The organism is Shinella sp. BE166, assembly GCF_051201095.1.
GTDB lineage: Bacteria > Pseudomonadota > Alphaproteobacteria > Rhizobiales > Rhizobiaceae > Shinella > Shinella lacus.
The window spans coordinates 113,673-228,011 of record NZ_JBPEHL010000010.1 but is presented as its reverse complement, the minus strand read 5'-3'; the positions used below and the strand labels follow the sequence as shown (position 1 = coordinate 228,011).

General features: G+C 64.6%; 102 protein-coding genes and 1 other RNA gene (2 of these 103 running past the window's edge). 40 read left to right on the top strand and 63 right to left on the bottom strand.

Going from position 1 to position 114,339, the window contains the following annotated elements:
* Positions 1-1,343, bottom strand: the 5' portion of a protein-coding gene (locus J2Y63_RS23255; RefSeq protein WP_435268014.1) for an efflux RND transporter permease subunit. It extends 1,813 nt beyond the left edge of the window; 1,343 of the gene's 3,156 nt are visible here — the first part of the coding sequence; the start codon lies at positions 1,341-1,343; its stop codon lies beyond the left edge, outside the window.
* Positions 1,343-2,512 (bottom strand): efflux RND transporter periplasmic adaptor subunit, encoded by a 1,170-nt coding sequence (locus J2Y63_RS23250; protein ID WP_435268013.1) that lies wholly within the window; start codon positions 2,510-2,512, stop codon positions 1,343-1,345. Before J2Y63_RS23250 ends, J2Y63_RS23255 begins: the two co-directional genes overlap by 1 nt.
* 299 nt (positions 2,513-2,811) lie before the next feature.
* Between J2Y63_RS23250 and J2Y63_RS23245 the strand changes: the two genes are divergently transcribed.
* The 3 genes from J2Y63_RS23245 (at position 2,812) to J2Y63_RS23235 (ending at position 6,657) form a co-directional block, all read left to right on the top strand.
* Positions 2,812-3,633, top strand: a complete 822-nt coding sequence (locus J2Y63_RS23245) for a cyclase family protein (protein ID WP_435268012.1) — start codon at positions 2,812-2,814, stop codon at positions 3,631-3,633.
* Between the two features lie 48 nt (positions 3,634-3,681).
* The gene (locus J2Y63_RS23240; RefSeq protein WP_435268011.1) at positions 3,682-4,095 is read left to right on the top strand and encodes a carboxymuconolactone decarboxylase family protein; all 414 of its coding nucleotides are present in this window, start codon (positions 3,682-3,684) and stop codon (positions 4,093-4,095) included.
* A 102-nt stretch (positions 4,096-4,197) separates the two neighbouring features.
* Positions 4,198-6,657, top strand: a complete 2,460-nt coding sequence (locus tag J2Y63_RS23235; protein WP_435268030.1) for an ATP-dependent helicase — start codon at positions 4,198-4,200, stop codon at positions 6,655-6,657.
* Between the two features lie 33 nt (positions 6,658-6,690).
* Here J2Y63_RS23235 and J2Y63_RS23230 read toward each other — a convergent pair whose 3' ends face one another.
* From J2Y63_RS23230 to J2Y63_RS23210, 5 genes are all read right to left on the bottom strand, one after another.
* Positions 6,691-8,367, bottom strand: coding sequence for a methyl-accepting chemotaxis protein (locus tag J2Y63_RS23230; RefSeq protein ID WP_435268029.1), 1,677 nt, complete (start codon positions 8,365-8,367; stop codon positions 6,691-6,693).
* A gap of 245 nt (positions 8,368-8,612) precedes the next feature.
* Positions 8,613-9,821, bottom strand: a complete 1,209-nt coding sequence (locus tag J2Y63_RS23225) for a DUF2778 domain-containing protein (RefSeq protein WP_435268010.1) — start codon at positions 9,819-9,821, stop codon at positions 8,613-8,615.
* A gap of 253 nt (positions 9,822-10,074) precedes the next feature.
* A complete protein-coding gene (locus J2Y63_RS23220; RefSeq protein ID WP_435268009.1) occupies positions 10,075-11,493 on the bottom strand; it encodes an amidase in 1,419 nt (472 codons plus the stop codon).
* 64 nt (positions 11,494-11,557) lie between these two features.
* Complete coding sequence (locus J2Y63_RS23215) at positions 11,558-12,049, bottom strand: DUF1772 domain-containing protein (protein WP_435268008.1); 492 nt, start codon at positions 12,047-12,049, stop codon at positions 11,558-11,560.
* 2 nt (positions 12,050-12,051) lie between these two features.
* Entirely contained in the window at positions 12,052-12,876 is an 825-nt protein-coding gene (locus tag J2Y63_RS23210) for an NAD(P)H-binding protein (protein WP_435268007.1), read from the bottom strand.
* Positions 12,877-12,974: 98 nt separating this feature from the next.
* On the opposite strand from J2Y63_RS23210, the gene J2Y63_RS23205 reads away from it, so the two are divergent.
* On the top strand, positions 12,975-13,595 hold the full coding sequence (locus tag J2Y63_RS23205) for a TetR/AcrR family transcriptional regulator (protein WP_435268006.1): 621 nt from the start codon (positions 12,975-12,977) through the stop codon (positions 13,593-13,595).
* A gap of 4 nt (positions 13,596-13,599) precedes the next feature.
* On the opposite strand, the gene J2Y63_RS23200 is transcribed toward J2Y63_RS23205, so the two are convergent.
* On the bottom strand, positions 13,600-14,697 hold the full coding sequence (locus J2Y63_RS23200; RefSeq protein WP_435268005.1) for a hypothetical protein: 1,098 nt from the start codon (positions 14,695-14,697) through the stop codon (positions 13,600-13,602).
* A gap of 187 nt (positions 14,698-14,884) precedes the next feature.
* Between J2Y63_RS23200 and J2Y63_RS23195 the strand changes: the two genes are divergently transcribed.
* Together J2Y63_RS23195 and J2Y63_RS23190 are read left to right on the top strand one after the other, a co-directional pair.
* Positions 14,885-15,676, top strand: a complete 792-nt coding sequence (locus tag J2Y63_RS23195) for a DUF1194 domain-containing protein (RefSeq protein ID WP_435268004.1) — start codon at positions 14,885-14,887, stop codon at positions 15,674-15,676.
* A gap of 185 nt (positions 15,677-15,861) precedes the next feature.
* Positions 15,862-17,061, top strand: coding sequence for an aromatic ring-hydroxylating oxygenase subunit alpha (locus J2Y63_RS23190; RefSeq protein ID WP_435268003.1), 1,200 nt, complete (start codon positions 15,862-15,864; stop codon positions 17,059-17,061).
* Positions 17,062-17,152: 91 nt separating this feature from the next.
* On the opposite strand, the gene J2Y63_RS23185 is transcribed toward J2Y63_RS23190, so the two are convergent.
* Positions 17,153-18,577 (bottom strand): aminotransferase, encoded by a 1,425-nt coding sequence (locus J2Y63_RS23185; protein ID WP_435268002.1) that lies wholly within the window; start codon positions 18,575-18,577, stop codon positions 17,153-17,155.
* A 236-nt stretch (positions 18,578-18,813) separates the two neighbouring features.
* Here J2Y63_RS23185 and J2Y63_RS23180 point away from each other — a divergent pair, with 236 nt between their 5' ends.
* The 3 genes from J2Y63_RS23180 (at position 18,814) to J2Y63_RS23170 (ending at position 21,772) form a co-directional block, all read left to right on the top strand.
* Positions 18,814-19,731 (top strand): ABC transporter permease, encoded by a 918-nt coding sequence (locus tag J2Y63_RS23180; RefSeq protein WP_435268001.1) that lies wholly within the window; start codon positions 18,814-18,816, stop codon positions 19,729-19,731.
* A complete protein-coding gene (locus J2Y63_RS23175; protein ID WP_435268000.1) occupies positions 19,728-20,552 on the top strand; it encodes an ABC transporter permease in 825 nt (274 codons plus the stop codon). The genes J2Y63_RS23180 and J2Y63_RS23175 overlap by 4 nt, the downstream gene beginning before the upstream one ends.
* A gap of 125 nt (positions 20,553-20,677) precedes the next feature.
* The gene (locus J2Y63_RS23170; protein ID WP_435268028.1) at positions 20,678-21,772 is read left to right on the top strand and encodes an ABC transporter ATP-binding protein; all 1,095 of its coding nucleotides are present in this window, start codon (positions 20,678-20,680) and stop codon (positions 21,770-21,772) included.
* A gap of 14 nt (positions 21,773-21,786) precedes the next feature.
* On the opposite strand, the gene J2Y63_RS23165 is transcribed toward J2Y63_RS23170, so the two are convergent.
* The 4 genes from J2Y63_RS23165 to J2Y63_RS23150 form a co-directional block, all read right to left on the bottom strand.
* On the bottom strand, positions 21,787-22,038 hold the full coding sequence (locus J2Y63_RS23165) for a DUF982 domain-containing protein (protein ID WP_435267999.1): 252 nt from the start codon (positions 22,036-22,038) through the stop codon (positions 21,787-21,789).
* A gap of 112 nt (positions 22,039-22,150) precedes the next feature.
* A complete protein-coding gene (locus J2Y63_RS23160; RefSeq protein ID WP_435267998.1) occupies positions 22,151-23,233 on the bottom strand; it encodes an extracellular solute-binding protein in 1,083 nt (360 codons plus the stop codon).
* A 29-nt stretch (positions 23,234-23,262) separates the two neighbouring features.
* Positions 23,263-23,928, bottom strand: a complete 666-nt coding sequence (locus J2Y63_RS23155; RefSeq protein ID WP_435268027.1) for a TetR family transcriptional regulator C-terminal domain-containing protein — start codon at positions 23,926-23,928, stop codon at positions 23,263-23,265.
* Positions 23,929-23,969: 41 nt separating this feature from the next.
* Positions 23,970-24,788 (bottom strand): class I SAM-dependent methyltransferase, encoded by an 819-nt coding sequence (locus tag J2Y63_RS23150; RefSeq protein ID WP_435267997.1) that lies wholly within the window; start codon positions 24,786-24,788, stop codon positions 23,970-23,972.
* A gap of 163 nt (positions 24,789-24,951) precedes the next feature.
* Here J2Y63_RS23150 and J2Y63_RS23145 point away from each other — a divergent pair, with 163 nt between their 5' ends.
* From J2Y63_RS23145 to J2Y63_RS23130, 4 genes are read left to right on the top strand one after another with little or no spacing between them, the layout of a single operon-like run.
* On the top strand, positions 24,952-26,571 hold the full coding sequence (locus J2Y63_RS23145; protein WP_435267996.1) for a phytoene desaturase family protein: 1,620 nt from the start codon (positions 24,952-24,954) through the stop codon (positions 26,569-26,571).
* Positions 26,558-28,114 carry a phytoene desaturase family protein gene (locus J2Y63_RS23140; RefSeq protein WP_435267995.1) on the top strand — a complete coding sequence of 519 codons (1,557 nt, stop codon included), beginning with the start codon at positions 26,558-26,560 and terminating at the stop codon, positions 28,112-28,114. Before J2Y63_RS23145 ends, J2Y63_RS23140 begins: the two co-directional genes overlap by 14 nt.
* Positions 28,115-28,119: 5 nt before the next feature.
* The gene (locus J2Y63_RS23135; protein ID WP_435268026.1) at positions 28,120-29,343 is read left to right on the top strand and encodes an aminomethyltransferase family protein; all 1,224 of its coding nucleotides are present in this window, start codon (positions 28,120-28,122) and stop codon (positions 29,341-29,343) included.
* A gap of 1 nt (position 29,344) precedes the next feature.
* Positions 29,345-29,602, top strand: coding sequence for a hypothetical protein (locus J2Y63_RS23130; RefSeq protein ID WP_435267994.1), 258 nt, complete (start codon positions 29,345-29,347; stop codon positions 29,600-29,602).
* On the opposite strand, the gene J2Y63_RS23125 is transcribed toward J2Y63_RS23130, so the two are convergent.
* The 9 genes from J2Y63_RS23125 to J2Y63_RS23085 all read right to left on the bottom strand — a co-directional run bounded on the left by J2Y63_RS23125 (position 29,572) and on the right by J2Y63_RS23085 (position 41,185).
* Positions 29,572-30,198, bottom strand: a complete 627-nt coding sequence (locus J2Y63_RS23125) for a TetR family transcriptional regulator (protein ID WP_435267993.1) — start codon at positions 30,196-30,198, stop codon at positions 29,572-29,574. The two genes, J2Y63_RS23130 and J2Y63_RS23125, sit on opposite strands and share 31 nt — an antisense overlap.
* Positions 30,199-30,204: 6 nt before the next feature.
* A complete protein-coding gene (locus J2Y63_RS23120) occupies positions 30,205-33,342 on the bottom strand; it encodes a multidrug efflux RND transporter permease subunit (RefSeq protein ID WP_435267992.1) in 3,138 nt (1,045 codons plus the stop codon).
* Positions 33,343-33,353: 11 nt separating this feature from the next.
* A complete protein-coding gene (locus J2Y63_RS23115; protein ID WP_256117090.1) occupies positions 33,354-34,652 on the bottom strand; it encodes an efflux RND transporter periplasmic adaptor subunit in 1,299 nt (432 codons plus the stop codon).
* 179 nt (positions 34,653-34,831) lie between these two features.
* A complete protein-coding gene (locus tag J2Y63_RS23110) occupies positions 34,832-35,833 on the bottom strand; it encodes an ABC transporter ATP-binding protein (protein WP_435267991.1) in 1,002 nt (333 codons plus the stop codon).
* A gap of 10 nt (positions 35,834-35,843) precedes the next feature.
* The gene (locus J2Y63_RS23105) at positions 35,844-36,899 is read right to left on the bottom strand and encodes a Gfo/Idh/MocA family protein (protein ID WP_435267990.1); all 1,056 of its coding nucleotides are present in this window, start codon (positions 36,897-36,899) and stop codon (positions 35,844-35,846) included.
* A complete protein-coding gene (locus J2Y63_RS23100) occupies positions 36,896-37,735 on the bottom strand; it encodes a carbohydrate ABC transporter permease (protein ID WP_435267989.1) in 840 nt (279 codons plus the stop codon). The genes J2Y63_RS23105 and J2Y63_RS23100 overlap by 4 nt, the downstream gene beginning before the upstream one ends.
* 15 nt (positions 37,736-37,750) lie before the next feature.
* Positions 37,751-38,701: a carbohydrate ABC transporter permease gene (locus tag J2Y63_RS23095; protein ID WP_435267988.1), complete on the bottom strand. Its 951-nt coding sequence runs from the start codon at positions 38,699-38,701 to the stop codon at positions 37,751-37,753.
* 286 nt (positions 38,702-38,987) lie between these two features.
* A complete protein-coding gene (locus J2Y63_RS23090) occupies positions 38,988-40,247 on the bottom strand; it encodes an ABC transporter substrate-binding protein (protein WP_256117097.1) in 1,260 nt (419 codons plus the stop codon).
* A gap of 44 nt (positions 40,248-40,291) precedes the next feature.
* Entirely contained in the window at positions 40,292-41,185 is an 894-nt protein-coding gene (locus tag J2Y63_RS23085) for an N-acetylmuramic acid 6-phosphate etherase (protein ID WP_435267987.1), read from the bottom strand.
* A gap of 197 nt (positions 41,186-41,382) precedes the next feature.
* Between J2Y63_RS23085 and J2Y63_RS23080 the strand changes: the two genes are divergently transcribed.
* From J2Y63_RS23080 to J2Y63_RS23050, 7 genes are all read left to right on the top strand, one after another.
* Complete coding sequence (locus J2Y63_RS23080; RefSeq protein WP_435267986.1) at positions 41,383-42,267, top strand: BadF/BadG/BcrA/BcrD ATPase family protein; 885 nt, start codon at positions 41,383-41,385, stop codon at positions 42,265-42,267.
* Positions 42,264-43,028 (top strand): GntR family transcriptional regulator, encoded by a 765-nt coding sequence (locus J2Y63_RS23075; RefSeq protein ID WP_435267985.1) that lies wholly within the window; start codon positions 42,264-42,266, stop codon positions 43,026-43,028. The genes J2Y63_RS23080 and J2Y63_RS23075 overlap by 4 nt, the downstream gene beginning before the upstream one ends.
* Before the next feature lie 26 nt (positions 43,029-43,054).
* Positions 43,055-44,077 carry an SIS domain-containing protein gene (locus tag J2Y63_RS23070; protein WP_435267984.1) on the top strand — a complete coding sequence of 341 codons (1,023 nt, stop codon included), beginning with the start codon at positions 43,055-43,057 and terminating at the stop codon, positions 44,075-44,077.
* Entirely contained in the window at positions 44,074-45,234 is a 1,161-nt protein-coding gene (gene nagA, locus J2Y63_RS23065) for an N-acetylglucosamine-6-phosphate deacetylase (protein WP_435267983.1), read from the top strand. The genes J2Y63_RS23070 and nagA overlap by 4 nt, the downstream gene beginning before the upstream one ends.
* Before the next feature lie 82 nt (positions 45,235-45,316).
* Entirely contained in the window at positions 45,317-46,372 is a 1,056-nt protein-coding gene (locus tag J2Y63_RS23060) for a dipeptidase (RefSeq protein ID WP_435267982.1), read from the top strand.
* A 22-nt stretch (positions 46,373-46,394) separates the two neighbouring features.
* Positions 46,395-47,141 (top strand): copper homeostasis protein CutC, encoded by a 747-nt coding sequence (locus J2Y63_RS23055; RefSeq protein WP_435267981.1) that lies wholly within the window; start codon positions 46,395-46,397, stop codon positions 47,139-47,141.
* A 60-nt stretch (positions 47,142-47,201) separates the two neighbouring features.
* The gene (locus J2Y63_RS23050; protein ID WP_435267980.1) at positions 47,202-47,708 is read left to right on the top strand and encodes a CreA family protein; all 507 of its coding nucleotides are present in this window, start codon (positions 47,202-47,204) and stop codon (positions 47,706-47,708) included.
* A 52-nt stretch (positions 47,709-47,760) separates the two neighbouring features.
* Here J2Y63_RS23050 and J2Y63_RS23045 read toward each other — a convergent pair whose 3' ends face one another.
* The 3 genes from J2Y63_RS23045 to J2Y63_RS23035 form a co-directional block, all read right to left on the bottom strand.
* On the bottom strand, positions 47,761-48,123 hold the full coding sequence (locus tag J2Y63_RS23045; RefSeq protein WP_435267979.1) for a hypothetical protein: 363 nt from the start codon (positions 48,121-48,123) through the stop codon (positions 47,761-47,763).
* Between the two features lie 200 nt (positions 48,124-48,323).
* Entirely contained in the window at positions 48,324-48,788 is a 465-nt protein-coding gene (locus J2Y63_RS23040; protein WP_256117111.1) for a chemotaxis protein CheW, read from the bottom strand.
* A gap of 2 nt (positions 48,789-48,790) precedes the next feature.
* Positions 48,791-50,764 carry a methyl-accepting chemotaxis protein gene (locus J2Y63_RS23035; RefSeq protein ID WP_435267978.1) on the bottom strand — a complete coding sequence of 658 codons (1,974 nt, stop codon included), beginning with the start codon at positions 50,762-50,764 and terminating at the stop codon, positions 48,791-48,793.
* 292 nt (positions 50,765-51,056) lie between these two features.
* On the opposite strand from J2Y63_RS23035, the gene J2Y63_RS23030 reads away from it, so the two are divergent.
* The 5 genes from J2Y63_RS23030 to J2Y63_RS23010 all read left to right on the top strand — a co-directional run bounded on the left by J2Y63_RS23030 (position 51,057) and on the right by J2Y63_RS23010 (position 55,665).
* Positions 51,057-51,215: a hypothetical protein gene (locus J2Y63_RS23030; RefSeq protein WP_435267977.1), complete on the top strand. Its 159-nt coding sequence runs from the start codon at positions 51,057-51,059 to the stop codon at positions 51,213-51,215.
* Between the two features lie 113 nt (positions 51,216-51,328).
* Positions 51,329-51,928, top strand: a complete 600-nt coding sequence (locus J2Y63_RS23025; protein ID WP_435267976.1) for an SCO family protein — start codon at positions 51,329-51,331, stop codon at positions 51,926-51,928.
* Positions 51,929-52,006: 78 nt separating this feature from the next.
* On the top strand, positions 52,007-52,885 hold the full coding sequence (locus J2Y63_RS23020; protein WP_435267975.1) for a 50S ribosomal protein L11 methyltransferase: 879 nt from the start codon (positions 52,007-52,009) through the stop codon (positions 52,883-52,885).
* Between the two features lie 360 nt (positions 52,886-53,245).
* Positions 53,246-53,770, top strand: a complete 525-nt coding sequence (locus J2Y63_RS23015; protein ID WP_435267974.1) for a hypothetical protein — start codon at positions 53,246-53,248, stop codon at positions 53,768-53,770.
* Positions 53,771-53,829: 59 nt separating this feature from the next.
* A complete protein-coding gene (locus J2Y63_RS23010; protein WP_435267973.1) occupies positions 53,830-55,665 on the top strand; it encodes an aminopeptidase P family protein in 1,836 nt (611 codons plus the stop codon).
* Here the strand turns inward: J2Y63_RS23010 and J2Y63_RS23005 are convergent.
* The 4 genes from J2Y63_RS23005 to panC all read right to left on the bottom strand — a co-directional run bounded on the left by J2Y63_RS23005 (position 55,655) and on the right by panC (position 58,661).
* A complete protein-coding gene (locus J2Y63_RS23005; protein WP_256117121.1) occupies positions 55,655-55,966 on the bottom strand; it encodes an AzlD family protein in 312 nt (103 codons plus the stop codon). The genes J2Y63_RS23010 and J2Y63_RS23005 overlap by 11 nt on opposite strands.
* Before the next feature lie 2 nt (positions 55,967-55,968).
* On the bottom strand, positions 55,969-56,700 hold the full coding sequence (locus J2Y63_RS23000; RefSeq protein ID WP_435267972.1) for an AzlC family ABC transporter permease: 732 nt from the start codon (positions 56,698-56,700) through the stop codon (positions 55,969-55,971).
* A 259-nt stretch (positions 56,701-56,959) separates the two neighbouring features.
* Positions 56,960-57,784, bottom strand: a complete 825-nt coding sequence (panB, locus tag J2Y63_RS22995; RefSeq protein ID WP_435267971.1) for a 3-methyl-2-oxobutanoate hydroxymethyltransferase — start codon at positions 57,782-57,784, stop codon at positions 56,960-56,962.
* Between the two features lies 1 nt (position 57,785).
* Positions 57,786-58,661 (bottom strand): pantoate--beta-alanine ligase, encoded by an 876-nt coding sequence (gene panC / locus J2Y63_RS22990; RefSeq protein ID WP_435267970.1) that lies wholly within the window; start codon positions 58,659-58,661, stop codon positions 57,786-57,788.
* Between the two features lie 279 nt (positions 58,662-58,940).
* Here panC and J2Y63_RS22985 point away from each other — a divergent pair, with 279 nt between their 5' ends.
* From J2Y63_RS22985 to J2Y63_RS22970, 4 genes are all read left to right on the top strand, one after another.
* Positions 58,941-60,881: a DEAD/DEAH box helicase gene (locus J2Y63_RS22985; RefSeq protein WP_435267969.1), complete on the top strand. Its 1,941-nt coding sequence runs from the start codon at positions 58,941-58,943 to the stop codon at positions 60,879-60,881.
* A 73-nt stretch (positions 60,882-60,954) separates the two neighbouring features.
* On the top strand, positions 60,955-61,803 hold the full coding sequence (locus J2Y63_RS22980) for a TIGR02587 family membrane protein (RefSeq protein ID WP_435267968.1): 849 nt from the start codon (positions 60,955-60,957) through the stop codon (positions 61,801-61,803).
* A gap of 7 nt (positions 61,804-61,810) precedes the next feature.
* Complete coding sequence (locus J2Y63_RS22975) at positions 61,811-62,221, top strand: TIGR02588 family protein (protein ID WP_435267967.1); 411 nt, start codon at positions 61,811-61,813, stop codon at positions 62,219-62,221.
* Between the two features lie 128 nt (positions 62,222-62,349).
* Positions 62,350-63,270, top strand: a complete 921-nt coding sequence (locus J2Y63_RS22970) for a M23 family metallopeptidase (RefSeq protein ID WP_435267966.1) — start codon at positions 62,350-62,352, stop codon at positions 63,268-63,270.
* Here J2Y63_RS22970 and ligA read toward each other — a convergent pair.
* The 8 genes from ligA to J2Y63_RS22930 all read right to left on the bottom strand — a co-directional run bounded on the left by ligA (position 63,267) and on the right by J2Y63_RS22930 (position 74,484).
* On the bottom strand, positions 63,267-65,423 hold the full coding sequence (gene ligA, locus J2Y63_RS22965; RefSeq protein WP_435267965.1) for an NAD-dependent DNA ligase LigA: 2,157 nt from the start codon (positions 65,421-65,423) through the stop codon (positions 63,267-63,269). The two genes, J2Y63_RS22970 and ligA, sit on opposite strands and share 4 nt — an antisense overlap.
* A 64-nt stretch (positions 65,424-65,487) precedes the next feature.
* On the bottom strand, positions 65,488-67,158 hold the full coding sequence (gene recN, locus J2Y63_RS22960; RefSeq protein WP_435267964.1) for a DNA repair protein RecN: 1,671 nt from the start codon (positions 67,156-67,158) through the stop codon (positions 65,488-65,490).
* 23 nt (positions 67,159-67,181) lie between these two features.
* Positions 67,182-68,048 carry an outer membrane protein assembly factor BamD gene (locus J2Y63_RS22955; RefSeq protein WP_256117140.1) on the bottom strand — a complete coding sequence of 289 codons (867 nt, stop codon included), beginning with the start codon at positions 68,046-68,048 and terminating at the stop codon, positions 67,182-67,184.
* A 162-nt stretch (positions 68,049-68,210) separates the two neighbouring features.
* Positions 68,211-69,167, bottom strand: coding sequence for a UDP-3-O-acyl-N-acetylglucosamine deacetylase (gene lpxC / locus J2Y63_RS22950; RefSeq protein WP_256117141.1), 957 nt, complete (start codon positions 69,165-69,167; stop codon positions 68,211-68,213).
* A gap of 332 nt (positions 69,168-69,499) precedes the next feature.
* Positions 69,500-71,224 carry a cell division protein FtsZ gene (gene ftsZ / locus J2Y63_RS22945; protein WP_435267963.1) on the bottom strand — a complete coding sequence of 575 codons (1,725 nt, stop codon included), beginning with the start codon at positions 71,222-71,224 and terminating at the stop codon, positions 69,500-69,502.
* A gap of 97 nt (positions 71,225-71,321) precedes the next feature.
* Positions 71,322-72,653 carry a cell division protein FtsA gene (gene ftsA / locus J2Y63_RS22940; protein ID WP_256117143.1) on the bottom strand — a complete coding sequence of 444 codons (1,332 nt, stop codon included), beginning with the start codon at positions 72,651-72,653 and terminating at the stop codon, positions 71,322-71,324.
* Entirely contained in the window at positions 72,650-73,570 is a 921-nt protein-coding gene (locus J2Y63_RS22935) for a cell division protein FtsQ/DivIB (RefSeq protein WP_435267962.1), read from the bottom strand. The genes ftsA and J2Y63_RS22935 overlap by 4 nt, the downstream gene beginning before the upstream one ends.
* Entirely contained in the window at positions 73,558-74,484 is a 927-nt protein-coding gene (locus tag J2Y63_RS22930) for a D-alanine--D-alanine ligase (protein ID WP_435267961.1), read from the bottom strand. The genes J2Y63_RS22935 and J2Y63_RS22930 overlap by 13 nt, the downstream gene beginning before the upstream one ends.
* 430 nt (positions 74,485-74,914) lie before the next feature.
* Between J2Y63_RS22930 and J2Y63_RS22925 the strand changes: the two genes are divergently transcribed.
* Positions 74,915-76,219: an MFS transporter gene (locus J2Y63_RS22925; protein WP_435267960.1), complete on the top strand. Its 1,305-nt coding sequence runs from the start codon at positions 74,915-74,917 to the stop codon at positions 76,217-76,219.
* A gap of 59 nt (positions 76,220-76,278) precedes the next feature.
* Here the strand turns inward: J2Y63_RS22925 and aqpZ (J2Y63_RS22920) are convergent, their stop codons facing one another.
* The 19 genes from aqpZ (J2Y63_RS22920) to J2Y63_RS22830 form a co-directional block, all read right to left on the bottom strand.
* On the bottom strand, positions 76,279-76,965 hold the full coding sequence (gene aqpZ, locus J2Y63_RS22920; protein ID WP_435267959.1) for an aquaporin Z: 687 nt from the start codon (positions 76,963-76,965) through the stop codon (positions 76,279-76,281).
* Positions 76,966-77,134: 169 nt separating this feature from the next.
* Positions 77,135-77,821 (bottom strand): aquaporin Z, encoded by a 687-nt coding sequence (gene aqpZ, locus J2Y63_RS22915; protein ID WP_435267958.1) that lies wholly within the window; start codon positions 77,819-77,821, stop codon positions 77,135-77,137.
* Between the two features lie 151 nt (positions 77,822-77,972).
* Complete coding sequence (gene murB, locus J2Y63_RS22910) at positions 77,973-78,947, bottom strand: UDP-N-acetylmuramate dehydrogenase (RefSeq protein ID WP_435267957.1); 975 nt, start codon at positions 78,945-78,947, stop codon at positions 77,973-77,975.
* Complete coding sequence (murC, locus tag J2Y63_RS22905; RefSeq protein WP_435267956.1) at positions 78,944-80,359, bottom strand: UDP-N-acetylmuramate--L-alanine ligase; 1,416 nt, start codon at positions 80,357-80,359, stop codon at positions 78,944-78,946. Before murC ends, murB begins: the two co-directional genes overlap by 4 nt.
* A complete protein-coding gene (murG, locus tag J2Y63_RS22900) occupies positions 80,356-81,477 on the bottom strand; it encodes an undecaprenyldiphospho-muramoylpentapeptide beta-N-acetylglucosaminyltransferase (protein WP_435267955.1) in 1,122 nt (373 codons plus the stop codon). Before murG ends, murC begins: the two co-directional genes overlap by 4 nt.
* A gap of 9 nt (positions 81,478-81,486) precedes the next feature.
* Complete coding sequence (gene ftsW / locus J2Y63_RS22895) at positions 81,487-82,641, bottom strand: putative lipid II flippase FtsW (RefSeq protein ID WP_256117154.1); 1,155 nt, start codon at positions 82,639-82,641, stop codon at positions 81,487-81,489.
* Positions 82,642-82,710: 69 nt separating this feature from the next.
* A complete protein-coding gene (murD, locus tag J2Y63_RS22890; protein ID WP_435267954.1) occupies positions 82,711-84,108 on the bottom strand; it encodes a UDP-N-acetylmuramoyl-L-alanine--D-glutamate ligase in 1,398 nt (465 codons plus the stop codon).
* A 7-nt stretch (positions 84,109-84,115) separates the two neighbouring features.
* Positions 84,116-85,216, bottom strand: a complete 1,101-nt coding sequence (gene mraY, locus J2Y63_RS22885) for a phospho-N-acetylmuramoyl-pentapeptide-transferase (protein WP_256117159.1) — start codon at positions 85,214-85,216, stop codon at positions 84,116-84,118.
* A 167-nt stretch (positions 85,217-85,383) separates the two neighbouring features.
* Positions 85,384-86,817 (bottom strand): UDP-N-acetylmuramoylalanyl-D-glutamyl-2,6-diaminopimelate--D-alanyl-D-alanine ligase, encoded by a 1,434-nt coding sequence (locus J2Y63_RS22880; protein WP_435267953.1) that lies wholly within the window; start codon positions 86,815-86,817, stop codon positions 85,384-85,386.
* A complete protein-coding gene (locus tag J2Y63_RS22875; protein WP_435267952.1) occupies positions 86,814-88,265 on the bottom strand; it encodes a UDP-N-acetylmuramoyl-L-alanyl-D-glutamate--2,6-diaminopimelate ligase in 1,452 nt (483 codons plus the stop codon). Before J2Y63_RS22875 ends, J2Y63_RS22880 begins: the two co-directional genes overlap by 4 nt.
* A gap of 65 nt (positions 88,266-88,330) precedes the next feature.
* Complete coding sequence (locus tag J2Y63_RS22870; RefSeq protein WP_256117164.1) at positions 88,331-90,082, bottom strand: peptidoglycan D,D-transpeptidase FtsI family protein; 1,752 nt, start codon at positions 90,080-90,082, stop codon at positions 88,331-88,333.
* Positions 90,082-90,477: a cell division protein FtsL gene (gene ftsL, locus J2Y63_RS22865; RefSeq protein ID WP_256117165.1), complete on the bottom strand. Its 396-nt coding sequence runs from the start codon at positions 90,475-90,477 to the stop codon at positions 90,082-90,084. Before ftsL ends, J2Y63_RS22870 begins: the two co-directional genes overlap by 1 nt.
* Before the next feature lie 3 nt (positions 90,478-90,480).
* Positions 90,481-91,506 (bottom strand): 16S rRNA (cytosine(1402)-N(4))-methyltransferase RsmH, encoded by a 1,026-nt coding sequence (gene rsmH / locus J2Y63_RS22860; RefSeq protein ID WP_435267951.1) that lies wholly within the window; start codon positions 91,504-91,506, stop codon positions 90,481-90,483.
* 14 nt (positions 91,507-91,520) lie between these two features.
* A complete protein-coding gene (gene mraZ / locus J2Y63_RS22855; protein WP_256117167.1) occupies positions 91,521-91,961 on the bottom strand; it encodes a division/cell wall cluster transcriptional repressor MraZ in 441 nt (146 codons plus the stop codon).
* 420 nt (positions 91,962-92,381) lie between these two features.
* Positions 92,382-92,777: RNase P RNA component class A (gene rnpB, locus J2Y63_RS22850), an RNA gene on the bottom strand.
* Positions 92,778-92,827: 50 nt separating this feature from the next.
* A complete protein-coding gene (locus J2Y63_RS22845; protein ID WP_435267950.1) occupies positions 92,828-94,009 on the bottom strand; it encodes an NAD(P)/FAD-dependent oxidoreductase in 1,182 nt (393 codons plus the stop codon).
* A gap of 78 nt (positions 94,010-94,087) precedes the next feature.
* Entirely contained in the window at positions 94,088-94,585 is a 498-nt protein-coding gene (locus J2Y63_RS22840) for a lytic transglycosylase domain-containing protein (protein ID WP_435268025.1), read from the bottom strand.
* Between the two features lie 441 nt (positions 94,586-95,026).
* Positions 95,027-95,791, bottom strand: coding sequence for an N-acetylmuramoyl-L-alanine amidase (locus tag J2Y63_RS22835; protein ID WP_435267949.1), 765 nt, complete (start codon positions 95,789-95,791; stop codon positions 95,027-95,029).
* Positions 95,788-96,528, bottom strand: a complete 741-nt coding sequence (locus tag J2Y63_RS22830) for a TerB family tellurite resistance protein (RefSeq protein WP_435267948.1) — start codon at positions 96,526-96,528, stop codon at positions 95,788-95,790. The genes J2Y63_RS22835 and J2Y63_RS22830 overlap by 4 nt, the downstream gene beginning before the upstream one ends.
* Before the next feature lie 252 nt (positions 96,529-96,780).
* On the opposite strand from J2Y63_RS22830, the gene J2Y63_RS22825 reads away from it, so the two are divergent.
* The 3 genes from J2Y63_RS22825 (at position 96,781) to J2Y63_RS22815 (ending at position 99,743) form a co-directional block, all read left to right on the top strand.
* Positions 96,781-97,995: a pyrophosphate--fructose-6-phosphate 1-phosphotransferase gene (locus J2Y63_RS22825; protein ID WP_256117172.1), complete on the top strand. Its 1,215-nt coding sequence runs from the start codon at positions 96,781-96,783 to the stop codon at positions 97,993-97,995.
* Between the two features lie 71 nt (positions 97,996-98,066).
* The gene (locus J2Y63_RS22820) at positions 98,067-98,696 is read left to right on the top strand and encodes a LysE family translocator (protein WP_435267947.1); all 630 of its coding nucleotides are present in this window, start codon (positions 98,067-98,069) and stop codon (positions 98,694-98,696) included.
* A gap of 132 nt (positions 98,697-98,828) precedes the next feature.
* Positions 98,829-99,743 carry a transglycosylase SLT domain-containing protein gene (locus tag J2Y63_RS22815; RefSeq protein ID WP_435267946.1) on the top strand — a complete coding sequence of 305 codons (915 nt, stop codon included), beginning with the start codon at positions 98,829-98,831 and terminating at the stop codon, positions 99,741-99,743.
* A gap of 4 nt (positions 99,744-99,747) precedes the next feature.
* On the opposite strand, the gene J2Y63_RS22810 is transcribed toward J2Y63_RS22815, so the two are convergent.
* Positions 99,748-100,335, bottom strand: a complete 588-nt coding sequence (locus J2Y63_RS22810) for a GNAT family N-acetyltransferase (RefSeq protein WP_435267945.1) — start codon at positions 100,333-100,335, stop codon at positions 99,748-99,750.
* Positions 100,336-100,416: 81 nt separating this feature from the next.
* On the opposite strand from J2Y63_RS22810, the gene J2Y63_RS22805 reads away from it, so the two are divergent.
* Entirely contained in the window at positions 100,417-100,818 is a 402-nt protein-coding gene (locus J2Y63_RS22805; protein ID WP_435267944.1) for a ketosteroid isomerase-related protein, read from the top strand.
* Here the strand turns inward: J2Y63_RS22805 and J2Y63_RS22800 are convergent.
* Together J2Y63_RS22800 and J2Y63_RS22795 are read right to left on the bottom strand one after the other, a co-directional pair.
* A complete protein-coding gene (locus tag J2Y63_RS22800) occupies positions 100,803-102,200 on the bottom strand; it encodes a serine hydrolase domain-containing protein (protein WP_435267943.1) in 1,398 nt (465 codons plus the stop codon). The genes J2Y63_RS22805 and J2Y63_RS22800 overlap by 16 nt on opposite strands.
* A gap of 75 nt (positions 102,201-102,275) precedes the next feature.
* Positions 102,276-103,835 carry a putative bifunctional diguanylate cyclase/phosphodiesterase gene (locus J2Y63_RS22795; RefSeq protein ID WP_435267942.1) on the bottom strand — a complete coding sequence of 520 codons (1,560 nt, stop codon included), beginning with the start codon at positions 103,833-103,835 and terminating at the stop codon, positions 102,276-102,278.
* Between the two features lie 236 nt (positions 103,836-104,071).
* Between J2Y63_RS22795 and J2Y63_RS22790 the strand changes: the two genes are divergently transcribed.
* The 4 genes from J2Y63_RS22790 (at position 104,072) to J2Y63_RS22775 (ending at position 108,081) form a co-directional block, all read left to right on the top strand.
* Positions 104,072-104,737 carry an outer membrane protein gene (locus J2Y63_RS22790; protein WP_256117182.1) on the top strand — a complete coding sequence of 222 codons (666 nt, stop codon included), beginning with the start codon at positions 104,072-104,074 and terminating at the stop codon, positions 104,735-104,737.
* Between the two features lie 163 nt (positions 104,738-104,900).
* Positions 104,901-105,680: a glycoside hydrolase family 25 protein gene (locus J2Y63_RS22785; protein WP_256117183.1), complete on the top strand. Its 780-nt coding sequence runs from the start codon at positions 104,901-104,903 to the stop codon at positions 105,678-105,680.
* Positions 105,681-105,812: 132 nt separating this feature from the next.
* Positions 105,813-107,033, top strand: a complete 1,221-nt coding sequence (locus tag J2Y63_RS22780; protein ID WP_256117184.1) for a lytic murein transglycosylase — start codon at positions 105,813-105,815, stop codon at positions 107,031-107,033.
* A gap of 112 nt (positions 107,034-107,145) precedes the next feature.
* Entirely contained in the window at positions 107,146-108,081 is a 936-nt protein-coding gene (locus J2Y63_RS22775) for a DMT family transporter (RefSeq protein WP_435267941.1), read from the top strand.
* A 488-nt stretch (positions 108,082-108,569) separates the two neighbouring features.
* Here J2Y63_RS22775 and metF read toward each other — a convergent pair whose 3' ends face one another.
* The 4 genes from metF to J2Y63_RS22755 all read right to left on the bottom strand — a co-directional run bounded on the left by metF (position 108,570) and on the right by J2Y63_RS22755 (position 113,158).
* A complete protein-coding gene (gene metF / locus J2Y63_RS22770; protein ID WP_435267940.1) occupies positions 108,570-109,475 on the bottom strand; it encodes a methylenetetrahydrofolate reductase [NAD(P)H] in 906 nt (301 codons plus the stop codon).
* A gap of 1 nt (position 109,476) precedes the next feature.
* Positions 109,477-110,484, bottom strand: coding sequence for an ArsR/SmtB family transcription factor (locus J2Y63_RS22765; RefSeq protein ID WP_435267939.1), 1,008 nt, complete (start codon positions 110,482-110,484; stop codon positions 109,477-109,479).
* 149 nt (positions 110,485-110,633) lie between these two features.
* A complete protein-coding gene (gene ettA / locus J2Y63_RS22760) occupies positions 110,634-112,283 on the bottom strand; it encodes an energy-dependent translational throttle protein EttA (protein WP_256117193.1) in 1,650 nt (549 codons plus the stop codon).
* Between the two features lie 122 nt (positions 112,284-112,405).
* Positions 112,406-113,158: a ribonuclease gene (locus J2Y63_RS22755; RefSeq protein WP_435267938.1), complete on the bottom strand. Its 753-nt coding sequence runs from the start codon at positions 113,156-113,158 to the stop codon at positions 112,406-112,408.
* Positions 113,159-113,330: 172 nt separating this feature from the next.
* On the opposite strand from J2Y63_RS22755, the gene J2Y63_RS22750 reads away from it, so the two are divergent.
* Both J2Y63_RS22750 and J2Y63_RS22745 read left to right on the top strand, forming a co-directional pair.
* The gene (locus J2Y63_RS22750; RefSeq protein WP_435267937.1) at positions 113,331-114,290 is read left to right on the top strand and encodes an alpha/beta fold hydrolase; all 960 of its coding nucleotides are present in this window, start codon (positions 113,331-113,333) and stop codon (positions 114,288-114,290) included.
* A protein-coding gene (locus J2Y63_RS22745; RefSeq protein WP_435267936.1) for a DMT family transporter crosses the window boundary here: on the top strand, positions 114,287-114,339 show its 5' end (the start). The gene runs 892 nt beyond the window's last position; only the first 53 of its 945 coding nucleotides appear in the window; the start codon lies at positions 114,287-114,289; its stop codon lies off the right edge, out of view. The genes J2Y63_RS22750 and J2Y63_RS22745 overlap by 4 nt, the downstream gene beginning before the upstream one ends.

Below are 114,339 nucleotides of genomic sequence, written 5' to 3'. Positions count from 1 at the left end.
GCGGTCGTCGCGATGACGGCGAAGAACACTTCCAGCGTGCCGAGGATGGCGGCCGCGCGCGGCTTCAGGCCTTCTGCGCGCCGCCGCACGATGTTTTCCAGCACCACGATCGCGTCGTCCACCACGAGACCGGTCGCCAGAACGATGGCGAGCAGCGTCAGGATGTTGACGGAGAAGCCAGCCATGTAGATGGCGGCGATCGTGCCGATCAGCGCGATCGGCATGCTGATCGTGGGGATGAGCGTCGCCCGCCAGTCAAGCAGGAAGAGATAGATGACGAGCGTGACGATGACGACGGCAACGACGAGCGCGATCTCCACTTCGTGGATCGCGCCATCGATGAAGACCGCGTCGTCGCTGGTGATCTTGATTTCGGTGCCCTCGGGCAGAATGGTCTCGAACTGCGCCACCATCTGCTTCACGCCGGCGGAAATATCGAGCGTGTTCGACTGCGCCTGACGGATGATGCCAAGCCCGATGCCCTGGCGCCCGTTGGAGCGCAACGCCGTCGAGCCCTCGTCCGGCCCCATCGTCACCATGGAGACGTCGCCGAGGCGCACGCGGTTCTTAATGATGAGGTTCTCGAAATCGGCCGGGGTCGCGAGGTCGGCAGTCGCGCGAACCGTGATGTCCTGGCTCTGGCTCTTCAGCGAGCCGGCCGGCACGTCGAAGGCGGCGGTCGCCAGCGCATTGCGCAGGTCCGCGACCGTCAGGCCGCGCGCCGCAAGCTTCGACTGATCGACATCGACGCGAAAAATCTTCTCCTGGTCGCCGTAGACGGCAACGTCAGCAACGCCCTCGACCGAGGCGAGCCGGTCGGTAATCTCGTTTTCGGCCAGCAGCGTCAGGTCTTCGAGCGATTGCGTATCGGAGGTCAGCGCGAGCCGCATGATCGGCTGGCTATCGGCATCGGCCTTCACGACGCGCGGTTCGTCCGCGCCATCGGGAAGCTGGTTTGCCACGCGGCCGAGCGCATCGCGCACGTCGTTTGCCGCCTGGTTGACGTCCGTCGTGTCGGAGAATTGCAGGGTGACGCGGCTGCGCTCGAAGGACGACTGCGAGGAAATGTCCTTGATGCCCTGGACGCGCGAGACCGCCCCTTCGATCACGTCCGTCAGTTCGCGGTCGACCGTTTCCGGCGAAGCGCCGTCGAATTCCGTCGAGACGCTGATGACCGGCTGGTCAACGGAGGGAAGTTCGCGGATTTCGACGCCGTTGAAGGCGGCAAGGCCGGCAACGACGATCAGCGTGTTGAGCACGAGGGCGAAGATCGGCCGGCGAATGAAAAGCGCGGTAAAACCCGCCTTGCCGGATTCGTTGACGCCGTTCCCCTCGCCCGACATTACGTACCCTCCGTCACGGAGGACGTCACCTGGCCGTCCTGCTCGGCGGTGCGCACCGCGCCGCCCGGCCGCAGCGTCTGCACGCCCTCGGTGACGATCTGGTCGCCCTCGCCGATCTCGGCCTTGATGAGCACCTTGTCCGGGTTGCGCTGGATGATGTGGATCGGCACGCGCTCGACCTTCTCGCCCTTGACGCGCCAGACATAGGAGCCTTCGGCGCTCCACTGCACGGAGAGCGGATCGACGCTCGGATAGAGATCACCGGCAAACTGCATGGTCACCTGGAAGGACATGCCGGCGCGCAGCAGGTCCTCGGGATTTTCGATGCGCGCACGCACGCGCAACGTCCGGCTCTCCTGGTCGATGCGGTTGTCGATCGCCTGTACCTTGCCGTTGAAGGTTTCGCCCGGCCGCGCGACCGCGGTCGCCGAGACGTCGCCGCCGACGCGTATGCTCGTCGCGAACCGCTCCGGCACCCAGTAGTCGACGAGGATTTCCGAGCGGTCGTCGATGCGGGCGATCGCCGTGGTGGTGGTGACGTAATCGCCGGCATTGACGGAGATGATGCCGACCACGCCGCCATAGGGCGCAGTGATATCGCGGCGGCGCAGCGTCAGTTCGGCATTCTGCAACACCAGTTCGGCCGCCTTCAGCGCGGTCTCGGCATCCTGCAATTCGGCGACGCTCATGGAGGACTTGATGCTCTGGACGCGCTTCAGCTTCTGCTGCGCGCTTTCGCGCGCCACACGCGCCTGGTCGGCGGCAATGCGCTGCTCGTCGCTGTCGAGGCGGGCGATCACCTGGCCGTGCTCCACCCGGTCGCCGGATTCGACGAGCACTTCGGTGAGGTTGCCGGTGGCGTAAGGTGTCACCGTGACGGTGCGGATCGCTTCGCCGTCGCCGATGGCGTTCAGCCGGTCGTTGACGACGGACATGGCGACGGGCTTGGTGGCGACGAGCACCGGGCCACCGCCGAAACCGCCGCGGCGGCCGCCTTCGCGGCCCCCCTCGGTCTGGCCTTCACCGGCCGGCGCGATGGCTGCGACGAGCGTGCCGGGGAGGCCCGCGGCCTCCAGCATGTCGTTCGCCCCGGGCACGAAGCGACCCCAGAGCAAGACCCCGGCCGAAATGACGCCGAGGCTTATGAGGAGCTGTTTCCAAACCCGCATGCAATCTGTCTCCGATGGAAGCGAACCGTCACCTGTTGCAGTGCGACATAGACCAAGTATCCCGCTTTGCAAATGAACGGGCAATGAAAGAATACGATCATTACCGAAATGTAAGATTGGCGGTCTGTTCTGTTACCGAAATGTAAGAAAAGGTGGAGAAATCTTCCCTCGCCACCCCCTATCCGAGCATGCGCGTGACTGGACCGATCCGGTGCGTGTGATAGCTTTCTTGCGCCAGTATGGCCGAGCCTTATTTCAGTATTGTTTCATCAACGCATTCACCGACAGGGGGAAGAACCATGTGCGACGCCTGCGTCATCGATACCGTCAAGAACCGCATGCTTTCGAGAAGAAACTTTTTCCGTGCCGCCGCTGCGGGCGCCGCAACGGTTGCGGCAGCCAGCTCCGGGGCGCTGAGCCCGGCGCTGGCGCAAGCGCCGAGCAAGGCGACGGACCTCACCCATGAACTCTACGAGGAGTTTCCGACTTTCTTCGGGCAGCAGCAGTTCTGGCGCGAGCAGAAGTTCAACTACAAGGAACACAAGTTCAATCTCTTCGAACTGCGGGTGAACGAGCACACCGGCACCCATGTCGATGCGCCGCTGCACTTTTCGGAGGACGGCAAGTCGGTCGCCGAAATTCCGGTTTCCGACCTCGTCGTGCCGCTCGCCGTCATCGATATCCGCGAGAAGGCGGCGGCGAACGCGGATGCGCAGCTGACGCCGGACGACATCAAGGCCTGGATCGCCGCCAATGGCGACCTGCCGGAAAAGGCCTGCGTGGCGCTGCTCTCCGGCTGGGACAAGCACCTCGGCACCGATAAGTTCCGCAATGCGGACGCCGAGGGCAAGATGCACTTCCCCGGCTTCCACGTCGAAGCCGTGCAGTATCTGGCGGAAAACTCCAGCGCCGTGGGCATCGCGGTCGATACGCTCTCGCTCGACTACGGCATCTCGCCGGATTTCGCGACACACTATTCCTGGCTCGCCTCGGGCCATTGGGGGCTTGAAGCGGCCGCCAATCTGGACCAGCTTCCGGCCAAGGGCGCGACCCTCATCGTCGGCGCGCCAAAAGTGCGCGGCGGCACGGGCGGCCCTGCCCGCGTGTTCGCACTGGGCTGACCCCATTGGCCGGCGGCTTTCCCGCCGGCCTTTTTTTCCGGAGGAACCATGAGCACCGTCAAGCCAGCCGAAGACATCGAAGCCGATCCGCGCGTCAAGGCGGTGTTCGACGACATCCGCGCCACCCGCAAATCGGACTTCGTCAACAATATGTGGCGCTACCTCGCCTTCGACCCGTCGCTTCTGGAGCGCACCTGGGCGGAGGTGAAGGCGGTGATGGCGACACCCTCGACGCTCGATCCGCTGGTGAAGGAATTGCTCTATATCGCCGTCTCGGTGACGAACGGGTGCAGCTACTGCGTCCATTCCCACACGGCCGCCGCCAAGGCCAAGGGCATGACGGATGCGCAATATGCCGAACTGCTCGCCATCGTCTCGCTTGCCGGCAAGACGAACCAGCTCGCCACCGCTTTCCAGCTGCCCGTGGACGCCGTCTTCGATGCGGACCGCGCCACGCCCTGAAGGGCGCGGCTTTCCACAATCTTCTGGCCAATGTTTTTCCCCGCGGAATAAAAGCAGAACGGAAAACTGGTCTTTCGAGACCGAATCACTACATTGAGCCGCATGATCAGCGGTTACGACGACATTCCCTTCTTCGACGAGGACCCGCAGCTTTCCGGAAAGCCCCCGGCGCCAAAGGAAAAGCCGGCGGGTGGTATCGCCGCGCGCGCCATGGCGGCCCGCGATGCCCACCGCGCGCCGGACTACCTCTCCGGCCTCAACCCGGAGCAGCGCGAGGCGGTGGAGACGCTCGACGGCCCGCTGCTGGTGCTCGCGGGCGCCGGCACCGGTAAGACGCGCGTGCTGACCACCCGCATCGCCCATATCCTGGCGACCGGCCGCGCCTATCCAAGCCAGATGCTGGCCGTGACCTTCACAAACAAGGCCGCGCGCGAGATGAAGGAGCGCATCGGCCTCCTCGTCGGCGGCGCTGTCGAAGGCATGCCGTGGCTCGGCACCTTCCACTCGATCGGCGTGAAGCTGCTGCGCCGCCATGCCGAACTCGTCGGCCTGCGCTCCGATTTCTCCATCCTCGACACCGACGACGTCGTGCGCCTGATCAAGCAGATCATCCAGGCCGAGGGCATCGACGACAAGCGCTGGCCGGCCAAGCAGTTCGCCGGCATGATCGACGGCTGGAAGAACAAGGGCCTCGATCCCGCGCAAATCCCCGAAGGGGACGCCCGCGCCTTCGCCAACGGCAAGGGCCGCGAACTCTACATCGCCTACCAGAACCGCCTGAAGACGCTGAATGCCTGCGATTTCGGCGACCTGCTGCTGCACCCGATCCGCCTGTTCCGCGCCAATCCGGATGTCTTGGCCGAATACCACCAGAAATTCCGCTATATCCTCGTCGACGAGTACCAGGACACCAACACCGCCCAATACATGTGGCTGCGCCTGCTGGCGCAGCGCCCCAAGGGCACGCCGCAGAACGTCTGCTGTGTGGGCGACGACGACCAGTCGATCTACGGCTGGCGCGGCGCGGAGGTGGACAACATCCTGCGCTTCGAGAAGGATTTCCCGGGCGCCCGCGTCGTCAAGCTGGAGCGCAACTACCGCTCGACGGCCCATATCCTGGGCGCTGCCGGCCACCTGATCGCGCATAACGAGGACCGGCTGGGCAAGACGCTCTTCACCGACCGCAAAGATCCTGACGACGACAAGGTCGTCGTGCATGCGGCCTGGGATTCCGAGGAAGAGGCGCGTGCCGTCGGCGAGGAAATCGAGCAGCTCCATCGCAAGCAGCACAAGCTCAACGAAATGGCGATCCTGGTGCGCGCCTCCTTCCAGATGCGCGAGTTCGAAGACCGTTTCGTCACGCTCGGCATCAACTACCGCGTCATCGGCGGCCCGCGCTTCTACGAGCGGCTCGAAATCCGTGATGCCATGGCCTATTTCCGCCTGGTCAGCCAGCCGGCCGACGACCTCGCCTTCGAGCGCATCGTCAACACGCCGAAGCGCGGCCTCGGCGACACGACGATCCGCAACCTGCACGACTATGCCCGCGCCCGCGACATACCGATGCTCGCCGCCGCATCCGACATCATCGAGACCGACGAGCTGAAGCCGAAGGCGCGCAAGGCGCTGTTCGACGTCGTCACGGATTTCCGCCGCTGGCAGTCGCTCCTGGAAACCATGCCGCACACCGACCTTGCCGAGCAGATCCTCGACGAGAGCGGCTATACGGCCATGTGGCAGGCCGACAAGTCGGCGGAAGGACCGGGGCGCCTCGACAACCTCAAGGAACTGATCCGCTCGATGGAAGCGTTCGAATCCATGCGCGGCTTCCTCGATCACGTCTCGCTGGTCATGGATGCCGAGCAGAATGCCGAGCTCGACGCCGTCTCGATCATGACGCTGCACTCGGCCAAGGGCCTCGAATTCGAGACCGTCTTCCTGCCCGGCTGGGAAGAAGGCCTGTTCCCGCACCAGCGCGCGCTCGACGAGGGCGGCCGCTCGGGCCTGGAGGAGGAGCGCCGCCTCGCCTATGTCGGTATCACGCGTGCAAAACGCCGCTGCCATATCTGGTTCGTCTCCAACCGCCGCATCCACGGCCTCTGGCAATCGACGCTCCCCTCCCGCTTCCTCGACGAACTGCCGGAAGCGCATGTGGAAGTGGCCGAGGTGGAACAGTCCTATGGCGGTTACGGCCGCGGCGGTTATGGCCAGTCGCGCTTCGACAAGCAGGAGCCGTTCCAGAACGACTACTCGTCCCCCGGTTGGCGCCGCGCCCAGGCGAACCGCACGGAAGCCACGCGCGACAACTGGGGCTCACGCTCCGGCCACGCCGTCGAGCGCGTCGGTTATGGCGAGAGCGGCCCGCGCTCGCGCATGATCGAAGGAGAACTGGTGGCGAAATCGACCACGAGCGAACCGTCGAAATTCGCCGTCGGCGACCGGGTCTTCCACCTGAAATTCGGCAACGGCAATGTCGCGGCGATCGAGGGCAACAAGCTGACGATTGATTTCGACCGCGCCGGACAGAAACGCGTGCTGGACGGTTTCGTCGAAAGGAAATGACGGGGCCATAAGAGCGGCCCCGCCTTCATTCGATCAGGAGGCCTTGCGCACCGCGCCGAGCCGGGCGGCGCGCTCTTCCGGCGTCCAGATTTCGCTTCCGTCACGGCGAAGCGTGCGACGGTTGAGTTGGAACCGATTGACAAGGTCGCTGAGCGTTATCGCACCGTCGGCCAGGGATTGGCTCGTCGAGGTCGTCCGCTCCACCATGGCGGCGTTTTCCTGAGTAATGCGGTCGACATCCGAAACAGCGGCACTGATCTCTTCGAGGCCGCTCGCCTGCTCGGCGGCAGAGGTCGCTATCGCGTCGACATTATGGTCGATCTCTTCGACGAAGTTTTCGATCTCGCGAAGGGCCCGGCCGGTCTCGCCGACGAGACGCACACCATCCTTAACTTCAGCGCTGGAATTGGTGATCAGCGTCTTGATCTCGCGGGCCGCCTTTGCGGAGCGCTGCGCCAGTTCGCGAACCTCCTGCGCAACGACCGCAAAGCCCCTGCCCGCTTCGCCCGCCCGCGCGGCCTCCACGCCTGCATTCAGCGCAAGCAGGTTGGTCTGGAACGCGATCTCGTCGATGACGCCGATGATCTGGCTGATCTCGCTTGAAGCGGCCTCGATGCGCTGCATGGCGCTCACGGTATTGTTCACGACGTCGGCGGAGCTGTTTGCCGAGGCGCGGGCGTCCTGTACGAGCTTGCGCGTCTCCCGCGTCCGGTCGGTCGAAGAACGCACGGCGACGGTTGCCTGCGTCAGTGCGGCCGCGGTTTCTTCGAGTGCTACGGCCTGTTGGCGCGTGCGTTCCGAGAGATCCTCGGCCGCCTTGCGCATCTCCTGGCCACTACGGTTCTGGATATAGGTCTGGTCGAGCACCTGCGAGAGGGTTTCCTGGAAGGCGCCGATCGAATTGTTGAAATCCCGTCGCAGCGGCTCGAATTCGCGGATGAATTCGCGGTCGATCGTCATGCGGATGTTGCATTCGGCAAGGCGCCCGAGCCCCGCGCCGATCTCCTCGATCGCCCGCACGCGCTCCGTCACGTCGGTCGCGAACTTTACCACCTTGAAGACCTTGCCATCGGCATCAAGGATCGGGTTGTAGGAGGCCTGGATATGGATACGGCTGCCACCCTTGGTGACGCGGGTGAACTGATCGGACACGAAGTGCCCTTCGGCAAGGCGCGCCCAGAAATCCTTGTAGGCTGCACTCGCCACATAGTCCGGGGCGCAGAACAGGGAATGATGCCGGCCGACGATTTCCGAAAGCTGGTAGCCGAGGGTGGCGAGGAAATTCTCGTTGGCGCCGAGGATGTCGCCCTTCGGCGTGAATTCGATGATCGCCTGTGCCCGGCTCAGCGCCGCGAGCTTGCCCTCATCCTCCATCGCCTTGCGCTTCATGGCCGTGATGTCGGTGGCGAACTTCACCACCTTCACCGGCTTCTTGCCGCGGAAGACGGGATTGTAGGAGGCCTCGATCCAGATCTCCCGGCCGCCCTTGGCGACGCGCTTGTACTGGCGCCGGTCGAAATGCCCCTCGGCAAGCCGCGCCCAGAAGGCTGCATATTCCGCCGAGCCGGCCTCCGCCGGATCGACGAACATGCGGTGGTGCTGGCCGACGACCTCCGAAAGCTCATAGCCGACGGCCTGCAAAAAATTCTCGTTGGCGTGCAGGATCCTGCCGGAAAGGTCGAATTCGATGATCGCCTGGGAGCGGTTCATCGCGGCAAGCACGGAGCGGGAATTCAATCCGAAATCGAAGGCAGTCACGTTTGGGTCCCCACGTCGATGTGGCCTAGGCAAGCCTAGCCATCAAAAGAAGTTGGTTAAATTTGACCCGAAATTCTTAGCATTTGCTAAACCAAATGGTTATTGCTCACAACATTTGGAGAAAATCTCCGCGCTCGACCGGAGAATGCAAAAAACCGGCACCAAGGGCGCCGGTTTCAGCCGTCTCGCGAAAAATGTCAGGCGCCGGCCTTGCGGTAGAGTGCAGCAAGCTGGGTGCGCGAAGACGGCAGTTCCGGCACCACGATCATCATGGTGATGTGCCCACGCTTGAAGGCGTTGAGGAACGGCTCGTAGTTCTGGAAGGCGACGCAGCCATGCGAGCCCTTCTGGTTGCGCAGGAGGTTGGTGTGCGTCAGGAGGCCCGTGCGGTTCTTCGGGTCACGCCCGTCGATGGAGGTCATGCGGATCGCCTCGACGCCGTGGAAGCGCCGCTCGCGCATCTTCAGGCGGTAGATGCCGGCCGGCGTCGGCCCGTTCATCTTGACATGCTCGTAGCGCGGATTGTCACGCATCTTGCCGATGCCGGAATGGGCGCGCAGCTTCGTGCCGTCGGGCATGTAGACCGTCGCGTTGGAGACGTCGTAGATCGCGACCCGCGTGCCCTTGCCGAGCCAGCCCGTGCCATTGCTGCTGCCGCTGCCCCCCTTGAACAGGTTGCCGAACAGCGACCGGTCGGGCTTGGCGTAGGCGACCTCTTCCTTGTCCTTGTCCTTCGCCTTTTCGCGCTTGTTGCGCGCGACCGGCTTTTCTTCTTCCACCACCACCGGCTTTTCGATGACGACGGTCTCGAGCGCGGGCTTGGCTTCCGGCAGCGGGATCTGGCTGAGGAGGTTTTCCTCTTCCGTCTGCGGCTTCTGCATGACGAGGCCGAAGGGCTGGATGTCCTTGCGGGCGGAGGTGTCCTCGACGAGCGCGGTCACCATGGCGGGCTGGCCGGTGATTGCCTTTTCCTGTTCGACGGAGCGCTCGGCGCGGGCATAGGCCGCCTCGATCAACGCCGCCTTCGCCTTCTCGCGCTTCACGGCGGAGGCGAGCTGGACCGAGATCTTGCGCTGGTGCGCGACCTGGATTGCCTCGGCGGTCAGCTGCTTCTGGCGAAGCTCGCTTTCCGAGGGCCGGGAGAGCCGCGAGAATTTCGCGATCTTCACCACCCTATCGGCGGCCTTTTCCCTGGCGGGGGTCTTGATATGGAGCGTGCCGGCAATGGCCTTCTTGCCGTCCGAAAGCGACGTTGCCGCCTCTTGCATGGCGCCGAGCGTCGAGACGACCGCCCAGGCGGACCCGGCGATGACGCCGCAGGCAAGCAATGTGCTGAGAAGGATGCCCGCGGAACGGCCCCGACGGGATTTCGACGCGGAACGCGCGGAACTGTACACAGACGCCATGATACTCGTTACCCGATACTCGTTACTCGACGCGGCCGCGGAACAGACAGTCCGAGGGCCTTTACGCTGGCGGCAGGCATCGGGGCCACGCGCCCCGGACTTCTGCCGAACGAGCAAAGAATGACGAAATATGGTAAGCAATTCCTAAACGGCGCCTCGTGTTTTTGAAGGAATCCGCCGGGGTGTCCTCACCGCCCGGCAAGGCTGCCTGTCACGAGAATGCGGCGATGACGTGGCCTTACGCCCCGCATCCCTAAAACTGGGGAGGCCGGGCGAGCCAGTCGGTGGCCTTTTCATAGGCCGCGGCGGCCGCCAGAACGTCGCGATCGGCCCGCGCACGGCCGATGATCTGGATGCCCGCGGGCAGCCCGTTTGCCCCGAAACCGGCCGGCATTGCGGCGACGGGAAGGCCAGCGAGCGTCGGCCCGATGACCACTTCCATCCAGCGGTGATAGGTGTCCATCGCCCGCCCGTCGATCGCCTTCGGCCAGTCCAGCTCGGCATCGAAGGGGAAGACCTGGGCCGAGGGCAGGATGAGGAAATCGTAGCGCTCGAAGAGGCCTGCGACGTAGCGGTGCCAGTCGCTGCGGCCAAGCGATGCCGTATAGACCTCCGCCGCCGAAAGCGCACGGCCGTTATCGACCTCCCAGAGCATCTCCGGCTTCATGTTTGCGCGCCGCGCCGGATCGTCATAGTCGGCGGCCTGCCCGCCGGCCACGAGGAAATGACGAAGCGTGCGCCAGGTCTGCCACAGCCGCGCCATGTCGAAGCCCGGCGCGACCTCCTCCACCGTGCAGCCGAGCCGCCGGAAGACGTCGAGCGTCTCGCGGCAAAGCTCCAGCACGCCCGGCTCGAACGGCAGGTAACCGCCGAAATCGCCGAGCCAGCCGATGCGGGCGCCGGATAGATCGCGGCTCCCGTCCAGCGAGAGATCCTCGTCGATCAACGACAGCGGGTCGCGCGGATCATGCCCCGCCTGCGTCGCGAGAAGGGCCGCGACATCGGCGACGCTGCGCCCCATCGGGCCGTTGACGGCGAGCTGGCCGAGGAAAAGCTCGTTGCCAAGCGAGGGCACGCGGCCGAAGGACGGGCGGAAGCCGACGACATTGTTGAAGCCGGCGGGGTTGCGCAGCGACCCCATCATGTCGCTGCCATCGGCGACCGGCAGCAGCCGCGCCGCAAGCGCCGCCGCTGCACCGCCGGAGGAGCCACCGGCGCTCTTGCCCGTGTCGTAGGGGTTACGCGTGACGCCGAAGACCGGATTGTAGCTGTGCGAACCGAGGCCCATTTCCGGCGCGTTGGTCTTGCCGATGACGATGGCGCCGGCCGCCCGGATGCGTTCGACATGGATGTCGTCATAGTCCGGCACGAAATCCGCATAGTTGGCCGAGCCGAAGGAGCAGAGGATGCCCTTCGCCTCGGAGAGATCCTTCACCGCGAAGGGCAGGCCGTGCAGCCAGCCGCGATAGTCTCCCGCCGCGAGCGCACGGTCGGCCTCTTCCGCCTCAGCCAACAGGTCTTCCGCCGGGCGGAGGCTGACGATGGCGTTGATGCGCGGATTGATCGCCTCGATGCGGGCAAGGTAGGCCACCATGACGCTTCGGCAAGCGAGCCTGCGCTCGGCGATGGCGGCGGAAAGGGCAAGGGCGGAAAGGTCGGTTATGTCCTGCAAGGTCGGCTCCGGCGGTCTCTGATGCAAGAGCTAGCAGGCCGAAGGGGCGAGCGCCAGCCCGGCCTCAGCCGAGCGGCACCCCCTGGCGGAAGGCGAGCGCGAAAAGCCCGACGGCGGCAAGCGAGCCGAGCGTGCGCACATGGTTCCATGGCGTCCAGACATCGAGATAGCGCTGCCAGAGCGCCGCCTGCTCCGCGCTGCCGGCGGGGACTGCGGCGAGCGCATCATTGAGCGGCACGTTGAAGACCATCGTCACGCCGATGACCGCGACGAGGAAGACCACGCCGCCGGCCAAGGCCATCAGCCCGCCGGCCCCGCCCTGCAGGAAGCCGATGACGACGAGCAGCAGCGACAGAGCCGCGGCACCGAAGAAGGCAGTGGCAAACCATGGATTCAGGATGACGACATTGATGGCGTTCATCGCCGCCGCCCCTTCTGCCGGCGTCAGGCGCGCGAAGGCGGCCATGATCCAGACGGAAAAGATGAAAAACAGGCCGGCATTAAGCGCTGCCGCAAGGGTGGCGAAAAAGGTCAGGATGGGGAAAACGCTTGCCATGATCAGGTCCTCCAGAAACCGGTTGCGGCGACATCGCGGGCGAAATCTGCAAAATCGCGCGGCGGCCGGCCGAGCACCTGCTCGATGTCGGTCCTGAGCGACTCGTTGCGCCCGTCGAGCACCGAGCCGAACAGGTAGGTGACGAGCCAGATGACATCCTCCGGAATGCCGGCCTCGCGCAGGATGCCAGCATAGGCCTCGACGGTCACCGGCGTATAAGCAATCGCGCGCCCGCCCGCCGCGGAAAACTCCGCCAGCGCCTCGCGAAAGGTCATCAGCCGCGGGCCGGTCAGTTCATAGGTCCTTCCGGCATGCCCCTCCTCCGTCAGTGCCGCCACCGCCACGTCGGCAATGTCGCGCGTGTCGACGAAGGGCTCGCGCACCGTGCTGGAGGGCAGCACCAGCTCGCCCGCCAAAATCTGTTCGGCAAACAGGCCCTCGCTGAAATTCTGGAAGAACCAGCTGCCGCGCAGCACGGTCCAGGGGATGCCCGCCTCCTTCATCGCCTCCTCGCTCGCCTCCGCCGCATCCTCGCCGCGGCCGGAAAGCAGCACGATGCGCTGGACGCCCGCCTCGGCGGCGAGGCGGGAGAGCCGGCGGATATCGTCGTCCGAGCCCGGCACCGCGAGATCCGGTTGATAGGCGATGTAGAGCGCATCCACGCCCGCAAGCACCGCCGGCCAACCGGATGCATCGCGCCAGTCGAACGGGATTTCCGCCGAGCGCGAGCCCAGCCGGACCGTATATCCCTTTTCCCGCAGTCTTTCGGCAATCGGCCGCCCCGTCTTGCCTTCACCGCCCAGAAGCAGAATGCGCTTGTTCGTCATATCTCCACTCTCCAAAATGTGAGTATCACTCATGTTTGCAAAATGTGAGAAATCCTCGTATTTGTCAAGCGCGATTATTCGAGCCTTTGGAGCAGATGGTGGAACGAGAGCCGAGCGAAACGCAGATGCGCCGCGCGCCGACCCAGAAACGCAGCCGCGAGCGGGTGGACGCCATCCTTGCGAATGCGACGGAAATGATTGCCGAAACGGGCAGCGATGCGTTGCGCATGAGCGAGCTCGCCCAGCGCACGGGCATCTCGATCGGCTCGCTCTACCAATATTTTCCCGACAAGAGCGCCGTGGTGCATGCACTCGCCGAACGCTGCAACGAGGACAGCCGCGCCTGCATCGCCGAAGGCCTCGCCGCCGTCGAAAGCATGGACGATCTCGCCACCGCCTTCGCCAGCCTGATCGATACCTATTACGCGATCTTCCTCGCCGAACCCGTCATCCGCGACATCTGGTCGGCCGTGCAGGCGGATGGCGCGCTGCGGGCCATGGAGGCAGAGGAAAGCCGGCGCAACGGCGCTCTGCTCGCCGCGCAGCTCACGGCGCTGCGACCACGCGCCGATCCGCAAAAGATCGAGGCGACCGCCCTTCTCGTCATGCATCTCGGCGAGGCGACCATGCGCCTTGCCGTCTCGGTCGCACGGGCGGAAGGCGACCGGCTTGTCGAGGCCTACAAGCGCATGGCGATCCGCGAGCTGACGGCGCTTTAAGCCATCAGGCGCGTTTGCGGGCGCGGCGCTGTTCCAGCACGTCGGCGGCTTCCAGCAGCGTATCGAAGACGTAGGAGATCTTCTCGCCGCGCGTGTCGCCATACCAGATCTGCGGCACCATCACGCGGAAGCGGGTCTCCAGCAGATCGGCGAGCGCCTCGGTGTCCCCCATCCATTCGAGCATGTCGGCATAGAGGTTCATCACGCTTGGCGCCGGGAAGCGGGCAAGCAGGTCCTCGAAGCCCTGCTTGACGAGGGCCGGATCGCAGAGCGTGTCGGCAAGCTCATGATCGCCGACATCGGTGTTCGCCTGCTGGATCAGCGCATATAAGCCGAGACCGAAACGCTCCCGGGTCAGTTCGACCGCCCGCCGCGCAAAGTTTTCGAGGTCCTGCGCGTCGCGGCCGAGCCAGCGCGGCATGATCATGCGGGCATGCGCCCGGCAGAGATCGACATTGTAGCGGTCCAGCAGCCAGGCCCGCTCGAAACGCGCCTTGAAGATCTCGAAGCTGCCCTCGTTCGCCGCGCGGCGGTAATCGCTCATCCGCCAGCTGAAATTCTCCGGGTCCGGATGGCTGTCGAGCACGTCGTCCGCTTCCTTCAAAAGCTCCTCGTAGCTCTTCCACTGCTCCGGCCGCACGAAACGTCCATAGGCGGTGCCGCGCCGCGCGAAGGCGGTTACGCGCAGCGCATCGGCATAGGTGGCGGCGGAAAACGGCGACGGGCTACGCTGGAAGAACGCCCGGAACGGCTTGAGCATGTCCTCATGTGCCGGCGCCTCCTCGTCCGGCAGCTCCAGGAAGGGTTCGAAGAACCAGTCCTTCACCAGGGAATAATGCGGCCGGCCGCTTTCCGCGATCACGCCGCCGGCCCGCGCGGCCTCGAAGGCGCGCTGGTAGGCCTCGAAATCGCCGTTGCCCCAGGCGATCCGCATGGCGTCGCGCTGCGGAACGAGGGCCGGAATCTCGTCATAGAGGTCGACGAGGTAGAGATCGTAGTCGCGGACAAGCTGTTCCTGCGGCGAAAGCGGCTCCGCGGGAGCGCTCTCCGCCCGGCCGAACATCCTGTTGCGAAGCGTGCTGAAAATATCCTTGAAGCCCATCTCGATCTGCTTTCTCTGCCCGAAGGCAAGTCCCGTTCCCGGCGTCCGAAAATCGCTGGAACAGCAATCTGACGGTCGCGGGCGGGCGGCTATTCGCCGGCATCACCGATTTTTGAACTGTGCCCGTCCTTTCCTTCCGCGGTTCGTGATACATTTGCCGTCTGGGATATGCACATAGGTGACGGCCATGCTGACAACGCTTGCCTTGCTGATGAGCCTGACGGCCGGCGCCGAGATCGCCGCCGCCTCCGACCAGGAGGTCGATGTGGAGCTGGTGCTCGCGGTCGACGTCTCCGGTTCGATGGACCTGGAGGAGGCGCAGGTGCAGCGCGCCGGCTACGTGGATGCGCTTCGACACCCCGATTTCGTCAATGCCGTGCGCGACGGCCTGACCGGCCGCATCGCCATCAGCTATTTCGAATGGGCCGGCACGATCCGCGACAGTTCGCACCTGCCCTGGCAGATCATCTCCGGGCCGGAGGACGCCAAGGCCTTCGCCGCCCAGCTGGAAGCCCGCCCGATCGCCACGCGCCGCGGCACGTCGATCTCCGGCGCCATCGTCTACGGCGCGAAACTCTTCGATGGGAACGGCTATTCCGGCATGCGCCGCGTCATCGATGTCTCCGGCGACGGCCCGAACAACTTTGGGCCGCCCGTGACGCCGGCCCGCGATGCCGCCACCGCGCTCGGCATCATCATCAACGGCCTCGCCATAATGATCCGCCCCTCGGCCGCCTATGGTTCGCTCGACGACTATTATTCGAACTGCGTGATCGGCGGCCCCGGCGCTTTCGTCCTGCCGGTGCAGGAGCCGGAGGATTTCGCCATCGCCATCCGCCGCAAGCTGATCCTCGAAGTCAGCGGCGCCGAACCGCCCGCCCGCGTGATCCGCACCGCCGGCGAAAGCGCCGATTGCATGATCGGCGAGAAGCTGAGGCCCAGCTACATGGAACGCTACTACCCGGAACTCGACCGGTAACGCGCGTCAAAGCCCGCCGTTAAGCTGCGGCACCGACGCGGTTTTCGCCGAAAATCAGCCCCTCCCCGGCCGCGCCGCGACCGGGTTTTTCCTGATTCAAAAACAACAGCTCTTCGCAAGCTATTCCTTTTGAACGGAAATTGTGCTTATATTGAATGAACGTTCAGCAAAATAAGGGGAGCGACATGAACGAGATGATCCGCGATATCAATGTTCCGAACGACTGGGACAGGAGCGGACTTCCGGGCTGGTGCTACCATAGCCCCGCCCTGCTGGAGCTCGAAAAGCAGCATGTCTTCCGCGAGCACTGGCAGATCGCCTGCCACGTCTCCGACATTCCCGAGCCCGGCAACTACCTCGCTATGGATGTCGTCGGCGAGCGCGCGCTCATCCTGCGTGGGCAGGACGGCACCGTGCGCGCCTTCCACAATATCTGCCGCCACCGCGGCTCGCGCCTCGTCGCAGACGAAAAGGGCAGCTGCCGCAACGCGCTCGTCTGTCCCTTCCACGGCTGGGTTTACAATCTCGACGGTACCTTGCGCGGCGCCGCCCGCCCGCGCAGCTTCCCGCCGCTCGACAAGAACGAATTCGCGCTGAAAGCGCTCGAATGCGAGATCTGGCAGGGTTTCGTCTTCATCCGCTTCGCGCCCGGCCCCCAGCCCTCCGTCGCCGAACTGATGAAGCCCTTCGAGGACGAACTTTCGCACTACCGGTCCGAGGAGATGGTGCCGACCGGCGGCATCTGGACGCAGGAAAGCCCGGTCAACTGGAAGTCCGTGCGCGACGTCGACAACGAGGGCTACCATGTCGCGATGGCCCACCCGGCCCTTCAGGACCTCTACGGCTCGACCTATTACGACGAGCCCTTCGTCGACGGCCTCTGCCGGTCCTTCGCCACCTACAATCCCCATGCCGGCCGGCGCTGGAGCGTGCGCAACTACGTCAAGATCTCGCAGGAGAACCCGCGGCTTCCCGAACGGCTGCGCAAGGCCTGGATCTATTTCGGCCTGTTCCCCAACTGCGTCATTGCAGTGACGCCGGAGACCATGCAATTCTACCAGGAGTTCCCCATCGGCGTCGGCAAGACGCTGCTGCGCGGCGGCATCTACCGCTACCGTGACGAGGACCGCGCCCAGCGCCTCGCCCGCTACCTCGCCTATCGCATCGACCGCGACACGCAGTCCGAGGACGTGCAGCTCACCGTCTGGTCGAACGAGGCGATGACCTCCAACGCTTTCGCCGGCTTCTACCTCTCCGATCTCGAATATGGCGTGCGCACCCATCACGACCACATTCGCAAGGTGCTGCCGGTGGTGACGCTGAAGGAGGCACCGGAGGAGAAGGCGATGGCGGAAGTCAATGCCGGCCTGGTCGAAAGCCGCTAAACGACCGACATGAAAAAGAGGCCCGCTTTCGCGGGCCTCAAACGTTTGGACCAGGGAATGTCGGTCCAAACAGGGTCTTGTGCGGAAGGGCTCAGCCCTTCCAGAGCCCTTCGCGGGTCAGGTCGTCCATGGTGAGCTCGATGCCGCGGCGCAGGATGGCCGCCATGTCGTCGATCTGCGCGGTGGAGATGGTGAGCGGCGGCGACATCACGCACATGCTGATGAGCGGGCGCACCAGGAGGCCGAGTTCCTGGCAGTGCCGGTCGATGCGTTTTCCCACTTCGAGATCGAGCGTCAGCGGATTGTTGCTGACCCGGTCGGCGACGCATTCGACGCAGGCCATCAGCCCGAGGCCGCGCACCTCGCCGACGAGCGGCAGGTCTTCCAGCGCTTTGAGGCTCGTCTGGAAATGGTCGGACACCGCCCGTGCATGTGCCAAAAGACCGCCCTCCAGAATGTCGAGGTTCTTCAGCGCCACGGCGCAGCCGACCGGATGGCTGGAATAGGTCAGCCCATGCGCGAACATCGCTTCGGAATGGTTGGAGCGGCGCAGTTCCTCGAACAGCCGGCCCGCAATCATCACGCCGCCGAGCGGGAAATAACCGGACGTGACGCCCTTGGCGAAGGTGATCATGTCCGGCTCGATATCGAAGACATCCTTCGACGCGAAGATATGGCCGAGGCGCCCGAAGGCCGTCACCACCTCGTCGGCGATGAAGAGAATGTCGTTGGCCCGGCAAAGCGCATGCATGCGCTTGAGGTAGCCGGGCGGCGGCACGATGACGCCGCCGGAGGCCATGACGGGCTCGGCGATGAAGGCGCCGATATTCTCGGCCCCCTTCTCCTCGATGACGCGGCGGAATTCTTCCACGAGGAAATCGCAGAAGGCCTCGACGCTCATGCCCTCCGGCCGGCGGAAGGGGTCCGGGCAGGAAAGCTTGACGACGAGGTCGGACGCGCTGTCCATCCAGTCATGGTCACGCGGCCGGCCGTTCAGCGAGGCGGAAAGATAGGTCGAGCCGTGATAGCCGCCCTGCCGCGAGACGATCAGCTTCTTCTCCGGCCGGCCCTTCACATTGTTGGCGAACTGCATGAAGCGCAGCGCCGTCTCGACCGCCGACGAGCCGCCCGTCGTGTAGAAGACGTGGTCGACGCCGTCAGGCGCATGCTCGGCAAGCCGTGCGGACAGCACGGCGGAGGGCGTGTTCGTCGTGTACCAGGGCGAATTGTAGGAAAGCTCCATGGCCTGCGAGGCCATGACGTCGGCCAGTTCCTTGTTGCGATGGCCGGCATTGACGCACCACATGCCGGCAGGCCCGTCGATCAGCTTTCGGCCGCTGGCATCCGTCACATAGATGCCCTCGCCCGCTTCGATGCGCCCGCGCGCCTCGGCACCGATCGAGCCCGACACTGGCCAGGGCTGCACGAGATGGCGCTCGGCCAGCCGGGTGATCTCGTCGCCGGCCGCCTCGTCGGCACGCAGGTTCTCGTTCGCCGTCTTCGGAATTGCCGCCATGTCCCGCTCCATCGATTATTTACCAGGAAGATTCCGACCACAACAATATGAAAGATTTTACATTTCCCAATCATATTGAATGTTCGTTCAATCAATATTGCAGAAGTGGGGCTTGATTTCAACGGGGATTCGGGCGCATGTTGTCATTAGGGAACACACAAAGCCGAAAAGGCGCACCACATGGGAACGGGAAGTCTCACGCTCTATGAATGTTGCCGCGACCGGAGCCCCGCTCCATGACGGCGGCGGCGTTCGACAGGATCGCTGACACGCCCGCCCCGGCAAAACGCCGGGCCTGGACACGCAGCGAAGAGGCCCGCGGCCTCGCCATGATCTCGCCGACCTTCCTCTATGCGCTGGCGCTGCTTTTTCTCCCGGTCCTCATCGTCATCGCCTACAGTTTCTGGACCCAGAACTATCTCGACATCGACCGCACCTTCACGCTGGAAAACTACCGCCAGGCGCTGACCGAACCGATCTACCGCGACCTCTTCATCCGCTCGCTGTGGATCTCGCTGACGGTGAGCGTGGTCACAGTCGTCTTCTCCTACCCCATCGCCTGGTTCATCTCCTTCCACGGCGGGGTGCACAAGAACCTCTGGCTCTTCCTCGTCACCGTGCCGTGCTGGACGAGCTATCTGCTGCGCGTCATGTCGTGGAAGGTCATCCTCGGTTATGGCGGCGTCATGAACACCGGCCTCATCTCGATGGGCCTCATCGACAAGCCGGTGACCTCGCTCCTCTACAATTCCAACGCCGTCGTCATCACGCTGGTGCACAGCTGGGCCGCCTTCGCCATCCTGCCGATCTACGTCTCGCTGCAGAAGATCGACCGCACCTATATCGAGGCCGCGCGCGACCTCGGCGACAGTCGGCTGCGCGCCTTCTTCCGCGTCACCCTGCCGCTGTCGCTCCCAGGCGTCGTCTCCGCCTTCCTCATCGTGATGATCCCGACCGTCGGCGACTACGTGACGCCACGCCTCGTCGGCGGCAAGGACGGCGTGATGATCGCGACCGCCATCCAGGCGCAGTTCGGCAAGGGCGCGAACTGGCCGCTCGGCGCCGCCCTCTCCGTCACGACCATGATCCTCGTCTCGCTCGCCGCCGCCGCCGTCGTGCTCGCGCTGAAGTTCACCGTCAGGAGGATCAAATGAGCCTCCTCACGCAGCGCCTGCGCTTCATTCCGTGGCTGCCCGTCTATGTCGCGGTCTATTTCCTCTTCCTCTACCTGCCGATCCTGCTGCTGCCGGTCTTCTCCTTCAACAATGCGGCGACGACCACCTTCCCGCTCGCCGGCTTCACCACCAAGTGGTACGCCTCGCTCGCCGGCAATTCGGTGATGATGGAAGCGGCCTGGAACAGCCTGGTCGTCGGCATCTCGGTGGCGCTGCTCTCCACCGTGCTCGGCATCTGCGCGGCCCGCGCCATCACGCGCTACAGGTTCCGCGGCCAGAGGACGGCGGCCGGCCTCATCATGGCGCCGCTCTTCCTGCCGGAAATCATCGTCGCGGTCTCGCTGCTGATGATCGTGCTGGCCATGGGCATCGAGCTCTCGCTCGTCACCGTCATCCTCGGCCAGACCGTGTTCTGCGTGCCCTATGCGATGTCGGTGTTGGTCTCGGGCTTCGAAGGCTTCGACCGCAGCCTGGAAGAGGCCTCCTACGATCTCGGCGAAACAGCGATCGGCACGTTCCGGCGCGTCACGCTGCCGGTCGTGGCGCCTGCCATCGTCTCCAGCCTGCTCGTCACCTTCACCATCTCGCTCGACGAGTTCATCCTCGCCTTCTTCCTGTCCGGCACCGCGCCGACACTGCCGGTCTATATCTGGGGCCAGTTGCGTTTTGCCGCCAAGCTGCCCGGCGTGCTGGCGCTCGGCACGATTATGCTCGTCGCCTCGATCCTGATGCTGACCCTCGCCGAAATCCTGCGCCGCCGTGCCGAAAAACGCACGCAGCTGGCGCTCATGCTGCCTTAGAGCAGGTCTGGTTCAGACTGAACCAGACCTGCTCTAGATTCTTTTGTTTTCGTTTGTCTTCTCGGGAAAACCGGTTTCCACTTTTCCCTGACAAACTCTAGGAGCGATCCATGCCCGACCGTCCCATGATCGAGATCCAGAACGTGTCGAAGTTCTACGGCATCTACAAGGCGCTCGACGACGTCTCGCTGACCATCGGCGAAGGCGAGTTCTTCTCGCTGCTCGGCCCCTCCGGCTGCGGCAAGACCACGCTGCTGCGCTCGATTGCCGGCTTCGAGACGCCGACGGCCGGCGAGATCTTTATCGACGGCGCGCCCTCGCTGGCGCTGCCGCCGAACAAGCGGCCGACCAACATGGTGTTCCAAAACTACGCCATCTTCCCCCATCTCGACGTCGCCGAAAACGTCGCTTACGGCCTGAAGCGGCTGAAACTCTCGCCGGAAGACGAGAAGAAGCGCGTCGGCGACGCACTCGACCAGGTTCGCTTGTCCAGCCTCGGGAAACGTAAGGCGCACGAGCTTTCCGGCGGCCAGCGCCAGCGCGTGGCGCTTGCCCGCGCCCTCGTCATGCGCCCGAAGGTGCTGCTGCTCGACGAGCCGCTGTCGGCCCTCGACAAGAAGCTGCGCGAGGAAATGCAAGTCGAGCTGCGCACGCTGCAAAAGGCCGTCGGCATCACTTTCATCCTCGTCACGCACGACCAGTACGAGGCGCTGGCGCTTTCCGACCGTATCGCCGTGATGTTCGGCGGCCGCATCGCGCAAATCGCGACGCCGAAGGAAATCTACCAGCGCCCGCGCACGCGAAAAGTCGCCGACTTCCTCGGCGGCATGAATTTCCTCAAGGCGAAAGTGCTGGGAGAACAGGGCAACGCCGTCTCGGTCGACGCCGCCCGCTTCGGCGCCGTCAATCTCGACAAGCCGCACGGTTTTGCCGCCGAGAACGGCCACGTCACCGTCGGCATCCGCCCGGAACGCCTGCGCCTGCTCTGGGACAACGACCGCGCCCCGCACGAACTCGCCGGCCGCATCGAGAACCGCGCCTATTTCGGCGAAGTCACCCACCTGACGGTCGGCGTCGACGGGCTGGAACAGCCGCTCTCCATGGTCGAGACCAACGATCACGGCGCGGACGACTTGCCGATCGGCGCAGAAATCCGCCTTGCCTACGATCCGGATGCGTTTGTGCTTCTGGCGGAAGATGAAGCCGTGCGGCGGGTCTAAAGCAGACCGCGAATTTACTTCTCGCGGACGAAAACATGCGCCTCGACGGCGGCAGCGATGAAGGCGTTTCTCGCCTCCGATGGCGGCTTCCTACCAGCAAGCACTGCCAAGCACATCTTGCGCGCTTCCTTCAGCTGCCGACCCTTTTCCACGGGCCAGTCGTTCTCCAGCGCCCTTGCCGCTTCCTGTGTGCTGGCGATCGTCCTGTACTGGCCAAGACGGGGCGTTTCGAATGTGATCGGTTTACTCCAGCGTTTCGGGTCCATGACGCAATACCTCACGCAAAACTGAGGCAAGCAAAACGCGGGTAGCTGCGAGACGTTCCAAGAAGATCGGGCTCCCGTCTTCGTCGTTCGAAGCCGGGAGCCCCTCTGCCCCTCAATACCCCGATTTGATCTTCTCGAACTCGGCGATCATCTTCTGCCGCAGTTCCGTCGGGATCGGCGCCTGGAAGAGCGTGTTGGCGACGAAGGATTCGACATCCGCATAGCCCTTGTCGGCAAGGATTTTCGGGTCGACAGCGGCCATGCCCTTGGCGTTGGAATGGCCATAACCCCAGCTTTCCACCATATAGGCGGCAACGGCCGGATCGGTGACGGCGTTCAGGTAGTCATAGGCGAGATCGGGGCTGCCTTCGCCGCCCTTCAGCCGCGAATAGCCGCAGACCCAGGTCGAAAGCCCCTCCGTCGTATCCTTCTTGATCACCACCGGCTGGCCTTCGGCCTGCAGCGTCGTCGCCGTCTCGTTCCACGCCCAGGCGAGATCGACCTCGCCGCTCGCCATCGCCTGGCTGAGATCCGTGTTGTCCGTCCAGTAGAGACGCACGTTCTGGTGCACCGCGCGCAGGAAGGCCGACGCCTCCTGGAACTGTGCATCCGTCATCGCCGTCAGATCCTTGAGGCCGATGGCGAGGCCTGCCAGCGCATAGGCATCATCGACATTGTCGCCGATCGACACGCGGTCCTTGAATTTCGGATCGGCAAAGGCCTTCAGCGAGGCGACTTCTTCCGGCTTCACCGTGTCGGTGCGATAGGTCAGCACCGTGTTGCCCCATTCGAAGGGGATGAACCAGGCCGTGCCGTCCTCGGCCGTCATCAGGTTCTTCATCGACTTGAAGGCCGGCAGCATGTCGTTCCAGGCCGTGAGCTTGGCGGTGTCGAGCGGCTCCAGCAGGCCGGCCTCGCGCCATTTCACGATGCTCTGCGCGCAAGGATGCGCGATATCGGCCTTGAAGCCGGAACGCAGCTTCTGGAAGGCCTCCTCCTCATCGCCGAAGAACGAGAAATCCGGCGAGCCGCCATGTTTTTCCGTATAGGCGGGGTGGAAGGCGGGGTCCTCGTAGCCGGACCAGTCGAAGACGGTGAGCGTATCGGCGGCGAAGGCGGGAAGCGCGGTTGTGAGGGCGAGGAGAGCGGCCAATGCCGCCGTTGTGGTGCGCCTGGCCTTGTTAGCAGTCTTCATGCCGTACTCCTTCCCCGTTTTCGGGTTCCCTATTGTGGTTGTGGTCCTTGGATCGTGAGATGTTTCGGGAAGGCGATCGCGACGAAGGCGATCGCCGCCTCCAGCGCCTTCTCCCGGGTCGTGCCGTCGCCCATCATCAGGCGCAGCCACAGGCCTTCCAGCATGGCGCAGAGCGACAACGCCATCGGCTCCGGCTCGTAGGCATAGTCGCCCTCGGCCTTAAGCTCGGTGCAAAGCGAAATCACGGTTTCCTGGTATTTGACGTCGCGCGCGCCGCAGAGCGCCTGGTAGGTCGGTCGCGACTTCGCCTCGCCCCAGAAGGCGCACCAGGCGGCCAGCTTGCGCTTGGTGCAGATCTTGCGGTCGAAATCCGCGTGCACGATGGCCCACACGCGGCTGGCGACGCTTGGACCGGCCTTTTCCAGCGCGGCATTCCAATGGTCGCCGTACTCTTCCGACATATATTGCAGCGTCGCGATGAGCAGGTTTTCCTTGCTCTCGAAATGGAAGTTGACGATGCCGCGGGAAAGGCCGGCGCCGTCAGCCACGTCGGCGAGCGTGGTGTCAGAATAACCGCGCTTGGCGAGCGAATCGATCGTCGCCTCGATGAGCTGCTGCCGCCTCGTTTCCTTGGAGGCCTTGCGGCCCCGCTTCTCGCCGTCGCCCGAGCCCTGTTCAGCCCCGCCTGCCCGCATCTTCACCGTCACCTTGCCCTTGGGATTTCTGAGCAGCACGGTCACGGGCTCACTCCCGCGGCCGGTTTGCTGCCGCGCAGATGAGTGGGACAATGCTCCCCGCTGTCAAGAACCTTCTGCATGGCCGTCCAGGTTCGGATATTCTTCTCGACATGGGCTTCGCCCACGGCCGCCACCGCGGCGGCATAGAGCGGTCCCTTCAGCCGCGCGAGCTCGTCGCGCGCCACCTCGCGATACCAGGCATTGCGGCTTTCCACCGCGCCATCCACGAACCCCGCCGCCGCCATCGCGCGCAGATAGCGGCGCGACGAGGCCATGCCGAAGCTCAGGCCCTCGGCGGCAATATAGTCCTTCATCTCGGGGCTCGGCTCGCCGTCATGCGCGATCAGCCAGTCGGATGCGGCAAAGACCCCGCCGGGCTTCAGCACGCGAAAAAGCTCGGCAAACAGCGCCTCCTTGTCGGGCACATGGATCATCGCATCCTTGGAGAAGACGACGTCGAATTGCCCGTCGTCGAACGGCAGGCGCCCCGGCGGGCTGGAGACGAAGTGCGCGACGGATGAAAGCCCCGCCGCCGTCGCGGCCGCCCGCGCCCGGTCGATCACCGGCTGCTCGACGTCGTAGCCGACGATGTCGGCGGGCGCATAGGTCCTGGCGATATGCAGCGTGATGCCGCCCGCACCGCAGCCGAAATCGAGAACATGCCGACCTTGCAGCGCGACGCCCGAAAGCACGCGATCAACCTCCGCCGGCCCGCCGGGCGAAAGATAGCCCTCGCCCCACAGCACGCCGAGAAAGCGGATCGCCGCCTCGTCATATTCGGGCTCCAGGGCCGCACCGTCCTCAACCGTCGTCGTCATGGCCTCCGTCACCCTAGCGGCCGCCTGGCCGTGCGCTTATCGATGGGTCGAAATTCTAGCGCATAATCAGGAGATTGCAAGATACTTGCTGAATGATCATTCAGAATCTCTGGACAACATTTTGCTTTTGATGCAGCTTTTAGAAACAAGGGAGACATCGAAAATGCAAAAGTACGACGCCCTGATCGTCGGCGGCGGCCATAATGGGCTGGTCACGGCGTGTTATCTCCAGCGCTCCGGCCTCAAGGTCGCGGTGCTGGAAAAGAATGGGTGGGTCGGCGGTGCCGCGACCAGCCGCGAGCTCACGCCCGGCTTCCTCTATTCCAACTGTTCCTACGTCTGCTCGCTGTTCCGGCCGGAGATCATGCGCGACCTCGAACTGCCGAAACATGGCCTCCAGGTCATCGCCTACGAGGGTGGCGCGGTCTTCACCCGCGACGGCGACTACCTCGCCTCCTACCGCGACCACGACAGCCACCGCCGCGAATTCGCGCGCTATTCGAAGCGCGACGCGGAAGCCTACGAGCGCTACGCTCGCGACGTCACCCGCCAGTGCCGCTTCATCCAGCCGCTCTTGATGCGCACCGCACCCGACCCGTTCAGCTTCCGCCCGCGCGACATTTCCGAGCTGCTCTATCTCGCCAAGAAGTTCGGCGAGTTCAGCCCGCACGAAATGGCCGAGACGCTGCGCTTCTGGACCATGTCGATCTCCGACTATCTCGATGAATATTTCGAGACGGACGTCATCAAGGCCTACCTCGCCCTTTCCGGCATCATCGGCACCGCGCTCGGCCCGATGTCGCCCGGCACGGCCTATGTCCTGCTGCACCACTATATGGGCGAAGTGGACGGCTCGGTCGGCGCCTGGGGTTATGCCCGCGGTGGCATGGGCGCGGTGACGCAGGCCCTCGCCCGCTCCTTCGAGGCTGCCGGCGGCGTGATCCGCACCGATGCCGAAGTCTCGAAGATCCTTGCCCGCGGCGGCCGCACGACGGGCGTCGTGCTCGCCAATGGCGACGAGGTGCGCGCCGATCTCGTCGTCTCGAATGCCGATGTGAAGCGCACCTTCCTGAAGCTCGTCGACGAGGACGCGCTGCCTGGCGACTTCGTCCATCGGGTCAAGCACTTCAAGATGCGCGGCTCCTCCGGCAAGGTGAACATCGCGCTCGATAGCCTGCCGGAATTCCCAGCGCTCCCCGAGGGCTCCTCCTGCATGCGCGGCGACATGCATTTCACCGATTCGATCGAGCGCATGGAGCGCGCCTATGACGACTGGAAGGACGGCCGCTGGTCCGCCGATCCCTTCCTCGACATGGTGATCCCGACGACGCTCGATCCGACCATGGCCTCACCCGGCAAACATTTCATGAGCTGCTTCGTGCAATATTGCCCGCCGAAGGTGGAGGGCCGCGACTGGACAGATGCCGACCGCGACGCCTTCGCCGAAACCGTCATCAGCCAGATCGCCAGCTATTCGCCGGGCTTTCGCGAGCGCATCGTGCATATGGAGGTGCGCACGCCGCGCGAAATCGAGAACGAGGTGGGCCTCACCGAAGGCAACATCTTCCAGGGTGAACTCACCTTCGACCAGCTTCTCTTCAACCGCCCGGTGCCGGGTTATGCCCAGTATCGCAGCCCCATCCACGGGCTCTACATGTGCGGCTCCTCCACCCATCCGGGCGGGGGCGTCATGGGCGCGCCCGGCCGCAACGCCGCCGCCGAAATCCTGCGCGACCTGAAGCGTACCCCCGAACAGATGAGCAAAGCCCATGACGTCATTTGATGCGATCGTTATCGGCGCCGGCCACAACGGGCTCGCCGCCGCCACCCGCCTCGCCAAGGGCGGCCGCAAGGTGCTGGTGCTGGAAGCAGCGAACGAACCGGGCGGCGCGACCCGGGGCCGCGAATTCGCCCCCGGCTTCCGCTCCGCCGGCCTCGCCCATCTCGTCAACCGGCTGGATGCCGAAGTCGCCCGCGACCTCGGCCTCGATCTTGCAGGCGGCGAGACGCTGCTGCCGACGGCCGTTCTCGACGGCTCAGGCAAGGCCGTCGTGCTCAAGGGTGCCTATGGCGAGAGCATCGACGGCGTCTCCGCCGAAGAGGCCGCTGCGTTCGCCGCCATGCGCACGAAGCTCGCCTTCCAGGCCGGCGTGCTGAAGCGTTTCCTGCGCCGCCCGCCGCCGCAGATCGGCGCCATCGCGCTCGGCGATTTCGCGACCTTTGCCGCCGCCGGCCTCGGACTGATCCGCAAGGGCCGCAGCGAAGGCCGCGATTTCCTGCGCATGCTGCTGATGAACGTCGCCGACGTCGCCGACGAATATCTGACCGACGACCGCCTGAAGGGCCTCGTCGCCTTCGACGCGACGCTCGGCGTGCATCTCGGCCCGCGCTCTCCCACCTCGCTGCTCGGCCTCTATTACCGCCTGACCGGCGAGGTCGCCGGCAGGACGGGCGGCCAATATGTGCCCGCCGGCGGCATGGCGAGCGTCGCGCCCGCCTTCGTGCGCGCGGCGGAAAAGGCCGGCGTGACCATTCGCTGTGGCACGCCCGTCGGCCGAATCCTCGCCGACCGCGGCCGCGCGAGCGGCGTCGTCACCCGCGACGGCACGGAAATCACCGCCCCCATCGTCGTCTCGGCGATCCATCCGCAAACCACCTTCCTCAAACTCGTCGACCCCGCCGAAAGCGGCACCGGCTTCGTGCGCTCGGTGAAGAATGTGCGCAGCTACGGCAATGTCGCCAAGCTCGATCTTGCGCTCGACAGTGTCCCGAATTTCGAAGGCCTTCCGGCCGCGGCCCGCAACGGACGCATCGTGCTGGTGCGCTCGATGCAGCAGGTGGAAAGCGCCTTCAACCCGGCGAAATACGGCGAGTTCTCCACCGATCCGGTGATGGAGATAACCTTGCCAAGCCTTGTCGATCCATCGCTTGCGCCCGCCGGCGGCTGCACGCTCTCGGCGCTCGTGCAATATGCGCCCTATCGCCTCAAGGCGGGCTGGGAGGCTGGCAAGCCGGCCTTCCTGAAGGTCGTGCTGGACACGCTGGAGCGTCACGCGCCAGGCATCGGAAAATCCGTCGTCGCCGCCAGCCTGATGACGCCGGTCGATATCGAAGCGGAGTACAATCTGCCCGGCGGCCACTGGCATCACGGCGAATTGCAGGCCGACCAGTTGCTCATCAATCGGCCGACCAGTGCGGCCTCCGGTTACAAAACGCCAATCGAGGGGCTCTATCTCGCGAGCGCCGGCGCGCATCCGGGCGGCGGCATTTCCGGCCTGCCGGGCTGGAACGCCGCGCGCCACATCCTTTCGGGAGCGAAAGCATGAACGCCATGACGAAATCCGCCGCCGAACTGCGCCGCGCCGCCCGCGACCACATCCTTGCTCCCCGCCTGGAAACGCCGTTCCACGACCGGCTAATGGCGCTGAGCGAGGTCAACGACTGGTACAGTTGGGCGGGCTATAAGGCGCCGCATTCGCTGTTCGACAGCGAACTCGAATATTTCGCCATCCGCTCCACCGCCGCCCTCTTCGACATCTCGCCGATGGTGAAATACCGCATCACTGGCGCGGATGCCGAGCGCTACCTCAACCGCCTGACGCTGCGCGACGTACGGAAGCTCGGCGTCAACCGCGTGCATTACACCGCCTGGTGCGACGACCACGGCCATGTGCTGGACGATGGCACGCTCTTTCGCCTCGGCGACCAGGAATTCCGCCTCTGCTGCCAGGAACGCCACCTGCCCTGGCTGCTCGATAGCGCCTTCGGCTTTTCCGTCGATATCCGCGAGGAGACGGAGGAAATCGCCGGCCTCGCCCTGCAAGGCCCCACAAGCCATGCGGTGCTGCGCGACGCCGGCTTCGTCGGCACGGAAAAACTGAAACCCTTCGACATCGCCACCTTCCCGCATGAGGACGGCACGGTGACGATCTCGCGCACCGGCTTCACCGGCGACCTCGGCTACGAACTCTTCGTGCCGCGCGCAAAAGCGCTCTCGCTGTGGGACCGCCTGTGGAATGCCGGGCAGGAACACGCCATCCGCGCGATCGGCTTCGGCGCGCTGGATCAGGCGCGCATCGAGACGGGCTTCATCGTCGCCAATGCGGATTTTGTCACTGCCGAAGGGGCGTTGCGCGCCGACCGGGTGCGCATGCCTGATGAAATCGGCCTGGAATGGCTGGTCGATCCCGACAAGCCGAACTTCAACGGGCGGCGCGCGATCCTCGATGCGCGGCGGAATCAAACTCTGAAGCACATCCTCGTCGGCCTTGAAATCGAAGGGAATATTCCCGCCGAGCATGCCCTCGTCTATCATCGCCAGAAACACGAGGCCGGTCTCGTCACCGCCGCAATCTGGTCGCCGACAGCCAAGCGCAACATCGCGATCGCCAGCCTCGAACGCCCCTACGGCTCGAAGTTCACGGATGACCTGTGGGTAGAGATCTATGCGATGCGGGAACTGAAATACCAGAAGATGATGAAGCGCGCGAAGATCGTGCCGCGGCCCTTCGTCAAGCTCGCCCGCCGCACGGCCACACCGCCCGGCCTCAAGTAAAATGGACGAGGAAACCCGCTGCAACTGGCAGATCATCGCAACACCGCCGGGCGCCGAATGGTCCGGGCGGGCGCGCTATGCGGCGGCGATGTATTTCTGCCAGCGCGGCGAGATGACGCCGGAGGTGCTGGAAATCTACCGCATCTGTTCGCGGCTCGATGCGGAGGATCCCGTTTCGGTGCTCAGGCGCTGGAAGATCGGCGCCGACTGGATCGAGCGGCTGGAGGCCTATCGCGCCGATGGCGCGTGCGAGGCATAGGTTGCAAACAGCCGGTGTAGAGCGTCCTTGCCTTCGCTGGCAATGTCGAACCGGCGGCCGAACAGCAGCCATTCCGAGCACAGCCCCTTGATGACCCAGCGCAGCATGGACGCCGCGGAGCGTGGCGTCCATGCGCCGCCGAGCTTGCCCTGGCCCTCCGCCTTGGCAAAGGCCGCTTCCAGCGCCTGCATATGCTCGTCGTCGAGGTCGTTCTGGCGTTCGGAAATAGCGGCGAATTCGCCGCTGGTATCGCATCGCAGCAGGATCGAGAGGATGCGCTGGCGGTGCTCGTCGGTGGCGAGCAGTTCCAGCCATTCCCGGCCCACCCGCTCCAGAACGCCGAAGACATCCGCGTTCTCCGCCTCCAATTCGCGGGCGATGAGATCTTCCTGCGGCATGGGCAGCGAGTTGTAGAGTTCCAGCACGAGATCCGCCCGATTGGCGAAGTGCCAGTAGATGGCGCCGCGGGTGACCCCCGCGGCGCGCGCCACATCCTCCATGGAGGCGTGTGCGACACCCTTTTCGTAAAAGACCTTTTCGGCCGCCAGCAGGATCTGCTGGCGGGTTTCCTTGGCCTCTGCCTTGGTCCGGCGCATGGCGGCCTACTCCGCCGGGCTTGCGACCGGAGCCGGCTCCTCCTTTTTCTTCTTGCCGTAGCCGAACAGCTTCATCACGAAGACGAAGAAGATCGGCACGAAGAAGATGGCGAGCACCGTGGCAGTGATCATGCCGCCCATCACGCCGGTGCCGATGGCACGCTGGCTGCCCGAGCTTGCGCCGGTCGCGATCGCGAGCGGCAGAACGCCGAGCGTGAAGGCGAGCGAGGTCATCAGGATCGGGCGGAAGCGCAGGTGGCAGGCCTCGATCGTCGCATCGATCAGCGACTTGCCGTCCTCCATCAGTTCCTTGGCGAACTCGATGATCAGGATGGCGTTCTTCGCCGACAGGCCGATGATCGCGATCAGGCCCACCTTGAAGTACACGTCGTTCGACATGTCGCGCAGCGTGACCGCGATGACCGCGCCGATGACGCCGAGCGGCACGACGAGGATGACCGCAAACGGGATCGACCAGCTTTCATAAAGCGCCGCAAGGCACAGGAACACCAGCAAGATCGACAGGCCGACAAGGATCGGCGCCTGCGAACCGGACTGGATTTCCTGCAACGACTGGCCCGTCCACTCGTAGCCGAAGCCCGGCGGAAGCTGGGCGGCGAGCCGCTGCATTTCCGCAATCGCGTCACCGGAGGAGAAGCCGGGCTTCGTATCTCCGCTGAAGCGCACGGCGGGATAGCCGTTGTAGCCGACCGTCTGCGTCGGCGCCATCGTCCACTCCGCGGTCGCAAAGGCCGAGAGCGGCACCATGCCCCCGCTCGAATTGCGCACGTTGAGTTTCAAGAGATCGGCCACCTGCATGCGTTCGTTCTGATCCGCCTGGACCGTCACGCGCTGCATGCGCCCGGCATTCGGGAAGTCGTTGACATAGGTTGAGCCGAGATTGGTCGAGATCGTCGAGTTGATGTCGGCGAAGGTCACGCCGAAGGTGTTGGCCTTCTCGCGATCGATCACGACATTGACCTGCGCCGCATCCGGCATGCCCTCGACGCGCACGCCCGCAACCACATTGCTCTGGGCCGCGAGGCCGAGGAGTTGCGCGCTTGCGGCCGACAGCGCCTGCTGGCCGAGACCGCCGCGGTCCTGCAGACGGAACGAGAAGCCGCCCGTCGTGCCGAGGCCCTGAATCGGCGGCGGCGACAGCGCGAAGCTGATCGCATCCTTGATCTGGCTCATCGCCATGCTGGCGCGTCCGGCGATCGCCTGCGCCGAGTTCTCCGGCCCGCGCTCGCTCCAGTCCTTCAGCGTCACGAAGGCCAGGCCCGCGTTCTGCCCCGAACCGAAAAAGGAGAAGCCGTTGATGCCGACGATCGTTTCGACCGCGGGCTCCTTGCCGAAGATCTGCTCGACCTGGGTCAGCACTTCGTCGGTCCGGTGGCCCGTCGCTTCCGAGGGAAGCTGCATCATGACGATGGCAAAGCCCTGGTCTTCGTCCGGCAGGAACGACGACGGCAGCTTCATGAACAGGTAGCCGAGGCCGGCGAGGATGGCGAGGTAGATCACCATGAACCGGCCGGTGCGGCGGATCAACCAGCTCACGCTGCCGCTATACCCCTTCGACGAGCGGTCGAAACCGCGGTTGAACCAGCCGAAGAAGCCCCGCTTGGTGTGGTGGTGGCCCTTCGGAACCTGCTTGAGGAAGCTGCCCGCCAGCGCCGGCGTCAGCGAGAGCGCGAGGAAGGCGGAGAACAGGATCGAGACGACCATTGTCAGCGAGAACTGCTGGTAGATGACGCCGACCGCACCCGGGAAGAAGCCCATCGGGATGAACACCGAGGCAAGCACCAGCGTGATGCCGATGACGGCGCCGGTGATCTGCTTCATCGCCTTGCGGGTCGCCTCCTTCGGCGGCAGGCCCTCTTCCGACATGATGCGCTCGACGTTCTCCACCACGATGATCGCGTCGTCGACGAGAATGCCGATGGCGAGCACCATGGCGAACATGGTCAGCACGTTGATGGAAAAACCCATCGCGAGCATGACGGCGCAGGTGCCGAGAAGGGCGACCGGCACGACGAGCGTCGGGATGATCGTGTAGCGGATGTTCTGCAGGAACAGGAACATCACGAGGAAGACGAGGCCGACGGCTTCAAGCAGCGTGTGCAGCACCTTCTCGATCGACACCTTGACGAAGGGCGAAGTGTCGTAAGGCGTCGAATATTCGAGGCCCGGCGGGAAGAATTCCGCAAGCTCGTCCATGCGGGCCTTGATCGCCTCGGAGGTCGCCATGGCGTTGCCGGTCGGCGAAAGCTGCACGGCGACGGCGGCCGACGGCTGTCCGTTGAGGCGCGTCGAGAAGGAATAGGTCTCGCCGCCCACTTCGATGCGCGCGACGTCGCGAAGCCGCACGGCAGAGCCATCCGCATTAGCACGTAGCACGATGGCGCCGAATTCTTCCGGCGTCGTCAGCTGGCCCTTGATATTGACCGGGGCCGCGATCTGCTGGGTGATCGGGTTCGGCTGCGCGCCGATGCTACCGGCCGCGATCTGTGCGTTCTGCGCCTGGACGGCAGCGGTGATGTCGGCGGCCGTCAGGTTGAGGCCGAGCATCTTGGCGGGATCGAGCCAGATGCGCATGGAGCGCTGTGTGGCGAACAGCTGCGCGCGGCCGACGCCGGGCACGCGCTGGATTTCGGAGAGGACGTTGCGGTTGACGTAGTCGCCGAGGCTGATGGCATCCATCGAGCCATCGGTGGAAGTCAGCGCGACGATGAGCAGGAAGCCGGAGCCGGCTTCTTCGACCTGCACGCCCTGGCGGCGCACGGAATCAGGCAGGCGCGGCTCGACGCGGCTGACGCGGTTCTGCACGTCGACCGAGGCCTGGCTCGGATCGGTGCCCGGCGCGAAGGTGATGTTGATTTCGGCCGAACCCGAGGCACTCGAGGTCGATTCGAAATAGAGCATGCCCTCGACGCCGTTCAGCTCATCCTCGATGAGCTTGGTGACGCTCTGGTAGGTGTCCTGTGAGGACGCGCCGGAATAGGTCGTCGATACCGTGATCTGCGGCGGGGCGACGTCCGGATATTGCGCGATCGGCAAGAGCGGGATGGAGATGGCGCCGGCGATCATGATGAAGATCGCGACGACCCAGGCGAAAATCGGCCTGTCGATGAAAAAACTGGGCATCGTTCAGATCCTCACTTCGCCGGCTCGGTCTTGGCAGCGTCCTCGCCGCCTTCCGCCTTGCCAGCCTCGTCGGTCTTTGCAGCACCGTCTTCAGCCTTGCCGGCTTCACCGGCCTTGGCAGCATCACCTTCGGCAGCCGGCTGCGAGTCCCTGGCAACCGCGTTCGGGTCCCATTCGGCCGGCACGACCTCGCCGCCCGGCTGAACCTTCTGGAAGCCCTCGACGATGATCTTTTCGCCGTTCTTCAGGCCATCGGTGATGACCCAGTTCGTGCCGGCGGCACGACCGACTCGCACGCTGCGGGTGCCGGCCTTGTTATCGGCGGAAACGACGTAGACGAGCGCGCTGCCCGACGCGTCTCGCTGTACCGCCTGCTGCGGCACGATGACGGCGTCCTTCTCGATGCCCTGCTCGATCTGCACGCGCACATACATGCCCGGCAGCAGGTCGCCGTCCGGATTGGGGAATTCGCCGCGCAGCGTGACCTGGCCGGTCGTCTCGTCGACGGCGGCTTCGGAGAACAGCAGCTTGCCCGGATGCGCATAGGCCGTGCCGTCGTCCAGCACCAGCTTGACCTTCGCGGAATTGTTGTCAGCCATCAGGGCGCCGTCCTGCAACGCCTTGCGCAGGCGGATGAGGTCCGTCGCCGACTGGGTGAAGTCGGCATAGACGGGGTCGAGCTGCTGGATCGTCGCGAGATTTTCCGTGCCGTTGGCCGAAACCAGCGCACCCTCGGTGATCAGCGCGCGCCCGATGCGGCCGCTGATCGGCGCCTTGACGTCGGTATATTCGAGATTGAGCTTGGCGGTCGCCAGGCTCGCCTCGGCGATCGCAACATCGGCATCCGCCTGTGCGAGCTGCGCTACGGCGTCGTCGTAGGTCTGCGCGGAGGCGACATTCGACTTGCGAAGCTGCTCCTGGCGGTCGGCGGTGTTGCGCGCCTGGGCCTGCACGGCCCTGGCGCGGCGCAGCGTCGCCTCGGCGCTGGTGACCTGTACCTGGAACGAGGCTGGATCGATGCGGTAAAGCACATCGCCTTCCTTGACCAGCGAACCTTGCTCGAAGATGCGTTCGATGATGATGCCGGTCGCGCGTGGGCGCACTTCCGCCGTGCGGGTCGCGGCAATGCGGCCCGGCAGGTCGTTGGTGATCGGCACGTCCTCGGCCTTCACGGTGACCACGGCCACCTGCGGCGGCGGAAATGCAGCGCCTCCCTGCTGTGCCTGTTCTTCCTGGCAGCCGGCGAGAATCAAAAGGGCGCCAAAGGTCACAATCGAAATCGGTTTCGCGAAACGCATGGGTTCTTCCATAGGCAGTGCCGGCCGGAATTGGCGGCAGGGTGCTGAAAACATGAAGGTGCGGTGATCACAAGACCACCGCACCGCAACATACAAACAAGGCTGTATGTTAGTTTCTGACGTTTGACAATCGTAGATCACAGCTCGACTTGCCGCAATCCACCCTGATCACCGGATCGTGATGAGGGTCCTCAACGTATCGCTTTGCCGTTCGCATCGAAACGATGCAACTGGCCGGCGCCCGGCGTGGCGAAGACCACATCGTCAACAGCATATTGATGTTCGCCGAACAGGCGGACAGTGAAGAAGCCCACCTTTTCCGATTCGAGATAAACGATCGTGTCGGCGCCAAGATGTTCGACATGCACGGCTTTTGCCTGCCACTCGCCACTGTCGCGCGACAGGGCCAGGTGCTCCGGCCGGATACCGATGGTCTTCGCATCGGCAATACCGAGCCGGCCCGCATCGATGAAGTTCATCGCCGGCGACCCGATGAAACCGGCGACGAAGAGGTTGGCCGGCCGGTTGTAGAGCTCCATCGGCGAGCCGATCTGCTGGATCACGCCGGCATCCAGCACGACGATCTTGTCGGCCAGCGTCATCGCCTCGACCTGGTCGTGCGTGACGTAGATCATCGTCGCCTTCAGTTCGCGGTGCAGCCGGGCGATCTCGAGGCGCGTGTTGACGCGCAGCGCCGCATCGAGGTTGGAAAGCGGCTCGTCGAACAGGAAGAGCTTTGGCTCGCGCACGATGGCGCGGCCGATGGCCACGCGCTGGCGCTGGCCGCCGGAGAGTTCCGCCGGGCGGCGGGCCAGGTATTTGTCTAGCGACAGCATGTTCGACGCCTTGTCGACGCGGCTTTCGATCTCCGCCTTCGGCGTTCCCGCCTGCTTGAGGCCGAGGCCCATATTGTCCTTCACCGTCAGGTGCGGATAGAGCGCGTAGGACTGGAACACCATGGCGATGCCGCGCTTGGCCGGCGGCACGGTCGCCACTTCCGTCCCGTCAATGCTGATCGAGCCGGAGGTCGCATCCTCGAGGCCGGCGATGATGCGCAGAAGCGTCGATTTCCCGCAGCCCGAGGGGCCGACGAAGATGACGAATTCGCCGTCCTGCACGTCGAGGTCGATGCCCTTGATGACATCGACATTGCCGAAGGACTTGCGCACGGATTTAAGTTGAAGAGAGCCCACTGATATCCCCTTAAAGCTTGACCGGTTGGCCGGTTCTGACACTTTCATCGGCCGCGAGGCAGATTTTCAGCGACTGCACCGCATCGTCCATGTGGCGCGAGAGATCGATATCCTCACGGATCGCCTTCAGCACGAAGGCCTGTTCGCGGTCACAGAGTTCCTGGTGGCCGGGCTCGCCCGCCATGCGCAGGTCCTCGTCCGGCGACAGGAACTTGCCGTCCGGGCCGGTGGCCGCATTGTGCAGGCGGATGACCGCCGTCTTGGTGTGCGTATCGATGTCGTCGGACTTGGCGTTCGGGTCCATGACGATCGAGACCGAGCCGTTCGGCGACATGACGTCCTTCACGAAGAACGCCGTTTCCGAGATCATCGGCCCCCAGCCCGCCTCGTACCAGCCGAGCGAGCCGTCGTCGAAAAACACCTGGAGATGGCCGTAATTGTACATGTCCGGCGCAATCTCGTTGGAGAGGCGCAGGCCCATGCCGCGCACCTCGACGGGTTTGGCGTCGGTGATCTGGCACATCACATCGAGATAGTGCACGCCGCAGTCGACGATCGGCGGCGTCGTCTGCATCAGCGCCTTGTGCGTCGCCCAGGTCGGCCCGCTCGACTGCTGGTTCAGGTTCATGCGGAACACGTAGGGGCCGCCGAGCTTGCGCGCTTCCTCTATGAGCCGCATCCAGGACGGATGGTGGCGCAGGATGTAACCGACGATCAGCTTGCGGCCGTTTGCCCGAGCGCAGGCCACGACCCGCTCCGCATCCGTCGTCGTGGTCGCCAGCGGCTTTTCCACGAAGACATGAGCGCCGGCTTCCATCGCCGCGATCGCATATTCGGCATGGCTGTCCGAATAGGTGTTGATCGAGCAGAGTTCCGGCTTCAGCTCCTTCAGCGCCTCGTGGAAGGACGGCAGGATCTCGTAGCCTTCGAGGCCGGCCGGAACCGGAACCTTCGAGCGGTTGACGAGCCCGACGATCTCGAAGCCCGGATTTTCGTGGTAGGCGAGCGCATGGCTGCGGCCCATATTGCCGAGGCCGGCGGAAAGAACGCGAATGGCAGAACTCACTTGACTGCTCCCGAGGTGATGCCGCGGATCAGCTGCCGCGAGAAGATGAAGTAGAGGACGAGGACCGGCAGGATCGCGAGCGACAGGGCCGCGAGCACCGCGTTCCAGTTGGTGACGAACTGGCCGATGAAGATCTGCGAGCCGAGCGTCACCGTCTTGGTGGCCTCGCTCGGCGCCAGGATCAGCGGGAACCACAGGTCGTTCCAGATCGGGATCATCGTGAAGACCGCGACCGTCGCCATGGCGGGCCTGACGAGCGGCAGGACAAGGCGGAAGAAGATCGAATATTCCGAAAGCCCGTCGATGCGCCCGCCATTCTTGAGGTCGTCGGAAACGGTCCGCATGAATTCCGACAGGATGAAGACGGCGAGCGGAATGCCCTGCGCGGTATAGACGAGCACCAGCGCCGTCAGCGTGTTGACCAGCCCCGTCGCCACCATGCCTTGGAGGATCGCGACCGTGCCGAGGCGGATCGGGATCATGATGCCGATGGCGAGGTAGAGCCCCATCAGCATGTTGCCGCGGAAGCGGTATTCCGACAGTGCGAAGGCGGCCATGGCGCCGAACAGCAGCACGAGCGCGATGGAGACCACCGTCACGATGAAGCTGTTCTGGAAGTAGGTCGCAAAATCACCCTGCCCCAGCACCGTCGTGTAGCCCACAAGGTCGAAGGTCTCGAGGGTCGGCACTTGCATCGGATTGCGGAAGATCGCGTTGCGATCCTTCATCGAGTTGATCAGCGTCAGGAACACGGGGAAGATGGAGATCACCGCGTAGCCGATCAGCGCCAGATGGACGAGCCCGGTACGGGTCAGCGAATGGCGTGCTTTGGACATATCCGGCCCTCCCGATCAGAACTGGTAGCGGCGGATGCGCCGCTGGATGACGAAGAGATACAGCGAGACGCCGGCGAGGATGATGAGGAACATGACCGTCGCGATCGTCGCCCCCATCGAGCGGTCGCCGAGCTGGAGCTGGAACCCGAAGAAGGTGCGGTAGAGCAGCGTGCCGAGGATGTCCGTCGCCCCGTCCGGTCCGGCGAGCGCGCCCTGCACGGTATAGACCAGGTCGAAGGCGTTGAAGTTGCCGACGAAGGTGAGGATCGAGATGATGCCGATGGCGGGCAGGATGAGCGGCAGCTTGATCTTCCAGAACTGGCTCCAGCCCGTCACGCCGTCGCATTCGGCAGCCTCGATCACCTCTTCGGGAATGTTGAGCAGCGCCGCATAGATCAGCATCATCGGAATGCCGACATATTGCCAGACCGAGATCAGCGACACGGCGATCAGCGCCGAGTTTGGCTTGCCGAGCCAGGGCGAGAAGAACGACTTCAGGCCGACGAGATCCATCAGGTAGGGCGACACGCCCCAGATCGGCGAGAGGATCAGCTTCCAGATGAAGCCGACGATGACGAAGGACAAAAGCGTCGGCAGGAAGATCGCCGTGCGGTAGAAGGCCGCGAAGCGCAGCTTCGGGATCGACAGCATGGCGGCGAGCGCCACCCCGATCGGGTTCTGCACCAGCATATGGATGATGAAGAAGATGACGTTGTTCTTCAGCGCGTTCCAGAAATCCTCGGACCAGCGCTCGTCGCCGAACAACACCTTGAAGTTGCCGAGGCCCACGAAGGTCGACTGGCCGTCGATCGTGTTGAACAGCGAGAGGCGCAGCGTCTCGATGAGCGGCAGGATCATCACCGCCGAATAGACGATGAAGGCGGGCAGCAGGAAAACGCCGATATGCCAGCGCTTCGGCCGCTTGATCAGCCCTGTTGCATCATGGGAAGAAGGTATGTCGGTCATGGCCCAGCTCGCCCCTCCGGTTCTTGTTCGTTGACGTCCGCATGCACGAACGCCGTGCGCGGCGGTTGTGCCGCACATGACGATTTCAGCATACACGATAGTGCCTGGGTCGCTCCCCGAATTTGCCCTTCGGCACCCTCTGTCCACCGGGACGAAAAGGGATATGGCATGCGCCGGTCGCTTCGAGCAGCACTGCCTCAAATCCCTCCCCCCAAGATCGATGGGGAGAGGGCCGGCGCAGGCATCGCCTGCGCCTCAAGCAGAATTCAGCAGCCGAAACGAAGGCTTACTTGGCCGGCTTGTACCAGCTGTCGAGGCCCTTCTGGAGCTTCTCGCCAGCCACTTCCGGCGTATCCGTGCCGTTGATGACGTTGGCGGATTCCGTCCAGGTCTCGTTTTCGAGGTTCGGCGTGCCACGCGACAGGATCTGGTAGGTCGAGCGGATCGACGGCTGGCACTTTTCACGCCAGGAGACGAATTCCTGGGCAAGCGGATCGGCCATCTTCACCGCCGTCGAATTCAGGCTGAAGAAGCCCGGCAGCGAGTTGGCGTAGATGTCGGCGAATTCGGGCGACGCGATGAAGGTCAGGAGCTTCTTTGCGGCTTCCGAATTGGCGCTCTTGGCATTGAGGCCGACGCCGATGTCGTTGTGGTCCGAGATGTAGCAGGTGTCGCCGGCATTCTTCACCGGCGGCGGGAAGGCGCCCATCTTGAACTGTGCCTGGGTGTTGAACAGGCCGATTTCCCACGAGCCGGCCGGATAGATGGCAGCGCGGCCGAGCGTGAAGAGGTTCTGGCTGTCCGGATAGGTCTGGGCTTCGAAGCCGTCGCCGAGGTAGTCCTTCCACTTGGCCAGCACGCGGTAGGGCTCGACCCAGCCTTCGTCGGTCAGCTTCTGCTCGCCCTTGATCAGCGCCTTGCGGCCTTCCTCGCCCTTCCAGTAGGTCGGGCCGATGTTCTGGTAGCCCATGGTCGCGGCTTCCCAGAGGTCCTTCGTGCCCATGGCGAGCGGAATGAAGTTGCCGTCGGCCTTGATCTTGTCGAGGGCAGCGAAGAATTCGGCTTCCGTTGCCGGAACCGCGATGCCGAGCTGGTCGAAGGCATCCTTATTGTAGATGAAGCCGTGGATGACCGAGGCCATCGGCACGCAGAACGACGTCGCGCCATCGTCCGTCGTCCAGGCGGACTTGGCGACGTCGGAGAAGTTTTCCATGCCCGGCAGGTCGTTCAGGCTGGCAAGATGACCCTTGTTGAAGAGTTCCAGCGAAGCGTCGAACGGACGGCAGGTGATGAGGTCGCCTGCCGAGCCGGCATCGAGCTTGGCGTTCAGCGCGGCGTTGTATTCGGTCGGCGCGGTCGGCGAGAAGACGACCTTGATGCCGGGGTTCTTCGCTTCGAAGGCCGGGATGATCTTTTCCTGCCAGATCGACAGGTCGTCGTTGCGCCAGCTTTCGATGGTGAGCGTCACGTCCTGCGCCTGCGCGAGCCCGGCCGTGCCGAGAATGCTCGTGGCAAGGAGCAGCCCCTTGATTGCGTTGCGTGTCATTTCATTCTCCCCTTTTATGCGCCGCAGCGCGTTTTGAGACCATGTTATCCGAGAGCCTTGAGGGCGCGCCGGAGGCTTTGCCCCGACCGCTCCAGCACCGCCGCGGCGACGCTGGCGTCCTCTACCCCCGCGGCGAGCAGGACGGCCGTCTTGACCGAGCCTTCGGAACGCGCAAGCAGGCGTTCCGCCTCGTCGAGCCCGACACCGGAAATGTCGGACACGATGCGGCAGGCCCGCCCCTTCAGCTTGATATTGTCGGCCTTGAGATTGACCATGTGGCCATCGTGCACATGGCCGAGATGCACGCCGACCAGCGTGGAAAACAGGTTGAAGGCGATCTTCTGGGCCGTGCCCGCCCCCATGCGCGTCGAGCCGGAAATCACCTCCGGCGGCGTCTGCAACAGGATCGAGACATCGGCGCCATCGAAAAGGGCGGCACCCGAATTGTTGGCCAGCGCCACGACGGAGGCGCCCTTCTCCCGCGCATAATCGGCGATCGCCAGAACATAGGGCGTGCTGCCGCTAGCGGAAACGGCGATCACGCAGTCTCCCGCACCGATCGAAGCGGCAGAGGCGTCGTTGAAGGCAAGGTCGCGGTCGTCCTCATAACCGCCGGCGAGATCTTCGAGGCTCGCAGCGCCGCCAGCCAACAGGATGACGATGCGATCACGGGCGATGCCGTAGGTGCCGGGAAGTTCGAGCGCATCGGCCATGGCCATCAGGCCGGAGCTGCCGGCGCCCACATAGACGAGGCGCCGGCCGGCCAGAATCGCATCGGCGGCGAGACGCGCCGCGGCGGCGATATCGGCGAGCGCGGCATCGACCACGGCAGCCGCGGCCTTCTGCGCATCGGCCAGCACTTTCAGGACATCGACGGGCTGGCGCTCGTCGAGCCCGCTTGCCTGATCATGCCTGCCCTCGGTCCTGCCTGCAGTCATCGCCATATCTCCTCTGCCCGAAATTAATGCCAAAAAAATACCAATTGTCCATAGGAAATTAATTTTTGAGACCACTTTTTTGGCCTTCAATATTTTTATTATGTAAAATCAATAATTTGCAAGAAAGCTTATTTTCGATACCACCATACCCCTTGGTTAATGGTATTTTTTTGGTATCGTTGTCTCCGGAGGTGCCCATGACGGATTACATTCTCGGTATCGACGGGGGAGGAACGAGTTGCCGTGCCGCGGTCGCAGACCCGCATGGCGTCATTCTCGGCCGCGGCAAGAGCGGCGCGGCGAATATCCTGACCGACCCCAACAATGCGATCATTTCCATCACGGAAGCCGCCAAGGCCGCCTATCGCGATGCCGGATTCGACGAGACCGGTGTGACGGGCGCCTCCGCCTTTCTCGGCCTTGCCGGCACCAATGTCGGCGATCTAACCCGTTATGTGCACGACCGCTTACCCTTCCGTCATACGGACATCGATTCCGACGGCCTGATCGCCCTCCAGGGCGCGATCGGCGACGAGAACGGCGCGGTGGCGATCCTCGGCACCGGCTCCATCTATATGGGGCGCAGGAACAATGTGGTGCGCTATATCGGCGGCTGGGGTTTTACCGTCGGCGATCTCGGCGGCGGCGCGCGTATCGGCCATGCCCTGTTGCAGGAAGCGCTGCTCGCCCATGACGGCGTCATTCCCCGCTCGGGCGTCACGGATGCCGTGCTGGACGAGTTCAAGCATGATCCGCGCGGCATCGTCGAATTCGCCCGTCTCTCCAAGCCCGGCGATTTCGGCCGCTACGCCCCTTTGGTCTTCGACCATGCCCGCCAGGGCGACCCGCAGGCGATCGCCATCGTCAAGGCGGGTGCCGCCTCGGTGAACGCCTCCCTCGACGCCATCATGGCGCTTGCCGGCGCGCCGCGCCTCTGCCTGCTCGGCGGGCTGGCACCGCTCTATCCGGAATGGCTGTCCGAGCGGCACCGGTCGATCCTGGTGGAGGCCGAAGCGGATGCCCTGACAGGCGCCGTGGCACTTGCCGCCAACCGATATAGACAGCGCACGGGAGCCGCATGAGCACGCCCCTCGCCGCGATCCTCACTCCGGAAAGCCTGCAATCGGGCGTGCCCGGCCCGCTCTACCTGAAACTGCGCCAGACGCTGGAAGACGCGATCACCTCCGGCAAGCTGAACCACGGCGATGCGCTGCCGGCCGAACGCGACCTCGCCGACCACGCCAATGTCAGCCGCGTCACGGTGCGCAAGGCCGTCGACGACCTCGTCAAGGATGGCCTGCTCGTGCGCCGACACGGCTCCGGCACCTTCGTCGCAAAACCTGTCGCCAAGGTGCAGCAGTCGCTCTCCCGCCTCACCTCCTTTACCGAGGACATGGCGCGCCGCGGTCTCACGACCAAGGCTGAATGGCTCGACCGCGGCCTGTTCCACCCCTCGCCCGACGAGATGATGATGCTCGGCCTGCCCGCCGATGCGCTGGTCGCCCGCCTCGGCCGCCTACGCGTCGCCGACGACATGCCGCTCGCCATCGAGCGCGCCTGCATCTCGGCAGAATTCCTGCCGGATCCGTTGCAGGTGCAGGGTTCGCTCTATACGGCGCTGGAAAAGCGCGGCTGCCGGCCGGTGCGCGCGGTGCAGCGCATTTCCGCCTACAACATGAAGGACCCCGATGCCGCCATGCTCGGCGTGCCCGCCGGATCGGCGGGGCTTTCCATCGAGCGGGTCTCCTATCTTCGTTCCGGCCGGGTCGTCGAATTCACCCGGTCGATCTATCGCGGCGACGCCTACGATTTCGTCGCCGAACTGACGCTTTCCGAGACGTAAGCGTCCAAACAGACAAAGGTAATGCCATGCAGACCAACATGCGGAAAGAAATCAACGAGATCCCGGAAGCGGCGGCCCGCCTGCTGGCCAACTCCGCCAGCGCCATCACGGCGGCCGGCAAGGCGCTGCGCGAACGCGACCCGCAGTTCTTCGTGACCGTCGCCCGTGGCTCGTCCGACCACGCCGCCCTCTTCCTGAAATATGCGATCGAACTCACCGCCGGACGGCCGGTCGCCTCCCTCGGCCCGTCGCTCGCCTCCATCTACGGCGCCAGGCTGAAGCTCGGCGGTGCTGCCGCCATCGCCATCTCCCAGTCCGGCAAGAGCCCGGACATCGTCGCCATGGCGGAGGGCGCCACGAAGGGCGGCGCGATCTCGATTGCGCTCACCAACACGCTGCCCTCGCCGCTGGCGGACGCCTGCCTGCATTCGCTCGACCTCTCGGCCGGCCCGGAAATCAGCGTCGCCGCCACCAAATCCTACGTGAACTCCATCGTCGCCGGCCTTGCCGTGCTCGCCGAATGGACGGGCGACACCGACCTCGACCGCGCCGTCAAGAACCTGCCGGAACAGTTCGCCAAGGCCGTGGCGCTCGACTGGAGCGAGCTTGCCGGCGACCTCAAGGACGCCCAGTCGCTTTACGTGCTGGGCCGCGGCCCGGGCCTGGCGATCGCCAGCGAGGCGGCGTTGAAGTTCAAGGAAACCTCCGGCATGCATGCCGAGGCCTACTCTTCCGCCGAAGTGCTGCACGGCCCGGTCGCCCTCGTCGGCCCGTCCTTCCCGGTCGTGGCCCTTGCCGCCCGCGACGCGGCGGAAGCCTCCGTCACCGGCATGGCCGACAGCCTCGCCGACCGCGGCGCCTATGCCGGCGTCACCGCCGCCGGTGCGAAAAGCGCGCGCAAACTGCCCTTCGTCGCGACCGGCCACCCGATCACCGATGCGCTCGCCCTCATCGTGCCCTTCTACGGCTTCGTCGAAGCCTGGTCGCGCGGCCGCGGCCTCGATCCCGACAAGCCGGTCAACCTCAAGAAAGTGACGGAAACCCGATGACTGCGCGCACCGCCATTACCGGCGCCCGGATTTTCGACGGCGATCTGTGGCATGATGACAGCGCGCTCCTGATCGACGGCGGCAAGGTCGCCGGCATCGTCGCGCGGAAAGAGGTGCCGGGCGATGCCCGCATCGTGCCTATGGACGGGCTGTCGCTCGTCCCCGGCTTCATCGACCTCCAGGTCAATGGCGGCGGCGGCGTGCTGCTGAACGAACGGCCGGACCTCGAAGGCATCCGCACGATCTGTGCCGCCCATGCCCGCTTCGGCACGACCGCACTGCTGCCGACGCTGATCACCGACAACCGCGCGGTGACCGCCGAGACGATCGCCGCCGGCCTTGCGGCCCGCAAGGCGAACGTGCCCGGCTTCCTCGGCCTGCATCTCGAAGGCCCGCATCTCTCCGTCGCGCGCAAGGGCGCCCACGACCCGCAGCTGATCCGCCCGATGGAGCAGGCCGATCTCGACCGCACCATTACGGCGCGCCAGGGCCTCGAAGCGCTGCTAATGACGCTCGCGCCGGAAAACGCCAGCAACGCGCAGATCGCGGCGCTCAAGGCCGCCGGCGTCACCGTCAGCCTCGGCCACTCGGATTGCGGCTACCGCACGGCCGCTGCCGCCGTCGAGGCGGGCGCCAGCATGATGACCCACCTCTTCAACGCCATGAGCCCGCTCGGCCATCGCGAACCCGGCATGGTCGGCGCCGCATTGGACCTCGGCCACCTCAATGCCGGCCTAATCGCCGATGGCTTCCACGTCGATCCCGCCTCGATCGGCGTCGCATTGCGGGCAAAACGCGGCCCCGGCCGCATCTTCCTCGTCACCGACGCCATGTCGACCATCGGCACCGACATGACGAGCTTCTTCCTCAACGGTCGCGAGATTTTTCGCGAGGGCGGGCGCCTGACGCTGGCCGACGGCACGCTGGCCGGCGCCGACATCGACATGGCCTCCTGCATCCGCTTCATGCGCGACCACGCCGGCATCGGCCTGGAGGAAGCGTTGCGCATGGCTTCGCTCTACCCGGCGGAAGCCATCGGCATGACCGGCCGCAAGGGCCGCCTCACCCATGGCCACGATGCGGACTTCGTCGTCATCGGCCGCGATGTCGACGTCGTCTCCACCTGGATTGCCGGCACGCCGATCTTCGCCGCCTGAGAGCGACCGCCATCGCCTTGCAGGCATCGGCGGAATCGGTTCTACCCAACCGATCGGATGCGTTTCTTTTTCGGAGCGGCACATGCAATTGATCTTCGACGGCCATAACGACGTTCTCCTGCGCCTTTGGGAAAACGCGCAAAAGGGAGCCGACCCGATCGCCGAATTCGTCGAGGGCACGGACAAGGGCCATATCGACGCGCCCCGCGCCCGCAAGGGCGGCCTGGCCGGCGGATTCTGCGCCATGTTCATCCCGCCGAAGGAAGACTATCCGGCCCGCGAGGTGGACCAGAACGGCCATTACAGTGTCCGCATGGTCGGCCCGCGCGATCAGGCCGAGGCGCTGAAGATCGCGCTTGAAATGACGGACATCGCCTCAAGGCTGGAGCAAGCCGGCGGCCTCGCCATCTGCCGCTCCACGGCAGACATCCGCGCCGCGATGGACAACGGCCGCTTCGCCGCCGTCCTCCATATCGAGGGCTGCGAGCCGATTGCCGAGGATCTCTCGAACCTCGAAACCTTCCATGCCAAGGGCCTGCGCTCGCTCGGCCCCGTCTGGAGCCGCCACAACCTGTTCGGCCATGGCGTGCCCTTCGCCTTCCCCTCCTCGCCCGATACCGGCCCCGGCCTCACCGATGCCGGCTTCGAGCTGATCAAGGCCTGCGACCGCCTCGGCATCATGATCGACCTCGCCCACATTACCGAACGAGGTTTCTGGGACGTCGAGCGCACCAGCACCCAGCCGCTCGTCGCCACCCATTCCAATGCGCACGCGCTGACGCCGATCTCGCGCAACCTCACCGACCGCCAGCTCGACGCGATCCGCGAGCGCAAGGGCATTGCCGGCCTCAACTACGCCACCACCATGCTGCGCGCCGACGGCCTCGAAAATGCCGATACGGCCCTCTCCGACATGGTGCGCCACATCGACCATATGGTGGAGCGCATGGGCATCGACTGCGTGGCGCTCGGCTCGGATTTCGACGGCGCCACCATCCCCGCCGCCATCGGCGACGCCAGCGGCAACCAGGCGCTCGTCGAGGCGCTGCGTGGCGCCGGCTACGGCGAGGACGACCTTGCAAAACTCTGCCGGGAAAACTGGCTGCGGCTCCTGAAAACCGTCTGGCGCGAAGCCTGACCTCGAAGACCGGAAAAACGCCATGACCAAGCCCCTCATCGAACTCTGCGTCGAAGGCATCGACGGTTTCCTCGCTGCGCAGGATGCCGGCGCCGACCGGGTGGAGCTCTGCGCGAGCCTGGTCGAGGGCGGCCTGACGCCGAGCCTCGCCACCATCCGCGCCGCCGTGAAGTCGGCAAAAATCCCCGTACACGTCATCATTCGCCCCCGCGGCGGCGATTTCCTCTATTCGGAAACGGAATTCGAGACGATGGCCGAGGACATCAAGGCGCTGCGCGAGGAGGGTGTCGCGGGTGTCGTCATCGGCTGCCTGACACCGGACGGCCGGATCGACGAGGCGCGCACCAAAACGCTGGTCGAGGCTGCGCGCCCGATGTCCGTCACCTGCCACCGCGCCTTCGACATGACGGTGGATGCCCGCGAGGCGCTGGAAGCCCTCATCCGCTGCGGCGTGAACCGCGTGCTGACCTCCGGCCAGCGCGACACCGCCGTGGAAGGCATCGCCATCCTGAAAAGCGCCCACGAACAGGCGGCCGGCCGCATCACCGTCATGGGCTGCGGCGCGCTCGACGCGCAAAACATCAAAAAGGTCCGCGACGAGACCGGCCTGACCGAACTGCACTTCGCGGCGCTGACGACCGTGCCGAGCGGCATGACCTTCCGCAATCCGCATGTGGGCATGGGCGGCACGGAGAAGGACCGCGAATACGAACTGACGCTGACCGACAGGGACGCCGTGCGCGCCACCATTGCCGCCGCGAAATCCTGACGCGGCACCTTGCAAGCGGCGGTCCGTCCCTTACGTGATAGCGGAACAAGGAGACCAGACATGCCGCTCAAGACTTTTGCCTTTTTCCGCCCCCGCACGGTCGTCACCGCCGGCCTGCTGGCGCTCGCCGCCATGCCCGCGGCCGCCGAGACCGTCGGCAAGGTCGGCGTCGACTGGATCGGCAACGACATCTATGTCGACGCGGTGACCGACCCCGAGGTCTCCGGCGTCACCTGCCACGTCACCTATTTCGACCGTTCCGTCATCGACCGGCTGAAGAAGGGCAACTGGTTCGAGGACCCGTCGAACAACGCCATCTCCTGCCAGCAGACCGGCCCGATCACCATCGGCGACATCGAGCTCGACCGCGAGGGCGAGGAAGTCTTCAAGTCCGGCCTGTCGCTGATCTGGAAGGCGCTGATCGTCACGCGCATCTACGACAAGAAGAACGACACGCTGATCTACCTCGCCCATTCGCGCGAGCTGACCGAAGGTTCGGCAAAGATGTCGATCTCCACCGTGCCGCTCTACGGCGAGACGGTCACCTGGGAAAACGGCAAACCATAAAAAACGCCCCGGCACCTGAAAGGCCCGGGGCATTTTTTTGCGGACTAGCCATTTACTTAACGTAGACGACCTTGCCGCCCGTAGCAGAGGTCTGGATTTCCACGACGTTCTGCAGCTGGACGTTCTTGGAAGCCAGCGCGTCAGCCAGGCCCGGCACGCCCTGCAACTCGCTCTGAACCTTTTCCATGGTGGCCGGATCGTTTGCCTTCAGCGTCAGGCGCTCGGCCTCGCCGCGCTGGCTGTCATCGGCCTCAAGCGAGGAAATCTTCACGACGTCGACGCTATCGGCAGCGATGGAACCCGTCGACATGCCGTCGGATGTCATGGGTGCCGTGGCATCCTGCGCATAGGCGATGCCGGCGGCCGGAGCGATGGCGAGAAGCGAAGCAAGGGCGATGGTGACTGTCTTATTCATGGGAATTCTCCATTGTTTCTCTTTGGAAGCATGGAGGAAACGGCAACACCTTCGCTTGGTTCCTAATAAATCATCACAAGATCGTGCATTCAAAAGCGCAAATATTCGAAACTTCAGATGGAACTACTTGCCGACATGCAAAAGCACCCGACCGAAAAACGGTCGGGTGCATGAGGCCCGAGATACTTCCCTAGCCCCGATCAGGCGGCCTGGGCGAGTTCGTCGGCGATGACGGTGTCGAGGTTGAGGAAGCAGACCATCGACTTTTCCAGCGCAACGATGCCGCGGCAGAAGGCGCGCTGGGCTTCCGGAATGATTTCCGGCGCCGGCTGAAGGTCCTCGCTCTTGATGGTCATCATGTCGGAGACCTGCTCGACCAGCAGGCCGACCAGCTTGCCGGCAATGTCGGTGACGATGATGGCGGAACGCTCGGACGGCTCCGTCATCTTCATGCCGAGGCGGCAGGCCATGTCGATGACCGGAATAACGGCACCGCGCAGGTTGATGAGGCCGAGCACGTAGGGCGGCGTATGCGGCATCGGCGTCACCGGTGCCCAGCCGCGGATTTCGCGGATGGCCATGATGTCGATGCAGAATTCCTGTTCCCCTAAGTGAAAGGAGACGATTTCGAGAAAGGCGCCGGACTGTTTGATGGCGTTAGACATGATCAGAACTCTTCCCAGTTCTCGGCGGCGGCCTGGGCATTGCCTCTGGACGCTGCACTGCTGCTGAATGCTCCGGCAACCTTGGAGACAAGGTTTCTTGCCGGGGACGGGGCGGGACGGGAGGCGGTGGAGACCGCCCTCGGGCTACCGACGGAGGCGCGTGCGCCCTCGCGGATCTGGAACTGGCCGACGAGGCGCGAGAGGTTTTCCGCGTCCTGGGCCAGCGTATGGCTTGCCGCATTGGTCTCCTCGACCATGGCGGCGTTCTGCTGCGTCACCTGGTCCATCTGGGTGACGGCGACGTTGATTTCCTGGAGGCCGCTCGTCTGTTCGCGCGCGGCGGTGACGATCGAACTCATGTGCTCGTGGATGCGCAGCACGTCACCGCCGATGCGGCCGAGCGACTCACCGGTCGCCTGCACCAGGCGGGAGCCCGTCTTCACCTCTTCCGAGGAGCGCGTGACGAGGCTCTTGATGTCCTTGGCCGCACCGGCCGCGCGCTGGGCGAGTTCACGCACCTCCTGCGCCACGACCGCAAAGCCCTTGCCGGCCTCGCCCGCACGGGCGGCTTCAACACCGGCATTCAGCGCCAAGAGGTTGGTCTGGAAGGCGATCTCGTCGATGACGTTGATGATCTTGCCGATCTCGCTGGATGCGCCTTCGATGCGCTGCATGGCCGCCATGGCGTCGCTGACGATGCGCTCGGATTCCACCGCGCTCGCCTTGGTCGAATCGACCATCTGGCCGGCTTCTTCCGCCCGCGCCGTCGCGGTGCGCACGGTGGTCATGATCTCTTCGAGCGCCGCGGAGGTTTCCTCCAGCGAGGCGGCCTGCTGTTCGGTCCGGCGCGCGAGGTCGTCGGCGGCAGCACGCATCTGCCCGCTGTTCGACTGGATGGAGCCGGTATTGTCCTTCACCTCGGCCATGACATTGCGCAGGCGCTCGACGGTGTTGTTGAAGTCGCTGCGCAACTGCTCGAGATCGGCGCGGAAGGGATCGAGGAGAACGACCGTCAGGTCACCGTCCGACAGACGGTTGAGGCCGCGGCCGAGCGCCTCGACGGCCACCTTGACCTGCTGCTCGTCGTCGCGGGCGACGGCCTCGCGGCCGTGCCGCTCGGTCTCGATCTTCGCACGGGTCTCTTCGTTCGCCTGTTCCAGCGCGCGCTTTTCGACGGCGGCGTGGCGGAAGGCTTCCGCGGAGCGCGCCATCTCGCCGATCTCGTCGCCCCGTTCGGTGGCAGCGACGGCGGTGTTGAGGTCGCCGGAAAGAATCCGCTGCATGCTGTCGCGCACGGCGAAGATGCCCCGGCGCAGCATGTTGCCGTGATAGACGATCAGGCCGAGCAGCGTGATCATGCCGAAAAGGCCGATGGCGATCTGGTACTGGATGGATGTCGACGAGGCATGCTGCGCATCATTGACGCGCGCCTGAAGCAGCGCCGAGCCTTCCTCGGCCAGTGCGCCGAGCACCGTCGTCATGCGCTCGCCGCCGCTGTCGATGGCGTCGTCGATCGCCGCGAAGGCTTCGATCGGCGCGCCTTCCTCGATCATCTTCTTGAGATCAACGGCTATCGCGGTTTCGATCTGCTGCAGATCGCCCGTAAACGAATCGAGAGCGGCCGGCTTGCCGAGCTCTACGGCCAAGGCCTTAGCCCCCTCCACACCATCTTTCAGCGTCTTCAGCGATGCGGCGATGGTTTCCAGCCGCGCCGGCTGGATGGCTTTCTCGTCGCGATCGATGATGCTGTCCATTGCGACGAGCACCAGATCGACATTGGCAAGCCGCATGGCCTCCACAACATCAACGTGATTCTGGATGGAGACGGCGGCCTCGGAGGCCGCGCGGATCGTCGTGCCGCCGTACCAGCCGGCGGCGAGCATCGCGCCGAAGCCGAGGAAAGCGGCGGCGCCGAGCGTCGCAAGACGGGAACTGACGGAAAGGGTCCGGCCCTTCGCTGAAATTTCGTGAGACATGATGCGGTTCGCCCGATCGAGCCCGGCCCTCGCCGCGGCATCCCTTCTGGATCCTGGGTGAAATACGCTTCCTCGCCGTCTCCCGCGGTCGATGGACATCATGCCCGATGGACCGATTCCGGCCCTTATGCGTATCCGGACCGTGACAAAGAGAGATTAAACAATGGCTAAGGATTGAGTGCGGGAACCTGTATTTTAGTAAAAATTGATAGATTCCGATCAGCCGGATTACCACACGTTGCGTGAGGGGGAGCGGTTCCAAAACCTGCCGTTTCACGCTATACTCGCGCGCATGGAAAAGACCACCAGCCGATATATCGCCCTGCCCGCTGCGCTCGTCGCGCTCGGCCTTGGCGTCATGGCCGCCACCGCCGCCTTTGCCGGCTGGCTGGAGCATGGCTCGGCGATCTTCCTGAGCCTTGCGGAATCCGGCATGGCCTGGTGCTTCTGATCACAATCCCGCGAGCATTTCCCGTTGCGGCAATTGGCGCCTTTGCTCCCGCCCCGGCGAAGGACTATGACACCGGCGAACACCTGCCGACATAGCCCCATCGAAGGACTGCCATGAAGACCCTGCGCCTCGTACTCTGGATCGCCGTCGCCCTCGTCGCCGCGCTGCTCGGCTGGCTGACGCTGGAAATGACCGGCGCGAAGAACGAGGTGACGGGCGGCCCGTTCGGCGTGCCCTTCACGCTCGTCGCGCAGGATGGCAAGCCGATCAGCGAAAAGGCCTTCACCGGCAAGCCGACCGCCCTGTTCTTCGGTTTCACCCATTGCCCGGAGGTCTGCCCGACCACGCTGTTCGAGCTGAACGGCTGGCTGAGCAAGGTCGATCCGGACGGATCGAAGATGCAGGCCTATTTCATCACCGTCGATCCCGAGCGCGATACGCCGGAACTGATCGGCCAGTATGTCGGCAACGTCTCCAAGCGCATCACCGGCATTTCCGGCCCGCCGGAAAAGGTTCTGGAGATGGTCAAGGGTTTCCGCGTCTACTATCGCAAGGTGCCGCTCGACGAAAAGAAGCCGGATGGCGACTACACGATGGACCATACCGCATCCGTCTTCCTGCTCGACTCGACCGGCCGCTTCACCGGCACGATCGCGTATGGCGAGAATGCCGACGTCGCCGAACAGAAGCTCGCGAACCTCATCAAGGGATAAGCGGCGCGGCGGGCGATCCGCCTTTGCCCTCGGCTTTCGGACATGCTAGGCGGAGCCCTGACAACAGGGACCCCAGCCGTGAGCGAAATCCGCCTCTACATCACCACGACCGAGAAGCTGGCCGATGCCGCACTCTCGCTGATGACCGACGCCTTCGAGGAAGAAGGCTACGCCATCGCGACGATGGAGATCGACGAGAAGCGGGACATCTGGGAAGCGTCCATCTATATGTTCCGCCCGGACGAGGCGGACATCCACGCGCGCTTTGCGGCCCTGCTGGCCGCCGATTTCCCCGATGCCGAAATCCAGCGCGAGGAACTGCCGGACATCGACTGGATCGCCAAGTCGCTGGAAGGGCTGAAGCCCGTGCGCGCCGCCCGCTTCGTGGTGCACGGCTCGCATGACCGCGGCAAGGTGCGCGCCGGCGAGATCGCCATCGAGATCGACGCCGGCCAGGCCTTCGGCACCGGCCATCACGGCACGACGGCGGGCTGCCTTGAGGTCATCTCCGACGTGATGCGGTCCCGCAGAGTCAGGCGCGTGCTTGACCTTGGGACAGGCAGCGGCGTGCTGGCGATCGCCGCGCGCAAGCTCGGCCCCGTCCAGGTGCTCGCCACCGACATCGACCCGATCGCCACCCGCGTCGCGTGCGAAAACGTCCGCCTCAATGGCATCGCTTCCGGCATCGCGCTGGAAACCGCGCCGGGCTTCCACTCCACCGCCTTCGGCCGCCACGGCCCCTTCGACCTGATCATCGCCAACATCCTCGCCCGCCCGCTGATGCGCATGGCGCCGCAGCTTGCCGCGCAGCTCGCGCCGGGCGGCGACGTTATCCTGTCGGGCATCTTGGCCTCGCAGCGCTGGAAGGTGCTGGCGGCCTATAACGGCGCCGGCCTGCGCCATGTGCGCACCATCTGGCGCGAAGGCTGGGTGACGATCCATCTCGATCGTCGCTGAAGCGGGAAAAGAAAAAGGCGGTGCCAGAGGCACCGCCTATGGACCGGCGAACCGGCCATGCCCGCGAGCTTGAGGAGGAGGAGCGCTCAAGCGGGCCTATGTGTTCCGAGCGCCTTCCCGGAGGAGGGAGGAGGAGTGACCGGCAAGACGCCTGATCGGAACACCTAGCTTTTTGCGATTCGAAGGACTGGAGGAACTTTCACTTCGTTTCGCTTGAAGCGCGTTTTAAGTTCGCTCCGTTGGCGCTGCTTATAATCGATTCAGAAAATCGCGACAGAGCCTTTGTGGAATAGGTGCCATGCGCAAGATGCATAAGTCCAATCCAAGACCTCTTCAAACCACGGACGGACCCCTCTGACCATGGCTGCGACCATCATCCCGCTCATCGCGCTCGCCGTCATCGTCTTCGTGCTCTGGATCGCGATCCGCGCCACCATCCAGGCCCGCCGCAACCCGCAGGCCATTGAAAGCACGACGCGTTCGGAGGAAGACCGCCGTCGCGTTTCGGAATCCTTGCGCGATGCGCTGGACAAAAAACCGCTCGGCGCGCCGCTGGCCGAGCGCATCTGGCGCAAGCTGATGCAGGAACAGCCGAACCACGGCGTGATCTACGATTTTCACCGCGATTTCTGCGGTCAGGGCCTCATCCGCACCGAAGGCGGCGTGATGCTGGCGGATGTGCAGGATGGCGGCGTCTATTTCGGCACGCCGATTGCCGAATGGGCGATCGAAGCGGAGTTCGTCGCCTTCTTCGCCCGCCAGTCGGATTTTTCGATGAGCGGCTGGGATGCGGGCGAACCCGTCTTCTTCACCGATGACGACTGGTATCGCAACAACCAGCGCCTCACCCGCGCCGTGCTGGAACGATACCTTTCCCGCCTTTGACGCGGGGGAACGATCGGCTAGATTGCCGGCACGATTCATCGCCTTACCGGAAGTCCCCCATGTTCCAGAGTTTCGACGTCACCTCCACGCCCCAGTTCGGCCGCGAACGCGCGGATGCGCTGCGCGCCTCCTTCGACGCGCTCGGCATTGACGGTTTCCTCGTGCCGCGCGCCGACGAATACCAGGGCGAATACGTGCCGGCCTCGGCCGAGCGTCTGTCCTGGCTGACGGGTTTTACCGGCTCGGCCGGCGTCGCCCTCGTCATGCGCGGCCAGGCGATCGTCTTCGTCGATGGCCGCTACGTCACCCAGCTTGCCGAACAGGTGGACGGCGGCGTCTTCACCGGCGGCGACCTCGTCGGCGAGCCGCCGCATCTCTGGCTGCAAAACCACGCACCGAAGGGTTTTCGGCTCGGCATCGACCCGTGGCTGCATACCGGTGCGGACGTGCGCCGGCTGGAAAAGGCGCTAGCGGGCCTCGGCGGCACGCTCGTCTTCCTGCCGCACAATCCGCTCGACAAGGCCTGGACCGGCCGCCCGGCCGAACCGCTCGGCCGCGTCACCATCCAGGCCATCGACCAGGCCGGCGAACTCGCCCGCGATAAACTCGTGAAGATGGCGGAAGCCACCGCCAAAGCCGGCGCCGACGCGCTGGCCGTCACCGACCCCTCCTCAATCGCCTGGATCTTCAACATCCGCGGCAGCGACGTGCCGCACACGCCGCATCCGCTCGCCCGCGCCATCATCCCGGCAAACGGCCGACCGCAGCTCTTCCTCGACAAGCGCAAGACCGGCATCGAGCAGGAAGCCTATCTCACCCAGCTCGCCGACCTTGTCGCGCCCTCGCAGTTCGACGAACGCATCGCGGCGCTGGCGGCAGAGGGAAAACGCATCCTCATCGATCCCGACCAGGCGCCCTTCGCGCTCGCCGAGATCGTGCGCGCCAAGGGCGGCACGCTGGTCGAGGCGGTCGATCCCGCCCGCCTGCCCCGCGCCTGCAAGAATGCCGTCGAGCTTCAGGGCTCGGCGCGCGCGCATCTGCAGGATGGTGCTGCCATGGTCGAGTTCCTGGCATGGCTGGACAGCACGACGCCGGGCTCGCAGACCGAAATCGCCGTGACCAGGAAACTGGAAGAGGTGCGCCGCAATGTCGGCGAGCGCCAGCAGAACCCGCTGAAGGACGTCTCCTTCGACACGATCGCCGGCGCCGGCGCACATGCCGCCATCATGCACTACCGCGTGACGACCGAAACGGACTCGACCCTTGAACCGGGCACGCTGTTCCTCATCGATTCCGGCGCGCAATATATCAACGGCACGACTGACATCACCCGCACGGTGGCGACCGGCGCGGTGCCGGAGGAACAGAAGCGCTTCTTCACGCTGGTGCTGAAGGGCATGATCGCGATTAGCACCGCCCGGTTCCCGAAGGGCTCGCGCGGCTGCGACCTCGATCCGCTGGCCCGCATCGCACTGTGGAAGGCGGGCGCCGATTTCGCCCATGGCACCGGCCACGGCGTCGGCTCCTACCTCTCGGTGCACGAGGGCCCACAGCGCATCGCGCGGCTGTCGACGCAGGAGCTTCTCGCCGGCATGATCCTGTCGAACGAGCCCGGCTATTACCGCCCCGGCGCCTTCGGCATCCGCATCGAGAACCTGATCCACATCTTGCCGGCAGCCCCCGTCGAGGGCGGCGATCTCGACATGCTCAGCTTCGAGACGCTGACCTTCTGCCCGATCGACCGCCGCCTCGTGGTCGCATCGTTACTGACGGACGAGGAACTCGCCTGGCTCAACGCCTATCACGTCGAAACGCGCGAAAAGCTCCTGCCGCTGCTGTCGGATGACGCAACGAAACGCTGGCTCGAACAGGCGACGGCAGTGATCAGCCGATGACGTGACGCAGAGTCATCACGACGATCCAGCCGATCGCCAGCATCGGCAGGACGGAGAGGCGCAGGCCCACCACCAGCGCGACGAGCAGGGTGAGGCTCACGTCGAGTCCACCCGTTACGGCAGCCGGCGCCACCAGCGTGGTGAGCACGGCCGCCGGAACGGCATTCAGCGCCGCCTCGACGCGCGGCGGGATACGCTTCATGCGCGTGATGAAGACATAACCGCCGATGCGCGTGAGATAGGTGGCGATGGCGCCGGCGGCGATGATCAGCAGCGTCTGCGTGTGAAAGAACGTTTCCATGTTCACGCCTCCCCTTCCGCGGTCTCGCCGAGGGTCGCGGCCTCCTTGCCCTCGAGCGGCAGCACGGCCGCAACGAGGATGCCGGCAAGCGCCCCGAGGCTGACATGCCAGGGCGAACCGACGAAATGCAGCGCCAGGATCGAGCCCGCGCCCGAGGCGAGCACCACCGGCAGCCAGTTCGCCCGGCTGCGGAAGCCCAGAACGAGGCCCATGAAATAGATGGGCAACAGCACGTCGATGCCGATCGCCTTGGGATCGCCGATCAGGTTGCCGAGGAAGCCCCCGATAATGGTGAGGCAGAGCCAGGGCACATAGACGCTGAGGCCAAGCACCATGGACCAGATATAGCTGACGCGGATGCCGGAATCGGCCCGCCGCTCGGTTTCGGCGAACTGCGGGTCGGTCAGCAGGAACAGCGACGTCGCCTTCTGCCAGAAAGTGAGATGCCGGATATGCGCAGCGATCGCCGCCGAATAGAGCACATGGCGGAAGTTGACGGCGAAGATCGACAGCACCACCAGCCACGGCGCCACATGATGGTTGAAGAGCTCGACGCCGACGAGCTGGCTCGCCCCGGCATAAAGCGTGGCGCTCATCAGCGCCGCTTCCGCGATCGTCAGGCCGTTATCGACGGCGACGGCGCCGAACAGCACGGCGAACGGGGCGGCGGCGATTGCGACGGCACTGCCACGCCGGAAGGCGTCGCGGATTTCTTCTTTCGTGGCGGGGGTCATGGGTCTGCTCAATGTTGCAATGGCGAAGCCATAGAGCAGCAACGGCCCACCCGCAAACCAATATGACTGATGGACCGTTCAGCGCCGTTGATCATTCAACGCCGTTTTCAGCCTGGCGCTGATGGATGCCAGCTCACTCTCCTCCGTCATCCTCGGGCTTGACCCGAGGATCCACGCCACGAATTCAAGGCGTGCCGCAGGTGTCCTCGGGTCAAGCCCGAGGATGACGGAGGAGAGGTTCTACAAAGCGGCGCTGAGATCAGCTCTTTTTGAGCTGAAACGTGTGCTCGGGACCGGGGAAGCTGCGCGCCTTCACCTCCGCGGCATAGGTCGCGAAGGCTTCGCTCATGACCGGGGCCAGGTTGGCGAAATGCTTGACGAAGCGCGGCTTGAAATCGGTGAAGATGCCGAGCACGTCGTCGACCACCAGCACTTGACCGTCGCATTCCGGCGAAGCGCCGATGCCGATGGTCGGGGCCTTGACCTTGCCGGTAATTTCGCGCGCCAGCGGCTCCACGGTGCCCTCGATGACGATGGCGAAGGCGCCGGCATCGTCGATGGCCGCGGCATCCCGGCGGATCTTCTCGACTTCCTTGTCATTGCGGCCGAGCGAGCGATAGCCGCCCGTCGTGTTGATGAGCTGCGGCATCAGGCCGACATGGCCGAGCACCGGAATGCCGCGCTGGGTGAGGAAATCCACCGTCTCGGCCATTTCCGCGCCGCCTTCCAGCTTGATCGCCGAACAGCCGGTTTCCTTCAGCACGCGCGCGGCCGTGGCGAAGGCCTGTTCCTTCGACTGCTGGTAGGAGCCGAACGGCAGGTCGACGACGACGCAGGCATTGGAGGAGCCACGCATGACGGCCTGGCCGTGGGCGATCATCATCTCGATCGTCACGCCGACGGTCGAATCCAGCCCGTAGAGCACCATGCCGAGGCTGTCGCCGACCAGCATGAAATCGACATGCGGATCCATGAGCTTGGCGACCGGCGTCGTATAGGCGGTGAGGCTGACGATGGGGCGGTCACCCTTGAGGGCGCGGATGTCGGCGGGCGCCAGACGGCGTTTCGCAGTGTGTACGCTCATGTCACGCTACCTTTGCAATTTTCACGTTTTTCGGGTCGATGACCCGGTTGTCGAGGAGTTTCGTGCTCCCGAAGCGCACGAAAAGCAACAAAAGAACCGGCTTTTCACCGATTCCGTCTATAGCGGCCAGCGTTTCCGGGTCGCGTAGCGCAACCACTTCGGGCCTGGCCAAGGGCTCGGCGCGCAGGAAGGCGGTGACAGCCTCCTCCACCCGCGCCGCATCCGTTTCGCCGGTGGCGATCAGCCGTTCGGCCTCGTTGAGCGCCCGCGGTACGATGGCGGCGGCGGCGCGTTCCTCCGGAGAAAGATAGACATTGCGCGACGAACAGGCGAGCCCGTCGGCCTCGCGCACCGTCGGCACGCCGATCACCTCGACGGGCTGGGCGAGGTCCTCGGCCATGCGGCGGATGATGGTGAGCTGCTGGAAATCCTTCTCGCCGAAATAGGCGCGGTCAGGGCCTGCAATGTTGAAGAGTTTCGTCACGACCGTCGCGACGCCGGCGAAATGGCCGGGGCGCACGGAGCCTTCCAGCTCGGCGCCGAGCTTCGGCACGTCGACCACCGTCTCCATCGGCCGCGGATACATGTCCGCCACGCCGGGCGCGAAAAGATAGTGCACGCCCTCGGCTTCCAGCATCGCCTGGTCGCGGGCGAGATCGCGCGGATAACGCGCCAGATCCTCGTTGGCGCCGAACTGCAGCGGATTGACGAAAATGGTGGCGACGACGATGTCGTTTTCGGCGCGCGCCCGGCGGGCGAGCTCCATATGGCCGACATGAAGATAGCCCATGGTGGGCACGAGGCCGATGGTGCGGCCGTCGAGCCGGTGCGGCGCAAGGGCCGCGCGCAAATCCGCGATGGTGGTGAACGTCTGCATCGGCGGCTCCTCCTTGCTCTCGCCCTCTCCCGCAGGCGATGCCCCGCGCGGTCTCTTCCGGACCATCTTGAGGGGGCGCCGTTTTCTATCTTGTGCAGCGCAAAAAGACAATCGGCAAACACCTTTGCCGGCGATCCGCCGACCCGCTGGGCAGCGTTGCGTTTTGCGCACTGTACATTTCGGCCAATCGCCGGTAGAGAGCGCACCACACGCCCGTCACGGATGGGCTGAGAGTGCGACGCCAGTCCGTCGCGGAACCCGAATTCCGAAAGACCCTAGATGACAAGTTTTGAAGGCCTCGCTCCGGCGATGGCAAAGGCGTTGGAAAAACGCGGCTACACCACGTTGACGCCCGTCCAGATCGCCGTCTCCGACCCCAAGCTCAGTGACGCCGACGCGCTGGTCTCCGCGCAGACCGGCTCCGGCAAGACCGTGGCCTTCGGCCTGGCGCTCGCGCCCACGCTGCTCGGCGGCGCGGAACGCTTCGAGCGCGCCGCAAGCCCGCTCGCCCTCGTCATCGCGCCGACCCGCGAACTCGCCATGCAGGTCAACCGCGAACTGGACTGGCTCTACGAGATGACCGGCGCCGTCATGGCCTCCTGCGTCGGCGGCATGGACATGCGCACCGAACGCCGCGTGCTTGAGCGCGGCGCGCACATCATCGTCGGCACGCCCGGCCGCCTGCGCGACCACATCACCCGCGGCAACCTCGACTTGAGCGCCATCCGCGCCGTCGTGCTCGACGAAGCCGATGAGATGCTCGACCTCGGTTTCCGCGAGGACCTCGAATTCATCCTCGAAGCTGCACCCGAAGATCGCCGCACGCTGATGTTCTCGGCCACCGTGCCGAAGGAAATCGCGGCCCTTGCGAAAAACTACCAGCGCAACGCGATGCGCATCTCGACCGCCGCCGAACGCGAGCAGCATGTCGACATCGACTATCGCGCCCTGCTCGTGGCGCCCTCCGACCGCGAGAACGCCATCATCAACGTTCTGCGCTTCTACGATGCCCAGAACGCCATCGTTTTCTGTTCGACGCGTGCCGCGGTGAACCACCTCACCGCGCGCTTCAACAATCGCGGCTTCTCGGTCGTGGCGCTGTCGGGCGAACTCAGCCAGAACGAACGCACCCACGCGCTCCAGGCGATGCGTGACGGCCGCGCCCGCGTCTGCATCGCGACCGACGTCGCGGCCCGCGGCATCGACCTGCCGAACCTCGAACTGGTCATCCATGCCGACCTGCCGACCAACCCGGACACGCTGCTGCACCGTTCGGGCCGCACCGGCCGCGCCGGCCGCAAGGGCGTCAGCGCCCTCATCGTGCCGCTGAGCGCGCGCCGCAAGGCCGAGCGCCTGCTCCAGATTGCCAACCTCAAGGCGAACTGGGCAACCCCGCCCTCGGCCGAGGACATCCTGCGCCGCGACGACGAGCGCCTGCTCGCCGACCCGACGCTGACCGACAAGATCGGCGAAGACGAGATCGAAACCATCGACGCTCTCGTCGCGCGCTACGATGCGAAACAGCTTGCCGCCGCCGTCGCCCGCTTCTTCAAGGCCGGCCGTTCGGCGCCGGAAGACCTGATCGAGGTCTCGCTCGAACAGCGCAAGCCGCGCGAACGCGGCAACGATTTCATCCCGGCCGAAACCAAGCGCCCGCGCGACGGTTTTGGCTCCAGCGTCTGGATTTCCGTCTCGGTCGGCCGCAAGCAGCGCGCCGAGCCGCGCTGGCTGATCCCGATGCTCTGCCGCAACGGCAACATCACCAAGAACGAGATCGGCGCGATCAAGATGCAGCCGGAAGAGACCTTCGTGGAACTCTCCGCCGCCGCCGCCGATGGTTTCCTCGGCCATCTCGGCCCGACCAGCATGCTGGAGCGCGGCATCCGCGTGACGAAGCTCGACGGCCAGCCGGATCTCACCCCACAGCCCTATGAGCGCATGCCCGGCGAGAAGAACCCGCGCTACGACAAGCCGGAGCGCCGCCCCGACTGGAAGCCGAAGGGCGAATTCGACAAGAAGCCGCGTTTCGAGAAGCGTGACGGCGACAAGCCGGCGGGTGCCGCCGCCAAGCCGCACTGGAAGGACCGCGACGGCGACAGCAAGAAGCCGGCAAAACCCTTCACCGGTGCAAAGCCCTTCAAGGGCAAACGCGATGAAAAATTCGCCAAGCCGGACGGCGCCCCGCGCAAGCCCAAGGCAAAGAAGCCGGATTACTCCTGACGGCCTTCGGCGGCGCGGAACTATCATGACCGCGCCGCGTTACCCTCGCGCTTTTGCGTGGGGGGTTTTTTGAATGGCAGGCGAAGCGGCATCCGCCCGGGACGAGAGAAGTGAATTCAGCCGCTTCGTGACCGGCCTCGGCCGCGGCGTCGCCGGCGCGCTGTTCCTGGCGCTGCCCATGCTGATGACCATGGAAATGTGGTATCTCGGCTTCTATATGGCGCGCGAACGCCTGCTGCTGCTTCTCCTCATCAACATTCCCCTGCTCGTGCTGCTCGCCCATCGCATCGGCTTCGAGGAGACCTTCACCTGGCGCGAGGCGTTCCGCGACGCGATCATCGCCTATGGCATCGGCATTCTCACCAGCCTCGTCGTGCTGTCGGCGCTAGGCCTGCTGAAAGGCGGCATGCCGGCAAGCGAACTCGTCGGCAAGGTCGCGCTGCAATCGGTGCCCGCCAGCATCGGCGCCATGCTCGGCCGCAGCCAGCTCGGCCATGACGACGACAAGGACAGCGACGACGCGAAGGAAACGCGCTACCCCGCCGAACTCCTGATGATGGGAGCAGGCGCGCTCTTCCTCTCGCTCAACATCGCGCCGACCGACGAGATGATGGTGCTCGCCTACAAGATGACGATCTGGCACGCCATCGTGGTCACCGTCCTCTCCATCGCGCTCATGCACGGCTTCGTCTATGCGGTGTCCTTTACCGGCGGGCACGAACTCTCGCCGGAAACCCCCTGGTGGCACGCCTTCGTGCGCTTCACCTTACCGGGCTATGTCATCGCGCTGTCGATCAGCGTCTTCACGCTGTGGATCTTCGAGCGCCTCGGCGACAGTTCCGCCGTCGAGATCATGCTCTCCGTCATCGTGCTCGGTTTTCCCGCTTCGCTCGGCGCTGCCGCCGCGCGGCTCATCCTGTGAGGCGACCATGACGAAGACCGAAAAGGGCCGCCACCAGGAACGCCACGATCCGCACTGGATCGAATGGCTGACCGGCCTCGTCTCCGCCGTGCTCATCGCCGGCATGCTCGGCTGGCTTGGCTGGGAGGCCTTTACCCGCGAGGCGACGCCGCCGGACCTCTCCATCACCGTGCTGACGACGGAAAAGGCCGCGACCGGCCACCGCGTCACCTTCGACATCTACAATACCGCGACCACCACCGCCGCGGCCGTCACTGTCATCGGCCGGCTGACGGAGGGCGACAGGGTGATCGAGGAAAACCATGTCGTCTTCGACTATGTCGCAGCCGAATCGAAAGCGACCGGCGCCATCCTGTTCCAGGCCGATCCGGCCGGCCGCACGCTCGATATCCGTCCGGCGGGATATACCGATCCGTAAGTCAACGACAAGCTGTGGACGGTGGCCGGCAAGGTGGAACCAATTTCGCCCCGATGGATTGAGCAGGAGGCAACCGTCCGTGTCCGCCCGCGAGAAAAGGGCATGGCAGATCCCGCAAGGCTCGAACCATGGAAATGCCCCTTCTCATCCTGCTGACGACGCAGGTCCTCCTGCCAGCCTTCTTTCTTCTATGGCTATGGCTGCCGCGCCCGCCCGACAGGCTGGGCTGGATCATGCGCGTGCTCTACGGCGCATCCTATTTCGCCTTCATCCCCGTCATCGGCCGCTGGGATTTTCTGAGCACCACGCTGGCGATCCTGCTGCCGGTCGCCTTCACCGCCTGCGCCGCCCTCTCCTACCAGCGCCTGCGCGGCCGCGACTGGAACCGCTCGCCCTCGACGATGCGCGCGCATGGTTTTACCGCGGCGATGGCGGTGTTCTTCCTGGCGCTCACCGCCCGCGCGCTGTCGGGCTACGGCTATCAGGATAGCGCCGTGGAGCTCGCCTTCCCCTTTGCCGCCGGCCACTACTATATCGGCCAGGGCGGCAGCGCCACGGCGATCAACAACCACCACGCCGACCAGAGCCAGCGCTTCGCGCTCGATATCGTCGCGCTCAACGGCTTTGGCGCCCGCGCCGATGGGCTGATGCCGAAAGAGCTGTCCGACTACGAGATCTTCGACCGGGAGGTGAAAAGCCCGTGCACCGGCGTCGCAATCTCGATCCATGACGGCGTCGACGACAACCGCATCTTCGAAACCAACACCGAGCAGCCGGCCGGCAACCACGTCATCCTCGCCTGCGGCACGGCGCGCATCCTGCTCGCGCATTTCCGCAAGGGCTCGATTGCGGTCGCGGCCGGTTCCATCGTCAGCGAAGGCGAGGCGCTCGGCCGCGTCGGCAATTCCGGCAACTCGACCGAACCGCACCTGCACATGCACGCCTATCTTGGCGGCACGCTCGACTACAATGCAGGCCAGGGCGTGCCGATGACCTTCGACGGCCGCTTCCTCGTGCGCGGCTCGACCGTCACTGTCCCCCAGAATTAGGATTTGATCCGCTCGAACCAGCCGTCCTCGTCGATCACCTCGACATTGAATTCCTTCGCCTTGTCGAGCTTGGAGCCGGCGCCCGGTCCTGCCACCACGAGATCGGTCTTCTTGGACACCGAGCCCGCCACCTTGGCGCCCAGCCGCTCGGCCATCGCCTTCGCCTCGTCACGCGTCATCTTCTCCAGCGAGCCGGTGAACACCACCGTCTTGCCGGCGACCGGGCTTGAGGTGACGACCACCGCTTCGGCAGCCTCCGGCGTCACCTCCTGCAACAGCCGGCCGATCACGTCGAGATTGCGCGGCTCCTTGTAGAACTCCACCATCGCCCGGGCGACAACCTCGCCGATGCCGTCGATGCTGTTGAGCTCGCTCCAGGCCTCGCCCGAGAGCGAGACGGACGCCGTCATCGCTTCCGCGAAAGCGGCATACGTGCCGTAGGCACGCGCCAGAAGCTTGGCATTCGTCTCGCCGACATGGCGGATGCCGAGCGCGTAGATGAAGCGGTTGAGGGAAATCGACCGGCGCGCATCGATGGCGTCGTAGAGTTTGCGCACGCTCACCTTGCCGAAGCCGTCGATGTTTTCGAGCTTGGTGAGCGAATCCGCCTGCCGCTTTTCCAGCGTAAAAATATCAGGCGCGGTGCGGATCGTCAGCGACGGGTCCTCCGCCTCGAAGAAGAAGTCGATCTGCTTCGAGCCCAGCCCCTCGATATCGAAGGCGTTGCGCGAGACGAAATGCTTGAGATGCTCCACCGCCTGCGCGCGGCAGACGAAGCCGCCGGTGCAGCGCGTGACCGAATCGAGCCGGCCCGTCTTTTCGTTGCGCTCGCGCACCGCGTGACTGCCGCAGACCGGGCAGGTTTTCGGGAATTCGTAGGCGACGGCATCGGCCGGCCGCTTTTCCATCACCACGTCCAGCACCTGCGGGATCACGTCGCCCGCGCGCTGCACGATGACGGTGTCGCCGATGCGGATATCGTGCCCCTCGGCACGGATACGCTCGCCGCTATTGCCGATGCCCTCGATATAGTCGGCGTTGTGCAGCGTCGCATTGGTGACGACCACGCCACCGACGGTAACGGGCGTGAGCCGCGCGACGGGCGTCAGCGCGCCGGTGCGGCCCACCTGGATGTCGATCTTCTCCACGGTGGTGAAGGCCTGCTCGGCCGGGAATTTATGCGCGGTCGCCCAGCGCGGCGACCGGGAGCGGAAACCGAGCCGCTCCTGCAGCGCCAACTCGTCCACCTTGTAGACGACGCCGTCGATGTCGTAGTCGAGATCCGGGCGGGCAAGGCCGATCTCGCGGTAATGCGCGATGATATCATCCACGCGCGACAGCCGCTTCGTCATCGGATTGACGGGGAAACCCCAGGATTTCAGCACCTCGATCATGCCATATTGCGTATCGGCCGGCATAGCCGACATCTCGCCCCAGGCATAGGCGAAGAAGCGCAGCCTGCGGCTCGCCGTCACCGTGGCATCGAGCTGGCGCAGCGAGCCTGCGGCGGTGTTGCGCGGGTTGACGTAGGTCTGCTTGCCGTCCGCCGCCATCTTCTCGTTCAGCGCCAGGAAGTCGCTCTTGGCCATATAGACTTCGCCGCGCACCTCCACGACGTCAGGCGCGCCGGCCGGCAGGCGGTTGGGGATTTCGCCGATGGTCAGCACATTGGCCGTGACGTTTTCGCCCGTCGTGCCGTCGCCGCGTGTCGCGGCGCTGACCAGCCGGCCGTTCTCGTAGCGGATCGACATGGAAAGCCCGTCGATCTTCGGCTCGGCGGTAAAGGCGATCGATTCGTCCGGCAGGCGGCCGAGGAAGCGGTAGACCGAATTGACGAAATCGCGCACGTCCTCGTCGGAAAACGTGTTGTCGAGCGACAGCATCGGGCGGGAATGGGTGATCGGCGCGAAGGTCGGCAGCGGTGCGGAACCCACCCGGCGCGACGGGCTGTCATCGCGCACCAGCGCCGGAAAACGCGCCTCGATCTCCTCGTTGCGCCGCTTCAGCGCATCATAGTCGGCATCCGAAATCTCAGGCGCATCCTGCCCGTGATAGAGCTCGTCATTGCGCGCGATCTCCGCCGCCAGAAAGGCCAGCTCGGCCGCAGCCTCTTCTTCGGTCAGGGTCTCGACGGGTGTTTTCGCGTTCGCCATGGCATGCTCCGGATTTGGAGTCGTTTTAGAGCAAACTTGGCGAAAGGAAAGATGGGAGCGATGCTCAGACGCCGCCGGACAACAACCGCGCCGCCGCAGCCCTCGCCTCGTCGGTCACCGAGGCGCCGGCGAGCATGCGGGCGATTTCTTCCGTGCGGGCGCTGTCGTCCATGCGGGCGACGCGGGTGGCGACGGTCTCGCTGCCTTCGACGGGGCCTTTGGAAATCAGCAGATGCGTCGCCGCGCGCGCGGCGACCTGGGGGGCGTGGGTGACAGAGAGCACCTGCACTGTTGCGGAAAGGCGCTTCAGGCGCTGGCCGATAGCATCGGCGACGGCGCCGCCGACACCGGTGTCGATTTCGTCGAAGACCAGCGTGGGGGCCGAACCGCGGTCGGCCAGCGCCACCTTCAGCGCCAGCAGGAAACGCGACAGTTCGCCGCCCGATGCGACCTTCATGATGGGGCCCGGACGCGTGCCGGGGTTGGTCTGGACGTGGAATTCGACCGTGTCGATCCCCTCCTCCGCACCACCTTCAGGATCGGTGGCGATCTGGACGGTGAAGCGCGCGCGCTCCAGCTTCAGCGCCGGCAGTTCCGCCATGACGGCGGCGGCGAGCGCCTCGGCCGTGTGGTGGCGTTTTTCAGAAAGCGAACGGGCGGCAAGCTCGAAGGCGGCGCGCATCTCGGTGAGCCGCGCCTGGAGCTGCACCAGCTTCTCCTCGCCGGCATCGAGGTCGGCCAGATCGGCGATCATCTTCGCTGCAAGCGCCGGCAGGCCGGTGACGGGCACGGAATATTTCCGCGCCGCGGCGCGCAGCGCAAAGAGGCGTTCTTCCGTGCGCTCCAGTTCTTTCGGGTCGTATTCCGTCTTGCGCAGAGCCGCCTCGACGGCCATCTGCGCGTCGGAAAGCTGGCTCAGCGCCTGGTCGAGCAGCTCGACGGTTTCTTCCAGCAGGCCCGGCGCCTCGTGGCTCTTGCGCTCCAGCCGGCGCACGAGCGCGGCGATCAGCGGCACGGGCGAGGCATGGCCGTTCAGGAATTCGCTCGCCTCGTTGATGTCGCCGGCAATGCGCTCGGCCTTCATCATGCGGGCGCGCACTTCCGCCAGCGCATCCTCCTCGCCGTCCTGCGGCGAGAGCGCTTCCAGTTCGTCGACGGAGGAGCGCAGGTAATCGGCCTCGCGGGCGGCGGCCTCGACCTTGTCGCGGTGGCGCCGCAGCGTGCGCTCGGCCTCCTTCCAGCGATGGTAGAGCGTGCCGACCTCGGTCGCCGCCTCGCCAAGACCGCCGAAGGCGTCGAGCAGCAGGCGGTGCGCATCCGTATCGACGAGCGCGCGATCGTCGTGCTGGCCGTGGATTTCGACGAGAAGCTGGCCGGCCTGGCGCATCAACTGCACGGAGACCGGCTGGTCGTTGACATAGGCCTTGGTGCGGCCGTCGGCGGATTGCTGGCGGCGGAAGATCAGGTCGCCATCGTCGTCGATGCCGTTGTCGCGCAAAAGCGCCCGGGCGGCATGGGCGTTCGGCACGTCGAACACGGCCGTCACCTGGCCGCGCTCCGTACCGTGGCGCACCAGCGAACCATCGCCGCGCCCGCCGAGCGCCAGCGAAAGGCTGTCGAGGAGGATGGATTTACCCGCGCCCGTCTCGCCCGTCAGCACGGAGAGACCGGGCTCGAACGCAAGGTCGAGCCGTTCGATCAGGACGATATCGCGGATCGATAGCTGCGCCAGCATGGCCCTGTCATATCTCTTTTGCGTCAGACGCCGAGCAGATTCTTGCCTGCACGCGAAATCCAGGACCCACTGTTTTCACGCGGCTCCAGACCCTTGGACTGAAGCAGCTTGTAGCTGTCGGCATACCACTGGCTATCGGGATAGTTATGGCCGAGCACGGCGGCGGCGGTCTGCGCCTCGGTCTCAACGCCCATTGCATAATAGGTCTCGACGAGACGGGCGAGCGCTTCCTCGATCTGGTTGGTCATCGGGTACTTTTCGACGACCACGCGGAAGCGGCTGGCAGCCGCGATGAATTCCTTGCGTTCGAGATAGTAGCGGCCGACCTGCATTTCCTTGCCGGCGAGCTGGTCGCGGGCGAAACGGATCTTGGTCTGCGCGTCCTCGACATATTCCGAATCGGGGTAGTTCTCGACGACGGCCTGCATGGCTTCCAGCGTCTGCGCGGAGGCGCGCTGGTCCTGCGTCACGCTCGGGATCTGCTTCCAATAGGCCAGGCCGACGATATATTGCGCGTAGGCCGCATCGGACGAACCCGGATAGAGATTGAGGTAACGCTTGCCGGCGGCGATCGCCTCTTCGTTGCGGCCCTGGCGATAATTCGTGAAGGCCGACATGACGAGCGCCTTGCGCGCCTGTTCGGAGAACGGATGCTGGCGGTCGACGGCCTCGAACTTGCGGCCCGCCTCCGTCACCTTGCCGGCATTGAGGTTGGCAAGGCCCTGATTGTAGAGCGTATCGGAAGATTCGGTTTCTGCCGAAAGCTTCGTGATGTCGATGTCCGGATCCGACTGGCATGCGGAAAGAGCGACGGAGGATCCCGCCGCGAAAAGCGTAAGATAGACAATGCGCGCCGTCTTCTTCACACCAACAGACCCTGCAACAACCATGTGATAATCCCAGTTCAACGGCGCCCCATGCGGTCAGCCCGACACACGCGCGCCCCGCGTTCTATCTCCAAATGCCTGAAGACCGCAACGCCATGCCGGCGCATTAACGCATTTTTATGGCGGAGGTGTCGGGAAAGCGGCAACCGGAACCGGCCACTGGCTTCAAAGAGACCAGGGGGCGAATTCCGGCGCGTTGACGGCGATCAGTTCGCGCTGTCCGGCGCGCGAGCGCGGGACGGCCGCTTCGACCACTTCATAAGCGGTGCGGTCGCTGAGCAGCGCCTTCAGCGCATAGGCGTTCATCTTGTGGCCGCCGCGATAGGAGCGGTAGCAGCCGATGAACTGCGCGCCGGCAAGCGCCAGGTCGCCCACGGCGTCGAGCGTCTTGTGGCGCACGAACTCGTCCTTGGCGTAGCGCAGGCCCTCGACGTTGATGACCGTGTTGTCGTCGGAGATGACGACGGAATTTTCCAGCGACGAGCCGAGTGCATGGCCGGATGCCCAGAGCTTTTCCACATCGCGCATGAAGCCGAAGGTGCGGGCGCGCGACAATTCGTTGCGGAAGGTCAGCGGCGTCAGGTCGCCCTTCCAGGCCTGGCGGCCGATCAGCGGGCAGTCGAAATCGATCTCCACTTCGAATCGCGTGCCGTCATAAGGCGAGAACTCGGCCCAGGAGGCGCCTGCCTCGACACGAACCGGCTTGATGATTCGGATGTAGCGGCGCTTGACCGACAGCGGGATGAGACCGACCTGGTCGATCGCGTCGATGAAGGGCGCGGAGCTGCCGTCCATGATCGGCATTTCGGCACCGTGCACCTCGATCAGCACATTGTCGAGGCCGAGCGCATAGAGCGCGGCCATGACATGCTCGACCGTGGCGATCGACGTGGTCGGCGAGAAGCCGAGAACCGTGCAGAGATCCGTGTTGCCGACCTGCGAGGAGACCGCGCGATATTCGCTGACCGTGCCGTCGTCATGCTGGCGCTGGAAGACGATGCCGAAGTCGGCTTCGGCCGGGTTGAAGGTGATCGACACGGCTGCGCCGGAATGGACGCCCGTCCCGGCAATCGTCACCGGGTGGGAAATCGTCGTCTGGAAACCGAGCATACCGATCGTCATGTGCATTCGCCTCGTCTTACTATCGGCTGATTCTTCGCCGACATCTTATTTCACGGCCCAAGGATACCCTTGGCCGGGCGCGTTGCGCCCACCGACAAAGTTCGCCCGAAAGTCTGGAGTGATTTGGTGCGTTCCGGCTTGCGCCGACGATCCGATTCCTGACTGGCCCCTGTGCCCACGCTGAATGTAGTAGGTCCCTCAGTGTCAGACAAATCACTGTTTCTTTCGCTTTGTTACGCTTGCTTCAGCCCTCAAGCCCTTGAAGATAAAGCACAATAGAAAATGCCCGGACCTAAATCCGGGCATTCTGTAACACGACCCTGCGGGCGGCCTCAGTTCGACTGGCGACGGAGGAACGCCGGGATCTCCAGCTGGTCGTCCTCGCCGAGCGCACGCGGCTGCGGGTTGGCGCGGCCGTGGTCGTCGAGCTGGCCGCGACGCGGGGCGTAGAGGCTGGCTTCCGGCGAGAGCGGGCGGCGCTGCTGCTGGGCGGGTGCCGCGGGCTCCTGGGCGGCCTGCGTTTCCTCATGACGGCCGAGCGACGAGGTCAGGCGCTTCAAGAGGCCCATCGGACCACGCTCTTCGTGGTGCGAGGCGACCGGCTGCTGGGCCGAACGGTGGTCCATCTCTGCCTGCACGACCGGCGGAAAATCCTCGATCTTCGGCATGCGCATGGTCTGCGGCTCCTGGCGGATGATCGGAGCGGCAGGCTCGACGCGCTGCTGCATGACCGGAGCCTGCTGCACCGGCTGCTGCTGGACCGGGCGCTGCACCGGCGTTTCGGCCGGGGCGGAGAACAGGCGGTTCTGCAGGCGCGGCTCTTCCTGGATGGAAGCGACCGGCTGCTGCATCTGCGCCGGGCGGCTTACCGGAATGGCAAGCTCGCGCTCGAGGCTCTCTTCCGAGGCGCGGATGGCTTCGGCGATCGGATCGACCATCGGCTGCTGGACGACCGGCTGCTGCATGACGGGCTGCTGGGCGACCGGCTGGGGAGCCGGTGCGACGGCCTGGACCGGAACGGCGGCGGACGGGCGAACTACCGGCTTGCTGAGGTTGCGAAAGTCAGCATTACGTGCAGCCACCTCCGAGGCCGCGCGGTCGATACCGGTTGCAACAACGGAAACGCGGATCAGGCCTTCGAGCTCTTCATCGAAGGTAGCGCCGAGTATGATGTTTGCGTCCGGATCGACTTCCTCGCGGATACGGGTTGCGGCTTCGTCGACTTCGAAGAGGGTGAGGTCACGGCCACCGGTGATCGAGATCAGCAGGCCCTGCGCACCCTTCATCGAGGTTTCGTCGAGCAGCGGGTTGGCGATCGCGGCTTCGGCAGCGGCCATGGCGCGGCCTTCACCCGAGGCTTCGCCCGTGCCCATCATGGCGCGGCCCATCTCGCGCATCACCGAACGGACGTCGGCGAAGTCGAGGTTGATCAGGCCTTCCTTGACCATCAGGTCGGTGATGCAGGCGACGCCCGAATAGAGCACCTGGTCGGCCATCGCGAAGGCGTCGGCGAACGTGGTCTTGTCGTTGGCGATGCGGAACAGGTTCTGGTTCGGGATGACGATCAGGGTGTCGACCGACTTCTGCAGTTCCTGGATGCCCTCTTCGGCAAGGCGCATGCGGCGGCCGCCTTCGAAGTGGAACGGCTTGGTGACGACGCCGACCGTCAGGATGCCCTTGTTGCGGGCGGCCTGGGCGACGACCGGTGCTGCCCCCGTACCCGTGCCGCCGCCCATGCCGGCGGTGACGAAGCACATGTGGGTGCCGTTCAGGTGGTCGATGATCTCATCGATGCACTCTTCGGCGGCAGCGCGGCCGACTTCCGGCTGCGACCCGGCGCCGAGACCTTCGGTGACGGCCACACCCATCTGGATGATCCGCGTCGCCTTGGTCATGGTGAGCGCCTGGGCGTCGGTGTTGGCAACGACGAAATCGACGCCTTCCAGGCCCGCGGTGATCATGTTGTTGACGGCGTTGCCGCCGCCGCCGCCGACGCCGAAGACGGTGATGCGGGGCTTCAGCTCGGTGATGTCCGGCTTCTGGAGCTTGATAGTCATTGCAGTGTTCCTTTCGTTTCCGGCCGCTTCGCCCAGCCGGTCTATTCCCAAAACTCAGATGTCGGTCTTTCCCGGCACTACGCCGCCGGGAAACCCGTCAGAAACTTTCCTTCAGCCACTGGCCCATGCGGGCGATACGGCCGTTGCCACCCGTGAGCTGCGAGAGCATGCCGCCCTGCACAGCGTGTTCTTCCAGTTCCGCCACCTGCGGATAGATCATCAGCCCGACCGCCGTCGAAAAGGCCGGTCCCTTCGCCGCCGTCGGCAGGCCGGACACGCCGAGCGGGCGGCCGATGCGGACGTTGCGGGCGAGGATGCGGCGGGCCACTTCCGGCAGGCCGGTAAGCTGGCTGGCGCCACCCGTCAGCACGATGCGTTTTCCGACGATCGGCGAGAAGCCGGAGCGCTGGATGCGGTCGCGGATGAGCTCGATGGTCTCTTCGATGCGGGCACGCACGATGCGCGACAGCAGCGCGCGCGGCACATGGGTCGGCTGGTCGCGGTCGTCGTCGCCGATCGGCGGGACGGTGACGATGTCGCGGTCGTCGCTGGCATTCGGCAGCGCCGAGCCGTGCACGACCTTGAGGCGTTCGGCATCCTCGATGCGGGTCGAAAGACCGCGCGCAAGATCCGTGGTGACGTGGTGGCCGCCGAGCGAGACCGCATCGGAATGCACCAGCTTGCCTTCGGCGAACACCGAGATCGTCGTCGTGCCGCCGCCCATGTCGATGCAGGCGCAGCCGAGCTCGACTTCGTCGTCGACGAGCGCCGAAAGGCCGCTCGCATAGGGCGTCGCAACCATGCCCTCGACGGAGAGGTGCGCACGGTTGATGCAGAGTTCGAGGTTCTTCAGCGATGCGCGTTCGGCGGTCAGCACATGCATGTCGACGCCGAGCACGTCGCCGAACATGGAGAGCGGATCGCGGATGCCGCGTTCGCCGTCGAGCGAGAAGCCGGTTGGCAGCGAGTGCAGGATGGCGCGGTCTTGGCGCAGCGACTGCTGGCCGGCAACCGCAAGCACCTTGCGCAGGTCGTTCGCGTCGACTTCCTGGCCGCCGAGATCGATCGTCGCGGTGTAGACGTCGCTCTGCAGGCGGCCGGCGGAGACGTTGACGATCAGGCTTTCGATGGTGAGGCCGGCCATGCGCTCGGCCGCATCGACGGCGAGCCGCACGACGCTTTCGGCCGCATCGAGATCGGTGATGACGCCGTTCTTCACGCCGCGGGATTTCTGGTGGCCGATGCCGATGACTTCGACATTGTGCGTGCGGCCGGGCAGGATCTCGCTCTCGGCGCGCGGCGTCAGCCGGCCGATCATGCAGACGACCTTGGTGGAGCCGATGTCGAGGACCGAAACGACATGCGCCCGCTTGGAGGAAAGCGGCTTCAGGCGCGGCAGGCCAAAATGGGACGAACCGAAAATGCTCATGTGCGCTTCGCTGCCTTCTTCAGGTCCTTTGCCCTCTGCTCGACCGCCGCATTGCGACGTTCCAGCGCCCCTTCCGTCAGACGGACCGTCGTGCGGTCTTCCAACCGCAGGTCGACCGCCGCGATATCCCGCTCCAAGAGCCCCTGCTCCGCTTCCAGCGTCGCCAGCACGTCCATGGCGCGCGGCACATTGTGCTCCGGCAGTTTCACGACGATGCCGTTGTCGAGGCGCAGATCCCAGCGGCGGCCGGCGACCCGCACATAGGCCTTCACCCGCGCCTTGATTTCCGGCCAGCTATCGAACTCGGCCGCGAAATCGGCCGCCGCCGTCTCGGCATCGCGGCCGACGAAAAGCGGCAGCGTGGAAAACTTGTTGTCGCGCAGCGGCGCGATCACGCTGCCGTTCTTCTCGATCAGCGACAGGTCGGTGCCGTGCTGCCAAATCCCGAAGGCTTCACGCTCGTTGAGCGTGATCTCGATGGTGCCCGGATAGACCTTGCGGACCGAGGCATCCTCGACCCAGGGCAATTCGATCAGCTGCTTGCGCGCTTCATTGACGTCGAGCGCGACCAGCGAGGTCGTGCCGTCGAGGCCGAGGCGTTCCAGAATGTCTATTTCCGAGGTCTCGCTGTTGCCCGAAACCTTGACGTCCTCGATGGCAAAGCCGATCGCCGTCGTGGAGGCCTGGGCGACATCCTGCGAGTGACCGCCGAGCGACATGCCGTAGAGGCCCGTGGCGCCGAGGAAGAGCGCGGTCGCGACGCTGCCGGTGTGGCTCGGGATATAGATGCGGCCGGCCGCGAGGCTGACCAGGAAACGCACGATCCGGCGCAGCGGGCGCGGCAGCACGCGACCGGCTTCCGTATCCGGAAGTCCGACGGGGCGCACCCTGCTCTTCTTGACGCTCAACGCAAACACGACGCGTCCTCCACCATCCACCGCAAGAATTCACCAAAGGAATGGCCGGCATGAACGGCCATTTCGGGCACCAGGGAGGTAGGGGTCATGCCTGGCTGGGTGTTGATCTCCAGCCATACAAGCTCGCCATTCTCGGAGAATCGATCGTCGTAGCGGAAGTCGGAACGGCTGACGCCACGGCACCCGATCGCTTGATGCGCCTTAAGGGAGAGTGTTTGTACTTTTTGGTAAATATTCGGTGAAATTTGCGCCGGGATGACGTGTTTCGAGCCGCCTTTCACATATTTGGAATCATAGTCATAGAAGGCGTGGCCCTGCGGCACCACTTCCGTGACGCCCAGCGCGACACCGCCCATAACGCCGCAGGTGAGCTCGCGGCCATAGATGTAGCGCTCGACCATGACGCTGTCGCCGTAGCGCCATTCCGAGGACGTGATGATCTGCGGCGGATGCGACTGGTCTTCCTTGACCATGACGACGCCGAAGGACGAGCCCTCGCGCACCGGCTTCACCACATAGGGCGGCTTCATCGGGTGGGCGGAGGTGAAATCGAAGCGGTTCATCAGCCGCTGTTCGGCGATCGGAACGCCGGCCGCCTTGGCGATGATCTTCGCCTGTGCCTTGTCCATGGCGAGTGCCGAGGCGAGCACGCCGGAATGGGTATAGGGGATTTCGAGAAATTCGAGGATGCCCTGGATGGTGCCGTCCTCGCCGAAGGGGCCGTGCAGCGCATTGAAGGCGACGTCCGGCTTCAGTTCGCCCAGCACGCTTGCAATGTCGTGGCCCACGTCGACGCGGGTCACCTGGTAGCCCTCGGCCTCAAGCGCGTCGGCGCAGGCGTTGCCCGACGAAAGGCTCACCGGCCGTTCCGACGAAAAACCACCCATCAGCATCGCGACATGCTTCACGCTCATAGAACCCCCAACTTAAGTCCCAACACTGCCCCTCGTCGCTTGTGCGGACCTGATTTGCGTCTGCGATCCGACTCGGCGAACGAGATGGGATCACTAGAGCGTCATTAAGGTTAATGAAGCGTTTACTTTCGTTAACCGGACGCGACCCTGAGAAAATTTTCCTCGGGCCGAATCAAGTCACGCTTCGATTCTCTCCCTGGAATCAGAGAGTTGCGAAGTGTGCAAGAGGATGGCCGAAACCGGGACGCGAGAGCGGCTGGTAAACGCGACCGCGAAGCCTTGGTAAATAAGGCGGCCGGGCGGGCGCACGAAAAGTACGATTTTCCGCTCTTTCGGGCACATTTATTGTTTCATCGACCAGTCGGTTGGCGTATGAGCCCCCTGCTGCCTCCCAAGACGGCAAGGAAAAACAATCAAAAAGGCACCCATGATGAGCGATTCACTCGCATCCGGGTCGCCGACCGCGACGCATGCCAACCGCGCCGGGCTTAACTCCCCGGCGCGTGTTCTCTTTGCAAGCCTGGTCGGAACGACCATCGAATTCTTCGATTTCTATGTCTACGCCACGGCCGCCGTGCTGGTCTTCCCGACGCTGTTCTTCCCGAACAGCGATCCGACGACCGCACTTCTCGCGTCCTTCGCGACCTTCTCCATCGCCTTCTTCGCCCGCCCGCTCGGCGCCATCGTCTTCGGCCATTACGGCGACCGCGTCGGCCGCAAGACGACGCTCGTCGCGGCGCTTCTGACCATGGGCGTCTCGACCGTCATCATCGGCCTGCTGCCGTCCTATGAGACGATCGGCGTCCTGGCGCCGCTGCTGCTGGCGCTCTGCCGTTTCGGCCAGGGCTTCGGGCTTGGCGGCGAATGGGGCGGCGCGGTGCTGCTCGCAACCGAAAACGCCCCGCCGGGCAAGCGCAGCTGGTACGGCATGTTCCCGCAGCTCGGTGCACCGGTCGGCCTGTTCCTGTCCTCCGGCGTCTTCTGGCTGCTGCTGCATGTCATGTCGCAGGAATCGCTGCTCGCCTGGGGCTGGCGCGTGCCCTTCATCGCGTCGATCGTGCTGATCGCCGTCGGCCTCTGGGTGCGCCTGTCGATCACCGAGACGCCGGCCTTCCAGAAGGCCATCGAGAAGCAGGAGCGCGTCGAAGTGCCGGTCGTGGAGCTCTTCCGCAACCACAAGCGCAGCCTCGTGCTCGGCACGTTCGTGGCGCTGGCGACCTTCGTGCTGTTCTATATCGGATCGGCCTACCTTCTGTCCTACAACATCAAGGTGCTCGGCATCCCCTTCGTCGAGGCGCTGGAAATCCAGCTCGTCGGCTCGGTGCTCTTCGGCATCTTCATCCCGATCGCCGGCAAGCTGGCGGAACGGTTCGGTCGCCGCGAGGTGCTGATCGCCACGACGGTCCTGATCGGCATCTTCTCGTTCTTCCTGCCCGGCCTGATGACGAGCGGCGAAACGGCGATCTTCATCTTCGTGATTCTTGCTATGGCGCTGATGGGCATGACCTACGGCCTGATCGGCACGGCGCTTGCGGCCCCCTTCCCCACGAAGGTACGCTACACCGGCTCCTCGATCACCTTCAACTTCGCCGGCATCTTCGGTGCGTCGCTCGCGCCTTACATCGCGACGTGGCTGCAGGCGAATTACGGCATGACCTATGTCGGCTATTACCTCGGCATCGCGGCACTCATCACGCTCGCCTGCATCCTGCTTTCGGGCAAGGAAGAGGTCTGAGCCTTCGACAATCGAAAAACCCGCCGCGGCGACGCGGCGGGTCTTTCTTTGCCCTGCGATCAGTCGTCTTCGCCGACGATCTTCCAAGCGACCGCGCCGATCACCGCGCCGACGATCGGGGCGAGCCAGAACAGCCAGAGCTGCGACAGCGCCGCCGTCTCGGCGAAGAGGGCCACGCCCGTGGAACGCGCCGGGTTGACCGAGGTGTTCGTCACCGGGATCGACACGAGATGGATCAGCGTCAGGCCGAGGCCGATGGCGATGGGCGCAAAGCCGACCGGCGCGCGGCCATGCGTCGAGCCGAGGATAATGATCAGGAAAAACGCCGTCAGCACCACTTCGGCAACGAGCGCCGCCGTCAGCGAATAACCGCCCGGCGAAAGCTCGCCGTACCCGTTCGAAGCAAAACCACCGGCCTGGAAACCGGTCTTGCCGGAGGCGATGAGGTAGAGCACGCCAGCGGCCACGACCGCACCCACGACCTGCGCCACGATATAGGGCACGAGGCTTGCGGCCGGGAATTTGCCGGCAACCGTCAGGCCCACGGAAACCGCCGGGTTGAAGTGCCCGCCGGAAATGCCGCCGACCGTATAGGCCATGGTGAGAACGGTCAGGCCGAAGGCGAAGGAGACGCCGACATAGCCGATACCGAGTCCCGGGAACGCGGCGGCGAGAACGGCACTGCCGCAGCCGCCGAAGACGAGCCAGAACGTGCCGAGAAATTCGGCAGAAAGTTTTTTAAACATGAAAGCCCCCTATTCCGAGCGCCGCTGGAGCAGCGCCAATCACGCAACCATCGCGCGATTGGAATAGGTGTCGCTAAACTTCTCTGAACGGAAGCTGAATAAAAATGGAAATCTGCACGATTTCTAATAATCATACAATTCCCGTCATGCGGTCTTTTCCCCCTCCCACTCAACCGTCCTCGCCGACCACCTTCCAGATCACCGCACCGATGACCGCGCCAAGCATCGGCGCCAGCCAGAACAGCCACAACTGCGACAGCGCCGCCGTCTCGGCGAAGAACGCGACCCCCGTCGAACGCGCTGGGTTCAGCGAGGTGTTGGTGATCGGGATCGAGACGAGGATGATCACCGTTAGGCTGAGGCCGATGACGACGGGCGCTATGTCCTTCGTCGCGCGGCGATGGGTGGAGCCGAGGATGATGAAGAGGAAAAGCGCCATCAGCACCACTTCGGCGACGAAACCCGCCGCCAGCGAATAGCCGCCCGGCGAGAGATCGCCATAACCGTTCGAGGCGAAGCCGCCCGGCTGGAAGCTCGCCTTGCCGGACGCCACGAGATAGAGCACAGCCGCCGCCGCAGTCGCCCCCGCGACCTGCGCAAGGATATAGGGCAGGATGTGGCGGGCGGGAAACTTGCCGGCGACCGCCAGGCCCACGGTAACGGCCGGGTTCATGTGTCCGCCGGAAACGCCGCCGATCGCATAGATCATGGCCATCAGCGCAAGGCCCGCGGCCAGGGAAACGCCGAGCAGGCCGATGCCGACCTCGGGAACCGCGGCGGCCAGCACGCCGCTGCCGCAGCCGCAAAAGATCAGCCAGAACGTGCCGATGAACTCGGCGGAGAGTTTTTTGAACACGAAATGCCCCCATCCACCCCGCAAAGGCGGGGCGCGTCGCGCAGCGGATGCGCGACCTCACACAGTTTTTGAGACACTTGCCTGATGGGGGAGAGGGAGTGGCGCGACGTTCGAAAAACGCCCGCAAACTCCCCAGCAAGGGTACGACGTATCAGGCCGTTGCGCGGCCCAGGAATTCCTTTACCTCATAGCCCGGCATGAACCTGCCGAGGCGCTTGATTTCCCATTGCAGCAGGATGCCGGAATGCTCCTGCACGCGGCTGCGCACGGTCTCGCCGAGATATTCGAGCTCGTAGCCCGTCGCCTGCCCGGTATTGATCATGAAGTTGCAATGCATCGGCGACATCTGCGCGCCGCCGATCATCATGCCGCGGCAGCCGGCCTCGTCGATCAGCTTCCAGGCGGAATGGCCTTCCGGATTCTTGAAGGTCGAGCCGCCGGTCTTTTCGCGGATCGGCTGCACCGTCTCGCGGTGCTGGCGCACGGCATCCATCTTGGCGCGGATCTCGGTCTTGTCGCCCACCTCGCCCTGGAAGACGGCGTGCGTGAAGATCAGGTCGGGGGACGCCGCGGAATGGCGGTAGGTGTAACCCATGTCGGCATTGCTCAGCACATGCTGGTTGCCCTTGCGGTCGACAGCGTGCACCTCGACGACGACATCCTTCGTCTCGCCGCCGTTGGCGCCCGCATTCATGCGCAGCGCACCGCCGATGGCACCGGGAATGCCGTAATAGAATTCGAAGCCGGCAAGGCCGTGGTCGAGCGCCATGGCGGCCAGGTTCTTGTCCGGGCAGATGCAGCCCGCCTTGATGCGGTTTTCGCCGGCAAGCTCCACATCGCCGAAACCCTTGGCCGAAAGCCGGATGACGATGCCCGGAATGCCGCCGTCGCGCACCAGCAGGTTCGAGCCGACGCCGATGACGGTGAGCGGAACCTCTTCCGGCACGATCTTCAGGAAGGTGACGAGATCGTCGACATCATGCGGATGGAACATCAGCTCGGCGAGGCCGCCGGCGCGGAACCAGGTCACGCGGTCCATCGGTGCATCCGGCGTCAGGCGGCCGCGGACTTGCCCGATCCCCTCGCCCAGCGACGCCAGTAGTTTTGCACCATCCACCTGCTTCATGCCACCTGTCCCGAAATGTCTGCCAGTTCCTTCGGCAGCGCCTGCGCCCAATATGTAATGCTGCCAGCCCCCAAGAGAACCACAAAGTCGCCCGGCTTTGCAATGGTGGCGACGATCGGCGCCAATGCTTCCGGTGATTGCAGGAAGCGCGCATCGCGGTGGCCGCCGGATTTGATGCGCGAAACCAGCTCTTCCGCGCTCACGCCCTCGATCGGATCCTCTCCCGCCGCATAGACAGGCGCGATCATCACGGTGTCGGCATCGTTGAAGCAGCCGGCGAATTCCTCGAACAGGCTCGCCACGCGGCTGTAGCGGTGCGGCTGGTGGATCGCGATGATGCGGCCGGCACAGGCCTCGCGCGCGGCACGCAGCACGGCCTTGATCTCGACCGGATGGTGGCCGTAGTCGTCATAGACGCTGACGCCGTTCCAGTTGCCGGTGAGCGTGAAGCGGCGCTTGACGCCGCCGAAACTTGCCAGTCCCTTGGCGATCGCTTCCGGCGACATGCCGAGGCGCTGGGCGACGGCGATCGCCGCCGTCGCATTGGAAACGTTGTGGCGGCCCGGCATCGGCAGGCGCAGGTCCTTCAGCGAAATCACCTGGCCGGTGCGGCGGCGGCGGATCTCCACGTCGAAGACCGAGGTCGCGCCATCCATGCGGATATTGCCGAAGCGCACGTCGGCCTGGGGGTTCTCGCCATAGGTGATGACCTTGCGGTCCTCGATGCGGCTGACCATCGCCTGCACTTCCGGATGGTCGAGGCACATGACGCCAAAGCCATAGAACGGCACGTTCTCGACGAACTGGCGGAAGGCCGCGCGCACGGCATCGAAATTGCCGTAATGGTCGAGATGTTCCGGGTCGATATTGGTGACCACGGCGATGTCGGCGGGCAGCTTCAGGAAGGTGCCGTCCGATTCGTCGGCCTCGACGACCATCCACTCGCCCTCGCCCATGCGGGCGTTGGTGCCGTAGGCATTGATGATGCCGCCATTGATGACCGTCGGATCGAGCCCGCCGGCTTCCAGCAGCGTCGCAACCATCGAGGTCGTCGTGGTCTTGCCATGCGTGCCGCCGATGGCGATGGCATTGCGGAAGCGCATCAGCTCTGCGAGCATTTCGGCCCGGCGCACGACCGGCAGCAGCTTTTCGCGCGCCGCGACGAGTTCCGGATTGTTCTTGCGGATGGCGGTCGAGACGACGACGACTTCGGCTTCACCGAGATTTTCCGGCTTGTGGCCGACGAAGACCTCGATGCCCTTTTCGCGCAGGCGCTGCACGTTGGCGCTCTCCGCCTGGTCGGAGCCCTGCACCTTGTGGCCGAGATTGTGCAGCACCTCGGCAATGCCGCTCATGCCGATGCCGCCAATGCCGATGAAATGAACGAGCCCTATGCTCTGCGGCATCTTCATGGCCGTTCTCCCTTGAATTGTGCGATCGTCCTGCCGCCCGCAATAGCCTCAACCATCGATGCGAGCAAGCGCGCGGCGTCCGGTTTTCCGGCCTTTCTGGCGCTCTCGGCCATGGCCGTCATGCGGGCCGGGTCATGCATCGCCTTGGTAACGATGCTGGCAAGCCGCTCCGTCGAAAGCTCCGCCTGCGCAATGACCTTCGCGCCGCCACCCGCAGCCAGAGCCGCCGCATTCGCCGCCTGGTCGTGATCCAACGCATAGGGATAAGGCACGAGCACGGCCGGACGGCCGATGACGGAGACTTCCGAAACCGTCGAGGCGCCCGAGCGGCTGATGATGAGATGCGCCCGCCCGATGCGCGCCGCCATGTCGTTGAAGAAGGGCGAGACATCGGCCGGAATGCCGAGCTCGGCATAGGTGCGCACCACCTCGTCGCGGTCTTCCGTCCGCGCCTGCTGGGTGATTCTCAACCGTGCACGATCGGCGGATTCCATGGCGGCAATCGCCGAGGGGATGGCCTTGGAGAAGAACTGCGCGCCCTGACTGCCGCCGAAGACGACAAGCCGGAATTCGCCGTCCGTCGAGGGCTCATAGGGAACGGCCGCGGCTTCAAGCACGGCGGGGCGAACCGGATTGCCCGTCGTCACCGTCTTGTCGGCATAGGGGCCGCCGGTCTCCGGCAGGAACCCGCCGGCAATCGCCTTGACGCGGTTGGCGAGCGCCTTGTTGGCACGGCCCATCACGGCGTTCTGCTCGTGGATCATCGAGGGGATGCCCATGCCTGTGGCAGCAAGCAGCGGCGGCACGGTGGGATAACCGCCGAAACCGACGACGACCTTGGGCGTCAGCCGCGCCATCAGTTTTCGCGCGGCGCGCATGCCCTTCCACAGCGTGAAGAGCGAGCGGGCGACGCTGATCGGGTTCTTCGAGCCGATCGTTGCAGATGGCACGACATGGATCGCATCCGCCGGGAACTTCCCTGCAAAGCGCTCCGCGCGGCTGTCGGTCACGAGATGCACCGACCAGCCGCCGGCCTTCAGCTCATGCGCCAGCGCCTCTGCGGGAAAGAGATGACCGCCGGTGCCACCCGCGGCGAGAAGAACGATGCCTTTGTCCATGCAAAACCCTTATTCGGCCGGCGCCACGATGCCGCCGCGGAAGAGGCTGCGCTCGGAGGCGCGCTTTTCCGGGCGGTGGCGGGTCAGCGCCAGGATGAAGCCGGCCGTCACGCAGATCGCGATCATCGACGAGCCGCCGTAGGAAATCAGCGGCAGCGTCATGCCCTTGGCCGGCAGCAGTTCGAGGTTCACGCCGATATTGATCATCGACTGCGTGCCCATCTGCAAGACGAGGCCGGCGACGGCAAAGCGCGTGAAATCGTTGCGCTCCTTGAAGGCATGGTTGAGGCCACGCATCACCACGAAGGCGAAGATCAGCACGATGACCATGCAGAACAGGATGCCGAACTCTTCGGCCGCAACGGAAAAGATGAAGTCGGTGTGGCTGTCCGGGATGATGCGCTTGACGGTGCCCTCGCCCGGCCCCTGGCCGAACCAGTCGCCGCGAATGATGGCTTCGCGCGCCGTGTCCATCTGGAACGTATCGCCCTCGCCGGTCATGAACTTGTCGATACGGCCCGCCACGTGCGGCAGGAACGTATAGGCCGTCAGAAGGCCGCCGACGGCCGCCCCGCCGAGCACGATGATCCATAGCCAGGGCATGCCGGCCATGAAGAACATGCCGCCCCAGACGGCGGCCGTCAGGATGGTCTGGCCAAGGTCGGGCTGGGCGACGAGAAGGGCCGCGACGATGCCGAAGAGGATGATGGCGAAGAGGTTGCCGGGGATTTCCGGCTGGCGGGCATGTTCGGCGAACAGCCAGGCGCAGATGACGACGAAGGCCGGCTTCATGAACTCCGACGGCTGGATGGAGAAGCTGCCGATGGAAATCCAGCGCCGCGACCCCTTGACCTCGACGCCGAAGAATAGCGCCAGCACCATGGCCGCAAGCGAAATGACGAGGAGGATCATGGCCGCGCGCCGCACCTGGCGCGGCGACATGAAGGAGATGCCGAACATCACGGCGATGGCCGGCAGCAGGAACACTGCATGGCGCTTGACGAAGTGGAAGCTGTCGAGCCCGAGACGCTCGGCGACAGGCGGGCTTGCCGCGAAGGACAGCATGAAGCCGAGGCCCATCAAAAGGATGAAGGCCGCGAGGAAGAACCGGTCTATCGTCCAGAACCAGTCCGCCAATGCACCACGTTCGGCACGACTAACCATGTCTCTTTCCTCTGTTGCAAAACAATTCCAAACGCCGCCGCCGCACACGTTTACGGGAATTGCTTCCGTTCAAACTTCAATAAGCATGGACACGCCCGGCAGCGCCGCGACATGTTTCACGAAGGCATCGCCTCTGACTTCAAAGTTCTTGTACTGGTCGAAGCTTGCGCAAGCCGGGGATAGAAGAACGGCCACGGGGCCGCTCCCATCCCGCCCGGCATCCGCCGCCGCATCCTCGACGGCGCGCTGCAGCGTGCCGGATACATCGAACGGCACCGCTTCGCCGAGCGTCGCCGCAAAGGCAGGCGCCGCCTCGCCGATCAGATAGGCCTTGGCAATCTTGGGGAAGAATTCGCCGAGCGTGGAAATGCCGCCTTCTTTCGCGACGCCACCGGCAATCCAGTAGATGCGCTCGAAGCTCGACAGTGCCGGGGCCGCGGCATCTGCATTGGTCGCCTTGGAATCGTTGACGAACAGCGTGTCGCCCTTGCGCCCGACGGGCTGCATGCGATGTTTCAGCCCCGGGAACGAGGTAAGGCCTGCACGGATCTCGTCTTCGCTGACGCCGACTGCCAGGCAGGCGCCGACAGCCGCCGCAGCGTTCTGGGCATTGTGCGCGCCACGCAGCGTCTGGATCGGCGAGAGATCGGCGACTTCATGCGTCGCGCCACCCCGGGCGAGCACAAGACGAGCGCCATCGGCATAGATGCCATCGGCGAGCACGCTGCGCTTGGAAATGCGCACGACCTTCGTGCCGGCCCGCTCGACGCGGTCGGCGATGCGTTCGCAATAGCTGTCGTCGACGCCGACGATCGCGGTCCCGCTGCCGGCGACCAGGCGTTCCTTGACGTCGGCATAGTGTTCGATGGAGCCGTGGCGATCGAGATGATCCGGCGTCACGTTGAGCAGTATGCCGGCCGACGGGTTCAGCGTCGGCGCGAGGTCGATCTGGTAGGACGAGCACTCGACCACGTAGAAGCGGCCGGCCTTCGGCGGATCGAGCGTCAGCACGGCCGTGCCGATATTGCCGCCGAGCTGCGTATCGCGGCCGCTCGATTTCAGGATATGGGCGATCAGCGCCGTGGTCGTCGACTTGCCGTTCGTGCCAGTGATGGCGATGAAGGGGCAATCCGGCGCATGCGCCCGGCGCTCGCGCACGAAAAGCTCAATATCGCCGATCACATCGACGCCGGCGGTACGCGCGAGATCGGCGCTCCAGTGGGGCTTCGGATGGGTCAGCGGCACGCCGGGCGAGAGCACCAGTGCGGAGATGGTGGTCCAGTTGAGGCTGCGCAGGTCCCCGGTCTTAACGCCAGCGGCGGCAGCGTTCTCGACGCTCGCCGCGCTGTCATCCCAGGCGGTGACATCCGCACCGCCGGAGGCCAGCGCCAGCGCCGTCGCAAGGCCGGAGCCGCCGAGCCCGAAAAGCGCGACCGCCTTGCCCTTGAAGGTGGTGACGGGGATCATCGAAGCCTCACCGCAGCTTGAGCGTGGAGAGGCCGACCAGGCCGAGCACGACGGCGATGATCCAGAAGCGCACGACGACCTGGCTTTCCGTCCAGCCCTTCTTCTCGAAATGGTGGTGGATCGGCGCCATGAGGAAGACGCGTTTTCCCGTGAGCTTGAACGAGGCGACCTGGATGATGACCGACAGCGTCTCCATGACGAAGAGGCCGCCGATGATCGCCATGACGATCTCGTGCTTGGTGGCGACCGCCACCGTGCCGATGAGGCCCCCGAGCGCCAGCGACCCTGTATCGCCCATGAAGATGGCGGCGGGCGGCGCGTTGAACCACAGGAAGCCGAGGCCGGCCCCGATGACCGCGCCGAGCACCACGGCAAGTTCACCCGTGCCGGGCACGAAATGGATCTGCAGGTAGTTCGCGAAGACCGCGTTGCCGGCGAGATAGGCGATGACGCCGAAGGAGGCGGCCGAGATCATCACCGGAACGGTGGCGAGGCCGTCGAGGCCGTCCGTCAGGTTCACCGCATTGCCGGCCGCCACGATGACGAAGCCGCCGAACAGCACGAAGAAGATGCCGAGATTGACCATGAAATCCTTGGCAAAGGGAAAGGCGATCGAGGAGCCGAACGTCGAGCCGGCCGGTCCCGTTGCAAGCGAGGCGCGCATCATGAAATAGGTGGCGGCACCCGCGATGATGAATTCCAGGGCGAGGCGCGCCTTGCCGGAAAAGCCCTTGTCGGTCTGTTTGGTGACCTTCAGGTAGTCATCGTAGAAGCCGATGGCGCCGAAGCCGAGCGTCACGAGCAGCGTGGCGACCACATAGACGTTGGAGAGATCCGCCCAGAGCAGCGCGCTGCCGACGATGCCGGCGAGGATCATCAGGCCGCCCATGGTGGGGGTGCCGGCCTTCTTGAAATGGGTCTGCGGCCCGTCGGCGCGGATCGGCTGACCCTTGCCCTGGCGGATGCGCAGGGAGGCGATGATCATCGGCCCGAACAGGAAGACGATGGTGGCCGAGGTGAACAGCGCAGCGCCCGTCCGGAAGGTAATGTAGCGGAACAGGTTGAACACCTGAACGGTGTCAGCCAGCTCGACGAGCCAAAGCAGCATTGTCACCCTTTCCCCAAAAGGTTCCCCGAATCATCCCGGCGTGACCGGCCGAGATGGGAAAATCACATAAAAAGCGAGGTCCGGCGGGCTTTTTGTCTGACGCAATTCCGGACGCAAAACCGCTTTCGCACTTTTGCTGGAATTGCTTTAAGCCCGGCCGAACCTCCTCAACTCTCGCGTCCCCTCTCGGAGAACGCCGGATATTTGTCAAGCAGGGCCGCCACGATGCGGCTAAATCCCGTGCCCTTCGACGATTTGACGACCAGCACGTCGCCCGGCCGCACTGCGCCAAGCGCGAAGGCGGCGAGGTCGTCGGCGGTGTCGCGATATTCCCTCTGCACGCCCTCCGGCAGCGCATCCCTCAGCGCCGCCATGTCGGGGCCGGCAAGCCAGACATCGCCAATGCCGGCTTCGACCAGCGGTTCGGCAAGGCCGGCATGGACGGAGGGCGAATGTTCCCCCATTTCCAGCATGTCGCCTAGCACGGCGATGCGCCGCCCGCCCTCATGCGGTTCGGCATCGCGCAAGAGCGCGATTGCCGCGCGCATCGAGGCCGGACTGGCATTATAGCTTTCGTCGATCAGCGTGAACCAGCCGCCATCTTTGGCAAGCTGGTAACGGCGCCCGCGGCCTTTTTCAGCCTGCATGGTGGCAAGGCCCGCCATCGCCTTCTCGATATCGCCGCCGGTCAGGTGTACGGCGCCAAGCACGGCCACGGCATTTTCGGCAATGTGCCGGCCGGGGGCGCCCATCGGCACTTCCAGCGTCTGCCCGCCGATCGCCGCGCGAAGCAGGCCGCCCTCGGCGCTCGGCATGAAATCGAGCAAGCGGAACTCCGCCTTCGGATCGGCGCCGAAACTGTGGATGTGGGAAACGCCGGCTGCCTTCGCCGCCTTTTCGAGGAAGGCGAACTGCTCGTTGTCGCGGTTGAGGATGGCATGGCCGCCCGGCACAACGCCCTCGAAGATTTCCGCCTTGGCGGCGGCAATCTCTTCGAGGTCGCGGAAATTGCCGAGATGGGCCGGCGCGATCGTCGTGATCATCGCCACATGCGGGCGCACCATGGCGACCAGCGGGCGGATCTCGTTGGCATGATTCATGCCGATTTCGAAAATGCCGAAATCCGTGGTTTCCGGCATGCGGGCGAGCGTCAGCGGCACGCCCCAGTGATTGTTGAAGGAGGCGACGGAGGCATGCACGCTGCCGGATGGCGCGAGCGCCTGGCGCAGCATCTCCTTGCTGGTCGTCTTGCCGACGGAGCCGGTGACGGCGATGATGCGGGCCGCGGTGCGATCGCGCGCGGCACAGCCGAGATCGACCAGCGCCTGGAGAACGTCCGGCACCACGATCATCGGCGTCACGAGCCGGCCGAGCGCCGGCAACTTGCCCTCGCTGACGACGAGCAGTGCGGCGCCATTGGCGACGGCGAAGCTTGCAAAATCATGGCCGTCGACGCGATCGCCCTTGATGGCGAAGAAGGCTTCGCCGGCTCCGATCGCGCGGCTGTCGATGGAAATGCCGGTCACGCCCTGCGGCAGGTTGCCGATGGGACGGCCATGCATGGCCGCGACGAGATCAGCGCTGGTCCAGAGCCATTTCACCGGTCGAGCTCCTCCAAGGCCTTGCGCAATTCCGCATGGTCGGAGAATGGCAGCGTCACCGCGCCGACGGTCTGCCCCTCCTCATGCCCCTTGCCCGCGACGATCAGCGTATCGCCCGACTGCAACATCCGAACGGCACTGCGGATCGCCTCCGCCCGGTCGCCGATCTCGGTCGCGCCCTTGGCGGCGTCCATGATCTCGGCGCGGATGGTGGCCGGCACTTCGGAGCGCGGATTGTCGTCGGTGACGATGACCACGTCGGCAAGCCGCGTGGCGATTTCGCCCATGATCGGCCGCTTGCCCTTGTCGCGATCGCCGCCGCAGCCGAAGACCACGATGACGCGGCCGGTCGTGAAGGGACGCACGGAGGTCAGCACGTTTTCCAGCGCATCCGGCTTGTGGGCATAGTCGACATAGGCGAGCGCGCCGTTCTTCGCGTGACCGACCAGTTCGAGGCGGCCGGAAGCGCCGATGAGCTTTTCGAGGGCGGCCATCGCGACGGGGGCCGGAACGCCGGTCGACATGGCAAGACCAGCCGCGACCAGCGCATTCGCCACCTGGAAATCGCCGGCGAGCGGAATGTGCACTTCATAGATATCGTCGCCGACATGCACTTCGGCGGTCTGCTTGTGGCGGAAATGCTCGACGCGCTTCAGCGCCAGATAGTCGCCCTTGCGGCCGACCGTGCGCACGTCGAGCCCGGCCTTGCGCGCGGCATCCGTCGCAACGCCAGACCATTCGTCGTCGGCATAGATGATGGCGGGAAAACCCTTCGGCAGCAGCGTATCGAACAGCCGCATCTTGGAGGCCATGTAGTGCTCGACCGTCGGATGGTAATCCATATGGTCGCGGCCGAGATTGGTGAAGGCCGCGGCGGCGAGCTTCACGCCGTCGAGGCGCGCCTGGTCGAGGCCATGGCTTGAGGCTTCCATCGCCGCATGTGTAACGTCGGCATCGGCCAGTTCGGCGAGGAGTTCATGCAACGACACCGGATCGGGCGTCGTCAGCGAGCCGTAATCGTTGCGGCCGGGCGCGACGACACCGGTCGTGCCGATCATCGCGGCCGCATGGCCGGCATGCGCCCAGATCTGGCGCGTGAAGGAGGCGACGGAGGTCTTTCCCGCGGTGCCGGTGACGGCGACCATGGTCTCCGGCTGGCGGCCATGGAAACGGGCGGCGGCGAGCGCCAGGAAACGGCGCGGCTCGGCAACGGCAATGACCGGAACGGCGGCTTCGACGGCCGCACCAGTGGAAACCACGACGGCGGCGGCACCCCGGGAAACCGCATCGGCAACGAAGGTGCTGCCATCGGCCTTGGTGCCCGAAAGGGCGACGAAGAGGTCGCCCGGCTTCACCTTCCGGCTGTCGCTGGTTATGCCGCTGATGTCTATCGCGGCGGCGGCGCCCAGGTCGTAGGTTTCGGGTCCGGCGAGGTCACTGATCTTCATTGTCTGCTCTGTTGCTTTCCATGGGCCGCCGTTTCACTTCCGAATCGGCGTCCCGTCTTCTCCATTCAATAAGACACAAGCAAGGCAGACCCGTCCTCACCAAATTTCGGCTTTACACCGAGAAGGGCTGCCGAGCGGCGGATGATCTCTCCGACCATCGGGGCAGCGTTAAGGCCGGCGGTGCGGCCCCCGCCCTCGCCCGTCTGCGGCGCATCGATGAAGGTCAGGACCACGTATTTCGGGTCGTCGATCGGGAAGGCCGAGAGGAAGGCGTTGAAGTTCTGCGTGTTGGAATAACGCCCGCCGACGACCTTGTTGGCCGTGCCCGTCTTGCCGCCGACATTGAAGCCCGGAACGAGCGCGCGGCGGCCGGAACCGTCGTTTGCGTTGAGCTTGAAGAGATAGCGCATCTGCTCGCCGGTTTCCGGCTTGACGACCACCTTGGCCACCTCGTTCGCCTCTTCGGCCGTGCGCGGCAGGAAGGTCGGGTTGATGAGCAGGCCGCCGTTCATCAGCGCTGCCGCCGCCACCGCCGTCTGCAACGGCGTCGTCGAGACGCCGTGGCCGAAGGAGATGGTGATCGAGTTGATCTTCTTCCATTCGCGCGGCTGCGACGGGGTCTTCACCTCCGGCAGTTCCGTGTCGAGCTTGGTGAGCAGGCCCATGCGGGTCAGGAATTCCTTGTGCCCGGCAATGCCGACGACGTCGGCCATCTTCGCCGTGCCGATGTTCGAGGAATACTGGAAGATTTCCGGCACGGTCAGCACGCGGTGTTTTCCGTGGAAGTCCTTGATGGTGAAGCCGCCGATGCGGATCGGCGCGCGCGCGTCAAAACTGTCGGTAAGCTTCACCTTGCCCGAATCGAGCGCCATCGCGGTGGTGAAGCTCTTGAAGGTCGAGCCCATCTCGAACGTGCCGTTCGACATGCGGTTCATCCAGCCGTCCTTGGCGCCGGCGGCCGGGTTGTTCGGGTCATAATCCGGCACGGAGGCCATGGCGAGGATCTCGCCGGTGTGCACGTCCATCACGACGGCACCGGCGGCCAGCGCCTTGTATTTCTCCATGCCCGTCGCAACGACATCGCGCACGATGGCCTGGACGCGCAGGTCGATCGAAAGCCGAACCGGCTCCAGCTTGGCGTCGCTCGTCATGCCGATGGCGGCAAGGTCGGCGAGGCCCTGGCTGTCGATATAGCGCTCCATGCCGGCAATGCCGCGGTTGTCGATATTGACGTGGCCGACGATGTGCGAGGCGGTGACGCCGCCTGGATAGAAGCGGCGCTTTTCCGGCCGGAAGCCGACACCGGGAATGCCGAGGGCAAGAATGCGGCTCTGCTGCTTGGGCGTGAGCTGGCGCTTCAGCCACTGGAAACGGGATTTCGAGGTGAGCTTGCGGTAGATGCCGCGCCGGTCGAGTTCCGGCAGCACGGTGGCGAGCATTTCGACCGCCTCGTCCGCGTCGACGATCTTGTGCGGTTCGGCATAGAGCGAAACGGTGCGGATGTCGGTGGCGAGGATTTCGCCGTTGCGGTCGACGATGTCGGGGCGCGAGGCCATCAGGTGGTCGGCCGGGCCGATCGAGGACACGGTTTCCGGCGAGGCCATGCCATATTGCACCAGGCGCCCGCCGATCACGGCATAGACCATGCCGAAGCAGCAGATGATGACGGCGACACGGCTGCGGGCCTGCGAGCCCGTGCGCTTGCGCGTGCCCTCGAAGGCCTGGCCGCCATTGCCGCCGGTCCTATTGTTATTGTTGCCGCCGGCGTTGAAATGCGCCTTGCTCTTGACGTCCATGATGCGGGAGAGAAACGACATCAGTTGGCCACCGATCCGGTTTGGATTGCGTCCGTGGTCTTCTTCTTGGTCTTCTTGCCGTCCTGGGCGACCTTTTCGTCCTTCTCCGGCTCCAGCGCCGGCAGCTCGGCCGTCGCCATGGGCAACTCGCTCGGCTGCGCAAGCTGGGTCGATTCGGTCGGCACGAGCTTCAGGTCGGTCTCGTAGGCTTTCACCAGGCGGTTGAGGCGGTTCGGCTGGGTCAGCAGCGCCCAGTCGGCCTTCAGCAGGTCGATCGTGTCTTCTTCCAGCTTGATCTCGGCATCGAGCTTGCGCACCTGCTCGAGCTTGTTCTCGGCCTGGTGCTTGATCGAGTAGGTGACGGTGGCTGCTGCGGTCATGACGGCGATCATCACGACATCAAGGGTACGGAACATCACTCAGCTTCCCATCTTCTCAAGGCTGGCAAGGTTGGGCAGGTCGAAAATGGACAGATCATCCGTCCCGGCAGGAGCGCTGGTGCGCTCGCCTGCCCTAAGCTTCGCGGATCTTGCGCGCGGATTGACCGCACTCTCCTCGTCGCTGGCCGCCACCATAGGGCGCCCGACTGGTGCGAAGGTTGCGGCCTTGTCGTGAACTTCGGGCAAATGCCGGGATCCGGCAGCCTTTCCGGCGCGATCCTGGAAGAATTTCTTGACGATCCGGTCTTCCAGCGAGTGGAAGCTGACGACGACGAGCCGTCCGCCCGGCTTCAAGGCACGCTCGGCAGCAAACAGCGCTTCCGCGAGCTCGCCGAGCTCGTCATTGACGAAGACGCGTAGCGCCTGGAAGACGCGCGTCGCCGGATGGATCTTGTCCTTGGCCTTACGGGGCGTCGTCAGCTCGATGAGGTTGGCAAGCTGGCGCGTCGTGGTGAAGAGTTCTTTTTCGCGCGCCTTCTCGATGGCGCGGGCGATGCGGCCGGACTGCTTCTCCTCACCGAGGAAACCGAAGATACGGATGAGGTCGGAGACCTTGGCCCGGTTGACGACATCGGCCGCCGAAACGCCCGAGGCAGACATGCGCATGTCGAGCGGGCCGTTCTTCTGGAAGGAGAAGCCGCGCTCGGCCTCGTCGATCTGCATGGAGGAAACGCCGATATCGAGCACGACGCCATCGAGACCGCCTGCGGGCGCATGATCGGCAAGCTCGGAAAAGCGGGAATGGATGAGGGAAAGTCTGCCACCCGAAGCTTCGACCAGCGGTTGGCCGCCGGCAATCGCGTTGGGATCGCGGTCGAGCCCGATGACATTCGCCCCTTCGGCCAGGATGGCAGACGTATAGCCGCCGGCGCCGAAGGTGCCGTCAAGAATGACCTGGCCGGGTTTGGGCGCGAGCGCCGCGATGACCTCGGAGAGAAGAACCGGAATGTGACGGACCGGTCCGTCATCGGCTTCAGTAAAACCTCCGCCAAGATCCGCCGTCATTCCGATTCTCCGTCTTACCCCGAGCCCAGACCTCGCAACCTGAACTCTTCCCGGGCGGCCGCCTGCGTCTCTTCGAATGCTTGCGGTGCCCAGAGCTGAAAATGATCCGCCCGACCGACAAAGGTCACGTCCGTGGTGATGCCCGTATAGTCCCGGATGAAATCCGTGACCGGCAGGCGCCCCTCCGAATCGAGCTTCATGAAGACGCCGCCCCCGTGAATGAGGAGCGACATCCGATTGGCTTTCGGCGAAAAAACATCCTCGCTGGCGATCTGGCGCTCCAAACGATCGAGCAAATCCAGCCCACCGACGCTGATGGCCGGAAAGGTGAAATCCTGAAAGCAGTACAGCTCCCGGATGTCGCGCTGCGACAGAACGGAACGGAATGCCGAGGGGACGGAAACCCTCCCCTTTGCATCGATCCTGTTTGTCGCATTCGACAGGAATCGGTTCATGACACGCTACAGCCGCTTCCCCTACCGGAACGCTGTGCATCCGCCCCGGCATAACCAACACAACACCACGCGCATGGACCAGCCCAGATGCAACGCATTCGCGTCGCACCGTCCCCAGCCGGTTAGCCTCAAAGCTTTGCGATGGTCGGACGCTCATGCGTCCTCGTGCAGTGTGATTTTGGGATACCATGGGACCATATGGGCGTCAATGGGAAGGAACCTCTTTCCCGGTCATCGGACCGTCAAACGTTTATAAGGCGTTAAGTTTAACAAATGGTTAGAAAACGCCGCCCAAGGCCTTGTATTTACACATTCTGAAACACCGGCCGCGTACGTTTCAACGCGCAGCAAGGCATGCGCGAACCCCAAGGATTTCAGCGCATTAGCACGTCATAAAAAATCATCGTCCGGAGGAGGTTTTTTGCCAGTTGGCCTGTAAGCCGGGTTCTGTATGGCTCCGACTGACGCCGGAACGTGGCAGCCATTCATCTGGGACCGGACTTGCGCCCGGCCTCTTGCAACCCACCCGGATGACCGGCCCGGAAACGGGCTGAAACGCTTGCGCGTTTCGCGTCATCCCTATTCGGTTTTGCTCCCGGTGGGGTTTGCCTTGCCAGCCCTGTCGCCAGGACCGCGGTGGGCTCTTACCCCACCCTTTCACCCTTACCTTCCGAGGAAGGCGGTTTGCTTTCTGTGGCACTTTCCCTGGGGTCGCCCCCGCCGGACGTTATCCGGCACCGTGTTTCCGTGGAGCCCGGACTTTCCTCACCCTGCGGCCTTTCGGCACTTGCAAGGCGCGGCTGCCCGGCCAACTGGCAGGCGCTGACTAGCCCATGCGGAACGGAAAGACCAGAGAGAAACGGAGCTTAGCGGAAATGAACGGCGAAATCCGTTTTGTAGTCCGGTTCGTCCATCCGGCCGCGAATCACCAGGTCCGCGCCGATGCGGCCGATCTCGTCGGAACTTTTCGCCGCCGCCCCGTTGCCGCCCGTCAGAAGCGCCACGCGCTCACCCCCGACGAAGCCGGCATAGGGATAGCCGTGCACGGTATAGGTCGTGACGCAGGGAACGGAAATCAGCCGCACCGGATCGAGGTCCGGAATGGAACGGGCCAGCAGCCGCTTGAGATGGGCGGCCGCTTCCGGACCACCCTCGCCGTGGAACCAGTCGCGGATCGCCTGCTCCTCCTCGATCTCGATGTCCGTCGGGTCACCACCGATCTTGAGATAGGACTGGCCGTCGGGATAGACGATCGGCGGCAGGAAGTAGAAATGCTCCGAGGGGATGGTGCTCTCGTCGATCCAGGACGGCATGTCCTGGTAAGCTGCCGCCTGCCCCGGCGAAAGCTGCGCCAGCACGACCGTGCGCGCCTTGATCGTCAGCGCCGGCACCTTCGGCAACAGCCCTGGTGCCCGCGAAAAGCCGCCGGTCGCCACCAGCACGCGCCCGCCCGTCACGACCTCGCCCGACTTCAGCGTGACCGTCGCCCAGTCGCCCGCATCGGTCACCGAGACCACATCCTCAAGAATAGAAACACCGCCCGCCTTCTCGAAGCAGACGATCTGCGCGGCGACGAGCTTGCGCGGGTCGATATAACCGGCACCCTTCGCCTCGAAGACGCCCGCCGAGGTTTTCGGCAGGTCGAACCAGGGGAAACGCGAGCGTAGTTCCGCGCGGTTGAGCACGGGTGCGTCGAGCCCGTGGCGCTTCGCCACCGCCTCGACCGAATTGACGAAATCGCCGCCGACGGGACCGCTGATCAGGCAGCCGGTCTCGCCGTAGAAGGCGATGCCGCTCTCGGCCTCGATCTCGCGGTAGCGCGCGATGGAGCGGTTGGCGAGCAGGGCCCAGTCGGGGTCCTGGTCAATGGTGCGGGTGATGCGGCCGCTGTCGTAATGGCTGGAGAAGACACCGTCATGGTTTTGCCAGTCGACAGGTTCGCCCCGGCCGACGAGCGCCACGGAAGCGCCCGTTCCCGACAGGTGCCGCGCTGCCGCAGCCCCCATCATGCCCCTGCCGACGACGACGAAATCGAAATGCCGATCCATGCTGCACCCTCACCTGAATGCTCACGGCATAGCATGCTCGCGGGCCGATTCCAGCCCGCGAAACCTCGCTCGTCGACATTAGTCGATGATGCTCTGGACCTTGCCGCAATAGCGCTTGGAGACCGGGTTCATGCGCTTGGCACCATGGCCGGCATTGTATTTCAGGATCGTGCCGCAGGTCGTGCCGCCGCCAAGTTCATGGGCCATGGCGAGATACTTCATGCCGAACTTGATGTTGGTTTCCGGATCGTAGAGCCCCTTGGCGCCACCGCTGTAGCCCATGGCACGCGCCGTCGCCGGCTTGATCTGCATGAGGCCGATTTCGCCGGCACTGCCGCGCGCCCGCGGGTTGAAATTGCTCTCGACGCGAACGACGGCATGGGCGAGATCCACCGGCACGCCATAGGTCTTCGCATAGGTCTGGATCAGGTTGGAATAGCTTGCCGACTTCAGGTCCGCCGTCAGCGGGTTTTCCGCCTTCGGATAACCGGTCGTGCTGTTGAAGGTCTTCAGCTTGCCGACGACCACGCCGTCCTTGTCGACGACCGTCGTGCGCTTGGAGCGCTTGCTCGCCACTTTGCGGGATTTCGTCTTGCTGGCTACCTTTTGCGATTTCGCCTTGCTGGAAACCTTCTGGGGTTTCGCCTTGCTGCCCGCATCTTCCTTGGCGGAGGGCTGGAAGAGATATTGTTTTTTCGTCGGCCCGTGGGTGGCCTCGGCATGCGCCATTCCGGCGGAAAAAACGGACACACAAAAGCAGGCCGCGCTAAGGGCAGCAAGAAGTCTTCTCATCTAGTTTTCGTCTCCAAAAGGCGCAAAGGCAGAGCCCTGGCCGGCGGCATCTCAAGCCGCACAGACCGCGCAAACGTCTCGATCCTCGTTGATAGCGATCAGGCCCTGACCGCATGTTGCGCTGCACTGAACGCAGCCGGAAAAGACATGGCCAATCGGGTCAGGATGTGGCGAAGCGGTAAACTTCTGTTACAGTCTTTAATATTCGAATATTCGGAATGGCTCTCAGGCGGCCAGCCGCGGCAGGGCGGAAAGCAGCCTGTGCAGCGTGTCGATGGTCGAAAAATCGGCGATGCCATCGACCCGTTCCGGCCGGAAATGGCGCTGGAAAGCGGCGACGTCCCCCTCGGTTTTTTCGGAGTAAAAGCCATTGATTTCAGTGCCATAGCCGTAGAGCGACAACATCGTCTGCAAGGCTTCGACGGGTTGGCCCGAATCGCCGCGCTGGAAGAAGCGCCCGCCGGCGATCGGCGACGGCGCCACCCAGTGCCCGACACCCGCCGCGTGGAGACGCATCCAGGGGAATTTTTCACCCGGATCGACCTTGCGAATGGGGGCCACATCGCTGTGCGCCAGCACCCGCTCGGGGGCGATTTCCCACCTTCTGCCACAATCGAGACACAGTTCGACGACCGCTTTCACCTGCATTTCGGGGAAATCCGGCAGCCCGCCGGGATGGCCGGCATTGGCGATCTCGATGCCGATGGAGGCCGAATTGATGTCGGCCTCGCCCTTCCAGATGCTCTTGCCCGCATGCCAGGCGCGGTCCGCCTCGCGCACGAGCTGCTCGACGCGCCCGTCTTCGTGCACGAAGTAGTGACAGGAGACCTGGCTTTCCGGCGCGCGAAGCCACTTCAGCGCGCCGTCTGCCGTTGCCATGCCGGTATAATGCAGGAGGATGATGTCCGGTGAGCGCCCGCCCGCCCGTTCGCCAAAGTTCGGCGACGGCGCGGCGGTCGCACCGGAATAGTCACATGTGAATGCGCTCATGCAGCGCAGCGTTCCTTCTCGATCGCCTCATAGGCAGCGTTGAGCGCGGCCATGCGGTCGTTCGCGATCTGATGGAACTCGGCCGGCACGCCACGCGCCACCAGCCTATCAGGATGGTTCTCGGAGGCAAGCACCCGGTAGCGCTTGCGGATCTCGGCAAAATCATCGCTCGGCTTGACGCCCAGCACCTTGTAGGGGTCGCGGCCGCTGACATGGACGTGGCGCGCGGTGATCTGCTCGAAGCGCTCGTCGGCCATGCCGAAGATTTCAGCGACGCGGCCGAGGAAGGCCATCTCGTTCTCGTGGATCAGACCGTCGGCCTTGGCGATATGGAACAGGCCATCGACGATGTCTTCGAGGATCGGGCAATTCTTCTCGCAGGAGACGCAGAGCGCCCTCATCTTCTCCGCATAGGCCTCGTAGCCGGCAACATCCTGGCGCGCGAGGTTATAGAGCCGGGCGACATTGGCCGCCTGGTTGTCGGGATATTTGAAGATGTCCTTGAAGGCATCCACCTCGGCCGTCGTGACGATGCCGTCGGCCTTCGCCATCTTGGCGGAAAGCGCGATCATCGCGATCGAGAAGGCAACCTGCTTGCGCGTTTCCGGATCCCCCTCGAAGAGGGTACGCACGGCTTCCACCACGCCGGACAGCACGTTGCTGGCGGCATCCGAGACCATGCCGACGAGGCGATCCCATACGGCACTGATGAAGCAACTGGGCGAATTCTGGAACATAAGGTGATCTTGATCAGACAATTGCAGGGAAAGCAAGGCACGGAACCCGCATTTCTTGTCCGGATGACGAAATTTTGATGGCCCTCATGAAGTGGAGGCATCGGAAATCCGGCGCTGCGGTATTTTCGCCTGTGGAGCACGAAAGACAATCCGTCATGGAGTGCGGATAAGTTCACCGCGCCGTTTCCCTTGAGGGGATTCTGCGCTAGACAACGCCCACCCATCTAGACGTGCTGAAGCCGAGGAGGAATTATGGCCAAGCAGAAAGTCGCAATGCTGACCGCCGGCGGGCTCGCGCCCTGCCTGTCGTCCGCCGTCGGAGGCCTCATCGAGCGTTACAGCGACGTCGCACCGGAGATCGAGCTCGTCGCCTATCGCTCGGGCTACCAGGGCGTGCTGCTTGGCGACCGCATCGAAATTACCAAGGACATGCGCGAGAAGGCGCCGCTCCTGCACCGCTACGGCGGCTCGCCGATCGGCAACAGCCGCGTCAAGCTGACGAACGCCGCCGACTGCGTGAAGCGCGGCCTCGTCAAGGAAGGCGAGAACCCGCTGCGCGTGGCCGCCGAGCGCCTCGCCAAGGACGGCATTACCATCCTGCACACGATCGGCGGCGACGACACCAACACGACGGCCGCCGACCTTGCCGCCTATCTCGGCGCCAACGGCTACAACCTCACCGTCGTCGGCCTGCCGAAGACGGTGGACAACGACGTCGTGCCGATCCGCCAGTCGCTCGGCGCCTGGACGGCAGCCGAAGTCGGCGCCGGCTTCTTCGACCATGTCAGCAACGAACAGAGTGCCGCCCCGAAGACGCTGGTCGTGCATGAAGTGATGGGCCGCCATTGCGGCTGGCTCACCGCCGCCACCGCGCGTGCCTATATCCAGAAGACCGGCGCCAACGAATATGTCGACGGCTTCATGATGAACAAGCAGCTGAAGAACATCGACGGCCTCTACCTGCCGGAGCTGGACTTCAACCTGGAGGCCGAGGCCGAACGCCTGAAGGCCACCATGGACCGCGCCGGCTTCGTCACGCTCTTCGTCTCGGAAGGCGCCTGCCTCGACGCCATCGTCGCCGAGCGGGAAGCCGCCGGCGAAACCGTCAAGCGCGACGCCTTCGGCCATGTGAAGATCGACACGATCAATGTCGGCAACTGGTTCTCCAAGCAGTTCGCGGCCCTGCTAGGCGCCGAACGCTCCATGGTGCAGAAGTCCGGCTACTACGCCCGCTCGGCCCCCGCCAATCGCGACGACCTGCGCCTGATCCAGAGCATGACCGACCTCGCCGTCGAAAGCGCGCTGAACAAGGTCTCCGGCGTCACCGGCCATGACGAGGGCCAGGGCGGGAAGCTCCGCACCATCGAATTCCCGCGCATCAAGGGCGGCAAGCACTTCGACACCTCGGCCAAGTGGTTCGGCGAGGTGATGGATGTCATCGGCCAGAAGTGGAAGCCGGCGGACTGATGATTGTCCTTGACGTCCAAAATGCGTGATGGCTTGCTCCCCGGATCGATACTGATCCGGGGAGTTTTTTTATGTCCTTCGAACATTGGCTGGCCTTCGCCGCAGCCTCAGCCGTCATGCTGGCCATTCCAGGCCCGACGATCCTCCTCGTGATCTCCTATGCGCTCGGCCATGGCCGCCGCACGGCGGGCGCCACCGTCGCGGGCGTGGCCCTCGGCGATTTCACCGCCATGACCGCCTCCATGCTCGGCCTCGGCGCGCTGCTTGCGACCTCCGCCGCCGTCTTCACCGTGTTGAAATGGGTGGGCGCCGCCTATCTCATCTGGCTCGGCATCAAGCTTTGGCGGGCACCCGTCTCCAGCGGTGCCGAAGGGGAAGCGCCAGCGGAGGAAAAGCCGTTCCGCATCTTCGCCCATGCCTATGTGGTGACGGCGCTGAACCCTAAGAGCATCATCTTCTTCGTCGCCTTCCTGCCGCAGTTCCTCGACCTAACCCAGCCGGTGCTGCCGCAGATGGTGATCTTCGAAATCACCTTCCTCGTGCTCGCCACGCTGAACGCCTTTTCCTACGCCCTGCTCGCCGCCGCCGCCCGCAAGACCATCCGCAAACCATCGGTCCAGAAGGTCGTCAACCGCACCGGCGGCACGCTCTTGATCGGCGCCGGATTGCTCACCGCCGGCCTCAAGCGGGCGACCACCTGAAACGTCGGTAAGCCTACGGGTTGCCGCTTCGCGCCTGATCGGCTATGGACGGGGACGGCCACGGCCGATTGATTTGCAAAACGTGCGGGCGTTCCAGCGCCCGCGCATCCCGGCAAACCGAGAGCGACGACCATGGCTGATACTTCCGTTTCCCGTCCGGCACGCATTGCCACGCTTGCCTGCGCAGGCCTTCTTGTTACGCTTGCGGGCTGCGCCAGCGTCGCCGACGACGCGACCTCGGCGAAAACCGTGTCGCCCACGTCGACCACGGAAATTGCCGCTGCGGACGGCGCGACGACCGAAGTCGCCTATGCCGCCCTGCCCGCCGCCAAGCCCGGCACGGAGAACACGGCTGAAGCCCTGCCGACGCCGATCATGGTTGCCGTTGCGACCGATGCCGAAGGTGGTGCCGTCCCGGTCTCGGCCCTTACGGAATCGAAATCCATGACGGGTGCAGCCGCCGCGACGGCTGCCCTTGCCGGCAACACGGCGAGCGATGTTCAGCCCATGGACACGGTCATCGGCGTCTCGGTGATGGAGCCGGGCTTCGACAGCGGCGAGCCGGAAGGCCTCGAACAGCTTGTCGCGAGCCGCAAGATCGTGCCGATGGCCAAGCCCGCGCTCATCAGCAACGCCGTGCTGACCACTGAGACACGCCTCGTCGTGCCGCAGGGCGATCAGCCGTTCAAGAAGTCCGGCACGCCGATCGACGCGATCATCAGCAAATATGCCGCACTCTACGGCATACCGGAATCGCTGCTGCATCGCGTCGTCAAGCGCGAGAGCACCTACAACCCCAAGGCCTATAATCGCGGCCATTACGGCCTGATGCAGATCAAATATGCTACGGCCAAGAGCATGGGCTTCGACGGCCCGGCCGAAGGCCTGTTCGACGCCGAAACGAACATCAAATATGCCGGCAAATACCTGCGCGGCGCCTGGATGGTCGCGGATGACAAGAACGACGGCGCGGTGCGCCTCTACGCGGCCGGTTATTATTATCACGCCAAGCGCAAGGGCCTGCTCGACGAGACCGGCCTGAGATAAGCCGCTACCGCGCAGCCTTCAGCCAGAACGACATCGGCTTTTCCGTTTCGTTTTCTTCCCCGATATCCTGCCAGGCCAGCATCGTGCGCAAGTCGGCGCGGTGCACGTAACCGCGCTTGCCCCAGAATGCATCGAGCGGCACATAGTCCGCCGGGCGCAGCGGATGGTCCTGCGGCCGTTCGACGGCGCAGAAGGTGCACCAGTCGAAGCGGCCGAGGCGGCGCGCATAGGCTTCGCGCTCCTCGAAGAAGCGCACGCCGAGCCCCCTGCCCCGATAGGTCGAGAGCAGCACCGATTCGCCGAAATAGAAGACCTTTTCCGGAGCGATGCCGGCGGCAATGAACGGCGCTTGAAAAACGCCAGACGCATCCGGCATCGGCACGCCGGTCGAGGCGCCGACGATGCGTTCGCCATCGAGCGCCAGCACGAACAGGCTTTCTGGCGACCTTGCATAGGTGGCGAGATAGGAGGCCTCGTAGTCCTCGCTGCCTTCGTAGAGGTAAGGAAACGCGCGGAAGACTTGTGTGCGCAGCCGCGCGAGGTCCGCGACATGCGGCGTCACGGCTTCTCCCTGGACGATCTTGATCTGCATGATCCGTGAATGTTCCCAAAGGCTTGAACAATGCTATAAGGCGATGTGGTTCCGCCTGACGCCATTGATATGAGGGATGACATGCCAGCAAAAGAGACGATCCGCGCCTATTACGATGCTTTCAACAGGCAGGATATGGAGGCCTTCCTCGATCTCTTGCACGACGACGTCGTCCACGACATCAACCAGGGCGGCCGGCAGGTCGGCAAGCAGGCGTTTCGCGACTTCATGGCGCATATGAACCGCAGCTACCGCGAGACGCTGACCGACATCGTCATCATGTCGAGCGAGGACGGCAAACGCGGTGCGGCGGAATTCGTCGTCAACGGCCAGTACCTCGCCACCGACGAGGGCCTGCCGGAGGCGAACGGCCAGACCTATGTGCTGCCCGCCGGCGCCTTCTTCGAGATCCGCGACGGCAAGGTCGCGCGCATCTCCAACACCTACAACCTCAACGACTGGATCGCTCAGGTCGGTGCCTGAGCGGTTTTCGCATCCAGCACATCGAGGATGCGCTTGATCAGGACCTGGGGCCGGTAGCCGCGTTTCGACGGCGTCAGCCCCAGCCGGATCACCGCCAGCTTGCGCGACGGGATGATCGCGGCCGACTGCCCGTCATGGCCGAGTATCCAGAACGTTTCGTCCGGCAGGCCGTAATCCGTGTCACTCTCCCGGCCCGGCCCCATGGTCCAGGTCTGCATCTGGCTATAGGCGCCGCCCGAGGCCTTGGTCGCCGTCGCCATGGCGCCGACGAACCCTACCGGCAGCAGCCGGCTCCCCTTCCAGACACCGTCGTTCAACAGAAACAGCGAGAACCGCGCCCAGTCGCGCGCCGTCGCGTACATATAGGACGAGCCGACGAAGATGCCGGTCTCGTCGGGCTCCATCACCGCGCTCGCCATGCCGAGCGGCGCAAACAGCGCCTTTGCCGGGAAGGACAGCGCCTGGCTGCGCCCGCCGAGCGCGCCCATCCACAGGCGTGAGAGCAGCATCGCGGTGCCGCTCGAATAGTTGAACTTTTCGCCCGGATTGGCCTCCAGCGGCAGCGACAGCACGAAGCGCGTCATGTCCGGCTCCAGGAAGAGCATGCGCGTGACATCGGCGACATCGCCATAGCTCTCGTTGAAGGCCAGCCCGCTTTCCATGGCGAGAAGCTGGGCGAGTGTGATCTGCGAGCGCGCATCCTCCCGCCATTCCGGAAACAGGCCCTTCATCTCCGGCGAAAGCGCCCCGGCCTGCATCAGCTGCCCGACCAGCGCCGCATTGACCGACTTGGTCATCGACCAGCCGAGCAGCGGCGTTTTGGCATCGAATCCGTCGCCATAGGCTTCCGCGACGATGCGCCCGTCATGCACCACTACGGTCGCGCGCATGCCCGGGCCGGTGAGGCTCGTATCGGCAAGCAGCGCCGACAGGTCTGCGTCCAGCGTCACAGCCTCGCCATCCGGCCAGGCCACGGCCGGGTCCGCCACCGGCAGTTTTGGCAGCGCGATATCGGAAACGGCCTGATGCGCGGCACGAAAATCGCCGTCGGGCACGCTGGAGCAGCCGAATCCCTCATGCCAGGCGGCATAACCCGGTGCGAAGAGGCCAAGCAAATGGGTCGTCACGGTCTTGCCGGCGAGATCGACGTCCTGCCGCATCAGCTTCAACAGCGGATGCCCGGGCGCCTGCACGTCCTCGGCAAGCACTTGCGCCGGATCGCGGCCGGAAACGAAGACGCTGGAGCAGACGATTTTTGCGGCATAACCGGAGCCGACGCTGAGCAGCGCGGGCGGCGATACGATGAGCCAGCTCGCCCCCACCAGGACGACGAGGGCAAGGAGGGAAAGCACCCAAGCGGCCAGCCTGTAGAATCGTCTCATAACGGCCTCTCCTTCCAGTCGCGAGACAAGCAGGATTCCACTGTCATGAAAAGGCTTTTCGCGCTTGTGACAACGTCAGGCCGAACGACGATTTTCCGTGTGTAGAAGGAAGCGCATCACATCCTGCGCGGCCACCGGCCCGGAAATCAGGAAACCCTGCGCCTCGGAAGCGCCGCGCTGGCGGATGAAATCGAGCTGGCCTTCCGATTCGATGCCCTCCACCGTGGTCGTCACCTGGAATGTCTGGCCGAGCTTCAGGATGATATCGACCAGGTCGGCGTCCCGCTTGCTCTCCATCATCGCGCGCGCAAACGAGCGGTCGATCTTCAGCTGGTCGATCGGGAAGGCACGCAGGTTGTTGATCGAGGAAAAGCCGATGCCGAAATCGTCGAGCGCGACGCGAACGCCATGATCGCGCAGCTCGCAGAGGCTCTCGCGGATCACCGTCTCGTCGACCGAGAAGACCGATTCCGTCACCTCGATCGTCAGGCGCCCCGGCGCAAGCCCGGCCTCGGCCAGGCACGTCTTCACATAGTCGACGAAGGCGCGGTCCTTGAACTGGTCGCCGACGACATTGACGGCGACGCCGGCCGGTGCGGGCCATTTCGCCGCCTCCCGGCAGGCCTCGCGCACCACCCAGTTTCCGAGCGGCAGGATGAGACCGGTCTTTTCCGCCGCCGGAATGAACAGGTCCGGCATGATCCGCCCCTTTTCGGGATGCCGCCAGCGCAGCAACGCTTCGAAGGAGCGCACGACGCGGCTTTCGACGCCGACGATCGGCTGGTATTCGAGGAAGAATTCATCGGCCCCCATGGCACGGGCGAGATCGTGCTCGATGGCCGCGCGCGCCTGAACGGCGGCGGCGAGCGCCGCATCGAAGAAGCGGAAGCCGCTGCCCGGAATGTCCTTCGCCTCGTAGAGCGCAACATCGGCGCGCTTCAGAAGCTCGGACATCGAGGCATCGCTCGCCTCCATATAGGTGACCCCGATGCTGCACCCACTCGATACCCGATGCCTCACCAGCTCGAACGGCTCTTCGAACAGCGCACAGATCGTGCGGCAGACATCTTCGATTTTGCCTGTAGACGGGCGTCCCGCAATGGTCACAACGAACTCGTCGCCGCCGAGCCGGTAGACGCCGGCGGTTGCTGACAGCGAATGGCGCAGCCGGCCGGCGATGGCTTCCAGAAGCGCATCGCCTACATCGTGCCCCAAGCTATCGTTGACGAACTTGAAGCGATCGAGATCGAGAAGCAGGAGGGCGGGACGATCGTCCGCCTCCCTCGCTTCCACGATCGTCTGTATGTCCCGCTCCAGGCAGAAGCGGTTCGCAAGCCCGGTCAGCCGGTCGTGATAGGCCTCGTGCGTCAGCCGCTGTTCCGTCTGCCGGCGCTGGTGAAGTTCCGCGACGAGCCGCGCCTTCGACCGGCCGATCTCGTAGAAGCCGACGCCAAAAAAGACCGGCATGAGGGCAAGTGCGGTGGCGGTCGGCGCGGAAAAACCGAAAAGGCTGGCCTGCGTATGGTCGCGCAGAAACTGGTCGGCGGCTACACATATTGTCGGTAGGAAGGCTCCGAAAACCGATCCCACCAACGCATAGCGCTGCTCGATCTTCGGCGAGAAGTTTTTCAACATCATGTAACCCTAAACCGTTGTTATCATGACAACAGGGCGCATTCGACCGGGCATCGGCCGCACGAATGTTTCTAGAGGACAAAGAATGACAGAGTGTTAAGGGAGCGTTGGCATTCGCCCCCAAGATTCAACGGGATTCCGTCTCCAGGGAACCATGGCCGGCTTCAGACGTTTGGGGCCTTGTTGTCATTCGTGCGTGGGGCTTCGCGCGACTATCGAGTGGGAAGGACCATCAGATGAAATCCATGATCTTCGGTGCCGCCGGCATCCTCGTTTCCGCCGGTGCGCTTCCGGTCTTCGCGGCCGACATGGCCGTTGCCGAACCGCCGATCGAAACACCGATCGTCGAGACGGCCGGCATCTACGATTGGGGCGGCTTTTATGTCGGTGTGAACGGCGGTTACGGCTGGACGAATGCCGATTCGGGCGGCCCGGCGCCAGCCATCGACCAGGACCTCGGCGGCTTCGCGCTCGGCGCCTTTGCCGGCTATAACTTCTTCAACAACGGTTGGGTCTACGGTGTCGAAGCCGACGTCAAACACGACTTCAACAACGAGCGCTTCTCGTCCGGCGGCACGCGCTACGAGGCGGAGACGAACTGGGGCGGGTCGGTCCGCGCCCGTCTCGGCTACGCCTTCGACCGCACGCTGATCTACGGCACGGGCGGCTGGGCCTTCACCCGCGCCGAACTCCGGGACCGCGATGCCGGTGTGACGGAGAAGGACACGGCGCATGGCTGGACGGTCGGCGCCGGCGTCGAGCAGGCCTTCACCGACACGGTGGCGGGCCGCGTCGAGTATCGCTACACCGACTACGGCAATTCCGACATCTTCGATGCGGCAGGCCGCCGGGGCGACCTCGATTCGCATTCGATCATGCTCGGCGTCAGCATGAAGTTCTGACATTGATCCGGGCGGCGGCATCAGCCGCCGCCCCGGTTTAACGTCCCGCTAACCGTAATTTTACGAAAATACGCGATAGGTCATGGGACCTGCTCGCGCGCTCCCCTTTACGGCCCGCCCCATTCGAGGCAGGATTGGTAAACGCGCGAAACACGGGACCTCCATGCGTCGGCTCATTCTGGCTCTCCTGCCCCTCGCCTTCCTCGCCACGTCCTGTTCCACCACCGACTACGATCTCGTGGCGACCGCTTCCGTGCCGCCGCGCTTCGAGGACAAGGACCCGCAGGATTTTGGCGCCCGCACGCCGCATCGTCATCAGGTGCACGGCATCGACGTTTCGAAGTGGAACGGCGATATCGACTGGCACGCCGTCAAGAAAGGCGGCGTCTCCTTCGCCTTCCTGAAAGCGACCGAAGGCACAGACCGTCTGGACAGCCGGTTCAATGAATACTGGAGCGGTGCCCGCGCCGCCGGCGTGGCACACGCGCCCTATCACTTCTATTATTTCTGCTCGACGGCGGATGCGCAGGCCGACTGGTTCATCGCCAATGTGCCCAAGCAGGCGGTACAGCTTCCGCCGGTGCTGGATGCCGAATGGAACCCCGCCTCGCCGACCTGCAAGACCCGCCCGCCGGCCGACGAGGTACGCGTCGCGCTCAAGCGCTTCATGGACCGCCTCGAAGCGCATTACGGCAAGCGGCCGATCATCTACACAACCGTCGACTTCCACCGCGAAAATCTCGTCGGCCATTTCGAGAATTATCCCTTCTGGCTGCGCGCGGTGGCCGAGCATCCGGAAAACATCTATTCGTCGCGCAAGTGGGCGTTCTGGCAATATACCTCGACGGGCGTGGTTCCGGGCATTTCCGGCGACACGGACATCAACGTCTTCGCAGGTTCCGCCAAGAACTGGAACACCTGGGTGGCGACGGTTTCCCGCTGATTCCAGCACAATTGCGTGACAAAAAGCGGCAGCACGCCGAGGTTGCCTTTTTCTTCTTGCTTCCGTCACATTCATCTGAGACAGCCGGGCCAATCTGAGATAGCAGGGCAACGGACCCAAGGAGCATTCACGATGCGGCAAAACCTGAAGACGATACTCGCGGCAAGCCTCACGGCGCTTCTCCTCGCCGGCGGCGCCCATGCCCAGACGGCCGCAGGCACGGCAGCAGAGCCCGCCGCGGTCTGTGGTGGCGATATCAGCGCCTTCCTTCAGGGCGTGAAGGCCGAGGCGCTGACGCGCGGCGTTTCCGCCGAGATCGCCGACCGCGCGCTTGCCGGTGCCGCGATCGACCCGAAAGTGCTGTCGCGTGACCGCGCCCAGGGCGTCTTCCGCCAGACCTTCCTCGAATTTTCCAAGCGCACGGTCAGCCAGTCGCGCCTCGATATCGGCCGCAAGAAGCTGACGGACCTCTCCTCCGTCTTCGCCCGCTCCGAGCAAGAATTCGGCGTGCCCGGCGCGGTCATCGCCGCCTTCTGGGCGATGGAAACCGACTTCGGCGCCGTGCAGGGCGATTTCAACACCCGCAACGCCCTGGTGACGCTGTCGCATGACTGCCGCCGCCCGGAACTCTTCCGTCCGCAGCTTCTCGCCGCCGTCGAGATGGTCGGCCATGGCGACCTCGACCCGAACGGCACGACGGGCGCTTGGGCCGGCGAAATCGGCCAAGTGCAGATGCTGCCGAAGGACATCATCGAATTCGGCGTGGACGGCGACGGCGACGGCCATATCGACGTCAAGAAGAGCTCGCCGGACGCCATCCTGACGGCCGCGAAATTCATCCAGCATCTCGGCTTCGTGAAGGGCCAGCCCTGGATCCAGGAAGTCTCCGTGCCGGACGTGCTGCCTTTCGAAAAGACCGGCCTGCAGCCGGGCATGAAGGCCGCGGACTGGTTCGCGCTCGGCGTGACGCCGCGCGACGGCGACACCTCCTTCGGCAATCTCGAAGCCTCGCTGGTGATCCCGCAGGGCCGCAAAGGCCCGGCCTTCATCACCTATCCGAACTTCAACATCTATCTCGAATGGAACCAGTCCTTCATCTACACGACGTCGGCCGCCTATTTCGCGACGCGGCTTGCTGGCGCCCCGCCCTATGAGCGCGGCACGCCGGAAGAGGGTCTTTCCGAAGACGGCATGAAGCAGCTCCAGACCAAGCTGCAGGGCCTCGGCCACGACGTCGGCAAGGTCGATGGCATCCTCGGCTCCGGCACGCGCGCCGCGATCCAGAAGGAACAGCTCCGTCTCGGCCTGCCGGCCGACGGCTGGGCGACGCAGGCCCTGCTCTCCGCTCTCTGACGAAATCGGGTGGCCCCGCGCCGCCCGGTATTATACGACAGGACGAGACCAAGAACGCAGCCCGGTCATGCCGGGCTGTTTCTGTTTTGACGACATGCCCTGGGAGGGGACAATGGAACAGCGCGCCGCCCCGGCAGCAACGGGCATGAGCATCCAGACCTGGGGCCTGCTGGCCCTCCTCGGCATGATCTGGGGCGGCTCCTTCTTCTTTGCCCGCGTGGCCGTCGCCTATATACCGCCGGCGACCCTGGTGCTGCTGCGCGTCGGCATCGCCGCCCTCGCCCTCCATATCTATATTGCCGGCCGTTTCGGCATCTACCCGACGCTACGCGCCCGCTGGCGCGAATTCCTCCTGCTCGGCCTCATCAACAATGCCGTGCCGCACATGCTGATCTTCCTCGGCCAGACGCAGATCGGCGCCGGGCTTGCCGCCATCTTGAACGCCACGACGCCGATCTTCACGGTGCTCATCGCCAACAAGATGACTGAAGACGAAAAGCTCTCCTCGCAGAAGATCGCCGGCTGCCTCATCGGCCTCGTCGGCACCGCGGTGCTGATCGGTCCGCGCGCGCTGGCCCCCTTTACGGGTGACAGCGGCCCACCACTCTGGGCCGTTCTCCTGCCCGTGTTCGCCGCCGTCTCCTACGGCCTAGCCGCAACCTATGGCAAACGCTTCCGCGGCGTCGCCCCGCCGGTCACGGCCGCCGGCCAGCTCACCGCTTCGACGCTGCTGATGCTGCCGGTCTCCTTCGCGCTCGACACGCCCTGGCAGCTTTCCCTGCCGCCGCTGACCGCCATCCTCGCCGTGCTGGCGCTGGCGCTCATCTCGACCGCCTATGGCTACATCCTGTTCTTCCGAATCATGGCGGCGGCCGGCGCGACCAATACGTCGCTCGTCACGCTGCTCGTGCCGCCGAGCGCCATCCTCGCCGGCATGCTCTTCCTGGGTGAGGAACTGACGCCGCTGGGCATGCTCGGCATGGCCCTCGTGCTGTTCGGCCTGCTGGTGCTCGACGGGCGCGTTTTCGCCCGTTTCCGGCGCGCCTGAAAAAGCCGGGAACAAAGCGCGCTGCCGGCCGTTTCATGGCAATCCGCCGGATCGTCGGCCCGACTTGCGCCACAATGGTAAATGCACAATGTCGGCATTCGTCATCTGGTAGGGATTGTGAATTTTTTGTGGCATCCACATTAAGGGAGGAAATTCAGCAGGTTAGCGCTGTGAATAACCGACCGCCATTGGCCGTATGTTGCAGCGCAGCAACAAAACACCTTTCCAACACGCTTTTTTCGGTCGTAATATCAGGCCGCAAACGCAAGGAGGTAAGCCATGGGACTCACACATTCCTTGAATGTTCTGATGATCAGTGCAGCGTTCCTCTTCATCGCAACGATGATCTTCATCTGAAGCGAACCAAGCGCAGTCCGGGAGGTCAGGGACGAAAAATAACAAAAGACCCTGCCGAAACGAATTCGTGAAAGATGCATGGCCCCGGAGACGGCGCCATGCATTTTCATTTCAGGCAGCGTTTTGAAGGCTCAGGCCGCGGCGCCGGCAGCGGGCCGGCGGTCGATCTTGGCGAAACCGACGCGGTCGCAGACGGCCGAGACCAGCGTGGCGCGGTTCATCGTGTAGAAGTGGAACTCGCCGATGCCGCGGGCGATGAGATCCTCGATCTGCCTGGCCGCAAGGTCTATCGCCACGGGAGCGCGCTCCTGGGGCCGGTCGTCGACCGGCGCCAGCCGATCGGCAAGCCAGCCCGGCACCGAGGCGCCGCACATGCCGGCAAATTTCTGGACCTGGGAGAGGTTGTGCACCGGCAGGATACCCGGCACGACGGGGATCGTGATGCCGGCCTTGCGCACGCGCTCCAGGTAACGCTCGAAATCGTCGTTCTCGAAGAAGAACTGGGTGAGCGCGCGCGTCGCACCGCCATCCACCTTGCGCTTCAGCATGTCGATATCGGCCGCGACATCCGGGCTCTGCGGATGCTTTTCCGGATAGGCGGACACCGAGATCTCGAAATCGGCAAGCCCGCGCAGGCCGGCGGCGAGTTCCGCGGCATTGGCGTAGCCGCCCGGATGCGGATGATAGGCCGTGCCCACGCCGCCCGGCGGATCGCCACGCAGCGTCACGAAATGCCGGACCCCGACCGCCTGGAAATCGGCGACCACGGCATGCACCTCCTCCTTCGTCGCACCCACGCAGGTGAGATGCGAGGCGGCCGGCAGGCCCATCTTCAGGAGCTGGCGCACCGTCGATAGCGTCGGCACCTTGGTGGAGCCGCCAGCGCCGTAGGTCACCGACATGAAACCCGGATCATAGGCCGAAAGCTCGGCGGCCGTTTCCCAGAGCTGGCCTTCGGCCTCCGCCGATTTCGGCGGGAAGAACTCGAAAGACAGGCGGATGTCCTTGCGGGCTGGGCTTAGGGTCGCCGGTTTCATGTCAACTCCTCCTGCGGATCGCGATGGGGTCGGCCGCCCGCACGCGCTGGTCGCGGGCAAGCCAGATGGTAACGGTCAGCGCATCGTTGGCCGAATGCGCGGGGTTGAGGTCGACGACCTGCTCGACGGCGAGCCCCGCCTTCTCCAGCCATTCGGACATCGTCTGGTGCGAAAAGCCGAGGCGGATATGGGCGTGTTCGTCGCGCAGGTGTTCCAGCGCGTGGGGCGCCAGGTCGATGATGGCGAGGCGCCCGCCGGGGGCCAGCATGCGCGCCGCCTCCCCGATCGCCGCTTCCGGCTCTTCGAGGAAGTGCAGGACCTGATGGATCGTCACGACGTCGAACTCGTCGCGCTCCAGGGGCAGGTTGAAAATGTCGCCGTGGCGGATCGAGGCCTTGGTGATGCCGGCGCGGTCGAGATTGGCGCGCGCGACCGCGAGCATGTCACGGCTGGCATCGACGCCGACGCCGCGCCGGTAAAGCCCTTCGAAGAGCTGGAGGATGCGCCCCGTGCCGGTGCCGAGGTCGAGGAAGGCATCAACCGGCTCGGTGCCGATCAACTCGGCGAGCTTCGCCTCGACTTCCGCCTCGCTGACATGCAGGCGGCGCACCGCGTCCCACTCCGCCGCGTTGCGGCTGAAATAGGCCTGCGCCTTGTCGGAGCGGATCTTCTTCAGCGCCCGAAGCCGCTCGTCGTCGCGGGCGAAAACCGCATCCGCCGGGTCGCTGGCTTCGAGGAGCTGGCGGGCGAGCGCCACAGCCGGGCCACCCTGGCTCAGCCGGAAGAATGCCCAGGCGCCCTCCTGGTAGCGATCGATGAGGGCTGCCTCCGCAAGCAGCTTCAGGTGGCGCGAGATACGCGGCTGGGACTGGCCGAGGATGTCGGTTAGATCCGTCACGGTGAGATCACCATGCGCGAGCAGCGCGATGAGGCGAAGGCGCGTCGGTTCGCCCGCCGCCTTCAGGATCTCCACGATGTCGTCCAGTCCGAGTTTCTGCATGTCGCCCATGACCAATCCAATCAAGACATAAAGATATGTTTATGTGATTAACCCGCGTCGCGCAAGGGCAAATCCGTGTCGCTGATCTTCCCACCAACGGCCCCAAAGAAAAACCCCGGCAAGCCGGGGTTTGTCAAAGCCTGTGATGGCGCGTCGGCTCAGCGCGTCAAGCGCTTGTAGGCCTGGCTGCCGGGGTTGAGGGCATCGGGGCCGAGACGGCGGACCTTGTCCTCTTCGTAGTCCTCGAAGTTGCCTTCGAACCATTCGACATGGCCGTCGCCTTCGAAGGCCAGGATGTGGGTCGCGAGGCGGTCGAGGAACATGCGATCGTGGCTGATGATGATCGCGCAACCGGCAAAGCTCTCAAGCGCGCTTTCCAGCGCACCGAGCGTTTCCGTGTCGAGGTCGTTGGTCGGTTCGTCGAGCAGCAGCACGTTGCCGCCGGCCTTCAGCATCTTGGCAAGGTGCACGCGGTTGCGCTGGCCGCCCGAAAGATTGCCGACCTTCTGCTGCTGGTCGCCGCCCTTGAAGTTGAAGGCACCGCAATAGGCACGCGAATTCATCTCGAACTTGCCGAGCTTGACGACTTCGGCGCCGCCCGAGATTTCCTCCCAGACCGTCTTGTTGCCGTCGAGCGCATCGCGGCTCTGGTCGACATAGCCGAGATGCACGGTATCGCCGATACGGATCGAGCCGCTATCGGGCGTTTCCTGGCCGGTGATCATCTTGAACAGCGTCGACTTGCCGGCGCCGTTCGGGCCGATAATGCCGACGATGCCGCCCGGCGGCAGCTTGATCGACAGGTCGTTGATCAGCGTGCGGCCGTCGAAGCCCTTGGTGATGCCCTCCAGCTCGATGACCACGTTGCCGAGACGCTCGGAGACCGGGATGATGATCTGGGCGTCGCCGGGCCGGATGTTTTCCGCCGCATCGACCAGCTGTTCGTAGGCCTTGATACGGGCCTTGGACTTCGCCTGACGCGCCTTCGGGCTGGAGGCGATCCACTCCTGTTCGCGCGACAGCGCCTTCTGGCGGCCGGCTTCCTCGCGGCTTTCCTGCTTCATGCGCTTGGCCTTGGCCTGCAGATAGGCAGAGTAGTTGCCTTCATAGGGAATGCCGCGGCCGCGGTCGAGTTCGAGGATCCAGCCCGTCACATTGTCGAGGAAGTAGCGATCGTGGGTGATCATCATCACGGCGCCCGGATAGTCGCGCAGGTGCTTTTCCAGCCAGGCGATGGTTTCGGCGTCGAGATGGTTGGTCGGTTCGTCGAGCAGCAGCAGGTCCGGCTGCGACAGCAGCAGGCGGCAGAGCGCGATACGGCGGCGCTCACCACCCGACAGCAGCGTGACGTCGGAATCCTTCGGCGGGCAGCGCAGCGCTTCCATCGCCATCTCGACCTGCTGTTCCAGGTCCCAGAGGTTCTGGCTGTCGATGATGTCCTGGAGCTTGGCGCCCTCGTCCGCCGTCTCGTCGGAATAGTTCATCATCAGCTCGTTGTAGCGGTCGATGATGGCGGTCTTGTCGGCAACGCCGACCATGACGTTCTCGAAGGCGGTCTTGGTCGGGTCGAGATGCGGTTCCTGTTCCAGGTAGCCGACGGTCGCGCCATCGGCGAGCCAGGCTTCACCGGTATATTCCTTGTCCTGGCCGGCGATGATGCGCAGCACCGTCGATTTACCGGCGCCGTTCGGGCCGAGAATACCAATCTTGGCATCAGGGTAGAAGGACAGGTTGACGTTTTCGAGGATCTTCTTGGCGCCGTAGGACTTGTTGAGCCCCGACATGTGGTAGATGAATTGACGTGCCATGCAAACGTGCTCCGGGTCGGACGAATTTGCCCGCTATGTAGGCGAATTCTCTGCCCGCGGCAATGTAAGAAAGCCGCGTTGTCGGTACTTGCACGCATGGACCGCCCGTTCGCTCCCGGCGATCAGCCTGCCTGCGCAACCCCCGTGATACCCTCGATGCAGCGCGACTTCGTCGGCGACGCGCCGCCGATCAGCGCCGCAAGCTTGCCGTCGTTCCCGGCAATGCCGATGGTGAGGCCGATCACCACGGTCTTGTCGCCCGTCTTGCGGCAGCTGAGGCGCACCCGCTCCCCGGCGCCGGCGCCAAAAGCCTTGTCGAAGGCCGTGCGGACGTCTGCGAGCTTGATGGTCCCGCCCACCTTTTCCGTGAAGAGCGTGCGCACCGGCGAGGCATTCAGCTGGTCGAGCAGGTCCAGCGACCGGCTGTAATAGGCCTCTGCGGAGGCTGCGACGCAACTGCCGCTTCTCAGCCATTGCTGGCGGTCGAGACCAAGGCGTGCGGCAGGCATGGCGGCGAGCAGGCGCTGCTTGGTGCCGGAGGCGAGCACGATATCCGGCAGCTCCGTCCACTTGCCCTTGCGCGCCCGCTGTTTCAGGTCGGCCTCTATGCCGCAATAGCTCTTGCGCACCTGGAAGAGGCTTACCAGCGAGAATTGCCGGGCGGCGGGCGACGTGACGGAGAAGTCCGCGCAGCCGCGGCTCTTCGGCCTAGCCGCGCAATAGCCCGGCTGCCAGCTGATCGAAAGGACCTCGCGCACCGCCTCCCCCGCCGGCACCGATTGGGCGCTCGCGAGACCAAGGCCTGCGAAGAACGACAGACATAGGAGGAGAAAGGACAATGCGGCTTTGAAAGTCAGTGCAGCTTGCGTCTTCATGACCGGCCCCTGATGAGAACAAAACAAGATCATATGCAACCAAAAATTCAGAAATTGCAACCCTGAATCGGAAAAATCCCGAAATGCGCGAGGATTTCCAAAAATACACGCCGCATCCCATTGTCTTTGCATGGCAAATCGCGTTGACCTTGCGCAAACGGGAGGAATGGCGGTGTTTTCTGAAGCCGGGACGCTGAGAAGCCCCAGTGGGGCGACGCTGGCGCTGCGCCACGAGCCCGCCCGCGGCGAGGCGAGCGGCATCCTGCTCCCCAGCCACGGCCTTGCTGAACACAGCCTGCGTTATGCGGATTTTGCCGCGCGCATGGCCTCCGAAGGCTTTCATGTCTATGCCCATGATCATCGCGGCCATGGCTTCACCACGGCACCCGATGCGCCGCGCGGGCAATTCGCGCCACGGAACGGCATTGCGCGCGTGATCGAGGACATGCGGGCGGTGCGCGATCACACCGCCGCGCGGCATCCGGGCCTGCCGATCGTGCTGTTCGGCCATTCGATGGGCGGCCTGCTGGCGCTCGCCTTCGCGCAAAACCATGCCGCGGATATCGACGCGCTCGCCGTCTGGAATTCCAACTTCGAACCCGGCCTTGCGGGCCGCGTGGCGCAGATCGTGCTGGCGGCGGAGCGCATGCTGAAGGGATCGGACGTGCCGAGCGGCATCCTACCGCGCCTCACCTTCGGCGCCTGGGGCAAATCCATCGCCGGCCGACGGACGGAGTTCGACTGGCTGTCGCACGATGTGGCCGAGGTGGACGCCTATATCGCCGATCCGCTCTGCGGCTTCGACGTCAATGTTTCGATGTGGATCGACATCTTTGCCGTCACCTTTGCCGGTGCTTCGCCGGACGGCCTCGCGCGCCTGCCAAAAGGCTTGCCGATCCACCTGGTGGGCGGCAGCGAGGACCCGGCGACCGATTGCGGCCGGGCGACGCTCGCCTTTGCCGAACGACTGAAAAAATCGCGGCTTGAGGACGTCACGACGATCGTCTATCGCGGCCTGCGTCACGAAACACTGAAGGAGAGCCGGGCCTTGCGCGAGCCCGCCATCGACGCCTTCGCCGGCTGGTGCCGGCGGGTGGTGACTGAGCGACGCCGCGCACCGGAACACGCATGACCACAACAGCCATCACGCCGCTGCGCAACGAGGTCAGCCTCGGGCTCGT

Excerpts from the sequence above, each read along its gene's own strand:
- aqpZ (WP_435267959.1), bottom strand. The coding sequence starts at position 76,965 with ATGTTTAAAAAACTTTCTGCCGAATTTCTCGGCACGTTCTGGCTCGTC.
- ftsZ (WP_435267963.1), bottom strand. The coding sequence starts at position 71,224 with ATGACTATCAAGCTCCAGAAGCCGGACATCACCGAGCTGAAGCCCCGC.
- J2Y63_RS22970 (WP_435267966.1), top strand. The coding sequence starts at position 62,350 with ATGGAAATGCCCCTTCTCATCCTGCTGACGACGCAGGTCCTCCTGCCA.
- J2Y63_RS23200 (WP_435268005.1), bottom strand. The coding sequence starts at position 14,697 with ATGGGCTTCAAGGATATTTTCAGCACGCTTCGCAACAGGATGTTCGGC.
- J2Y63_RS23010 (WP_435267973.1), top strand. The coding sequence starts at position 53,830 with ATGTTCCAGAGTTTCGACGTCACCTCCACGCCCCAGTTCGGCCGCGAA.
- mraY (WP_256117159.1), bottom strand. The coding sequence starts at position 85,216 with ATGCTGCTTTGGCTCGTCGAGCTGGCTGACACCGTTCAGGTGTTCAAC.
- J2Y63_RS23025 (WP_435267976.1), top strand. The coding sequence starts at position 51,329 with ATGAAGACCCTGCGCCTCGTACTCTGGATCGCCGTCGCCCTCGTCGCC.
- J2Y63_RS23075 (WP_435267985.1), top strand. The coding sequence starts at position 42,264 with ATGAGCACGCCCCTCGCCGCGATCCTCACTCCGGAAAGCCTGCAATCG.
- J2Y63_RS23155 (WP_435268027.1), bottom strand. The coding sequence starts at position 23,928 with ATGCGGGCAGGCGGGGCTGAACAGGGCTCGGGCGACGGCGAGAAGCGG.
- J2Y63_RS22870 (WP_256117164.1), bottom strand. The coding sequence starts at position 90,082 with ATGTCGTTTCTCTCCCGCATCATGGACGTCAAGAGCAAGGCGCATTTC.
- panB (WP_435267971.1), bottom strand. The coding sequence starts at position 57,784 with ATGAGCGTACACACTGCGAAACGCCGTCTGGCGCCCGCCGACATCCGC.
- J2Y63_RS23095 (WP_435267988.1), bottom strand. The coding sequence starts at position 38,701 with ATGACCGACATACCTTCTTCCCATGATGCAACAGGGCTGATCAAGCGG.
- J2Y63_RS23225 (WP_435268010.1), bottom strand. The coding sequence starts at position 9,821 with ATGGCGTCTGTGTACAGTTCCGCGCGTTCCGCGTCGAAATCCCGTCGG.
- panC (WP_435267970.1), bottom strand. The coding sequence starts at position 58,661 with ATGCAGACGTTCACCACCATCGCGGATTTGCGCGCGGCCCTTGCGCCG.
- J2Y63_RS23245 (WP_435268012.1), top strand. The coding sequence starts at position 2,812 with ATGTGCGACGCCTGCGTCATCGATACCGTCAAGAACCGCATGCTTTCG.
- J2Y63_RS23230 (WP_435268029.1), bottom strand. The coding sequence starts at position 8,367 with ATGAACCGCTCCCAGGCGATCATCGAATTCGACCTTTCCGGCAGGATC.
- J2Y63_RS23145 (WP_435267996.1), top strand. The coding sequence starts at position 24,952 with ATGCAAAAGTACGACGCCCTGATCGTCGGCGGCGGCCATAATGGGCTG.
- J2Y63_RS23120 (WP_435267992.1), bottom strand. The coding sequence starts at position 33,342 with ATGCCCAGTTTTTTCATCGACAGGCCGATTTTCGCCTGGGTCGTCGCG.
- J2Y63_RS23180 (WP_435268001.1), top strand. The coding sequence starts at position 18,814 with ATGACGGCGGCGGCGTTCGACAGGATCGCTGACACGCCCGCCCCGGCA.
- ftsL (WP_256117165.1), bottom strand. The coding sequence starts at position 90,477 with ATGTTCCGTACCCTTGATGTCGTGATGATCGCCGTCATGACCGCAGCA.
- J2Y63_RS23240 (WP_435268011.1), top strand. The coding sequence starts at position 3,682 with ATGAGCACCGTCAAGCCAGCCGAAGACATCGAAGCCGATCCGCGCGTC.
- J2Y63_RS23190 (WP_435268003.1), top strand. The coding sequence starts at position 15,862 with ATGAACGAGATGATCCGCGATATCAATGTTCCGAACGACTGGGACAGG.
- J2Y63_RS23005 (WP_256117121.1), bottom strand. The coding sequence starts at position 55,966 with ATGGAAACGTTCTTTCACACGCAGACGCTGCTGATCATCGCCGCCGGC.
- J2Y63_RS22775 (WP_435267941.1), top strand. The coding sequence starts at position 107,146 with ATGGAACAGCGCGCCGCCCCGGCAGCAACGGGCATGAGCATCCAGACC.
- J2Y63_RS22985 (WP_435267969.1), top strand. The coding sequence starts at position 58,941 with ATGACAAGTTTTGAAGGCCTCGCTCCGGCGATGGCAAAGGCGTTGGAA.
- J2Y63_RS22825 (WP_256117172.1), top strand. The coding sequence starts at position 96,781 with ATGGCCAAGCAGAAAGTCGCAATGCTGACCGCCGGCGGGCTCGCGCCC.
- J2Y63_RS23185 (WP_435268002.1), bottom strand. The coding sequence starts at position 18,577 with ATGGCGGCAATTCCGAAGACGGCGAACGAGAACCTGCGTGCCGACGAG.
- J2Y63_RS23125 (WP_435267993.1), bottom strand. The coding sequence starts at position 30,198 with ATGCGCCGGACCAAGGCAGAGGCCAAGGAAACCCGCCAGCAGATCCTG.
- J2Y63_RS23150 (WP_435267997.1), bottom strand. The coding sequence starts at position 24,788 with ATGACGACGACGGTTGAGGACGGTGCGGCCCTGGAGCCCGAATATGAC.
- J2Y63_RS22815 (WP_435267946.1), top strand. The coding sequence starts at position 98,829 with ATGGCTGATACTTCCGTTTCCCGTCCGGCACGCATTGCCACGCTTGCC.
- J2Y63_RS23030 (WP_435267977.1), top strand. The coding sequence starts at position 51,057 with ATGGAAAAGACCACCAGCCGATATATCGCCCTGCCCGCTGCGCTCGTC.
- J2Y63_RS22780 (WP_256117184.1), top strand. The coding sequence starts at position 105,813 with ATGCGGCAAAACCTGAAGACGATACTCGCGGCAAGCCTCACGGCGCTT.
- J2Y63_RS23100 (WP_435267989.1), bottom strand. The coding sequence starts at position 37,735 with ATGTCCAAAGCACGCCATTCGCTGACCCGTACCGGGCTCGTCCATCTG.
- J2Y63_RS22790 (WP_256117182.1), top strand. The coding sequence starts at position 104,072 with ATGAAATCCATGATCTTCGGTGCCGCCGGCATCCTCGTTTCCGCCGGT.
- J2Y63_RS22835 (WP_435267949.1), bottom strand. The coding sequence starts at position 95,791 with ATGAGCGCATTCACATGTGACTATTCCGGTGCGACCGCCGCGCCGTCG.
- J2Y63_RS22845 (WP_435267950.1), bottom strand. The coding sequence starts at position 94,009 with ATGGATCGGCATTTCGATTTCGTCGTCGTCGGCAGGGGCATGATGGGG.
- J2Y63_RS23210 (WP_435268007.1), bottom strand. The coding sequence starts at position 12,876 with ATGACGAACAAGCGCATTCTGCTTCTGGGCGGTGAAGGCAAGACGGGG.
- J2Y63_RS23215 (WP_435268008.1), bottom strand. The coding sequence starts at position 12,049 with ATGGCAAGCGTTTTCCCCATCCTGACCTTTTTCGCCACCCTTGCGGCA.
- murC (WP_435267956.1), bottom strand. The coding sequence starts at position 80,359 with ATGAAGATGCCGCAGAGCATAGGGCTCGTTCATTTCATCGGCATTGGC.
- J2Y63_RS23090 (WP_256117097.1), bottom strand. The coding sequence starts at position 40,247 with ATGACACGCAACGCAATCAAGGGGCTGCTCCTTGCCACGAGCATTCTC.
- J2Y63_RS22980 (WP_435267968.1), top strand. The coding sequence starts at position 60,955 with ATGGCAGGCGAAGCGGCATCCGCCCGGGACGAGAGAAGTGAATTCAGC.
- J2Y63_RS22975 (WP_435267967.1), top strand. The coding sequence starts at position 61,811 with ATGACGAAGACCGAAAAGGGCCGCCACCAGGAACGCCACGATCCGCAC.
- J2Y63_RS23165 (WP_435267999.1), bottom strand. The coding sequence starts at position 22,038 with ATGGACCCGAAACGCTGGAGTAAACCGATCACATTCGAAACGCCCCGT.
- murD (WP_435267954.1), bottom strand. The coding sequence starts at position 84,108 with ATGATCCCCGTCACCACCTTCAAGGGCAAGGCGGTCGCGCTTTTCGGG.
- J2Y63_RS23045 (WP_435267979.1), bottom strand. The coding sequence starts at position 48,123 with ATGAATAAGACAGTCACCATCGCCCTTGCTTCGCTTCTCGCCATCGCT.
- nagA (WP_435267983.1), top strand. The coding sequence starts at position 44,074 with ATGACTGCGCGCACCGCCATTACCGGCGCCCGGATTTTCGACGGCGAT.
- J2Y63_RS22785 (WP_256117183.1), top strand. The coding sequence starts at position 104,901 with ATGCGTCGGCTCATTCTGGCTCTCCTGCCCCTCGCCTTCCTCGCCACG.
- J2Y63_RS22830 (WP_435267948.1), bottom strand. The coding sequence starts at position 96,528 with ATGTTCCAGAATTCGCCCAGTTGCTTCATCAGTGCCGTATGGGATCGC.
- J2Y63_RS23235 (WP_435268030.1), top strand. The coding sequence starts at position 4,198 with ATGATCAGCGGTTACGACGACATTCCCTTCTTCGACGAGGACCCGCAG.
- J2Y63_RS23040 (WP_256117111.1), bottom strand. The coding sequence starts at position 48,788 with ATGTCTAACGCCATCAAACAGTCCGGCGCCTTTCTCGAAATCGTCTCC.
- J2Y63_RS23085 (WP_435267987.1), bottom strand. The coding sequence starts at position 41,185 with ATGACTGCAGGCAGGACCGAGGGCAGGCATGATCAGGCAAGCGGGCTC.
- ftsW (WP_256117154.1), bottom strand. The coding sequence starts at position 82,641 with ATGGTTAGTCGTGCCGAACGTGGTGCATTGGCGGACTGGTTCTGGACG.
- J2Y63_RS23015 (WP_435267974.1), top strand. The coding sequence starts at position 53,246 with ATGGCTGCGACCATCATCCCGCTCATCGCGCTCGCCGTCATCGTCTTC.
- recN (WP_435267964.1), bottom strand. The coding sequence starts at position 67,158 with ATGCTGGCGCAGCTATCGATCCGCGATATCGTCCTGATCGAACGGCTC.
- J2Y63_RS22925 (WP_435267960.1), top strand. The coding sequence starts at position 74,915 with ATGAGCGATTCACTCGCATCCGGGTCGCCGACCGCGACGCATGCCAAC.
- metF (WP_435267940.1), bottom strand. The coding sequence starts at position 109,475 with ATGAAACCGGCGACCCTAAGCCCAGCCCGCAAGGACATCCGCCTGTCT.
- J2Y63_RS23140 (WP_435267995.1), top strand. The coding sequence starts at position 26,558 with ATGACGTCATTTGATGCGATCGTTATCGGCGCCGGCCACAACGGGCTC.
- J2Y63_RS23175 (WP_435268000.1), top strand. The coding sequence starts at position 19,728 with ATGAGCCTCCTCACGCAGCGCCTGCGCTTCATTCCGTGGCTGCCCGTC.
- ligA (WP_435267965.1), bottom strand. The coding sequence starts at position 65,423 with ATGGCGAACGCGAAAACACCCGTCGAGACCCTGACCGAAGAAGAGGCT.
- mraZ (WP_256117167.1), bottom strand. The coding sequence starts at position 91,961 with ATGAACCGATTCCTGTCGAATGCGACAAACAGGATCGATGCAAAGGGG.
- J2Y63_RS22765 (WP_435267939.1), bottom strand. The coding sequence starts at position 110,484 with ATGGGCGACATGCAGAAACTCGGACTGGACGACATCGTGGAGATCCTG.
- murG (WP_435267955.1), bottom strand. The coding sequence starts at position 81,477 with ATGGACAAAGGCATCGTTCTTCTCGCCGCGGGTGGCACCGGCGGTCAT.
- J2Y63_RS23130 (WP_435267994.1), top strand. The coding sequence starts at position 29,345 with ATGGACGAGGAAACCCGCTGCAACTGGCAGATCATCGCAACACCGCCG.
- J2Y63_RS23060 (WP_435267982.1), top strand. The coding sequence starts at position 45,317 with ATGCAATTGATCTTCGACGGCCATAACGACGTTCTCCTGCGCCTTTGG.
- ettA (WP_256117193.1), bottom strand. The coding sequence starts at position 112,283 with ATGGCACGTCAATTCATCTACCACATGTCGGGGCTCAACAAGTCCTAC.
- J2Y63_RS23170 (WP_435268028.1), top strand. The coding sequence starts at position 20,678 with ATGATCGAGATCCAGAACGTGTCGAAGTTCTACGGCATCTACAAGGCG.
- J2Y63_RS22930 (WP_435267961.1), bottom strand. The coding sequence starts at position 74,484 with ATGAGCGTGAAGCATGTCGCGATGCTGATGGGTGGTTTTTCGTCGGAA.
- J2Y63_RS23135 (WP_435268026.1), top strand. The coding sequence starts at position 28,120 with ATGACGAAATCCGCCGCCGAACTGCGCCGCGCCGCCCGCGACCACATC.
- J2Y63_RS23070 (WP_435267984.1), top strand. The coding sequence starts at position 43,055 with ATGCAGACCAACATGCGGAAAGAAATCAACGAGATCCCGGAAGCGGCG.
- J2Y63_RS22820 (WP_435267947.1), top strand. The coding sequence starts at position 98,067 with ATGTCCTTCGAACATTGGCTGGCCTTCGCCGCAGCCTCAGCCGTCATG.
- J2Y63_RS22805 (WP_435267944.1), top strand. The coding sequence starts at position 100,417 with ATGCCAGCAAAAGAGACGATCCGCGCCTATTACGATGCTTTCAACAGG.
- lpxC (WP_256117141.1), bottom strand. The coding sequence starts at position 69,167 with ATGACGATCGGTATGCTCGGTTTCCAGACGACGATTTCCCACCCGGTG.
- J2Y63_RS23195 (WP_435268004.1), top strand. The coding sequence starts at position 14,885 with ATGCTGACAACGCTTGCCTTGCTGATGAGCCTGACGGCCGGCGCCGAG.
- J2Y63_RS23050 (WP_435267980.1), top strand. The coding sequence starts at position 47,202 with ATGCCGCTCAAGACTTTTGCCTTTTTCCGCCCCCGCACGGTCGTCACC.
- J2Y63_RS23080 (WP_435267986.1), top strand. The coding sequence starts at position 41,383 with ATGACGGATTACATTCTCGGTATCGACGGGGGAGGAACGAGTTGCCGT.
- J2Y63_RS22875 (WP_435267952.1), bottom strand. The coding sequence starts at position 88,265 with ATGAAGATCAGTGACCTCGCCGGACCCGAAACCTACGACCTGGGCGCC.
- J2Y63_RS22795 (WP_435267942.1), bottom strand. The coding sequence starts at position 103,835 with ATGTTGAAAAACTTCTCGCCGAAGATCGAGCAGCGCTATGCGTTGGTG.
- J2Y63_RS23000 (WP_435267972.1), bottom strand. The coding sequence starts at position 56,700 with ATGACCCCCGCCACGAAAGAAGAAATCCGCGACGCCTTCCGGCGTGGC.
- ftsA (WP_256117143.1), bottom strand. The coding sequence starts at position 72,653 with ATGAGCATTTTCGGTTCGTCCCATTTTGGCCTGCCGCGCCTGAAGCCG.
- J2Y63_RS22755 (WP_435267938.1), bottom strand. The coding sequence starts at position 113,158 with ATGAAGACGCAAGCTGCACTGACTTTCAAAGCCGCATTGTCCTTTCTC.
- J2Y63_RS23160 (WP_435267998.1), bottom strand. The coding sequence starts at position 23,233 with ATGAAGACTGCTAACAAGGCCAGGCGCACCACAACGGCGGCATTGGCC.
- J2Y63_RS22810 (WP_435267945.1), bottom strand. The coding sequence starts at position 100,335 with ATGCAGATCAAGATCGTCCAGGGAGAAGCCGTGACGCCGCATGTCGCG.
- J2Y63_RS22955 (WP_256117140.1), bottom strand. The coding sequence starts at position 68,048 with ATGGTTGTTGCAGGGTCTGTTGGTGTGAAGAAGACGGCGCGCATTGTC.
- J2Y63_RS23055 (WP_435267981.1), top strand. The coding sequence starts at position 46,395 with ATGACCAAGCCCCTCATCGAACTCTGCGTCGAAGGCATCGACGGTTTC.
- J2Y63_RS23115 (WP_256117090.1), bottom strand. The coding sequence starts at position 34,652 with ATGGAAGAACCCATGCGTTTCGCGAAACCGATTTCGATTGTGACCTTT.
- J2Y63_RS23250 (WP_435268013.1), bottom strand. The coding sequence starts at position 2,512 with ATGCGGGTTTGGAAACAGCTCCTCATAAGCCTCGGCGTCATTTCGGCC.
- J2Y63_RS22800 (WP_435267943.1), bottom strand. The coding sequence starts at position 102,200 with ATGAGACGATTCTACAGGCTGGCCGCTTGGGTGCTTTCCCTCCTTGCC.
- rsmH (WP_435267951.1), bottom strand. The coding sequence starts at position 91,506 with ATGACGGCGGATCTTGGCGGAGGTTTTACTGAAGCCGATGACGGACCG.
- J2Y63_RS23035 (WP_435267978.1), bottom strand. The coding sequence starts at position 50,764 with ATGTCTCACGAAATTTCAGCGAAGGGCCGGACCCTTTCCGTCAGTTCC.
- murB (WP_435267957.1), bottom strand. The coding sequence starts at position 78,947 with ATGAAGCAGGTGGATGGTGCAAAACTACTGGCGTCGCTGGGCGAGGGG.